Genomic DNA, 115343 nt, shown 5'->3' with positions numbered 1-115343 from the left:
ATTCTTCCTTGTAATCCGTCTTAGTATGCCTCTCGTGCACTTATATTTACATCCTTTAGCATTTAATCGAGAACTGATGATTGGTCTAACCTTTTTAAATTTATATTTGCTGATAGTACAAAAAAAGGGAACCTGTCCGGTTCCCTAAACTTATACTTTCATAGCAAAAAAACAGCTTTCACCTGTTAATATATAATGTTCCAAAAAAGATATGATGTTTTCTCTGTCCAAGCCACAGAATTCCGATAATCCCAAAGACGGTTTTGACTGTTATTGGTATGGGCATTGACTAAAGGCCGCCCATCCCCATTAAAACCCACCACCACGGTATTGTGCTGCCAGACTCCGTCTCCATCCCAATCATAACAGATGATATCTCCCGGCCTTAATTCATTTGCCGCGGCTACCTTAGCTGTGAGCACGCCTTGTTGGGAGGCCAAATACCAGCGCAAGCTATGAGCCACAGCCCAGCTGAAGCTCCACTGATCCTCTCTTGCTCCGTTAGCGGCGTACCACCATCCCGCATCTTGTTTTCCGGTGTATTGCATGGGCAGGCCCCCGGCATAGAGAACCTGAGAAACATAATTGGTACAATCCACCGGGAAATAACGAAAATCAGGATTATAACTGTTCCACCAACGATGGGCATATGCCACGGCAGCTTGTCTGTTGTACCCTCTGTTGCGTTTCCCTTGGTTTACTTTAAAGATATTAGCCCTTTCTTTTTCCATCCTCATCCTCCCCCTGACCATGTGCTATCAATATATGAACAACAGGATCATAAGGTGAAAACTGAAAGGTTCGCTTATTTTTCCTTTTCTGGGTTGGGTGGATCCTGGGACAGCTGATCCGGATCAGGCAGTTCCTGCAATGATTTTAAACCGAAAAACTTCAGAAATTCCATGGTGGTTCCATAAAGAACGGGTCTGCCCGGGCCGTTTTTCCTCCCCACATCCTGGATCAAATTTTTTTCCAACAAGGTACTGACAACCCCATCCACCTTGACCCCGCGGATAGTCTCAATATCAGTCCTGGTAACCGGCTGCCGGTAGGCAATAATAGCTAAGGTTTCCAGCGCTGCTTTGGAAAGGGAATGAATCTTGGGACGATAATATTTTTCAATCATATCTGCGCAAGCAGGTCTGGTGGCAAATTGCCAGCCCCCGGCCACTTCCATCAGTTGAAATCCTCTTTCCTGATAGTGCTCTGCTAATTCATCAAGTAAAACCATAACAGTTTCCCTTGCCGCACCGGTGATTTCCATGAGTTTTTCCACAGATAAGGGCTCACAGGCGACAAAGAGCAAGCACTCTATGTTGTTTCGAATATCTTCACTAAAAAGCATCCCCATCGAAATCAATTCATCCCCTTTCCCCGGTGCAGTTTTAATGAAGCACCTCTTTTATCAAGGTATATAAGGTTTTTGCTCTATTTGCGGTTTTACAGAAGGGATCAACCTTTAAAAATTATGATATCTCCATGGGGAGAAACCTGGCTGACTTTGATCTCATGGAGGCGCATTAATTCCAGCAAGGCCAAAAATTGGATCACCACTTCCACCCGACCCACTTCTGGAGAAAATAAAGCGAAAAAGGATATTCCTTCCTCATGCTCCGAAACAACCTTTTGGATATCTTCAATTTTTTGTTTGATCGTGATTTCTTCTCTAAAAATTTCCTGCACCGGATCTACGACCGGGATTCTGGTTAATACACTTTGCAGGGCGGCCCTTAGATCCTCCAGCTTTACTCCTTCCAAGGGGCTGGGATCATCAAACAAAGCCAGATAAAAAGCTTCGTCATTGGGGCGAACAAAAATTTTTCCTTGCTCTTCCTCCTGTTGCTGTAGAAATTCAGCAACCAGCTTATACTTTTTATATTCTAATAATTGCTCCACCAGTTGATCTCTTGGATCCTCATCTTCCTCTGCTGCTTCCTCTTCCGGCTTCGGTGGTTTAGGCAGCAGCATTTTTGCTTTAATCGCCAGGAGGGTTGAGGCCATTACTAAAAATTCGCTGGCAATATCCAGATCCATCTTTTCCATTTCTGTCAAATAGTCCAGATATTGCCGGGTAATTTCTGCAATGGGAATGTTATAGATATCTACTTCGTTTTTTTCGATTAAATGGAATAATAAATCAAAGGGTCCTTGGAATACCTCTAATTTAATTTGATATTTCATTAAATCTTCATAGCTTCCCTAACGGCTTCTAATGTATGGGAAGCTTTCTCCCGCGCTTTATTGGCGCCCTCTTCCAGGATTTGATCTAAAATATTGGGCTGGGCGGCCAGTTGGGCCCGTTTTTCCCGGATGGGGGCAATAAACAGGTCTAGCTTTTGGGCCAGACGTTTTTTACATGCCACACAACCGATTTTGCCGGTACGGCACTCTGCTCCGATCTCTTTGACCTCCGCTTCATTATAAAAGGTGTGATAAGTATGCACGGTGCAAACTTCAGGATGGCCCAAATCGGTTTTCCTGATACGAGCCGGGTCAGTCACCATCTGGGAAACCTTATCATTAATTTCTTCCGTGCTTGCATTTAGGGCAATATCATTGCCATAGCTTTTACTCATTTTACGATTGTCGATACCGGGCAAAAGTTTTACTTTAGCCAGAATGGCTTGAGGCTCCGACATCACCTCAGTTTGAAACATATGATTAAAGCGGCGGGCAATTTCCCGTGTTAATTCCAAGTGGGGCAGCTGATCTTCTCCCACAGGTACGGAAGTGGCACGATAAACCAGAATATCCGCTGCCATTAAAACAGGATAACCCAGGAAGCCATAGGTAGAAATATCCTTACCGACTTGACCGAATTGATGAATTTGTTCTTTGTAGGTAGGCACTCTTTCCAACCAGGATAAGGGGGTGGTCATACCTAAAAGCAAAAATAATTCCCCATGTTCTTTAACATGGGATTGGACGAAAATGGCGCTTTCTTCCGGGTCAAGACCGACGCTTAACCAATCCAAAGCCATTTCTTTGATATTTTCTTTAATATTGTCGGTATCTTCAAAACCGGTGGTTAAAGCATGCCAATCGACAATGCCATAGAAACACTCGTATTCTTTTTGAAGCTTGACCCAATTTTCCAAAACACTTAAATGACCTAAATGAAGTTTTCCTGTCGGCCGCATGCCGCTAAAAATGATACCCTTTTTCATGATCTTCTCTCCTTCTGCTTGTCACAAAAATATTGATGCTATGATTTAATATGAGATAATCTTAGATGGGAATTCCCGTTGCCATAAAAACGATCTTGTATAAAAAACTAACAATGGGCAGAAAAATTCTTTGGATCATACCCGATACAATTAAAATCAACAAGATGATTGGTCCATATTGTTCTAGACTGTAAAAAAATTCACCGGCTTGCCCAGGGAGAATTCCTGCCAAAATTTTTGACCCGTCTAAGGGAGGCACCGGAATGAGATTGAAGGCGGCTAAGATAAGATTGATTTGTACTAAGTTCTGCAAAAACAGAGCAAATAAATTATTAAAAGGCAATATTTCTCTCAACATCAAAGACAAAAGAAGTGCGCTTAAATAAGCGAAAAGGATGTTGGAAAAAGGACCGGCCAGGGCAACCGTCATCATCCCCCGCTTTTTGTCTCCTTGAAAATAATAGGGATTGACCTGAACCGGCTTCGCCCAGCCAAAATGGGCCACAATCAATAACAAGGTGCCCATGGGATCAAGGTGTTTCAATGGATTTAAGGTCAGGCGGCCTTGCAGCTTGGGCGTAGGGTCTCCCAGCCTGTACGCCACAAATCCATGGGAAAACTCATGCACGCTGAGGGCTAATAATATGGCCGGTATATAAAAAATTAATTCCCAGATATTACTTAGATTCATAACATCTCCTCTTTCGTCAGATAATTTTTGATCAATGATATCTCTTCGGCACGGGATTGCACGATGCCATCAAGCCTGGCGGTGCGCAGCATCTCTAAGATCTCCCGATAAACAGGTCCCGGCTTTATGCCCAACATTTTCAGATCCTTGCCTGATACAACCGGTATCCGTTCTTTCCGTAAGCGCAGATAATTGATAATCTTTTTTTGCTCAGGATCAGGGGAAACAATATAAAAATACAGGATGGTTTCATTGGATAAGTCACGGAAAAGAAGGTCAATTTTGCTGATCGGGACATCTTTCCCTTGCAGCATAGCATGAATTTTTTTCTTTTCATGGGCTGTTTTCATTAAAACCAGATTATATTTCTTAGACCATTGAAATCTTTCGATATTAGCGGCAACCCGCTTTTCATCCGCCTGATGACAAAGGAGGAGCAAGGTCAGGAGTCCCGGATCAACGGGGCCAAGTAAGGATGTCAATTGACTGCTGTCTTCCGTCACATGCTCCAAAAAATGGAGTATCCCCGGGGTTAATTCCAGCTCGGGTAAAATGCGGCTCCAAATATCCATTTCTTTTAACCTTTTAAAAATGGCAATCATATTTTTTTCTTTTAAGATTAAAACAAATTCTTCTTTTAAACGATTGGCAGAAACTCTTTCCAAAAAATTCTGTTCAATGGCTTTCTGGGCAAAGCGCAAGGTATCCTCCTCAATGGTAAAATCATACCTTTTTTCAAAACGAATGGAGCGAATGATGCGGGTAGGGTCTTCCACAAAGCTTAAATTATATAAAATCCGGATCAGCTTCCGGCGCAAATCCGAGCAACCACAAAAAAAGTCAATTAATTGTCCCCAATTGTGGTGATTTAAACCGATGGCCATGGCGTTGATGGTAAAATCCCGGCGATACAAATCCTGCTTTAAAGAACCGTTTTCCACCGTGGGCAAAGCCGCCGGAAATTCATAATACTCTGTTCTGGCCGTGGCAATATCGATTTTGAGACCGTTGTTCAGAAACAGGTTGGCTGTGCCAAACTTTTCATGACAATAAATTCTTCCGGTCAGTTCTTTTGCCAATTTTGTGCCAAAGGCAATGCCATTGCCTTCTACGACCAGGTCCAGGTCGACATTGGGCAGTCCCAGAAGCAGATCCCGCACCATCCCTCCTACCAAATAAACGGCGACCTTTTCACTATCGGCAATGGCACCGATGTCTTCAATCATTTTAAAAACATGGGCAGGTAAGAGGGCCTTCATCCGAGAGGCAAAGTTTTCTCCCGTAAAGGAACAGGCATGGGGAAAATCAGAACCATAGACAGGAAAAATATCCCCCCCGTGAAGCACCCGTAACACATCCGATCGTGAGATAATACCCACCAGGGTATCATTTTCCATTACCGGCAGACGGCCAATATCCTTTTCGATCATGATTTGCTTAATTTCGGACAGAGAGGTATCACTATTGATAGTGGCAATATGATGAGACATAAAGCCTTTCACCGGAGCATGACCTAAGCCATGGTATCTGGCCTTTTCAATATCCCGGCGGGAAATGATGCCGATTACCTTTTCCCCGTCAATAACCGGAAACCCGGTATGACCATAGCGAATCATAATCTTCTCGGTTTCATCGATGCTTAAGTTCTGAGAAACGGTTTTCACGGGAGAGGACATAATATTTCTTGCTGTTACTTCCGGAGAGATGCTCTTCTTTAAGATCTTATGCAAATTATCCATGACCCAATCCAGATTCATGGCTTTAATGGTTGCGGAAGCTGCCGAATTGTGACCGCCGCCGCCAAATTGGCGCAAAATGGCACCCACATCCACTCCATCGGTGGCACTCCTGGCCACCATGATGATGCGGTCATCCATTTGGGCCACCGTAAAAACAACTTGAGCTGCAGTAAATTCCACAATCTTATGAATTAACAAATCCAATCCGGCAATATATTCCGGTATAGAAGCCTTGGCAATGATGATGTTGATGCCCTGATGCACAACAGATTCCATATCTTCCATCAGCAGATTCAGCAGTTCTTGCTGTTCATCCGTTAAGGGCCGTTCCATATAATTTCGGATAATCTTTAAATCCGCTCCCTGGTCTAACAACCAGGCCACAGCTTTCACATCCCGGACCGTGGTGGTGGAAAAGCTTAAGGAACCGGTATCTTCATAAATACCCAGGGCAAATAAAGTTGCTTCAAAGGGGGTTATTTTTATCTTAGCCGCAATGATGCGTTCCATTAACAGGGTGGTGGTGGCGCCTACTTTATCAAAAACGAGAAATGGAGAGGTTAAATCATCCTCACCGGCGGGATGGTGATCAAAAATAACCAGCTCCGCCTCCCCCTGATCAATAATTTTGCGAAAATTTCCAATGCGTTTAATATTCCTGGTATCCACAATGATCAATTTATTAACCTTTTTGATATCAAAGATACGGGGATTTTTCACATCAATGGAATCCCTGTAAAGAGCCATAAATTCCTGAACGCTGCCCTGAAGCTTGCCGGCAAAGACCATCAAGGCCTCGGGAAATAACTTTTGGGCTGCCACCATGGATGCCAACCCGTCAAAATCGATATTATTATGAGATACAATCAATTCCATTTTTTCAATCTCCTAAAAACTCAGCCTATGAGCAGCGGATTTAAAAATATAATATCAAGCCCATTAGTTGCCGGTCGGCTAACTGACCAACTAACCAACCAAATGCAATTAATCCACATACTGCTTTATTATAACAAATGTCAATCTTTCAGTCCATGAAAAAGAAAGGATTCCCAGAGAGCAGAAAAAGAGAAGTGCCCAAGGTTGCAGTTTCTTTCAGCACTTCTCTCTCCATCTTCATTTTTAGCTCAGTGTCATCAACAGCATTATCGTCGTTAAGCATGTTTTAAATCATGTGCTAATGGTTCCTCTTCACTGGTCATGGGGGCATTATTAAGGGCGGACCATTTGCCGCAGCGATCACCCCAGCGGGCTAAGATCTGCTCTCCATTCACAATGGAAACAATTTCGCAGTGATTGGGGCATCCCAGACATTCTTTACTCTCAGCGGCAACATCCAGGTTCTTGGCCGCAAAACCGCGGAATTTTGTACCTCCTTGTCTCCCGGCTTCTTCTTTGCCGATAATCGCCGCTCCGAAAGCCCCCATAACATGGAAATATTCCGGCACAATGATTTCCCGATCTAAGGCTCGAGAGAAAGCATCTCTCATGCCAGGGTTCGCCGCCACTCCGCCCTGAAACACCACCGGTCCCAGGATCCTTTTTCCTTTGCCTAAATTATTCAAATAATTACGCACCAGAGCTTCACAAAGTCCGGCCACAATATCCGCTAAGGCATAACCGGATTGTTGTTTGTGGATCATATCAGACTCGGCAAATACGGCACACCTTCCGGCAATGCGTACCGGCAAAGTGGCTTTTTGGGCTAATTGCCCAAATTCTGCGATGGGTAATCCTAAGCGTGCTGCCTGCTGATCAAGAAAAGAGCCTGTACCGGCAGCACACACAGTATTCATGGCAAAATCAGTGGCCACACCTTCCCGGATAATGATCAGCTTTGAATCTTGTCCGCCGATTTCCAGCACCGTTTGCACTCCCGGTACCAAAGTGGATGCGGCAACGGCATGGGCGGTGATTTCATTTTTTATGGCATCGGCTCCTGTGATGACACCGGCCAGCTGCCGGGCACTGCCGGTAGCGCCTACGCCCTTGATGTTCACATCCGGATGTTTTTTTAACACCATCCCCAGACACTTTTTGATGCTGACAATAGGCTGACCCTGGGTTCTGATATAAATAGCCTGCAAAACCTTATTCGATTGATCCGTCAGCACCAGATTGGTACTGACAGATCCCACATCAATTCCTAAATAAGCGTTCACTCTGAACTCTCCTTTTTCCAAAATCATTTTTTCGGTACAGCATTTCAATAAAAGCTTCTAATCTGGTCACAAGTCCTGCTTCTCCCGATTGTTCATCAAAATAGATGGTCATAACCGGCATCTCTTCCTCTGCACTTACCACAGGCAGGATTGTTTGGGCCACTATTTCCGGCATACAGGTCAGGGGAGCCAACTGAATGGCGCCATGATATCCCTCCCGGGCATACCGAACAGCACTGCCCACCGTTTCTCGGCCATGTCCGCCCACAAAATGACGTAAATATGGGGAGGCCATTTGCGCGGCCTCTTTGGTGCTTCTGACACGCATCAAGCCCATAAAGAGATGATCATTGATCCACTCACTGAGATAAATTGATCTGCTCACCTCCACACCTAAGCGGCCCAGATGCTTTTCAATATCAAAGGTAACGAATGGTTCCAGAATCGTATAGATTTCACCGATGACAGCGATCTTGAGCACGGTTTTTTCCATGTCCTTGGGGACACCATCCAATTCATGCAGGGTTTTTCTTTGAATTTCCCAAATCTTTTTTATTTCATTTTCAGCATCTATTTTTTTTAAGGACCACTGAAATACATCATCAGCTGTGCCGGTTCGCACCTCTCTTGGCCGCACCTGCTGTACCTTTTGCTCGATAACATCAATGGCTCGTGCTTTTGCCCATCCCATGCGCAGCGCCCGGGCTACCTGAAACAATGATTTTCCGTTGGACAGGTAGGAGATCTTTTGTATTAATTCTGAAAAATGGGTATCAGGAGGTTCCACGACAATGATTTCATAATGATACCCCAGATCCTGCAGGATTTCCCGATGCACCTGGGCATAATACCCAAAACGGCAGGGTCCCACCCCTCCGGACGTGACAATGGTATCCGCACCAAGTTCGGCAGCTTCGATAAAATTCCCCAAAATAATTTTTAAAGGCAGACAAGAGAATTCCTGGGCATGCTCAATGCCCAGCTTTAATGTTTTCTTGGTAATCGGCGGGGGTACCACTACCTCTACCCCCAACTGGTCAAATAATCCTTTGCCTACGATTGATAAATGACCCATATGAGGAAAGGTTACCTTCATTAGCTTACCCTCCTTTGAATCAGATCCATAAATGCTTCTAATCTGGTCACTAAACCCGCTTCACCGCTATGTTCGTCAATGGTAATAAACATAAAGGGTTTTTGGTTGCCTCGGCGGGCATATCTTTCCAACAGATCTCCCACCATTGAGTCCGGACCGCAGCCAAAGGATGCGAGAAAAATCATCCCTTTGATCTCCGGATCATCAAGATAATACAGGCCGCTCCCTAATAATTGCTTGCCGAAAGTCCAAAAGATTTTTTTAGGGAGCTTTCCGGCAAATTTCTCGATCTCCTCCGGGATAACCATTTCCTTTGTGCACACCTGAGCGCCTAAAACATGGAGTTTCTTAAGCAAATTCATATTAATATAAGCATCATAAAGGTTATAGGCATGGCCTAAGACGGCAATCTTGAATCCATCTTTTACCCTGGGAAATCCCTCCGGCAGATGGCCTGATTGCAGATATCTTTCATGTTGTTCCTGCTTTTGCAAAGCTGCTTGCCAGGATTTTAACCCTTCATAATCCGGTACTTGAAGGATAGAACAAATTTCTTTGATGGCTTGTTCAATTTGGTTATTTTTAATTCTTAAGTTGACCGTGGTCTCAATCACAGGGGGCGGATTCACCAATGACACCCGCAGCATATCCGGCAGTCCTAATATTTTTGGACACATATATTCTTTTTTAACCATGCTCACGATCCGGGGAATAAAAAGATAATCTACCTGAGATGCCAGATCTAAAACATGGCCATAGAATACCTTTACCGGTAAACAGGCTTCATCTACAGCAGCCATGATCCCTTCATTGATCATCTTTTTATTGGTATCGGATGATACCTTCACTTCAAAACCCAGGTTTTGAAAAAAATTTTCCCATAAAATATGATAGTCGTAATAAAGCATTCCTTTCGGTATGCCGATGGTTTTCGGAATTTTATTGGGAACTGTTTTCGGAATTAATATTTTATTCATCTTTTTTCCTTTCCACGGTGCGTGCCCATTTTTTCTTTTTAGGCATAGGTTTAAATGATGGTGAGGGCTGTACCTTTTGCTTCGTAATATCCTGGGTTTGCAGGATGCTGGGCCTTTGATTCTGAGCCGGTATTGGTGTACGCACCAGTACTGATTTTAAGGCCTTGCCATCAAAGGGGATTAAAGGCCACAAATAAGGAATGCCGAAGGATTTTGTAAATCCGGCGTAAACAAGCAAAGCAATGGACCCAATAATCAATCCCGGCAGTCTAAAAATATAAACGGCAAAGAGCAAAAAGTAACGCGCCAAACGATTGGCCATACCCAGCTCATAACTAGGAGTGGCAAAGACGGTGGTAGCTGCGACCGCCGTATACATGACCACCTCTGGGGTAAATAGGCCCACGGAGATAGCTAAATCCCCCACCATCAATGCAGCAATTAATCCTAACGAGGTGGTAAGTGGTGATGGGGTATGTACAGCGGCAATGCGCAGCACATCCACAGCAATTTCCGCTAAAACAAACTGAAACATCAGTGGTACCTTGCCCACATCCTTAGGTCCGATATATTTTAAAGATTCCGGTAACAAGGATGGTTCAACGGAAACCAGAAAATAAGCGGGCAAGAGAAAAATGGATGTAAAGACGGCAAAAAACCGGACCCATCTTAAATAGATGCCGACGGTAGGACCTTGCCGGAATTCCTCGGCATGCTGCAGATGATGAAAATAAGTAGCAGGCAAAATAATAATACTGGGGGATGTATCAACCATCACCAGGATATGTCCTTCAAAAAGATGCTGAGCTGCTACATCCGGTCTTTCCGTATAGCGTACCTTGGGCAGAGGATTCCAATAGCTGCCGGGGGTGATCAGTTCTTCCACTGATTTTTCTGCCATAGGTAAGCCGTCAATATCAATGGAACGAAGCATTTTTTTAATTTCTTCTACCAGGTGCAGATTAGCCACATCTGCAAGATAGCTGATACAAATATCAGACCGAGATCTGCGGCCCACCTGCATCACTTCCATGCGCAAGCTTTTGTCCCTGACGCGCCGTCTTAATAAGGTCGTGTTAAAAACCAGGGTTTCCGTAAAACCATCACGAGATCCCCGCACTACCTTTTCCAGATCCGGTTCTTCCGGGCCTCGGGCGGCAAATTTTCGTAAATCAATGAGAATTCCTTCAGCTTCTCCTTCGATAATAAAAGCAACTTGTCCCATTAAGACTCCATCGATAATTTTTGATATCTTTTCTGATGAATCCAATTGGAAATGAGCCAGATATTGCTTTTTAAATTTATCAATGGTATTGGGAATGATCTCTTCCCTGGTCAAACATGTTAAACTCTGCAAAATATGGGAAAGAACTTCCGAATCAATAAAACCCTGAATGCAAAAAAATGCCCCTCTTTTTCCTCCTACTAATACTTCATGACAAATCACATCATAATTGGCCCCTACACCTAATTGTGTCTTTAAATCATCTAAGTTTTTTTGATAGTTATGGGACAAGTCCTGGGGAAGTTCCTTTTCTTTCTTAAGCGTCACCTGATTCACCATCCCTCTTTAAAAGATATTTAATTGCCTGGGTCGTAATTTTTCCCCCGCTTGCCGCATGGTCACGGCCATGCATTTTGCCGATATCCCCAATGCCAATAATCATGGGGATCTGGTTTTTTAATGAATTTAAAATACCCACCGTATCTCCTTCTAAAATATGATGTCCCGTTTTTTCCGGCTCCCCGTCCTTATTTACCGGACGATGAATCATTTGCCCGTCCATGGTGATGGCATGATCAATACTTACCCCTTGAGTAAACAAGGTATTAGAGGCAACGGCCAAGACGCCGATCAGTTGAACTTCTTCGCTTTTAGCGAGATATTCCAAAGCCTTTTCTCCCTTACCTTGGGAGCAGCAGCCCTTATCATCCAGCATGACAAGGACAGGATCTGATCTTGCTTCCTTAATTAGCGAAATTATTTCTTCCCCTGAGAGAGGCGTTGGATTCCCCGCTGACGCGGAAATACAGCAGCCGCCAACTTTTGTTGCCACTTTTTCGATGGTCTTTTTGGCCACTTCATCTCCATCGGTAATAATAATCACTTTTCTTTTTTTATGATCCATGATCTTAACCTTGAGGGGTTGATATCACTGCAACCAGGTAGCCAAATATGATCGCTGCCCCAACCCCGGCTGCTGTGGCCTCTATGCCTCCACCCAGCACCCCCAGAAGACCCCCGGATTTTCCACCTTCGATGGCACCCTGGGCTAAAGAATGACCAAACCCGCTTAAAGGAATAGTTGCCCCTGTTCCGCCCAGGTCAATGAGGGGTTGGTAAAGCCCAAAAGCGCTGAGAATGGCGCCCCCGACCAAAAAACCCACCAGAATATGGGTTGGGGTGACGGAAAAAGGCGTTAAATCCATAATCAACTGACCAATGAGACAAATCGTCCCTCCTAACAAAAAGGCCATCAAGATTTCCTGCACTATAAATCCCTCCCTCTTAATAGTTTTCTATCACCACAGCATGGGCAATACCGGGTATGGACTCACCTTGAAGCATACTAATGGGACTTAACAAAGCCCCTGTGCCTACCAGCATGATTTTTTGATACATTCCGGCACTCATACTATGCAAAAGATGTCCGCAGGTCACCACCGCGGAACAGGCGCAGCCGCTGCCCCCTGCATGGGTATCTTGGGTGGGATCGTAGATCAGCAAACCGCAATCCGCAAAATTTTCGCCCAGGGGATAGCCTTGTTGTTCCATTAATTGGTGAGTCAATTCTTTTCCGATAGTTGCTAAATCTCCCGTAATGATTAAATCATAATCCGCCGGTTTTCGACCGGTATCTGTAAAATGGCGGATCAAAGTATCAGTTGCCGCCGGTGCCATGGCCGCTCCCATATCACTTTGATCCTTAATGCCCAAGTCAATGACCTTGCCCACGGTGGCATGGGTTATGCGCGTACCTTTTTCACCTTTACCGATCAAAGCTGCTCCTGCTCCCGTAACAGTCCACTGAGCAGTAAGTGGTCTTTGCACACCTTGTTCCGTTGGGAAACGGTATTGTCTTTCCGCCGTATCATGATGGCTGGAAACAGCTGCGACTACCTTTTCGGCAAATTCCCCATCGACCAGGACCGCTCCCAAAATAAGGCTTTCGGCCATAGTAGAGCAAGCTCCGTATAAGCCAAAAAAAGGGATAGCTAATTGCCGCGCCGCATAATTTGCTGAAATATTTTGATTTAACAAGTCCCCTGCCAAGAGAAAATCAATTTCATCTCTGCCCAAATTCTCCTTATCCAAAGCCAGATTGACCGCTGCCTGTAGAATTTTGCACTCCGCCTTTTCCCAGCTTTTTTCCCCAAAAAGGGTATCATCCAAAATCAAATCGAAGGTTTTTTGTAAGGGGCCCTCCCCTTCTTTCGGTCCCACCACTGATGCGTGGTTAAGGATCAAAGGAGGATCTTGAAAAACTATGGTTTGCTTTCCGACTCGTCTCATTGGTAAACCTCCGATCTCAAATTATTAAGGAAATGATTCCAATCAGGACAGAAATCAGTGTCCCATAGACCAGTACCGGGCCGGCCACGGTAAACATTTTTGCTGTGACCCCGAAAACGTAGCCCTCCCTTTTCCATTCCAAAGCGGAAGCGACAATGGAGTTGGCAAAACCGGTAATGGGGATAATGGAGCCTGCTCCGGCAAATTTACCTAAATTATCATAGATGCCAAAACCTGTTAATACGGCCCCAATCAGGATCATCAAAATCAGGGTCACGGTTCCGGCATCTTTATTTGTTAGTCCCATTTGAAGTAAGATATTTAAAATTCCTTGGGCAAAGGCACAGATGAAACCTCCTACTCCAAACGCCGCGATGGCATTTTTTAAAACCGGCGGGCTGGGCTTGATATTATGCACCATTGTCTGATATTCTTTCTCTTTGTTTTGTTGGATCGCTTGTTCAATATCCTCCAACATTTTGCTTTTCTTGGGAGACAATATGCTTCACCACCCTTGATTTTTTACTATTATTGCCATTTTCTTGCTTCCATATTCTTTAACACCGGATTTAAGATGGGATTAAAGCATCTTTACAGTAAAAAAGCGCTCAGTCGCGCTTTTTTACTGTGGTTATTTGCAGCAAATTTTTTTTATTCTTTTAATTAAAAAGAACCTTCATCACTGTATGCTACTTTTACATTCGCCTTATATTCCATTAAGCGACCTGAAGACACCCCTGCCGTCAAATTATAAACCTCTACCCCGGTGATATTAGGGATGGTTTTGGAAGCTTGTCTGACGGCTTGCTTCACGGCATCATTCCAATTGTCATTTGACTCCCCGATTAACTCGATTACTTTAACTTGCATAGTGAACCTCCTGTTAGATAAATGTTTATACTTTTATCTTGTCCACCCCATTTTTTGCTTATACATGGAAAGCAGAAAGAGAGAGTGGAAAGGGGGGAAATGGAAAGCTAATAGAAAAGTATGATCGATAAAGAAAACTAGGCTTCTGCCAAGCCGAAGGCTGAGCGAAAGCCTGAAAGTATAAAAAAAGAAGCCCGAACCGAGAGATTGATCAATCACCCGGCCGGACATCTGTTGATAATAATTCAATTAGATTTTCTTTTATTCTTTATCTTCCCTGTCTTCCTGATCTTCATTACCTTCACTTAACAATAGTTTAATTTCCTTTAAAGCCTGACGCTCCAGGCGGGACACCTGCACCTGAGAGATCCCTAATTTTTTTGCTACCTCAACTTGAGTTTGATCTTGAAAAAAACGCATCAGAATTACTTCCTTAAGTCTTAAGGGGAGCTGTCCCAAAACATCTTTTAACATCAGATTATCGAACATTTTGCTATCTGAATTGCTTTCAGAAGTTAATTGATCAAGGAGATAAATTGGATCCCCATCGTTTTGAAAAACAGTTTCATGAATAGATGAAGGCACTTGAATGGCTTCTAATGAAGTTACGATTTCTTCTTTGGAGACTGCTAATTCCTCTGCCAGTTCTCCGATGGTAGGCTCCCGGCCTAATTTGTTTGTTAAGCTTTCTTTGCAGCGATAAATGCGCACAGCCAATTCTTTATATGAGCGACTGACCTTAACCGGGCTGTCGTCTCTCATAAAACGGCGAATTTCTCCCATAATCATGGGTACGGCATAGGTGGAAAACTTGACATCAAAGGATGGATCAAACTTATCAATGGCCTTCATCAAGCCAATTGTGCCAATTTGAAATAAATCCTCCAATTCGTAACCTCTGTTTTTGAACCTTTGTACCATATTAAATACAAGTCTTAAATTGCAATTGATCAATCTTTCCCGGGCTGCTTCGTCTCCTTGTCTGGTTTTCTGCAGTAGTATTTTTGTTTCCGTTTCAGACAACAGAGGAAAGCGCGGGAGATTCATCTCCGACAACCTCTGTATCATTTTACCACCTAACTTTCTTGCTGATGAACCAGATTTTTCACCATAGTGACGGTTGTGCCTTGATTCAGTTTTGACTTCACGTCCATCTTGTCCATAAAGGATTGAATAAAAACAAAGCCCAATCCCATGCGGTCATCCTCTGTAGAATAGGATGGTTGTAAGGCTAATTGAACATCGGCGATCCCAACCCCATAATCAGTAACGCGAATAATCAGCTTTTCATCAAAACATAAGATCTCCATCTCCACATTTTTGTCCGGATCATTCAAATAACCGTGGATCATGGCATTAGACACCGCTTCTGATACAGCGACTTTTAATTCATCCAATTCACTAATGGTTAAATCAAATTGAGCTCCGATGGATGCGACCAGCACTCTGGCCAAAGAAACATTTTCCGGAATGCTTTTAAATTGGATCAGCACACTATTTTTTGGTTTCTCCATTATGTTTTCCTCCTTAAAAACTGGTTCCATGACTTTTTTTACTCCCTTGGGGACTAATTTTCATAATACGTCCGAAACCGGACAGCTCTAATATTTTTTCGATCTGATCATTCACACCACAGATTTGAACTGTACCTCCTATTTCCGTAAGTCGTTTATACCTTCCTAAAATCACGCCTAAACCTGAACTGTCAATAAAACTCACTTCTGTAAAATCCAGAATCAGGTGACGTGCCTGCTTTTTATCCAGATTCTGGTCTAAGTCTTGTCTCAGATCCGCTGCCACCGATAGGTCAATTTCACCATGAATCTTTACATAAAGCCTGTCCCTTTCACTTTTAAAATCCAACTTCACAACGAGCCCCTCCATTAATCATTTTAACCGATGATTCTTCCTATTAATTGTGCTGCATCTTTTTTTCCGATTATTTTATCAGATCATTACTATTATTTCTATTTTTTAACAGTACTATCCTGCAAAGAAAGAACACTAATCCTGTCATTATCTGTCTTTTAAAGTAAAATGTATGGGCTCGGGTGAAGCATAGAAGGTAATCACCATAATACAGCGAATTATTATTTATTATTTAAGCATGATCAATCACAGTTCATGGTTGCACAAACAAAGGATATTTGCAATAAAGGGAGGGATTTTTATGGCAAAAAAAATCACCGTGATTATGGGCAGTCCCCATAAGGGTAGAACTTTAAATGTGGTTAACCGTTTTGAACTGGAGATAAAGAAGCTGGGGGAGGTAGATTTCGAATATATTTTTCTAAATATTGCGGATTTGAAGGAATGCCGGGGCTGCGGTGCTTGTCTGGAGAAAGGTGAAGAGCACTGTCCTCTGAAGGACGATAGAGGCGAAATTTTTAATACCATGATGCATAGTGACGGTGTAATTTTTGCTACTCCGGTATATTCCCTCCAAGTAACCGCGCAACTAAAGAAACTTCTGGATCGTTTGGCTTACATTTTTCATCGTCCCTGTTTCTTTCATAAATCTTTTTTACCCATTGTCACCCAAGGTGTTTACGGAGCTAAAGATGTATTAAAGTATCTTGATGAGGTAGCCCGTTTTTGGGGTTTCAAAACCTGCCCTGGTCTTGGTCTGACCGTAGCTTGGGAAAATCCTCTCCCCTCAGAGGAAGAAAAAATTAATCATGAAATCAACAATGCCGCGGAAAGATTCTTTCGGCAGCTTAACAACGAAGCAGACCCCATACCTGGTTTAAAAGAAGTTGCTATTTTCCGGTCAGTCAGGGCCTTCCATTCCACCAATGGAGGGATGGCGCCGGATCACCGTTATTATCAGGAGCATGGCTGGCTGGATTCAGAATATTATTACCCTGTTAAGCTTAGCTGGTACAAGAAATTGCTGGGTAATTGGGCCGAAAAGCAAGCATTAAAACAAGCAGAGAAGACGAATAAGGAAAAGGAAGCATTGCGGTTGTAACAAAACAACAGGACGCTTCTTAGCGTCCTTCTGTCTCCTTGCTTTTTACTTTTCCAAGAGTTCAATTAATTTTTCCTTGATAAATTCCGTCAATTCCTGTTCTCCAATATATGCTTTATCTTCCACGGGCTTTACTTTAAAAAAATTAATAATCAATTTATTTTCCTTGATAGAGTAATCATCAAAATGCAATGGGGCGAAAATTACTTCCAGTTGATCAAAGTTTTTACTTTCTGCTAGCTCCTGAATATTTTCCCCAAGATCATCTAAATTTAATTTTTTTAAAGGCTGTATCATCGCATCTGTATAACCCAAATCTTCCATCATCCAAAGATTATTGTTCCAAAAACGAGCCTCTTTCTTGGTGCGGCTGGTAAAGCGTTCCCTGTTTTTGATAGCACTTAAAGTACGCCGCACTGATTCACTGTCAAATTCCTCATCATAGGCGTTTGTTAATCCCGGCATCTCCCCAATGTCATAAATGAATTTTTCCGTAACCTTTTCTTTATCTTTCAAGGCATTCCAATAATAAAGCATTGCTTCAATAACCTCTAAATTTTTTGTGATTTTTGTATTCATATATTCCCTTCTTTCGATGAGATAAATATTTTTTGCCTGATCGACTTATGAAAAAAATTCGTCAGTTAACTGAAAAATCCTGTTTTAAATTAAAATTTCTTCAAAAAATATTTTTCACACTTATACTTTCCACGTCAATATTAAATTAATCATCGAAAAGAGTTTTTTTTTACATTTCTAAATCAATGAAAATTTCCTCCTGTTTTGGCGATAATTGTACTATTCCTTCATAGCTGCAATCATCCGCAATGTTTACGACATGTATCCCATCCGAAGGGGCAACGGGTTTATTTAAGTTTGTTTGTTGATTTTGTTTTTGTTTTTCCAGGTTAAATAGTTTGGATATCCTTTCTTCTTCCTTTTCTTTTTGGTTATTAATAAGCTCCAGGTTACTTTGTAAATTTGATAGTTTTTCTTTTAAATCATGGTTGCTATGATTTTGCAATCTTAAATATAGAACTAAACCAAGCACCCCAATTAAAAGAAACGCCGCAGTAAAATACACGCTGACATCGAACATATGAATCCCCCCAATTTTGTATTATAATGTTAACCACTACTCCTTTTAAGAATACGACTTGATAATTATTGCAAGTAAGACGTTTTCTTTAAGGACTTAGAGAGAGCCTGTACTAAAACACGGTACAGACTCTCGATTGTTACTTATATTTTTCTCTCGTTTAGGGGAGGAAGGTGCATAGCGGGTCTGGGGAATAATGTGCAATTACTTTAATAATCAGATTCCTCGGAGCACAAGGATCGCCCGGGATGGCAAAGCAGATACCTGTTACTTCATTAACCGAGCAGCCTGTGGGTGTTGGATTTGAAGTGAATTCTACTACCTTGTAGCCTAAGATGGTTCCAAAATTTGGATTGGCCACTCCGCCGATAGTAGGATCATTGTCACAAACTACCACTGCCATGATGACTTTCTTATTATTACATACGCGAATTCTAATTCTGGGTTTAATAATTCTGCCCGCGCATCTTAATTCAAAAGATCCAGTGGATGGAACTATGGGATCTTCAAACAAAGCACAAGCTCCAATACTTAAATTTCGACTATCTGCACAACAATCAACCGGGGGATCAGCACAACAAATTTCCTCCTCAACCATGGTTTCAGTTTGGTTTAACTCTTTTGTCATAATAAAAAATCCTCCTTAAATTTTTTAAAAAAATAGTGATCACGTAAAGCTAATACCTAAATATGAATCCCTCCCCCCTTGTCCCTTTATATCATCAATATATTCCGGCTGCTTTATAAAGGTGCTTGTCCATTTCAAAATATTGTCGAAATAACACACGCTAAGCAGAAAAATCATCTCAAAAAATCAATCAAAAAGGGAACCTCTCAGGTTCCCTTTTTGATGATCTTTGCATCGTGGTCTATTCTATTTTTGTGCCAGCATTGCTAGCGCCAAAGATTCATATTCTTTGATGATGGGACTATCGGGATAAATCTCACATACAGTCTTAAATCGACTCCACCAGACTGCTCTTGGATGGAAAACCCATCAAGACCGTATTAGAAACTATGGAAGAAAAAGAAGATAAAATCACCCTTTCGGACATTGTTCACGTAGGATTTAAAGGGGTTTTTGTGTTGAATCCGGGGGGCCGACTCCGGGATTGGGCTGCGCAGGACGTGGTGTAGCGACGGCTCTGGAACAATTAGAGGAATTAAAGGCTTATCAAGTTTATCAACCGGATCTGGTGATCTATGATGTGCTGGGGGATGTTGTCTGCGGGGGATTTACGATGCCTATCCGTAAGGGATATGCCGAAGAGGTTTATATGGTGACCTCCGCAGAAATGATGGCCTTATTTGCTCAAAATTACCCTGAACCATTTCTCTTTCGCTGAGGGTTAAATAAATCTTCTGCCGTGACACGATACAGGGCTTCCCCAAGAGGAATAAATTCCACCTCCATTTTGGGATGCCACCGTTTAAATAACAAGCTGCATCATTTCTTTACGTGTGATGATATTTTCGATAATATTTTTAATGCTCTTCGCCTCCTTTTTTAAGCGTTACTTGGCGGGATGGGATATTTCCCCACCAGAAAGGAACCAAAAAAACCGATGATGGTCAGAGAGATAAGTATTGAGATCTTTAGCGCAAAATAATCCTTTTTCATGTCAACTTAAATCTCCTTGGGTTCGTACTGAATGCTTGTACAAAATTTTACTGTTCAATATGATTAATCAAATTCCAAGACTCCTACTTCTATAAGTGGGAGCTCCTATTTTCACTTCAGGTGGGGTAGATTCCCCATCTGAAGCCCGATGTTCAGCTTAAGCTGAACGAGTTCATATCTCGCAGATTAAAAGGGTTCCCCTGCGTCCTATATGTCAGCGGCAGATACGCTCGTTAACGTTCCAAAGGGTCCACCCATACCAGCACTCGCTGTTAAAAGATACCTCACCATTTTGATCGGCTTTTTGCTCCAGAAAGCGCAGAATACGTTCCGCATTTTCATCCTTTCCTTCTTCATCCAGTAAAAGGCCGGCAATGTTTTGCGCAAAAGACAGATCGACGTAGCGATTTTCATCACGGTATTCTTTAAAATAATGAATATAGGGCTGGTAGCCCCTAAACCACAACACATCAAACAATTTCTTAAACCAATTTGAATGGGAGGTTTTTTCCCGAAAGGGCGGTCGCTGGAATAGCTCCGTCATAATCTGATCATAAAGTTCATTACGGAAATAGATAAAACAACTGTTGAAACACCAAGCCCGGCAAATGGCAATCATATTATCCAGACCGCTTTTGCCTCGAATAGCCGGTGTGATGGAGGTAAAAACCAGATCAAATTGGTTCTGCCAGCCGAGACCTGCCACTGCCACATCCAGTGCGGTAAAGTCACCGGTATAAAATTCTGTATTTAAAAGTCCCATTTCTTTAGCATAGGCGTTTCCTAATTCTGTCATGCGCGGCGAGATGTCCACGCCTAAAACATAACGGCTTTTCTTAGCAAATTCAGCGGCAAAACGGCCCACACCGCAGCCGATATCCGCCACGTTCCCATCTCCCTGAAACAGGCCGAACTGCTCAAGCCAAGTTATTGAAGCCAAGATGCGTTCCTCGTTTCGTTTGCGCTTCACTTCGTTGCAGCGCAAGCCTTCTTCCCATTCATTCGCCCGCAGATCCCAAAGCCGCTTTCGATTTGCCTTGCGGGTATCATCCGTTTTATCCCATTCATGTTCAGCCTTTGCTAATTCCACTTTCGTCATGATCATTCTCCCTTTATTTTAAGTAATCGGTTTGATGACCCTTTTTGGGCTGATTTTTATTATAATTGGATGAATTCATCTATGCAATTAAATCTGAAAATCGTTGTGTCTTGACAATATAGCAGGATATCAAGAATACTTGATTTTAAAAGCGTTATTCCCACGTAAGTATATCGGGATATCTAAATGATGTCAATATCATAATTCTATCAGGCACGAACCGCCCCCATTACTTTTCTGCCTCTATTTTGACATGCACCCTTGTTTTAACTTGACTTCCTATTCTTAATTAATTTATAATTCAATTGATTATTGTTGAATAATCAGAATAATCAGGGAGGTGATTTACATGAAAATCAGCGCAAGAAATCAGATTAAAGGTAAGATCACTCAGATTAAAGAAGGCGCCGTCAATTCAATTGTCATCCTTGATATCGGCGGTGGCAACAAAATTAGCGCGACAATCTCAATGGACGCTGTTTCGGAACTTGGTCTAAAGGTTGGTTCAGATGCTTACGCCATAATCAAAGCAACTTCGGTTATGGTAGGAATCGATGACTGATACCTTTCTGCGAAATCAATAGAGGCCTGGTTTTTTTAACCAGGCCTTTTGCCATCTCATAAAAAATTGATCTTATGCCCATCACAGCTTTGTCTTTTCTATTTTTGAGCTAGTGTCACCTGGCGCAGCATTTTCGTTATTTGTCTGCCCAAACCTCCCCGCCCTACATCTTGATTGGCGACCAAATCTATTTTATCAATTTCTTTGCCATCGCGGATCAAGGTAAGCTCACCCAGTTTATCCCCTTTTTTGATCGGTGCTGTGATGTATTTCGTAGCGGTAGCTTTTGAAGAAAGATTGGCTTTCTCCCCCTTCTTTTGGACAATCCCCACTTTGTTCGCTGTCACCAACCCAACCTGATCCACTTCTCCTTTGCCAATGGGAAGGGTGATCAATTCTTTCCCGGCAGGATACATCTCCAAAAATTCGAATTGATTAAAGCCGTAATTAAGTAATTTCATGGACTCCGTAAAATGGCCGTTGGTCTTTCCTACACCTAAAACCACGCCCACCAGACGCAGGTTGTTTTTTTCCGCCGTACTGACCAAATTTCTTTTTGCCAGCGCAGTGGTACCGGTTTTTAACCCGTCACAGCCTTCATACCATTTCAGCAGACGATTGGTGTTCCATAGTTTTAACGGTTTTGGTTCAGGGCGAAAATCATATTCATAAATAGAAGTATATTCCAGCATTTTGGGCACTTTCAGGGCGTAGACACCCAGTTTTGCCATATCCTCAGCTGTGGTATAATGGTTGTCGTCATGGAGACCATGACTGTTGACAAAATTGGTATTTTTCATGCCTAAGGCTTTGGCTTTATCGTTCATCATTTTGACAAAACCTTCATTACTGCCGCCTAAATATTCTGCCACTGCCGTACTGGCATCATTTCCTGACCCTACCGCAATAGCGATTAACATTTCATGCAGGGTTCTCGTTTCTCCGGGATATAAATAAACCTGTGAGCCTCCCATACCGGCGGCATATTCGCTGGTGGTTACGGGATCTTCCAAACTGGCTCTGCCCTCTGCCACTGCCTCCAAAGCCAAAACTAGGGTCATAATTTTTGTGGTACTGGCGGGAAACCATTTTTTATCTGCATTATGGCTATATAGAACCTGTCCGGAGATTCCATCCACCAAAATGCAGGCTTCACCCTCAATATTTAACTCATTGGCGGCCAGGGAAGGGGCGGGCAGCAAGGTTAAAATCAAACATATTGTCAGTACATAATAAGCCATCTTTTTCCACATCATCTATTCCTCCTTCTAGGTTGTCTGCCTTATTAAATCTTATGAAGAAAGAGGACCGGTTATACATAAAAAATATCTTTGGCAAAGATTTTTGAGTCATAGATGATTTGGCTTAGATGATCACCAGATCGTCAATCAAGGATGGAATGGCTTTTGCTTCCTGCTGCAAGGTTAGACTTTTCTTCAGGAAATCCCTTCCCTCGTCAATTTGCTCTTCATTATTGCCGTGGAGCATGGCGATGGTTTCCCCTTTTCTGATCCGGTCTCCTGTTTTTTTATAAAAGATAATGCCTGCTGCGGGATCAATTAAATCCTCTTTTTTGCTGCGCCCTGCGCCCAGCTTCATCGCCGCCAGCCCGATCCCTTCCGTATCCATGGAGCCAAGATAGCCATCCTGATCTGCTAACAAGGAATAACGGAACTTTCCTTCCGGAAACAAACTCTCATCATAGATCACCTGGGGATTACCATGCTGCGCGGCAATAAGTTCCCGGAATTTTTCCAATGCTGAGCCGTCATCCAAATGCTTTTCCGCCTGAACCCGGCCTTTTGCTGCATCAGAGACCTTTCCCGCCAGCCAAAGGGTAATACCGGTCAGATAAACACTGAGCTCCCTTAAATCCTGAGGCCCTTCGCCCTGGAGAACATGGATCGCTTCTTTGACCTCCAGAGCGTTCCCTACGGCATAACCCAGAGGAGTTTCCATACCCGTTAGTATCGCGGCCATCTTTTTGCCCTTTTTTTTGCCGATATCCACCATCATGCGCGCCAAATTTTCTGCTTCTGGCCGCGTTTTCATAAAGGCGCCGGAGCCGAATTTAACATCCAGCACAATGATATCTGCGCCTGCCGCCAACTTTTTTGACATCACGCTGGCGGCGATTAAGGGCACAGAATCTACAGTAGCCGTGACATCTCTTAAGGCATAGATCTTTTTATCCGCCGGTACCAGATTTCTGGTTTGACCCACGATGGCCACCCCAATGTTTTCCACCTGCTTCATAAACTCCTCCGGGGATAGATCCACCTGAAAACCGGGAATGGATTCCAGCTTGTCCAGAGTGCCACCCGTATGACCCAGTCCCCGCCCGGACATTTTTGCAACTGTAATACCCATGGAGGCTAAGAGGGGCGCTAAGACCAAGGTCGTTTTATCACCCACACCCCCTGTGCTGTGTTTGTCTCCCTTGATACCCGGTACCCGGCTTAAATCAATGGTTTCTCCGGAATCGATCATGGAGGAGGTCAAAGATGAGGTTTCGTCTATGGACAAACCCTGAAAATAAATCGCCATTAACAAGGCGGCAGCTTGATAATCGGAGATATTTCCCTCGGCAAATCCCTGAACCCAAAATGCCATTTCCTCTTGGGTTAAGACGATGCCATGTTTCTTTTTGTTGATAATATCATACATTCTCATCTGTCACACCCACTTAATCTTGTTGATCCCACTCGGGAACCATGCTGATACCATGCTGCAGTTTTCCTGATTCAAGATAATCTACAATCGTGGCTCCCAGATCAGCAAAGGTTTCCCTGGTGCCTAAATTTATTCCTCCCGGAACATTTTTGCCATAAATCAACAAAGGCACATATTCCCGGGAATGATCGGTACTGCCGGTTGTAGGATCCGTGCCGTGATCTGCCGTAATGATCAAGAGATCCTTTTCTCTCAGCTTGCTCAGGAAGCGGGGCACAAATTGGTCAAATTCCTCCAAAGCATGGGCATAACCCTCCGCATCGTTGCGATGACCGAAAAGCATATCAAAGTCCACTAGATTTGTGAACACCAGCCCCTGGTCCGCTTGCTCCATGGCGTCTAAGGTCGCCGCCATGCCTTCCCGGTTATTTGTGGCTTTGATGGTTTTAGTAAGTCCCTGGCCGGCAAAAACATCCTTGATCTTTCCTACACCGATCACTTCCTGTCCGGCAGCCTTGATCAGATCCAGCATTGTTTCGCCTGTGGGCAGGAGTGAATAATCATGGCGTCCGGCGGTACGGTAAAAGGCACCGGAGGGACCGTCAAAAGGCCGGGCAATGACACGACCTACCGCATGTTCCCCAACTAAAATTTTCCGGGCGATGGTACACATTTCATATAATTTTTCCAGAGGAATAATTTTCTCATGGGCGGCAATCTGAAATACGCTGTCGGCGGAAGTATAGACAATGGGATATCCCGTTTCCAGATGCCGGTCCCCAAGTTCCTTGATAATTTCTGTGCCGGAGGCGGCAATATTGCCCAGTACCTTCCTGCCGATGGCCTGCTCAAACTGGGTGATGACAGAGGGAGGAAATCCCTTGGGATAGGTGGGAAAGGCTTGGCTCAGAATAATCCCGGACATCTCCCAATGGCCTGTGGTGGTGTCTTTACCGGGGGATTTTTCCGCCATGCGGCCAAATGCAGCCTTCGGTTTTGCTTCCGGCAGCACACCGGCAATATCATGAATGTTACCTAAGCCAAACTGACCCAAGTGAGGCAGATGCAATCCCCCTACCTGCCGTGCCAAATTACCTAAGGTATCGCTGCCCTCATCTCCATAAAGATGTGCATCCGGCAAAGCACCGATTCCGGCACTGTCCAGTACGATTAAAATGACTCTTTTCCCCATGGTGCTTACCTCCTTCATTTTAATTCACTTTGCTCTGGGATGGCAATGGTCATAAACCTCTTTTAGATGTGACTTCGTAAGATGAGTATAGATCTGAGTGGTGGAAATATCAGCATGTCCCAATATTTCTTGCACGGTTCTCAGATCAGCCCCATTTTCCAACATGTGGGTGGCAATGGAATGCCTGAAGGTATGGGGTGTAATGGGGGTGCTGATCTGAGCCTCCGTGACATAAGCTTTGAGTATTTTCCAAAAACCTTGACGGGTCAGTCTCCGCCCATGCTGATTGACAAATAATGCTTTTTCTGCTGATTTCAAAGTTAATTTAACACGGGATCCTTTTAAATATTCTTCTAAAGCTTGGATCGCGAAAGACCCCAAGGGTACAATTCTTTCTTTTGAACCTTTGCCCAGACAACGCAGGAAGCCCATCTCCAGGTTGATATCCTGGAGATCCAAATTGATCAGCTCCGAAACCCGTAAACCGGTGGCGTAGATTACTTCCAACATGGCTTTGTCTCTGGATCCTAACAGTGTTCCTGTCTGGGGTTGGCTTAACAGCCGCTCCACTTCCGCTATCGACAGAACCTGGGGCAGGGTGCCAGCCAGCTTAGGGACCTCCAGATGACTGGTGGGATCCAGATCGATGATTTTTTCCCGCAATAAAAAATGGAAAAAAGATTTGAGACATGCACAGCGCCGCGCCAAAGTAGCTGGAGATTTTTTCTCATTTTGTAATTTCATTAGATAAGCAATAATATGATGACGTGTGATCTCTTTCATTTCCGTCAACGATTTTTCATTGAGAAAATCAAGAAATGATTTTAAATCTAATTGGTAACCTTTTACTGTATTATCTGCCAATCCCTTCTCTACGGCCAAATAATATAAGAAGTTGTCTATCAATGTTTTCATGGCACTAAACCTCGTAAAAACTTCTTTGATCTTCTATTACCAGGAAGAAAGCCATCAAACTGGGAATACTTACCTGACAACAAAGACGGAGCAGAGAGCATGAGTCACTACTTTAGAACTGACACTTCCCAACATAAAACGCGTCACACCTGAGTTCCCCCGGGTTCCCATGACAATCAAATCAATGCCCAGATCTTCTGCCTTTTGGCAAATAATATCTGCCGGATTGCCCACTTCGACGATTGCTTGAACAGGAATATTGCGCTCGTTAAAGATCCGGGCTGTTTGTGAGACAATCTTAGCAGCCTGCTCTCTCATCCGTTGGATAAATTTCTCAGAATCCTTTAATTTAATGGCTGTTGCCAATTCAGTATATGCCACATCTTCGTGCAAATATTGGGCCACGCTGATAATCATAACCTCGGCTTTGCTTTTCTCAGCTATTGTCAGTGCGTAATCTGCTGCTCTCATGGAATACTCAGAACCGTCTGTTGCTACTAAAATTTTTTGATACATATGTGATACCTCCAATTGATTTGCTTATATTATTGTTATTGAGAAAGTATAATTATTAAGGATCCGCCTCAGACTTCGGCTTAGCTTAAGCCAGGTTTTCTTATATTTAACCTGGGATACTATTGTAATATTTCTACATATCAGACTGTTAATCCTTCTCTCGAAGCAAGAAAAAGACATTTGAGCTATTTAAAGCTGTTGACAATATGTGACCACAGGGACATTTCCTCACTTTCTGTTTCGATTTGTTCCACCCGCATGGGTTCCTGAGGCAATTTTTCCTCCTCAGCAAAACGTTCCAAAGATCCGGCATCAGAAAGCATCCCATACAAATTTGGGACAATTAATCCTAATAATATCGCCACCAAAGCAATTTTCATCAGTAAAAGACCTTTTTCTCTGGCATGGGTAATGGTTATCAGAATCATAATCCTCTGCCTCCTTAATAATTTCTGCACCTATTATACTTATTACACCAATTGCACATTTTATACCAATTTATATCAATTTACATCAATGGTACCTTGAGCAGACTTTACCTTGATGTAAAATAAAACACTGCCTTCACCAAAGAGGGTGAGATATATCCTTGAATAAGTGCGGAAAGCACGGCAAATAAACCAAGGACCAGGAAAGAAAAGGTATAACTAAGCAATCTTTTGGAGAGATTCAGAGTTCTTCCGGCAAATTTCCCTCTGATAACAAATAAGGAAAATGAAATCGAGGTTACCGCCGCGATTAATATAACCGGAACCAGAATAAGATTTTGCGGCACCACCGTTAATAAAACAACCCAGATCCCCTGCATTGCTTTTTCCTGAATTAAAAATCCGGTGGTAAAACCTAAAACAAAACCGCGGGAAAAAGTAATCACCATGGTCAAAGGGATGCCAATGACCGTTAAGCCCAAAAACCAAATGTAAAACAAAGTCTTAAGATTCAAGATTAAAGCATATTTTGTTTCAGACGGGGCATCAACGGCAGCAGTCGGTAAATTATTGATAAAGCCATCCACATATCCCACTAAATCCTGTGCCTGCTGATCATTTAAGTTATTTGCCCCCATCATACCAAAAAAAATTCCGATGGCAAAAATAACAGGAATGATCAAATAAATAATAAAATTATCCTGGAAGCTATTAATGATTAAATTGCGTAATCTCCCCGCCACAATGATGATGCCCTCCCATCATTTTTTACAGATATTTATGTATTTTTCTCTGAATTATGAATAAAAGTTTCCCTGCAAGATGTCATGACCATGCTCGATGTAGGATTCAAAATATTGGGCAATAAAATTTGCCGCCAATATGTCTTCCAAAGAGTTGGAACTGGCCGCGACAACACTGATGCCCTGATGATTCCCCCCGGCTTGTGATAGTGCTCTGATGACACCATCATGAACTGAGGCAAGACCTTTTTTTCTTAAGCTGCGGGCCACGGTAGCGGTGGTGACGGTGGCGCCAACATTAAATGCCGCATCATAGGCAACACCGCCGCTGTCTGTCACCGCAAGCACCACTTTATTTTTGAAGTCAGCCAGTTTCACCGTCTCTGCCCCCAAATTGGGCAGTACAGTGATGTGATTAATGCCTGCTCTTCTGATCCCGGCAATAGCACGGGAAGCATGTTCTCTTCTTTCTCTTTCGGTGCCGACCCGGGGCTCGGTCACTAAAATCAGATCACTGTGATATTGCCGGGCAAAGCGGCCGGCATGAAACCCGACGGCCTCCGGATTAACAGAAACAGGCGCCCTGGTCGTGTCGGGACTAGCCCCAAACACACCTAAAGCACCTGCATCAAGTGACGCCTCCAAGGTTGTGGACATGTTGATGACATCAACAATCACCACAATATTCCCTTTCATCGCTCCAAAAAAGGCTCCGCTGGCATCTTGCAAAACTTCTACCTGGGTAATGGTCAAAGATGACCCTCCTGTTTCAACGTTAGGATTCCAATGATTGTTTTGGCATCCACAATTTCCCCTTGGGTAATCATATGCATGGCTTCTTCCAAAGAGACCTCCAATTTTTCGATCAGCTCATCATCATCACATGCCAGAGGGGCATGCTTCAAATTACGAGCCACATACAAATACAAAAGCTCATCAGAAAAACCGGGCGTCGTATAATAAGAAAATTTCAAATCCAGGTCACCGGAAAAGCCAATTTCCTCCCGGAGTTCTCTTTGGGCACAATCTTCCGGACGTTCTCCCTGATCCAGTTTACCGGCGGGGATTTCAATGGTTTCCTGTTCCACCGGTTTTCGATATTGCTTGACTAAAATAATATTTCCTTCCTCCGTGACAGGAACAATAGATACGGCACCGGCATGCTCCACAATTTCCCGCACAGATGTTTTACCATTGGGAAGCTGTACCTGATCTTTACGTAAAGAAAGGATTTTCCCCTGATATATGTAAGTTGATTCCAGGGTCTGTTCATATTTATCCATCATGTTATTCCTCCTTTTGTCTGACAAGTATATTTATCCTATTTTCCCATATAATTAAGAGAAACTCAAACCAAAAGAGCAAATCAGAAAACCCCAATTGAAGAATGGTTTAAGATGAGGAGGAATTTTATGACCTTGGTAATCATGAAGAATCAAATGATTTTCACCGGGCAGGTAAAAGAATTGCTCTGTCACTTGCAGCTCTGGCAGCAGGAATATCAAACCTTAAAAGAGTTATTACATGGTAGCTTGCATTAAGATCCTTGCCTTAAGATGCTTACCTGAAAGAAATCCTTAATTGAATCCTTTTCCTTCGGCGATCTTGGCAGCATAAATGCCGCCGGCGCAGATGCCCAAAAAGTAGGCTTGATCTTCCGAAAGTCCTCTGCCCATGGTTTGAAAAGAATAAGAGGTTTCCTGTAAATGCTCCCAGCCCATTTTTCCATGCTCCCAAATCACACTATGTTTTTCTTCAATTTTGTATGCTTCGATTTGCTGCTTAATCATTTTTTCCTGTTCCTCGGGTAAGTGAGGCAGCACTACGAGGGCCGGCGACAAAGTTACCTGAGAGAGAATGGTCAGGGACTGGTGGCTGATACCCTGATGGCGCAAACGTGGATCTAAAAAACTGATCCGGGGACAAAAAATCGGCCGACCGCCCAAAATATTGACGGCATTCACCCCTTCCCCTAATTGGATGGCACTAAAACCCCATTTTGTCCCGGTACCCACATGTCCGGGACCCAACCCCATTAAGACGGCATCTGCTCCGGCAATTTCTTTGGCCGCAATGAGAGCGGAATAAATATTGACCGCTTCATAATCTCCCCCAAAGGTATGTCCGCTGGTCAGCACAGTTTTAATCCAACCCTCCTCCTTTAAGCGGGCTAAAGTATGACTGAAGGCTGCCGGCAAGGCGCCGCCGTCGGTCATAATATAAGCCAGGCGGGCTTGGGGCTGGATCAGCTTATAGGATAGGACCAAAGGAGCTAAGGCACTGTGCAGGGAAAAGATCATCACCGGCAAACCTTCCAGGGAGTGAAAATTGTTAAATACCTCCTGAAAACCCGCCGCTTCCTCTTCCACACTGAGGACCTTTATTTGTTGAGGTGTGTAGTTGAGTTTCATAATGTGACCTTTGCCCGCAAGCGAGGTCAGGGGATGGGACAGGTTGGTCTCAACAAAATGATAACCCCCGGTTCCCAAACCAAGCTTGACACCGGTGGTATTTAATAAGACCCGGTCTCCCAAATCGATCTTTCCGGTCAGATCCTCATAATTAATCGCTTTTTCCAGGCGCCCCTCCAAAGCAACCTCAATTTCTGAAAATCCTTCCCTTTGCATAAGGATATTTTTCACCTTGCCAATTTTGGATTCAATTCTTTCCATTTGCTTTAATCTCTCCTTCCCAAGCGATCCAGCTGATCAAGCATTTTGTTGTTTTTGATAATCTCTGAAAAGGAAATTTTTTCAGAAACTCCGTGCAGGAGCACAAGAAGAACAAGTGTCACCACCCGCAAACTTAGACTTCCTGCGGCCACCAGGGTGAGTCCCAAGGCCAGACCCAGCACATTGGATCCGGCATCACCCATCATCCCTTGGCCCTGAAAATCATAAATGGCATAAGCACCTACTGCGCCTAATAAAGGAAGCAGCAAAATATTCACAGTATCCGAAGGAAGAAAAACCATGATCAAAAGGGAACCCAACAAAAAAACTTTAATGCTGCGCCCCGGACAGACATCCAAAAGGTTGAAGAAATTTGCCATCAGGGCGATGAGGAGCGTATTAATGATCAAATCATACCAGGAATTACTGAAGACAAGGGATGCCAGAGCAGCTGTGATCCCGCAAAGGGCCACCTTCCAAATCCCGGTGGTCCATTTTTTTTGATGCAACAGATAAGAAAAGTGTCCGGAAAATCCTTTGCTCTCCCCGGTTCCGGCGGCATCATCCACGAAACCTGCGAAAGAAACCAAGGTCACAAATCCCAGGTACATATAAGCTTCCGTCCCATAATCAAAAAATAAAGCTTGCAGGAAAAAGACTGGCGCCAACACGGCAGTAAAAATAATGCCTGCCGCAACAGGGATGGTCCTGCCCCGGATATTCTTTTCCTTGATGCCTCCCCTGCTCAGCATCTCCAAAATCTTGGGCGTAATATAATAAGAAATTGTAAAGGCGATGATAAAAAAGATAATGTTTGCCATCTTATATTCCCTATGATCTTTCTCCTGATTTCTTGATAAGAGTCCGGGAGATATCATAAAACTGCCGGCCCCGGTGTAAAAAACCGCCTAAATTACGCCCTGTATAAGCATGATGCAGATTATCAATCTCTATTTCCTCCCATCGCCAGCCCTGCTTCAGGATATCAATGGCAGCACCTACTTCTACGCCGAAACCCTCCTGAAAGGGTAAAAGGCTTTGGAAAACCTCCCGGGTCATCACCCTTTGCCCGGATAAAGGAGAGACAATATTTTTTCCCGTTAAAGAAAAAATGCCATGCCGGGCCAACCCCTTTACCCATCCAAAACCGCCCTTAATGGGAGGGGGCGGAAATTTTGCGATGGTCACATCGGCTTTTTGATTTAGCACCGGTATTAATAATGGCATAAACATGGCTGCGCTTTCCCCCAGATCTGCATCCAGCAGAACTACGATCTCTCCCTGTACCAAAGGTGCCCCTTGATTCAAGGCATTGCCCTTACCCCTATTTTTTTCCAACCTTAGCACTCGGGCGCCTGCATTTGCCGCTTTTATTTTGGTATCATCCTGGGAGCCGTCATCCACGACGATGATTTCTTTAAAATCAGGAAATGCAGTTTGGACGGATTGGATCGTCTGTTGAATCAAAGCACCGGCATTGTAAGCGGGAATCAGAAGACTTACCTCCATGGTTTCACCTGAATTCTTATAATTTTATATTCCCATTTCCTCTTGCTACATTTTAATCAGAATGCGTAATTTCATATAAAGCAGCCTCAGGAATTGGGAAACCTGCGGTGAGATAAAGCTGTAAATAAAAAAAGGAATCAGGGCAGCGATCACAAGCAGGACAATATAACGAATTTTTAGTTTTTGACGATAAAGCTTGCTCACTCCTTTGGCATCAACTAAAATGGAGCCCACCTTCAGGCGTGTCAAAAAAGTACTGGCCATTCCCTGACGTCCTTTTTCCAAAAAATCAATAACATTGGAGTGACTGCCCACAGCCACAATCAATTCCGTGCCCAATTGATAAGCCAAAAGCATCGCCGCATCTTCACTGGTCCCGGGAGCAGGCAGCACCTTCGCTTTTAAACCTAAGGCGGCGATTCTATCCATGCCCGGTGCCCGGCCGTCCCCATAGGCATGGACAAGAAGTTCCGCCCCGCATTTGAGCGTCGCATCTGAGATGGAATCCATATCTCCAATAATTAAATCAGGCTGATAACCAAAGCTTCTGAGGGCGTCGGCACCCCCATCCACACCGATGAGAATCGGTTTCACCTCGTTGATATAGGGCCGAATCACATTTAAATCTTCCAGATAATTTTTCCCCCGCACCACGATCAGGGTGTGACGGCCGCGGAATTCCATGTTCATTTCCGGCAGAACCAAATCCCGGCCGATCAGGTCCTGTTCTTTGGAGGCATACTCAATAGTATTATGAATAAATTTTCCTAATTGAAGGTTAAAGTGTTCTTCTCCCAGATGTGCTTTTTCCTGGATGACTCTCCTGGATAAGAGTTGACCATGACCCAGACAACGACCTCCGGCAAAGATTTCCCCGCCTTTGATTTCAATTTCCAGGCCATCATCAACCCGGTCAAAAAAATCTCTGCCCACTTGGTCAAGGACAGGAATGCCGGCATCGAGGAGGGCTTCCGGCCCCCGATGGGGGTATTTCCCCGAAATACTGGCGGCGGTATTGATGACTCCTTGCACTTTTGCCGCCACTAAAGCTCGTGCCGCCAGCTCATCAATATCTTCATGGACGATGACTGCAATTTCATGGGGTTCTAGGCTTTTTACAAGCTCTTTTGTTCTTAAACCCCGCCTGATCTTTCCTTTCATGGGCCTTTTCACCAACCAAAATTTTAATTAGTATGTGATTAATAACCAAAATTTATACTGATTGGAAAACCTCGGTCCTTATATAAGAAGAAAAAGAAAACCTCCATATTTCACTTATGATCATAAGTAAAAACAGAGGTTTGTACATAGTAAATGTTCACTTCAGATATAGTTTTTAGATATAAGTTCGGTGGGTTAAGGTTCGTAATGCTTAATAGGTTCATTACTAGGTTCATTACGAATAGATTATATGTATTTGAATAAATAAACTAAGCCAGCTTCTGTGAAATTCTTAATTTATCTGCCACCATGGCAATAAACTCCGAATTGGTGGGTTTGCCCCGGTCAACGTTAATGGTATAACCAAAAAATTTGTTCATCATTTCCACATTGCCACGATCCCAGGCCAGTTCAATGGCATGACGGATTGCTCTCTCTACCCGGCTGGCCGTGGTATTATATTTTTCGCCAATCATTGGATATAATTCTTTGGTAATGGCTCCTAAAAGACTAACTTCATCAATGACCATTAAAATCGCATCTCTCAGATATTGATAGCCTTTAATATGAGCCGGAACGCCCATCTGATGGATGATATTGGTTACCTCCGCATCCAAATTTTTGGCTTTAACAGGTAAGGAGGGTGCCGGAGCGCTTGCTTTTCCCCATGCTAGTTGGCGTACCCGATTACCCAGCACCTCCAGATCGAAAGGTTTCAGGACATAATAATCTGCACCTAATTGCACTGCTCTTTGGGTCGTTAATTCATGTCCCAGAGCAGAAAGGATAATGACTTTTGGTCTTCCGTGAATTGAAAGATAGTCCAGTTTTTCCAACACTCCGATGCCGTCCAAATGGGGCATGATGATATCCAAAATCAAAACATCAGGTTCTGTCTGTTCCACCAATTCCAAGGCTTCAAGACCATTATAAGCTATTCCGCACAATTGAAAATCATCTTGGTTTTGAAGATAATCTTTCATAATTTCGCAAAAATCCCGATTATCATCAGCGATTAAAATTTTAACTTTCTCTTCCATAATAATTACCCCGCCTTCAAAACATATATTTTTCTATGTTTATTTTTTCCATTGTTTATTGTTCGACAGCTTAAGATGGTATTCCTCCCAAACACACTTTTGAAATAGTGTTTTTATTCTTACAAATTAAACATAAAAACCGGAGATTTCGTCATAATCTCCGGGAAGGATGCTGCTTCTTTATGAACAATTCCTGCTTCTAAAATCATCCATTCCGCCAGGCAGCCATATCCTTTGGTGGGGTCATTGACGAAGACATGAGTTACGGCACCGACCAGTTTTCCCCCCTGTATGATGGGGCTGCCGCTCATACCCTGGATAATTCCGCCTGTCGCTTTCAAAAGCTTGGGATCTGTAATCTGAATGATTAATCCTTTACCTGTAGGTTGATGCTGAGGCAAGACACGTTCAATCTCAATGTCGAATTTTTCCAGTTTGTCTCCTGCAATGACGGTAATTATTTCAGCAGGGCCTTCGGATATTTGATTGGATAATGCAATGGAAATGCCGTTTTTGAAGAAAGGATTAACCAAGGGTTCTTCTAATTTTCCAAATATCCCAAAATTAGAATTAATCTCTATATTTCCTTCTAATTCTTTGCCATCAAAGAGGCCGATTTTTTCCCCAGGATCGCCCTTTTTTCCCGGCTTAATGCCCTGAATGTCCGCTTTCACAATGCGGCCCTTTTCCGCTTGATCAACGGTATCCAAATCAGCAATCATGTGACCTAGAGCACCATATTTTTTGCCTTTAGGCTCATAAAAGGTGATCGTACCAACCCCGGCGGCATTATCTCTGATATAAAGACCAATGCGATACGTTTTCGTGTCCTGGCAAAACTCCGGCTCAACGGAAATTATTTTTTCTTTACCATCTCTTCTCACTAATAATTTCAATGTTCCTTTTGCTCCGAATTGATGAATTAATTCAGCAGCATTTTTTTCATTTTTGATTTTGCTGTCGTTAATTGCTAAAATATTATCTCCTAACTCAATACCGGCTTCTTTGGCGGGATATGCATAGGTTCCGTCATTCCGATAAACAGGTGCATGTCCTACCGCCATAATACCCTCGGTTTGCAGCATAACACCTACAGAATGTCCGCCGGGGATCACTTCAATCTCAGGCAGGACATCAACCATCATGTTCTTAATGGGGATGACGCCAAATAATTTTAAACTCAGATTTAATTGCCCAGGCTCTGTCACTACTGCCTGCTCACCATTATATTTGTATATTTTTTGCGTAACCGGGTAACCATTAATTTTAAGAACATTGTTTTTATTGCTTTCCACATATACACTTAAATGATGATCAATTCCTGGGGTCAGCAGCTGGGGCAGATTAAGGGCATCACCTACAGAAAGCTTTTGTTCACTGGGCAGTAAAAAATACGAATAAAAAGCGGTAGTAAATGAAGTACTGAAAATAATAATGAGCAGCAGAACTTTTTGAAGGATGCGTGGCTGGGGGGGCATTTTGATCACTCCTCACGTTGATTTGATTTGATATCCTGGCTAAACTTAAGTTAACCTTTTCATTTTTCTTTTATCCTCTTCAATAGAACATCAAGGTGAGGTTTTTGTTGCCAGATGGCTCAAAGCCATATCCGATTACACTTTTTGATTATTAAGTAATTTTTCGCAGCAAATAAAAAAGTGCCCCAATTGGCACTTAAAATCAAAGATGTTAATTGAATTATATTTGTAGCATATCATTACCGTCATTTCCCATTTTCAGCAATTCTTTGGCCTGGGATAAAGTTACTTCCGAAACCTGATCTCCGGTGAGCATTCTGCTTAGTTCCAGTACAACCTGGTCACCGGTTAATTTTCTGATCACGGTGAAGGTTCTTCCTTCTTTTTCTTCTTTGGAAATTTTTAAATGTTGATCTGCAAAAGCGGCAATCACCGGCGCGTGGGTGACGGAAATAACCTGACAAGACCGGGCGATGGTTTTTAACTTTTCCGCCACATTATAAACTGCTTTTCCCCCAGGCCACTGTCAATTTCGTCAAAGATCAAGGTGGGGATTTGATCCAATTGGCTTAAGATCACCTTGAGCCCCAACATAATCCGGGATAATTCTCCGCCGGAGGCAATTTTGATCACCGGTTTCATTTCCTCTCCCACATTGGGACTGACCAAAAAAGCCACCTTATCTTTACCTGTCCGTCCATCATCTGCTTCTGTAACGAAAACGGAAAATTGCGCGGACTTCATATGCAGTTGATGTAATTCCTCTGTCACAGCCTGGGAGAGGGCCTGTCCTGCCTCATGTCTTAATTGTGAAAGATGGCTGCAAATATGCTGATATGATTCCTCCGCTTGATGTAAGGAAGCATCAATTTCTTTAAAATCCGTTTCCTCCTCGGCCAAGGCAGCTAATTCTTCCTCTGCTTCCCGATAATATGTAAGGATGTCTTGAATGGTCGCCCCATATTTTTTCTTCAGCTTATTGATTAAGAGCAGTCTCAGTTCAATTTCATCCAATCGTTCCGGGTTGCTGTAAACGTTCCCAGCGTAATCAGCGATTTCTCGGACCAGATCTTCAAGTGTGAAATTCAAGTCATTTAATTTTTCGAAAATTCCTGCAGCCTGCTCATCTAAAAGAGCGATCTCCTGGAATAATTGCACACTTTCATTAATTAAATCCCCAGCACCCTTTTCCCGGCCTCCATACAGTTTCTCATAAGCCATTTTACTGTCCATGGAGATTTTTTCACTATGCTGCAGCATTTTTCTTTCTTTTTCCAGCTGCTCATCCTCACCCAAGGTTAAATCCGCCTGTTCAATTTCAGCCATGAGGAATTTTAAATCATCTTCTTTTTGGGCCGCACCCGCTGTTTTCGCCTGCCATTTTTCTTTTTGCCGGCGCAAATCCTTAATTCTTGCATATGCTGCCCCGGCTTTTTCTTTCCAGGATAAAACTTCCTGCCCACCGTAATGATCTAGGAGAAGTAATTGGGTTTCTTCTTCCAAGAGGCTCACATGTTCATGCTGACCATGAATGTTGACCAATTTTTTGCCCACCTCTTTCATAAAGGAGAGGGGAACAGTGCGGCAATTAATGCGACAGGTGTTTTTGCCGGATCGGGCAAGCTCCCTCATGATAATCAAGGTATCATCTTCCCAGGAGAATCCAGCCTCCAGCAAGAGGTTCTTTAAGTCCTGGGAGAAAGAACCTTCAAATGTACCCTGAAGTACTAATTTATCGGCACCGGAACGAATAAAATCCTGGGAGCCCCTGCCGCCGATGATCAGACCTAAGGCATCGACGATTAATGATTTGCCGGCTCCTGTCTCACCGGTTAAAACGTTAAACCCCGGAAGAAAATGAATCGTAGATTGTTCAATGAGTCCAAAATTCTCCACATATAATTCTTTTAACATGTAAAGATCTCCCTCAATTTTTCTCTGATCCTCTTTAGTCCAGCAATGCTTGTAATTTTTTCAAAATCGCACCTACCTGATCCTGAGGTTTGATCACGACAATAACAGTATCATCCCCGGCGACGCTGCCGATAATTTCCTGCCAGTCCAAATGATCAACGCAGGAACCAATAGCCTGGGCTGCTCCGGGCAGGGTGTGCAGCACAATAATATTTTCACTGAAATCCATATCGGTGATGCTGTCTCTGAACAATCTTCTGGTTCTTTCCAGGATATGAAGGTTGGGTGCTTGCCTATGGATGCTGTATTTTCCGCTGTTTAAGCCGGTGGGAACTTTTAAGAAACCTAGTTCCTTAATATCCCGGGAAACAGTTGCCTGGGTTACGGAAAACCCCAGTTCTTTTAATTTTTCCGTCAGTTCCCCCTGGGTTTCAATATTTTCATGTTCAATGATTTCCTGAATCTTTCGTTGACGCGCTGCTTTCATTGTATAGATGCCTCCCCTGACTTCTTTTGCATGATCATGACAAACGGAGCCAAATGATGATTGGGAAAGGAAATTTTCATTACATCCCATTCTTTGGGGGATAAATCTGCTGCCCATCCCTCTACTGCATCTCTTTCCGCCGGACCCCCCGGATGCCCCCAATAGACTACCAGTACCAAAAGACCATAATCCTTTAACAGCAGAGCAGCTTTTTTTAAAGCACCCAGGGTTGTCCCGGCGGTGGTAATAATCCGGGTATCTCCTCCGGGCAGATAACCTAAATTAAACAAGATCGCATCTACCTTTTCCCCAATTACTTCATCCATCCTTTCATGGCTTTGATGGAACAGGCAGACTTGTTTTTCCATCCCGGCATCATCAAGAAGTTTCCTGGTTTTCATAATGGCTTCTTCCTGAATATCAAAGGCATAAACCTTGCCTGACCTTCCTACTAAACCTGCCAAAAAGAGGGTATCCCTGCCGTTACCTGCCGTAGCATCAATCACTAAAGAACCTGGTCCAAGCACTTGAGCCAGAAATTGGTGAGACCACTCCACGGCGGATTTAACAGTTTGGTTCTTTATGATAACCACCGCTTTCCCGCAGTTTTGCCCGAAGCACATCAGCGAATGATTTGCTGTTCAAGCGTACCAGCCTGGTATGGAGGGGAGATTTTTGCACAATAACCTCATCCCCTTGTTCCAATCGATATCCGTTTTGACCGTCAATGGTTAGCATGACATCCTCGGAATCGGTATTTAAAACCAGATGAATTTGATTGTTGGCTCCAATCACCATGGGACGGGAAAACAGGGTATGAGGACAAATTGGGGTCATCAGCATCAATTCGATTTCCGGAAACACAATCGGGCCTCCGGCCGACAAGGAATAGGCGGTGGAACCGGTAGGCGTGGAAACAATAATGCCGTCGGCGGAATAGGTATCCAAATATTGGTCATTAACAAAGGCATCCAACAAAATCATCCGGGAAAAGGATCCTTTTGCCACCACTACATCGTTTAGAGCAATAAATTCCTGAATGATCTTGTCTGACCTTTTTAGTTCACAGTGCAGCATCATCCGCTCTTCCAAGGAATATTCTCCTTTGACCAACCTTTCCAGGGATTCAAAAAGATGCTCCAAATCCACTTCCGTTAAAAAACCCATATTGCCCATATTGATGCCTAAAATGGGGATTTGATGGGGTGCTACCAGCCGGGCACTGTTTAAGAGGGTACCATCCCCGCCCAAAACAATTACCGCATCCAACCCGTTAAATTTCTGCGCTGTTTCAGCCAAAACATCCTTGGAAATACTGCAATACTGGCTTTCGTGCTCATATGCCGAAATATTATGCTCTTGTAACCAGGTAACAATTTGACCCGCAACATGGGAGGCATTCTTTTTTGTCATATTAACGACCAAGCCGACTGATTTCATTTTCTTCGCTCCACTCTATCCAGCTTATCCGATAACTAACTGCCACAACCCCGCTTCTTGCGGTGAGATAAGTGGCACTAAGTTCCTGGATAACGATTTCTACGCTTCAGATGGAGTTAAAAACTCCGCCTGACGCAAAGAACTCTGTTTATGCATAAATTTTAATCAATTATCAGCATTTATGCAACTTGAAATATAGAAAACTTGGCTTACGCCAAGCCGAAGGCTTAGCGGAAGCCTTAGTTGCACTTATACTTTCAACCTTTTAATTAAAAGTTATACTTTCTGAAAGTATAAAGAAAAAAGCCTTAAAAGGCTTATATTCTAAATTTTTCCTTTCCCTTTTAATTGATGAAAGGCATCTTTGACCAAATTTTCAACCATTTCTGCTCTTATTTTTTCATCCATGCTTTCAGTCTGGAAAGCTGGGGCAGGAATTCGTTTTAAGAAAACCAGGTATTCAATATTTCCTTCAGGACCGGTAATCGGTGAAAAAGTCAGTCCCCAGGGATACAGATCATGGGTTTCGCTGGCTTCCAGTACATGAGAGATGACCTCTTGATGGGTTTTGGGATCCCGCACCACACCTTTTTTCCCCACTTTATCCCGGCCGGCTTCAAATTGGGGTTTAATCAAGGCCACGATACTGCCTTCCGGCTTGAGAAAATTTTTAATCACGGGAAGAATTTTATCCAAAGAAATAAAGGAGGCATCAATAGTCACCAGATCCACAGCTTCCGGAATTTGCTCGGAGGTAAGATAGCGGGCATTGGTACGTTCCAGGACAATCACCCGGCTGTCCTGGCGTAACTTCCAATCCAATTGACCATAGCCCACATCCACGGCATAAACCTTTTGGGCGCCCTGCTGCAAAGCACAATCCGTAAAACCTCCCGTGGAGGCCCCGATATCCAGGATAATCAGGTCCTTTAAATCCAGGGAAAATGCTTCGACGGCCTTGGCCAGTTTTAATCCGCCCCGGCTGACATAGGGTAAGTGGTTCCCCAATATTTTGATTTCAGCATCTACCGCCACTTTTGTTCCCGCTTTATCAATTTTTTCCCCATTGACCAGCACAATACCGGCCATAATGGCCGACTTGGCTCTTTCCCGGCTGGGAAAGAAGCCTTGCTCCGTGAGAATATTGTCCAACCTGTCTTTTTTCATGCCTTACCTCTTATTTCCGGCCTCTTTCGCTTCTCCGGGAAAGTCCATTTTTTCAGCACGCCTTCTGCGATGGCGGAGGCAGTTAAATCATGAGCCTGCCGCAGCTGAGCGGGAGATCCCTGTTCGATAAAAGCATCCGGCAGCCCGATATTGAAAATTTCGGCCCCTGTGTTTTCCAGATTTAATAATTCCAGGCAGGCACTGCCAAAACCACCGGCCAGCACATGTTCTTCGATAGTAACGATGCGTTTTGTCTTTTTGGCATATTCCACAATTAATTCATGATCAAGGGGTTTGATAAACCGGGGATTCAGTACCGCAGCACTGATCCCCTGCTCCTTTAACTGTTCCGCCGCCTGAAGAGCCGTATAAACCATGGGGCCAACCGGGATCATGGTGAGATCATGACCTTCTAGAACAACCTCACCTTGCCCCAATTGGATCACCGGATAAGCTTCAGTGATTTCAACTCCCTGACCTGCTCCCCTGGGATAACGAAGCACGGTAGGACCCTGGTATTTTACCGCCCAGGCTAACATGCCCCGCAGTTCGTTTTCATCTTTGGGCGCCATCATCACCAAGCGGGGCATATGGCGCAGCATAGAAATATCAAAAATCCCATGATGAGTTTCCCCGTCTTCTCCTACTAATCCGGCTCGGTCCAGAGCAAAAGTCACCGGTAAATTTTGCATAGCCACATCATGGAGCACCTGATCATATGCTCTTTGCAAAAACGAAGCATAAATCGCCACCACAGGATGGAATCCCTGGGCAGCCAGTCCGGCGGAAAAAGTTACCGCATGCTGTTCGGCAATGCCCACATCAAAAAAGCGTTGAGGATATTTCTTGGAGAACTTATCCAGTCCAGTGCCGCCGGGCATGGCGGCTGTAATCGCCACTATATTATCTTGGTTCTTAGCCAAATCCATCAAGGTCTCACCAAATATTTTGGTATAAGCAGGCGGGCCTTCTTTTTGGAACACCTTTCCGGTGGCCGGATCAAAAGGACCTACCCCGTGAAAAATATCCGGATTGGCCTCTGCCGGCGGATAGCCCTTGCCTTTTTTGGTAACCACATGAACCAAAACCGGCCCTTTCAACTGGTTGGCGTTGGAAAAAACGGTTTTCATGGCCCCGATATTATGGCCGTCAATAGGACCGAGATATGTAAACCCCATATCCTCGAACAGCATGCCGGATACGACAAAGTATTTGAGACTATCTTTAAACCGCTCCACCGTCTTGGCCACCATGGGTCCGACTTTGGGAATTTTGTTTAATAATTGTTCAAGCTCTTCCTTTCCTCTCTCATAGCGGGGGTCTGTCCTCATGCGGCTTAGGTAGCCGGACATGGCACCTACGTTAGGAGCAATGGACATTTCATTATCATTCAGTACTACAATCAGGTCGGTATGCAAATCTCCCCCATGATTTAAAGCCTCAAAAGCCATCCCACCGGTGAGGGCGCCGTCCCCGATCACGGCGATCACTTTATGGTTTTCTCCCTTGAGATCCCTTGCTATGGCCATACCCAGGGCAGCAGAAATGGAAGTGCTGCTGTGGCCGGTATTGAAACAGTCATGTTCGCTTTCAAAGGTTTTGGGAAATCCGCTTAATCCTTTATACTGCCTCAACGAAGTAAACCGGCATTTTCTGCCGGTAATGATTTTATGACAATAGGACTGATGTCCTACGTCCCAGATAATTTTATCTTTTGGAGAATCATAGATTTGATGCAAAACCAGAGTTAGCTCCACAACACCAAGACTTGGCGCTAAATGTCCTCCGGTGCGGCTGACATGGTCAATCATAAAAGCACGAATATCTGCTGCTAATTCTTCTAATTCTTGATTGGACAAATGCTTGATATCTTTGACGTCTTCGATATTTTCCAAAGGCCTCATGCTTTAATTTCCCTTTCCTTGCCTTTTCGCTGTTTGGTTAGGCCTCTTAGGCTTTTTTTGAAACAAGGACATCATCTGTCCCACGATCAGGATAATTTTATCCGCTCCGCGGATCGCCATGTTTTTTCCCAAGGCCTTGCCGCCTACTGTCAGGGAAGAGACAATGCCGATCATTGCCGTACCTACGATCCAATCCTCAACACTTCGGAAAGTTGGAGCAAGGCTGACCGCAATAATGGCGCCGACGGAACCACTCACCGTACCGCAGATATCCCCCACCACATCGTTGCAGAAATTGGCAACCTTATCAGCATTTCTTACGAGCCAAATGGAATTCTTTGCCCCCGGCAGCTTGCGGGATGCCCGGGCATGAAAAGGAGCTTCTGTGGCTGCCGTAGCCGCCGTGCCCACAATATCAAAAATAATGCCCACTAAAATAATAGCTAATAAAAGAGCAAAGGCAAAAATCATTGAGCTGACACGTTCCAGAAAGAGCTGAGAATAACTGCTGATCACAATGGCGATAAAAAAGTACCTAAAGCTACCACAAGGGCATGCTTCACAGTACTTTCTTTTTTATTACTTTTATTATTACCCAAAAATTTCACTCCATACTATATTGAACCAACTATACCAGTAAAAAAGAAATATTCAGGTGATAGTCCCTTAAGTAAACATTGCTGCTTAGGTCTGGCAGGCTTTCCCATTGATCGCTCCCAATTGTCACCAATTTGGCGGTTTCCCTTTATGCATCAATCTGCAGCGTCACCACTACAGGGCCAGATTACCACTTAGTCAGCACTTTAATCCTTAAAAGACCTCACGTGCGTAAACAGTCTAGGAGTTTTCCCCAACAGCTCCCTTTGACTTCTAGCCTCTTTTGCAGAGATGGTTTCAGTCCCTATCTTCCCAATATTATATGGTCTTAAATATTGGTCCGGGATTGCAAAATCCACCACCACCACTCAAGGCAGGCTACACTGCACCCAGATTTCACCGAATGCAGGTTCATCCCAAGCCATAGTGCCTTATTCGACCAAGAATAATTTCCCACGCACTTGGGTCTCCACGGAAGCGGGGTCAACGCCTACATGCCATTGCAGATCGCCCCACATCCTTAACCCCCAGCACCGACCCCCGACTGGGCGTCGAAAGCCAACGCCAGGAACTTCATCGATATGCCCTTAACGGATTTTTAGGCCCGTTTTCAAAGTCAAACTTTACTGACTAGAATACTGCATCACCCGTTACTGTTCATATTATATCATGTGTTGTTTCTTTAGAACAAGAAACATTTGAGGGTTATATACCGTATTATAGCACAAATTAAGATAATTTATAAAGATTGAAAGGTGATTTCTTATTTCCACGCTTTCAATCATCAATTATCTGGTTCTCTTGAATCATCTAGTTCTCCCGATCGATCACCTGCCGCGCAAGGGCGCGGAGCGGATCTGCACCGGCAGGCAGCTCTATCAAATATTGCACTGCCTTTTCAACCGACTCCCTGGCCAACTCTTGGGAGCGTTCCAAGCCCAGAAAGGAAGGATAAGTAATTTTCTTTTGTTCCTGATCACTGCCTGTTGGTTTGCCCATTTTTGCGGTATCCCCAATCACATCCAGGATATCATCTGTGATCTGAAAAGCCAGGCCGAAGTTTTCGGCATAGCCGGTTAATTTTTCTAACATTTCAGGATTACAACCGGCTAAAACAGCGGCGGAACGAATAGATGCTGCAAAGAGGGCCCCAGTTTTGTTGCGGTGAATGGTTTGTAATTCATCCAGACCAATTTCTTTATTTTCGGCCTCGATATCCAGCACCTGGCCCACAATCATGCCTTTTAAGCCGGCACCATCTGTCACTTCATCAATGGCGGTCAACAATTTTTCCGGAGACGCACCCTTTTCCTTGGGGCTCACCATCAGCTTAAAGGCATAGGTAAGCAAAGCATCACCGGCTAAAATGGCCTGAGCTTCACCGAATTTTTTATGGCTGGTCGGTAAGCCACGCCTGAGATCATCGTTATCCATGGCCGGCAAATCATCATGAATCAAGGAGTAAGTATGGATCAATTCCAAGGCGCAGGCAAAGGGCAGATAAGGTTCGGACGGTTCTTCAAGCGCATCCAGGGTTGCCAGAAAAAGAACGGGACGCAATCTTTTCCCCCCGGCAAAAATACTATAGCGCATGGCTTGATGGAGCACCTGAGGTTTTAATTCTGCTTCCGGCAATAAGCGATCCAGTTCCTGATTAATTAAATTTGCCTTTTCTTTCAGATACAAATCAATATTCACTTTCCTGGTTCTCCTCTTCACTCTCTTCTGACTCTTCCTGCTGCCTTTCTTTTAAACTCTTGGAAAGCACCTGGATCTTTTGCTCGGCCTCATTGAGTTTTTGATAACAGGTCTGCACCAGGCCGACTCCTTCTTCAAATAATTTCAAAACTTCATTTAAAGGAAGGTCACCTGATTCTAAGGATTTCACATTTAATTCTAATTTTTCCAATGCTTCTTCAAATGTTATTTTTTTCGCGACCATCAAAGATCCCACCTTTTTCTTTCGATTGCACCTGACAATGGATATTCCCTTGGGCTAAAACCACCTGGACCAGATCCCCCTCGGCCACCTCCGCTTCGGAAGTAATAACTTTTGCATCCTTCAAGCAGACAGCATATCCCCGGGATAAGGTGGTTAAGGGACTGAGCATATCCATTTTTTCCGCCAACAACTGATATCTGTTTTTCAGGTCTTTCATTTTATCCTGTATTTCTCTTTCCAAAGTCAGCTTTAAGGTGTCCAGATACTGCTCTTTTCCCTGGAGGAGCCTTTCCGGATTATGAAGCACAGTTCTTTGTCCCATATAAGCCAAGCGCTGCCGTCCTAAAGTCAGGGTCGAAGCTGCGGCCTTTTCCATTTTGCTCTGCCACAGAGATATAGTCTTTAATAAGTCTCTTTTCACCGGTACAGCCATTTCCGCAGCTGCCGAAGGAGTAGCCGCACTCTGATCGGCGACGAAATCAGCGATGGTAAAGTCCGTCTGATGGCCCACGGCGGAAATAACCGGTACCTGAGAATGAAAAATCGCCCGCGCCACTTCCTCCATATTGAAAGCCCATAAATCTTCTAAAGAACCGCCGCCCCGGCCAACAATGATCACATCCAGCTCCTTGACTTGATTTAGAACCTGAATGCCACGGACAATTTCCCCGGCCGCACTTTCCCCCTGAACGGCTGCCGGGGCCAAGACAATATGAATATTAGGAAAGCGAGCCAAAGCTACTTTTTGAATGTCTTGCCATACCGCGCCTGTGGGTGATGTCACCACACCGATTTTCCGAGGCAGAAAAGGGAGCGGTTTTTTGTGTTGATCATCAAAAAGCCCTTCCTTTGCCAGTTTGGCTTTCAGCTGCTCAAAAGCCAGGTGCAGGGCACCCACTCCTTCCGGCTGCATTTCCTCCACATAAATCTGATAATTGCCGTCCCGTTCATAGACAGACAAATAACCTCGCAGCAAAACACTGATCCCCTGTTCAGGCTCAAATTTTAAAGCAGCCGCCCGGCTGCGAAACATGACACAACGTACAGAGCTGGTTTGATCTTTTAAAACGAAATAACGATGTCCCGAAGAGTGGGCCTTATAATTGGAGATCTCCCCTTTGGTCCAAAGGTTGCTGAGCAGAACATCATCTTCAATTTTATATTTCACGTAAGTATTAAGCTCACTTACGGTAAGAATTCTTTTATTCAACAAATTCCTGTCCCCATTTATTTCATTTGATTTGAATTCATTCCATGACCATTTAATTGATTACTGATAAGATAATAGCATCATAGCATAATTGCTTCCATAAATGCAAACATTAGAAAACCTGGTTTTGCAGTGAATCAAAAAAAGCAAAAAAATAAGCCATGGTTTCATTTCAGATCATATTTCAGATCATTCTGATGGAAACCGTTTGGCTTAATAACAGGCCATTTTAAAAATTGCCCTAAACGCGTAATATACTTGGGGCACCTGAACACCTCATTTCTTTTTTTATTTTTTGTTTATGACAATAAAAAAGATAATGGGGATAAAGAAATGGACTGACTGCTTAACTTAAACTAATAACCAAATTTAAAGGCCAACAATGGCTAAAATGGTAAAAAGAAAGTAACAGACGGCATAAAAAGAAACCATCGGAACATCCAGCTTTTTCATTTTTATCCCTCCCTTGTTCTTAAAATCACTTTCACATTTACACATTATATTTAGCAATTATCGTGCCAACATTTGATAAACTTAGTTAAATCGTCTTGCGTCACTCCTATGGCGGCGCTGGGATGAAGCCTTAATAGATTTCACATAGATCCGTGTCAAATTTTGGTCAGTTTTTAGTCATTATTTAACAGAAACCTGACACAGGTTGACAGGGTTTTGGTCATCCTCTGAAAAGTTATCCGGCTCATCACTTGAATCCGGGGGGTAAGATGTATTATTATTAGATTTGATATTGGTATTGATATTGATATTAGCTACCAGGTCGCACAACATTCAGAATAAGGAGTGTGGAATGATTGTTACAGCCACAGGAACTCTATCGTAAAAAGATTGACCAATACACCGCCCGCATCCGGGAACTGGAGAAAACCGGCCAAAGAATCAGTAATTTTCGCTTATTGATCTCTTTGGGGGGACTAGGTCTGATCATTTATCTCTATCTCCAAGGAAAAACTAATGCTTCAGCCACCGTTTTTATCATTACCGCCGCTGCTTTTGTTTTTTTCGTCTTAAGGCATCAACAGTTGAAAAGAGAACTGAAGCAGGTGCAGGCGCTGCTTCAGATCAATCAAAAATCCCTGGATCGTCTTTCGGAAGACTGGACTCACTTTCCTGATACAGGCAGTGAATTTATCGAAGACAGTCATCCTTATGTGGTGGATTTAGATATTTTCGGCAAGCGCTCTCTCTTTCAATTAATGAACACGACCAACACTTTCTTGGGGCGTCAAAAATTAAAGGAGTTCCTGATGGTTCCCATGGATGATCAGGATCAGCTCCAAAAAAGACAGGAAATGATTTATGAACTGGGTGACCATCTTGACTTCAGGCAAAGACTGGAGGGGGAAGGGATGCTGTCACCTTCCATTGACAAAAATCCTGAAGAATTGTTTCACTGGGCCGGTATTTATGACAATAGATGGAATCGACCTTTTCTGCGTCCTTTGCTTTATCTCAGTCCTGCGGTTCTGATTCTGCTCACGGTCTTTTCCCTGCTCCAACCCCAGCTGATTCCGGTTTATCTCCCTCTGTCCCTGTTCATCCTTCATGGTCTGGTGCTTTATTATTTTAGTAAAGATACCGCCCCTGCTTTTGCGGTTGCGGAAAAATATCATCAGCACATGAAAACCTTTCAGGAAATGATAACCATCTTTGAAAAAGAAAAATTCTCCTCCCCTCAACTCAAAAAAATGCAGTATCAATTACGAGGGGAAAACAACCAGCCCGCCTTTCAACAAATTGAAAAATTAGGTCAGGGAGTTAAAAAAACCTACATTCGTCATCATCAGCTCTATCTGATTTTTAATCTCTTTACCTTATGGGATTTTCAAGCCATGACTGCATTGGAGAGGTGGAAAAAAGAATCCGGGCCTGATTTAAAAAATTGGCTGAGCATCTTAGGGGAAGTTGAGGCCCTATCCAGCTGCGCTGTACTGGCCTATGATCATCCTGACTGGTGTACTCCGGTGATTAAATCTGAAAATTTTGGCATCAAAGCCAAAGCACTGGGTCATCCCCTGCTGCTCTCCTCAACCAGGGTCGCCAATGATGTGGAAATCAGCCGCCCGGGGGAAGTGCTCTTGATTACCGGATCCAATATGTCTGGGAAAAGCACCTTTCTGCGCACCATCGGGATTAATTTGGTTCTGGCATATATGGGTTGTCCCGTTTGTGCTAAGGATTTTCAGGGCAGCTTTTTTAAAATTTACAGCTCCATGCGTATCAATGACAATCTGGATACGGGAACCTCCTCTTTCTTTGCCGAACTTTTACGGATTAAAACCATTTTGCAAGAAACGGAACAAGGTATACCGGTGCTCTTTCTTTTGGATGAGATCTTTAAAGGCACCAATTCCCGGGACAGGCACACGGGAGCTAAGCATTTAATCAAGAAACTAAGCCGTACCGGATCAATTGGACTGGTTTCCACCCATGATCTGGAGTTAGGGGATCTGGCCAAGGAAGGTACACAAATAAAAAATTACCATTTTGCAGAATATTATCAAAATGGTAAAATTTACTTCGATTATAAAATTAAACCCGGTGTTTCCACCACCAGAAATGCTATTTTCCTGATGAAAATGGCCGGTATCGATATTACGGAGGAATAATAGTTCTTTTAAATTTCACTCCAGGGGATCAGCCTGGCCTGGTCTCCCTCCGGAGTTTTCTCAATTTGATAAAGAGCCAGCATCTCCTCGTTGATGGGAGTAGTTTTTAAGTCCTGCACCACATCCGGAAGCATCTCCGGCTCAAATTTTAAGGATAATCCGCAACTGGCGGTAATGCTTCTGGGGGTTGGTATCAAAGTAACAGGAAACCGTTCTTTAAGCGTTTTTTCTGTGATGATGGCATAATGGGTTGATTGAAAAGATATGACATTAAAAACTTTATTCATGAGATTCACTCCTGATCATTATTTTATCCTGTTCCTTTAGATGTGAATCACTTTCGCCGCTTCGTTCATTTTTTCCACAATGGAATACATATTGGTCACATCACCGATGGCAAGTTGATCCTTTAAGCCAAAATAATCCAGGCAGGTTCCGCAGGATAATAACTCCACCCCGGCATCTGCCAGGATTTTTAAATAATCCAATACGGGAGATCCCTCCGTCGATAAGTTGACACCTGCATTTACAAAAAGGAGGGTCTTGGGATAAGGTTGGGCTTCCGTCAGAGCATAAAAATAACTTTTCATTAAAACCTGTCCCAGTTCATCCGAACCGGAACCCATTTTATCGGTGGAAAGATAGATTATGGTATCACGATCACCCGCAGGCCTTCTCTCTGACACTTTTTCTGCTGCCGGCACCGCCGGATTTATTTCCATACCTTCCCTAGCCTTTTCCTTCTCCATACGGAGATGAAATAATCCTGTTTTTTCTGCTACTGTGACCTGATAACCTGCGTTTTCCGCTAATTTTTTTACATTTTCCCGGGCGGCCTCATTATCAACAATGGTAATGATCAAATCTTCCGGGTTGCTTTCCATGGCTTTTTTAGTTTGAATCACCGGTACGGGACAGTTTAATCCCCGACAATCTATTTCAACTGACATTCATGCTACCTCCTGCAGCTTTCTATTCTCCTTTTCCTAAGTATATTATAGGTTTCTCATCTCTCCCTTACCAATCAAATTTTTTTATCATAATTTTGCCTTGATAAATAATTTTTATCCGATAATTACCCTGACCCCTGACATACCATTACCCCCCCTATCCCTCCCCTTAACCCCCCCTTTTCCTTCTGTAAAGCCGGATATTTTCTGGTGGTTAAATCTCTTTCCCTGGGATATAATAGAAAGAAATGAAGGGAGGAAAAGATTTGAAAAAACTGGCTGTTAAAATTACCTTGCTGCTGTTGCTGATGATGGCATTATTGATTACCGGATGCAATAATAGTACAGAGCCAACCCCTAATCCCAATCCTAATGAACCCCCTCCGGGACAGGAAGAACCGGGTAATACAGAGAAACCGCCGGAGGATAAAGTAACTCTTGGTGACTACCTTCCTCTGACGGTAGGCAGCACCTGGCAGTATCTGGGTGAAGGCAATGAATATGCTACCTTTTCCCGGGAAGTCATGTTTGCCCAAGGAAACCGAGCTCAAATTAAAGAGGATAACGGCGGTACCGTGAGTGCCCTTGTATATGAAGTCACAGAAGATACAATCACCACCATCTATTCTCAAGGCGAGTCTTATGAGAATGAAAACTTTTTAGATGCAGAACCCAACGATGACTTGATCATTCTGAAAACCCCTTTAGAGGTGGGTACAAAATGGGAAACGAAAGACGGTACCCGGGAAATCATCGATCTGAATGCTTCCCTGGATACACCGGCCGGAAAATTTGATCAGCTGATAAAAGTGGAAATAATTTATCCTGATTCCACCATGTATGAATATTATAAAGCTGGCGTCGGTCTGATCAAAAGAGAATTTCTCTCGGAAGGTTTTGAGGTCACTTCCACTTTGGAGAAATACGAAATCAAGTGAATAAAAGTAACCTATACATTTCATAGCTAACAAAATTCAAAAAAACAGGCGGCAGAAATTCATTCCTGCCGCCTGTTTTTTTTTGCTTTCTGATCTCTTATTCCTAATGACTCTTATTTCTTGGCAATGGTAATTTCACCCTTGATCCAATCCACCTGATAGCCTAAGTTCTCTGTCACCATGCGCACCGGGATCAGGGTGCGGCTGTTTCGGATAATCGGCGCCGTATCCGCCGGTTGATTCTTTCCATTAACGATGGTGTGTTCTTTATCATTGACCCAAAGATCAATCATGTTCTGAGGGAAAAGAATCCGCACCTTTTTCTCATCAGCCGTCCAGTAAACCCGTCCGCCCAAAGCTTCGATAATGAAACGGGCCGGAATATAGCTGCGTCCATTTTCCAAAATGGGCCCCTGATCAATTTGCTGCTCCCGGTCATTGACCAGCATTCTCTTTTGATTGACAAATAATTTTAACTTGGTATCCTGGACCTTCGTTGCACTGGGGGCCGTTGTTTTGTAAGAAATCTGATCGAAAAGAATCGTTCCGTCAGTAGACTGATGTCCGGTGGAATTCTTGAGATTTACCACATAAACCCTTTTTAATATGGGATTTTCCATGGCTTGAGGAAAATCAACGCTCACTTCCTGCCAGCCGGACCAATTTACTTTGTCTGCTAAGGTAAGGTAGCTGGTTTCCCCTTTCTGATTAACAATCTCCGCCCGCAGCCAATAATTGTTATTGTCCCCGTATACCCAGAGGTTAAGACCATTAGCAGTCCCGGAGAAAGGCAGACCCTGAGTTCCAAACTGACCATATGCTGCCTGCACGTCTGCTGAGGCTTTGGCAAAATCATAGCTCAAAGATCCGCTGGCTTGCCCTGCTTTTTTCTCGGTATTATTTAAGACAAATTGCCCGGTAACCTCAGCCGGAGTGCCCAAAAAGCCGATCTGAGGTTGATTTTCAAAATCCATAATCACTTGAGATGTAGTTCCAATGCTAACCGGCACCATTTTGCTGAAGCGGTCATAAGTGCCCACCAGCCAGCCGCTCCCCGGAGTCATGCCTGCTTTAAATTCAGCGGGTCCGGTTTTTTCTCCGTCCACGTTGATCCATTCCCAATTAAATAAGGAGGCATCTACTTCCCTTCTAGCACCGTTTTTCGTTGTGATCACCGGCTTCAGGGTCACAGTCTGTCCCGGATTTAAGAGCAGGGAGTCCGTATTGAAACCCATTTCCTGAATTCCGTCCCGTCCGATGATTTCTACATTAAATTGCTGATTGATCTGATTGGAATGAGCCTCAACGATGGCAGTGCCCACCTTCTGCCCTTGCAATTGGTTCCCCTGTACCGCAGCCTTGTCATTTTTTGACTGCCAGGTCATATTTGAATCCTGCATATTAAGGGGATTATCGTATTCATCAATGGCTTTTAAACTCAATTCTGCCTTTTCCTTCATTAACAAAAAGGATGGTCCGCCAATCACAAAATCTTTTAATGTTCCCTGAGGAGCGGTGGAATACAAAGCTAAACCATTGGGTACGTTTCTCAGATTGCCTTGTTCCGGCTGATTCTTAAGGGAAGGGGTGAAATCCCCCGGGGATCTGCTCAGCACGGTGGTAGAACCGCCGCCGTCAAGATTGACACCCTGAGCGACACCTAACTGCACCATAAAATCCGCCAGTTCCGTCAAAGTCATCCCTGTACTGGTGCCGCTTTTTTCTACGCCAATCCAATAAACGTATTTTTGATCCTGGGAAATCCCCACCGCGGACCGGGCCCGTGATCCAGGAATATCCCGGGTAAATTGAGCACGTTTTCCATTGGCAACTAAAGGAGTATGGGCGCCCATGACAAACTGCCAGTCATCTCCCTGATCAACGGAAAAATCAAACTCCACTTCTGCGCCGGCATATAGATTGTTAACTAAGAAATTAGCCCCTAAACCATGGCCTAAGATCACATAATCATCCCGGGAAATCCTTTTTGGTTTTTCATTGAATAAGATTTCCGACACTTCATCATCCTGCACTAAAACATAGACATAAGTGCCTAGGGCTTCACCCGGTAAGGCAGATACATCCCAGTCATTGGTGAAAATGTTGATTTTATCGACACAGGAAAAAGTCTTATTGACAGCAGCCACAGGGAAAGATGCCCCATTATCTGCGATCAGGGAGCCTTGAAAGGAAAAAGGAAGAATCCTTGGCTGACCTCCATCTGTCATGGCAAATCCACTTAAGCCATCAATGGTGGTGGTAGGCGTGGTAATCCATTTTTCATCTTTCATTATTGGCCCAAAAAGGCTGCCTGTAGTCATATCAAAAAAGTCACCATTGATGGCAGCAATGGCCTTATTCTCCTGGGCCATGTTGGCAACATTTTGATTTTTACCTAATTTACCGTCAATACCGTAGATCACATCCATTTTTATGTAAGGGTCCTGAATATTAATTTTGGTGACAAATACTTTGGAGGTACCCGAGGCGGTTTTCACCGTATATTGCTGAAGCACGGCGCCTCTGGTAATGGTTTCTTCAGCGATGGGTTTGACCGCTGCTGCAGCTGCAGCGTGACTGGTGAGAAAAGCACATAAGCACAGTAGGATCATCGAAAACATCAACTTACTTTTCAGACATCTTTTGCGTTTTAATTTCGGCATCTCTTAATCTCCTATTAAAATTATAGTTTGTCTTACCTATTTAAAGACGAAATATAAATCCCATATGTTCCAAAAAATATGTTTAAAAAAACAATATGTTCAAAAAAACAGTAATTATCTGCTTTCATATTTTATCCAAAGCAATCGCTTGTTAAACAAAAAGCCTTGTAGTATGGAAACCTACAAAGGCTTGATTTAATGTAACTATTTATTCTTCGGTCTGATCCTTCTTTTGAGGAATTTTCTTTACTTCCTCTTCTTCCGATGCACTTTTATCCGACATTAGTTCACGGGAAGCGTTTTTAAACTCATTAATCGCCCTGCCCAAGGATGCGCCTACTTCCGGCAGCTTCCCCGGTCCAAAAACAATTAAAGCAATCACTAAGATTAATATTAATTCTGGAAATCCGATTGACGGCATAATTTATTTCCCCCTCTGTCATTGCCTGGTGCTTTTTCTATGCGCATTTTTCCAATGTTTGTTTCATCCGCATTGGTCATGCTTTTCCTGAGCACATATTGTCCACTTATTATACAATATTTTTTTAAAATTGGCTATGATGGAGGTGAGATCCCCTCTTACATTTTTATCGTGCGGGCATTTGCCATCCCGTCCAGGCCGTTAATCAGCTTAAGTGATTCCTTGGGCACTTCGGAATCAACGGCTAAAAACATCATTGCCCATTCTTTATCTTTCTTTCTGCTTACCTGCATGGTGGCAATATTTATTTTGTTAACCCCTAACAGGGTGCCGATTTGTCCGATCATTCCCGGCTTATCCAAATTCATCACTGCCAGGATATGAGGGCTGGGTGCCAAATCGAATTCGTATCCGTCTACTTCCACTAATCTGATTTCGTCCTTACCAAATACAGTACCCGCTAGAGTATAAGTTTTTTCTTTCGATGTAATGATTAATTTGATGAGATTTAAATATTTTCCCTGGGCGGATTCCTTGCTTTCCACCACATCTACACCCCGATTATTAGCAATCACCTGGGCATTAACATAGTTGACCCGTTCTTTGAGAATGGTTTCAAATAATCCTTTCAAAATCGATAAGGTGATCACAGTGGTTTCCAATTTTGCGATTTCTCCGCTATAGATAATCTCAATTTTTTCCACAGGATCCTTTTCCAGCTGATGATACATCTTACCCAGGATTTCTCCTAATTTCAGATAGGCACTCATGGCATGGAGCTCACTGGCATGGAGGGTAGGCAGATTAACGGCATTGGGCACCATCTCTCCGTTTAAGGCCTGAACCACTTCATGAGCCACCATGGTACCTACATTATACTGAGCTTCTAGCGTGTCGGCACCCAAGTGAGGTGTCAGAACCACATTGTCAAGATCCAGCAAGGGTGAAGTGGTATTGGGTTCATTCACCAAAACGTCAATCCCGGCACTGGCCACGATCCCTTCCTTGATGGCCCGGTCTAATGCTTCTTCATTAATAATGCCGCCGCGGGCACAGTTCACTACTCTCAGGCCCTTTTTTGCCTGTTTAAACTGTTCATCACCGATCATCCCAAAGGTTTCTTCTGTCTTGGGGGTATGAACCGTAATAAAATCGGCTTCCTGCATCAAATCTTCCAGGTTTTCTTTGCGGGTTACGCCAAATCTTTCAAATCGGGCATCTGTTATGTATGGATCATAGCCAATTAATTTCATGCCAAAGGCTTGCAGCCGTGTGGCCACCAGGGAGCCGATTCTGCCCAGCCCCACAATGCCCATCACCTTGCCCTGAAGTTCCACCCCTTTTAGGCCTTCCCGGGACCAGGCCCGATCCTTGATGCGTTGATTCCCCCGGGCGATATTGCGAATGGAGGACAGGAGCAGTCCAATGGTATGTTCGGCAGCAGATACATTATTGGCTGCTGGAGTATTGACAACAATAATCCCTCTGATGGTGGCGCCTTCCATTTCAATATTATCGACGCCGGTACCGGCACGACCAACCACTTTCAGATTAGTCGCCCGTTCATAAAATTCCTCATTGATCTTGGTCACACTTCGAACCACAATGGCATCATATTCAGGAATGATCTCCAATAATTGCTCCCGGGTTAAATCCAATTTTATATCAACAGTTAGATCACCCTGATTCAGCAGATCGATTCCTTCCTGAGCAATCTTTTCGGCAACTAATACTTTCATTAACAACTCCTCCTATTATTACCCATTTTTTGGCCATAAAAAAACCCGTCTTAGAATATTATATCCATATCCCAAGGACGGGAGTCTTCCTCACGTGGTGCCACCTTGATTTATCATGCTTTTTAAAAAACATGATCTTAATTTGAAGATAACGGTTTCAATACCGGGACAGGTTAACCCTGCCTGCTCAAAAGCGGATTCAACAGTTACCGGTACCAACTTTCACCAACCATTGGCTCTCTGCGACTTTTTCACTGTTTACTGATCTTTTTCAACGCATTTTAAAAAACTAGATTAGAACAAATATTAATACAAATTTCTGGATTTGTCAACGAGAAAATCGAATGCTTATTTCTTCTGTACCGTTCATTATGAAAATTCGACAAAATTAATTATATATTAAAAATATTAGCGAAATATGAAGAAAATGTTAGAATAATAGGAATTGCTCTTACTTATACACAGAGTTTTCCACATTTCCACAATATCAGCTAAGTTTGAAGAAAAGAATTTATAGAATAATATGAGAATATTAGATTTTAGAGAGATCAAGAATAGAAAAACTAGGCATTTGCCGCTTTGTGTTTAGATGAGATATAAGGCTCCACCACAATTTGCTGGTCGGAAATAAAGGCAATCTCCGGGTAAACCTGCTCATCTTTAGGACTTGATGCTTCAGGGGCGCGGCTGATTTTATCTGCAATGGCAATTTGAGTCGGCCTTAGTTTGCAGGCCATGACAAAGGCGTTTATGTCTCCCAGCACCCCCGCATGGGCACTGCCGCGGCATGCGCCAAAAATAATAATGTTTCCCGTTGCGCTCACCTGGGCTCCGGGATTAACATCTCCCCGAATCACCGCATCTCCCTGCACATAAATCTTTTGCCCCGAGCGCAGGCTGCGGGCAATCAGCACCGCATCACGGGCAGCCTGAAAAACCTCTGTTTCTTCATTAGTATCAATCCCAGCAGCGGCACCACTCCCGGTAGCGGTATGACTGTTTTCTGTTTTTTTATGGTTAATTTCTTGCCGGGTCATGCCGTGGAGAATAAATAATGCTTCAATCTTTTTCCTTTCTTCTTCTTTTAAATCGTTTTTTTCGTCGATAATATATTTAGCCTGCTCAAAAAAACCTTTTGCTTCTTGAAATTTATGTACCAATGTTTGATAAATTTCTTCAAAAGATCCTTCCTGAGTATTGAAATAAAATTTTAAGCCGTCGCGGCTTCCTTTAATCACAATCAAATCTTTCGCCATTATCTTCCCTCCTCTTGTATCTTTCGTCATTTTGTGATAATATCCTGCTCCATAAGGAGTATGAGGGGGAATTTTATTGTCCTATATCATGGATAAAACCATAAAAAAAGTCAAAAGTGCCGTCCGGGATTTTCAACTGATCGATAATACCCAGGGTATTATGGTGGGACTATCCGGCGGCAAAGACAGCATCACCTTACTTTATTTAATGCATCAGTTTAAGAAAGTGTCCAAATATAAATATCCTTTGGCGGCGGGTCATGTGGGTATGGGATGGGATACGGATATTGCCCCTTTGGAAAAAATCTGCCGGGAATTGGATGTCCCATTTTATTATGAACCTACCAATATCGGTCCCGTGGTTTTTGAGGTGCGCCATGAAAAAAATCCTTGTTCTCTTTGTGCCAAAATGAGAAGAGGAGCCTTGAATAATCTGGCCAAAAACAAGGGCTTTCCCAAAGTTGCTTTGGCGCACCATATGGATGATGCCGTAGAAACCGTCCTTTTAAAGATGTTTTATGAGGGCCGCATGGATTCTTTCAGCCCCAAAACCTATTTGGATCAAAAGGATATTACGGTAATTCGTCCCCTGGTTTATGTCCCGGAGCAAGATATCAGCCGTTTGTGCCGCCTGCTGCAGCTGCCGGTGATTGAAAATCCTTGTCCCGCCAATGGCTATACCAAACGGCAGGATATGAAGGAAATCATTAAACTGATTGAGAAAACGAATCCCCTGGCCAAGGAAAGGGTTATTACCGCGCTTAAGAACCTGGATCAGGCCAAAGCCTGGAAAAGTATAGAATAATCTAAAAAACCTTGTCTTTGACTAAGATACTATGATAATTCAAAAATAAAAGATGGTGATGAACTTGATCTTAATAAGTGCCTGTTTGTTGGGGGAAAATTGCAAATATTCCGGGGGCAATAATGAAAATGCCCATCTGATTTCTTTATTGAAAGATAAAGAAATCATTGCTGTTTGCCCTGAAGAATTAGGAGGGCTGCCCACACCTCGTCCCCCTGCAGAGATTATTTCGAAAGCAGAGATAGATGCGGGAACAGAAACGGGAATAGAATTGAGCACAGATTTATGCCTGGGAAATGTTAAAATCTGTCTGCAAGACGGTCAGGATGTAACGGAACAATTCTTAAAAGGGGCATTCTGCACCCAAAAAATTGCCCAGGATTATCCCATCACCCTGGCGATTATGAAAGAAAGAAGTCCTTCCTGCGGAGTAGATCAAATATATGACGGGACCTTTACCGGTAAAACCATTCCCGGATCCGGGATCACCACCTCTCTTTTGAAAAAAATGGGCATCCCGGTGATTAGCGAGGAGACCCCTTTAATAGATGAATTGCTGGCCTTGATCACCGAAGCTTCAGACTAAGCCCCTTTAAAAAAAGATCCTGGGCTAACGCCCAGGATGACAAAAAGCAAAATTTTCTATTTGCTTGGAAACATAATGTTAAATGTGGCCCCTTCTCCCTCTTTGCTCATCACGGTAATCGCTCCATCATGAACCTCTACGATATTTTTAACGATAGAAAGACCAATACCTGTCCCCCCGCTTTCCCTGTTCCGGGATTTTTCCGCACGATAAAATCTTTCAAAGATAAATGGAAGATCTTTTTCCGGAATACCCTGTCCTGTATCACTGACACTCAGCTCAATACCGTTTTCCAGCTTTCGTGACGTTACCTTAATAGTCTTCCCGGCCGCAAAATGGATCGCATTACTTATTAAGTTAATTAATAATTGTTCCAATCTAAAGCGGTCGGCCAAAAGACATGGAGCATCCGATGCTATTTCTGCCTGAAAATCTATTTTGTTTTGTTCCAGCAATGACTGGAATTTAGTCTTTACCTGCAGAAGTACCTCCCTAATATCAATCCATTCTTTCTCGATCGATATTACACCTGATTGCAGCCGAGACAATTCCAAAAGATCTTCCACCAACCGTTTCAATCTGTTGGCTTCCTCAAGAATAACTTTAATAAAACCATTCCGCTCCTCTGGGGATTCGGCAACATCGTCAATAATTGCCTCAGAATAACCCTGGATCAAACTAATGGGTGTTCTTAATTCATGGGAGACATTAGCGACAAAATCACGGCGCATCTCCTCCAGTTTTCTATCCTTGGTTACATCCTGGAGTACCGTGACCACTCCGATTAGGTTTCGATCAGTTACGTCCAGCAATGGGGAAAGCTTGGCAGAAACAATTTTTTCATTAACAGTGATTTCCCCTTCTACCAAATTTCCTGTTTCCAGAGTTCGCTGATATAAGGAGTTAAGCTGAGTCAGATAATCGCAATGCTCCATTATGTTATTTTTTTCCACCTCCACACAATTATCAAGCAGTTCTTTAGCTTGAGGATTAAAAAGAACTATTTTACCTGTAGTATCAAAGGTAATAACTCCATCAGACATACCTTTTAGGATATTTTCAATCTGTTCCTTTTCATATGATAGTTCAGTGATGTTTTTCTTTAGCTGTTCCGAAAGGAAATTTAATGATGCCCCCAAGATGCCAACCTCATCAACGCTTTTTACCGGCACACGCTGGCTGTAATCTCCTTCAGCAAGATTTAAGGCAACTTTATTCATTTGGATCAGGGGTTTCGACAAAGTGCGGGAAAGGAAAAAAGCTAAAATCGAAATTAAAATAACGGCAAAAAATAAACTCCAGTAAATGATTCCCCGAATAGTATTCAAGGCAGGTTCCAGAGAAGCTATGGGAGTATAAATAAACAAGGCAGATTCAATCTTTTTGTCCTGAATAATTGGCAGGCCGATAGATAACATTTGGTTATTAAATGAATGATGAAAACCTCTTTTCGCTACTGTTTCACCGGTGAAAATTCGGTCCAGATCATTCTCTTCAAATAAGGACCCGGGTGTCATGGGCATCATTTGGTTACAGGTCTGAATAATGCTTTCTTTATTTAAAATCATTAGATGGGCATTCATAATCCGGGACACATATTCAATCTCATTGTTTTCTTGAAATTCAGCCGGATTCTTGGCATACATATCAGCAACTTCCTGACCCTGGTTAATAAGTCCGGCAGCGATTTGCGTGTAATAAAAATTCTCCACAGCCTGAAATAAACCCAAGCCTAGGGCAATAAAAACCACGATGATTAACAACACAATAGTTAGCCATAATTTTAGGACAATACTTCCTGTCATTTTTATTTCACCTCAAATCCCATTAAGCGCTTACCTTCAACCAGCAAAATACTCTTTCCTGTCATATCATTTTTTGCTCCTTTCCATCTTGTCAGGAAGCAATAAAATGTCATGATACTTACTACAAATTCAATTTTAACTTATTTTATAATAGTTCGTCCATAAAGATCAATAGAGAAGGCATGCCCAAATGACATGCCTCCCGATATATCAAACATCCCAAACACATGGATGATAGATTTACTTTTAAAAGTTACTGTTAGTGTTACTTCCATAGCCGCCCATCATTCCTCTGTACCCTTGTGGAACATTACCTTCACCGAAATATTTTGACATATATCCATTGGGACCATGGCAAGCTTCATACATTTGTTGATAAAGATCCTTATCGGATAGCTCAGGAGTCGGCACCTTCTCATCTTTTGCCGCTGTCTGCTCTGAATAAACTTTCTCCGGTGCTAAATTAGGAATCGGTACCTGTTCCCCTTTCGCTGCCATCGCAGTACCGGCAACAGCGATAAGCAGTGCACTGATAACTAAAAATACTAAAGCTTTTTTCATAATAAATTCCTCCTTGTTTTTTCTTAAGTACTATTATAATAATAAGTTTTGAAATATTTTCGATTAAAATATGACCAATTTGTGAAAGATAATTGGAAATTTAGTGAAACTTACCTTAATGTGACAGCCAATCTCTTAAAAAAAGGGTTAATTGTGCCTAGTATTGTCCATCATCTTATTAATATTCGTCCAGGTAAGCGCTGCTTCTTCACAGCTGATCACCTGAATGGCAAATCCTGCATGGACTAAGACATAGTCACCTACATTTACTTCCGATGCTAAATCCAAGCTTACTTTGACAAATATACCATCAATTTTTACAATGCCGATTTTATTTTTTATATCCATCACCTGAGCCGGTACACCCAGAAACATAATCATTTCCTCCTTTTTTCCGAATGGCTGCCACCATCGTTATAAAACAGTTGATCTGTATTTTAAGCATTTCTAAGAACACTTAGTCCAATGTGCTGTTTAACAATTTATTTAACCTGTAACAATTGCTTTTTTTCCGTATATTCCTCTTGGGAAATTTCACCCATAACATAGCGCACCTTTAATTTTTCCAAGGCTTCGTTACTGTTGGTGGTATTATTTTTATTACGAATTAAAAGTGTTATTCCATAACACCCTAGGAATATTCCACCCAAGAGTATGGCCCACCATAAGAACATGGCTACTGCCATGCCATAGCCCATCATTCCGTAACCCATCATGCTCATTCACTCCTCTCTGCCTCAGAGACAGCTCTTTTTAATGTGTTTTTATTATTATTCTGTTTTCCGTCATCATGGCCACCATGACCACCGCAGCAACCGCCGACTCTCATCATCATAAAAAAGAAAATTCCTAATAAAAGATACGGTCCATAGTTTATTATCAACTCCATAAATTTTTATACCCCTTTACAAAATTATTATTACTACCATTCTCTGGAACTACCGCCCCCGCCGCCGGAGCCGCCTCCACCGCCAAACCTTCCTCCATATCTTCCGCCGCCACGTATGATCATTACCAGTATTAACCATCTCTTTACTTAAGATCTTACCTCCCTCTATAGTTATCCTTCATCGAATTAGCATAAAGCTATAATAATACATAAAAATGACCAAACATTTATGAATCTGTGATAGATGTGTGAAAAGTTGGTTTTTCTAAAGGCAGCTCATCTGCCACAACACATTCTCATAGGGTTGGGGTGATCCTGTTAACGAAAGCCACTGTCCCGGATGAGGATTAAGATGGCCCCAATGGATATATCTGACATCACACTAAACAGGCACTCAAAAAACCCCTCAACGTGATACTGACCATGAATTTAAAAGAAAAATATTCATGGATGGTTTTCATTTACAAAAACAATTAAAGGAGGCATGTCAGATGACATGCCTCCCTTATAACAAATATCCCAAACACAGGGATGATAGATTTACTTTTAAAAGTTACTATTAGTGTTACTTCCATAGCCGCCCATCATTCCTCTGTACCCTTGTGGACCATTACCTTCACCAAAATATTTTGACATATATCCATTGGGGCCATGGCAAGCTTCATACATTTGTTGATAAAGATCCTGATCGGATGGCTCGGGAGTCGGCACCTTCTCATCTTTTGCTGTTGTCTGCTCTGTATAAACTTTCTCCGGTGCTAAATTAGGAATCGGAACCTGTTCTCCTTTCGCTGCCATCGCAGTACCGGCAACAGCGATAAGCAGCGCACTTATAACTAAAAACACTAAAGCCTTCTTCATAAAAATCCCTCCTCGTTTTTTCTTAATACCATCATAACAACAAATTTTGAACTATTTTTGATGTAAATATGACCAATTTGTGAAAGTTACTTGGAAATTTAGTGAAATTTACCTTTGATATTATTGACTCTGTCTATTAGTTGTGCATCTTATTGTAATTATCCATTTGCATACTTTTTTTACCCATATGATTATTACTTTCCACATCTTGCTCTTGCTCTTGTTCTTGTTCTTGCATTGTGTCTTTACTTTGCTCCGGTGCAATAGTTTCATTATTCTGATTTGGTGTTGGTATGGGTGCGGACATTCCATGATTGTTGTTATGCATGGTATTATTCATAGTGTTATTATGCATATTATTGTTTGGCATTTCAAATATTTCCTCCGGAGTTGTTCCCGCTTCTTCCAATACGGAACGAATTTGACCGTGCTTGATTTTTTCCATTTCTAACTTATGGCCTTTAGCACTGCTTTTCTCATAAACTTGATATTGGCTGGCTGTAAGATTTAATTCATTTGCTTTTGTAAGATAATCCATATCATGACGTTCCATCATCATTAAGCCCTTGTATTCTTTAGCATTTAATTCTTCTAAAATTATTTTCTTGATTTTATCCTCAGAAACATGATGATGTTGGCTGTCTTCCTTTATATCTATTAGATTTACCAATAAAATATCATCTTTCTTTTCCGTTATCAGACCATATTTCTTGGCTTCGACGGTTAAAGCTGCAACAGCCTCATAAATATCTTTCCCTTTGAGTTCCAACTGATTTAACCTTTCCAGGGAATCAGTATATAGTGTTTCAATTACTTTATTATTATGATCAGTCCATATTTCCAGGCTTCCAGTATTTAGCCCAATACTCAGATAAGACGCGGCAGCTTCTTGCTGAAAAAAAGGACTAAAAATCCCCGCAAAAAATACTAATAAAATCGCTGTAGCAACAGCTAAACCCCTATGGTATCTTGATCCGAATTTTGTTGGCTGATAATTTATCATCTGACCAACCTGATGGGCAGGTTTTTGGGGAATTTTTACGAATTGACCATCTTCGGTATACCCAACCGTATAATCCTTATCTATGGACATAATTATCAGCTGTTTTTTTTTCAAATTAACTCACCCCGATCAATATTAAATTTAGAAAATTTCCTTAATGGAGCAAGCTCTGGCACAATAAAAATAATACTAATAGCAATAATATATTTTCTGCCCTTTTCCAGGACCTTTCTGCTTTGACCTGTTGCCACCATCAGCTGTTTTATCGGCAGCTGTTTATAACGAATTAAGTGGTTAAGAAGGTCCGGATCATTAATTAAAATCCGGCTGACATTTTGCAGAGTCTCTCTGGTATCCCTATGCTTAGGGGAATGTTCCGGTAAATTATTAATATCAATATCATATTCATCTAATTTAATTCTGTAGCGCTCAATTAATATCGTCAGATTTTCTAAAGAGATATTTTCCTGATAAGTTTCTATAGCTTCTTTATTATTTAATACCTCAAACTCCTGAGTATCAGCAGAAGCAGTTAATAATTCATTATGATATTTCTCCTGACTTCTAAAATAATCAATCAGTCTTTTTTTAATTACCGAATAAGAAAAAGTTGTAAATCTGGTTTTACCGGCAGTATCGTATGCATCTATAGATTCATTAAAAGCTAATAGGCCAATGCTTAATTCTTCATCATTTTCCCAGGTTAAATATCTATTGCAGATACTGGAACATGTTTGGAGAATGTATTTCTTATGCTTGGCAATCAGATGTTCACGAATATTCTTGTTACCTTGCTGGGCCTGTAAAATATGATGTTTTAATCTAAAAGGCACCACCCTATCAACCCCTTGGCAATTGCGCAAATTATGTTTAGCTAAACCAAAATAAAATAAAGAAAAAAAGAACTGCGTATATATTAAATTAATCGGCTTAATATATACGCATTGTTACATATGTGAAAATTTAAAAAGAAACCATACCTTGCAGAATTTTAAATCATTATTTTCCCATCATGCCATGCATACCACCGTTATGCATTTGACGGCTCATTTGCCCCATGTCCCCGTGCATCGGAACATCTTGCATGCTTTCATGCATATCTACCATCTCATCATAATTTTTTTCATGGAACTCAACCATTGATTCCGGCATTTGGGTCATTTGATTGGGATATATACGCACGGCATCTTGTTTTTCTTTTTTGTTATTCTCAGTGTCTTTTGTATCCTTAGTATCCTTAGTATCATTTGTATCTTTCGTATCCTTGGTTACAACCGTTATTTCTTTTCGTGTTTCCGCTTTATCCATTGTTAAGTACGGCATTTTTTGCTCTTTAGCGATCATTTCCTGCTGGGTTATGTTTGCTTTTGCCTGCTGACCATCCATACCCTTCGGAGACATAAGATTATCCACGGTATCTGCATTGGCTGCCCCCACTAAAGATAATCCCAGTGCTGCTGTTACAATAGTACCAATAATTCGTTTTTTTACCATTATTTAATCCTCCTGTTGATGTTTGTAAGCGAAAAGTTTATTAAGTTCCGCTTGTACCTAATTATTCGTAGTCGGTCAAATATTTTGGGGAGGTAGGCAAAATATTTTTTAAAAAAAATCATGAAAATAACGAAAACCTCTACGGGATAGTTACTAAAAAGTCAGCCACCCTCCTGGGGATGGCTGTTCTTTGATTTATTTTGAAATTGGCTTAAATGACCAAGGTTTCAGGCGTTGTAGTGGAATATTTTTTGCCGGCAAATCCTTGCTTAAAACGGTTATTGATACGTCATTTTTATTCTAACTCAAATTTGTAGCCTACACCCCATACAGTTTTAATATACTTTTCCGTTTTTTCCCCCAGTTTTTCCCGTAGTTTTTTAATATGGGTATCAACGGTTCTTTGGTCGCCATAGTATTCATAATCCCAAACATGATTCATAATTTGCTCCCGGGACAAAACCTTACCAGGATTTTTTACCAGATAGACTAACAAATCGAATTCTTTGGGCGTTAAGCTCAGGGTGTCATGCTCAATTTTTACTTCTCTGCCTTCTACATCTATTGTTAAATCACCGTATGTTTGTTTTCCTGCCGTTTCCAAAGCTGTCTCTGTTCGTTTCAAAACTGCTTTCACTCTGGCCACCATCTCTCTGGGACTGAAAGGCTTCACAATATAATCATCGGCGCCAATCTCAAATCCCATTAAGCGCTCGTATTCCTCTCCACGGGCGGTGAGGAAGATCACAGGTTTTTGGGAAATACGCCTGATTTCCTTACATAAAGTAAAGCCATCCATGTTTGGCATCATGACATCGATGATAAACAAACTAAAGTTATCTCCTTTCTCCAGTTCCTCTAAAGCCTGAAGTCCGTCTCCGGCTGTGACTACCTGAAAATTCTCTTTTTTAAGATATAAGGAGATCAATTCCCGCATCTTAGGCTCATCATCAACCACCAAAATACGCTTCCCTGTCATGTCATATATTGCTCCTTCCTATATTTTTCCAGGAAACTATATAATATTATCATACTTTGCTATGGATTCCTGATTTACATTATATTAGAATTTCCATAAATATCAATAGAGAAGGCATGTCCAGATGACAAGGTGCTGGATTTGTTCCAGATGTTTTAAATACAGATATAATTGATGAGGTTTTTAAAGAGAAAAATAAAGAAGCCTTCGAATCAGCCCGAGCCTTGTCAAAATCAGAAGGTCTGCTGGTGGGAATCTCATCAGGAGCGGTAGCTTTTGCTGCAACACAGGTAGCTCAAAGACCGAAAAATGCCGGTAAAACCATTGTGGTGCTGTTCTCGGATACAGGGGAAAGGAACTTGTCTACATTATTATTTCAGAAATAATAAAAATAGAGGGCTGTTGCATAATGAACTTAAATCGTTCGATTGCAACAGCCCTTTTCAAATACCATCTTATTAGTGTGCATCTTATCGTAATGATCAATTTTTAAATTTTTTACCCATATGATTATTACTTTCTATTTCCAGACCATGATTATTTTTTTTCGATTATACTTTACTCAATGGTCATTTTACTGCTGATCATCCCCATCCAGCAGGTATACGTGATTATTCCAGGTCTTTTTGGGGTAAATTCGATCACGTTCTCTCCCACTGACAGCTTTTGCTGTAGCTGATAGTCCGGAATAATGATTTCATTATTACAGCCGTTTAAGTTTTCTTTTTCGGCAACAATTGTCCATTTCACAGGAACACCGGCGTATAGGATTAAGGGCTGATATCGGCCGGATTCAAGCTGGGTGGTGACATTCTGATAACCATCTTTTATTACAGCACGCTGGGCCTTGTTGTTCTGAGTCTGGCTGATCCCCAAAGGTGAAAGGAGCGCGTCACTTACGGTGATTCCGGACAACAAAAAGCCACGGTTTCCCATGATCATACCAAGAATAATGACCAGCAGAGCACTGACCTTCATCATTTCCTTAGTAAAACGGGAACTGAGAAGTGAGCTGAAAGCGCCGAAAGCGAACATCAGCGGCACAGTACCCAGACTGAATAAAAACATTGAAAAGGCACCCGCCCAGAAGCTTCCGGTGCCCAGGGCATGCAGTTGCATAGCCTGCAAAGGACCACAAGGCATAAAACCATTAAGAACCCCTACAACAAACGGGGTTTTTCCTTGTTTCCCACTTTCTAACTTAACCGTTAAGCTTTGGGGGAGTCGAGGCATTAGCCTGCGCAGAGGCGGCAGGATGCCCGACATATTCAGTCCCATTATGACCATAAAAGCCCCGGCAATAACAGAAATAAATGCTTTTCCTTGCAGGGAAAGAGTGAAAAGAGAACCCAATGCCCCAACAATGCCTCCTAATATGGTGTAGGAGCTAACCCGGCCAAGATTGTACAGTAAACTGGGTTTGAACTTATGATAGATAGCCCTGTTCTCACATTTACCGTCACCGATGCACTGAGACAAATTAATACCGCCGCACATGGCAATGCAGTGGAAGGAGGTAAAAAGCCCTGCAATAAAGAGCAAACTGTATCCCATGTTTGAACTCACCTGGGGAAAAAAGTTAAACCCAACAGTATTGTTGATAATGATATAAAGTCCCACAATTATTAAGCCGATAAAAAACATCGATGAGTAGGAGGACTGTTCCTGAGCGGGTGACACTGTAGTATCCAGGTGAAGGACAGGATAACCGGCATTTTCAATGGCTTCTTGTATGGTGTCAAGAGAAATCTGCCCTGGTTTGTAACGGACTACCGCGGTTGAGTGTACATAATCAACTCTGACCTCGATAACACCATCAAGCTTTTTAAGACTTTTCTCTATTTTCTGTTCACAGGCGGGACAGGAAAGCCCCTCTAGCATTATAGTTTTTTGGACTGCGGACTGTTGCATTTTTCACCACCAGACTAAATCTTCCAATTAGCAAAAATTTCTTCTGCCTGTGTTAAAAAGTCCTTGGTAATCGTAATGGATGTATCGGTAACCACTTTTTGCTCAGCATCGATAGGTATGGGATTACATCCGCCTTTGGTAACCTGGACATCATCCATATGAAATTGATTGCCGCAATTTTGGCATACTAACATATTACCTTCCTGTACATAATAACCTCTTCCCGAACTATAACAGACCTGACAGGTGTTGAAGGCGGTGCGTATTGTTCCGTCAGATGCCTTTACTGCAATAATCTCCATCTGGTTTTCCTGCCCATTATAAGCATAAAATGATGCTTTTTCTGTAATATCAGCTACAGGAATAACTAAATCTCCCTTTTCGCTGATTGCGTTCATAGTTGCAGTTTTAGGCTGTGCCCCATAATTTTCCTGGTGATCCTTCGGAAGAACAGAAGTATAAACAGCAATGATAATTACAATCAGAGCAACCCCAGCCAGAACAATATTTTTATTCTTTCCCATAGCAACAACCCTTTCTTTAATTTTTCATAGTATACAACAGAATCTTGAAGTTTTTTTGCCTAAATTGTGAAGAAACTGTGAACTATAAAGAATGGGAAAAGGCACCAAAAGGTGCCTTCAGAGGGAATTGTTTTCATGGGATTCCACCTAGGATTTCGATATTTATCTTTCATAGAAGCAAATTAATGCCCAATATGCTTGATCTACTACAAATTAGGCATATGTCTACCTCCGACCTGTAACATTATGTAACATTATCACAGAATAACTACAAATATTTTATTTTTATAGTTGACTTCCTGCCTGATTATTTATATAATAGAGTTTGTCAGCGCAGGGGTATAGCTCAATTGGTAGAGTAGTGGACTCCAAATCCATTGGTTGAGGGTTCAAGTCCTTCTGCCCCTGCCAACTAAACAAATTCAAGTCTCACAAGTGATTGTGAGGCTTTTTTTGATATCCGGCTGATTTATGGTTATGGTTCATAGATCATTTTCCGGGTCATGCCGCCATCTATGACGATATTGCTACCATTAATAAATTCATTTCCGGCACCGGTTAAATACAAACAAGCCCTGGCAATATCCTTAGGAGTGCCCACCCTTCCGGAAAAATGCTGATCATGGTCAATAGCTCTTAACCCATGATAGTCACCTGTCTCAATCCAGCCCGGGCTAATACAGTTTACCCGAATATGATCCGCTGAAAAGGATGCTGCCAAGGCATGGGTTAAAGCGATGATCCCACCCTTTGAGGCAGCATAGGCTTCAGTATCCGGCTCTGACATTAATGCCCTGGTAGATGCCATATTAACAATAGAGCCACCACCATGACTTCGCATAATTTTAGCCGCTTCTCTGGAACACAGAAATACGCTACGCAGGTTGATATTGATGATTTCATCCCATTCCTCCACAGTCAACTGATAAGGGGACTTCCATTTTGAAACCCCCGCATTGTTGATCAAAATATCAATTGAACCATGTCTCTCTGTTGTCTTCTGTATTAGCTTTTCAATATCCATTGAATGAGATACATCAGTTTGAATATAGGTTGCTTTCCCGCCAGCAGCTAAAATTGATTTTTCCGTTTCCAATCCCCATTCCGGATTCTTTTCTGCTATGATTACCTTGGCACCTTCCGCAGCATAGCTTTGTGCAATACATTTACCGATACCTTTTCCGGCACCAGTGACAATGACAGCTTTATCTTTAAAATTCATGGTCGTTCCTCTCTCTATTATTTTTTATTATCTTTCTTATTATCGCTAATCTTTGGATTTCGCTCTGTTCTTAAGAGAACCACTCACTGATCTAACGCATTTTAATGCATAATAATCGGTAATAATAGGATAAACAAATTTTTGAAGGGAAGAAAATATCATGCTGTCTTCGAGGAGTAAGCTAAATATTCTTCTGATTATTGTTGCCATCCTAAACATCATTGATTTGCTGGCGTCCTGGCAATTAATTAGCAAATACGGGTTGGAGATGGAGCTTAATCCCATCATGCGCTGGGTTTTTGGATTTGGCCTTGTCCCAACTGTCCTTGTTAAAATGGGCATGTTGCTTCTTTTCTTGATTGTCATAACCCTGGGGGCGAGAAAATACTTTCGCCTGGCTTACATGGGAACCTGGGTGGTGATTTTGGTTATGGGCGCAGTGATATTGGTACATGTTGCCAATTCCATCATAAAATGAAACTCCTATCAGCAGTGGTTTTCTTCATGCCATACTGATAGTTTGTTGAACCAATCAGGAACTTAGCATTTGTAGAAAAATCAACAAAATTTCGTGAATTTATAACAGCTTAAAGCAAGGAAAAGAAGCGCCGGCGTATAAAAAACCCAAACAGCACTACTAATAAGTAACCCTGCATATGAACTATGAATAAAAATATCAATACCTACTAATAAGTCACAACAGTAGAAACACGCTGTTCCTACGGCAATCATTTGTGCGTTGATGAGGGGAAATAAATTCAATAAATACGCAGCTAACCCAACCCAAAATGAGATACTTAAAATGATTAAATAAATATAAGAAATTACCGGTAAACTATTAGATTTAAGAGGCAAGCACGTGTAAAACAATGTTATCAATACAATAGAAATTATTCCAATACATAATGCTGAAAGCCTTAGTTTGGTTTTTACCCTTGCATCTGCATTAATGAGTTTGTTTTTCAGCCCTTTACCGTTTCTTAGAATTAGTAAAAAGTGACATATGAAAAACAAAAGAACGGCACTAATCGTATTTTCCAGAAGAAAAGCTGTTTCCCCAAGACCGATAACTAAAAAAATGATCTTCATCTTTTGATAATCCTTAGGGTGATAACTATCTTTCCCAGCAGCAAATACAATAACTACTGACAATAAGACAATCATGCGCTTTATCAGGTAGCTGGAAAACAGTTCTTGATCATGAGGTAAACTTGAAAACCGGTAGAAATCCAGTATTATACAGAATACACAAATAAGAATCATGAGCATAATTAAAAAAGAAATGAAAAACTTTTTCTTTTTAGACATTGCAGTCTCCCTAGCTTTTTTCCATATCATATTCATCCGGGATCCTGCTTTATGTCTTTATTTTCCTGTCATGTGTTAAATTATTTCAAGCCTTGTCCTGAACATACTTAAATCCTTGCTCCATTGACATTTCGGCTATAGCAAGCTCTTTCCCAAGATAAGCGGCGTGGCTAAGCTCTGTAATCCAACCATTTTCGATGACAGTCCAATAGATATTTCTTGAATCATTCCCTTTAATAATACGAAGCAATTGATTACTGTAGCTATAATGTTCCACAAAAATCATGTTGCTATCAGCTTTTGGAACTATCACGAAATATCCGGCTTTATCTAATTTTACTTTATTGGGGTCTTTTTCCTCAGCCTCAATTGTTTCAACGGTATCAAATGTTTTAACCGTTTTAACTGTATCAAAGGATAGGATTAACGGTTTTTCAGTTTCTTCATTTTCTAATGTACAGTTATCAATAGAATTGCTATTAGAATTACAGCTATTTTCAGCCTTTTCGGACAGCTCTCCTAAGCTCTCTAAAATTTTGCTTAAATCCTCACAGCCAATCATATCAATAACTTCTATCTGATTGCGAAAAACATCTACTTCCTGCGGTGACGAATTTGATAAAACAGGATTTTTCCCTTTTGAAGCAATAACGCGCATTTTATGATCAACGCCGTTTTCCCAAAGAGACAGCAACGTGTTGCCGCTGTAGTGCCCCTCAGAATCTGCACCGCATAACATCAGATATTTAATCGAAGGTACTGCCAGGATATTTTTGATTATCTTTTCGACACCGATGTTTTCGGTTTCTGTTTTACCCACAATACTTAAGCCATTTGATTTTAACTCCGAAATTTTATCAGCAAGCTCTGAATTGCCCAAGGTGGATATGGCCACCGGATAATTTTTGCCTATTGATAACAGGTGATACTCGCCAATTGCAGGAAGACAGCCGGAATCACTGCTGTTACCGAGAATAGTTTCTATGGAATGTATTCCATTTAACCTGGGAAAGGTTTCTGTAAAAGTATTCGTAATTTCTGCTGACCAGCATTGTTTACATCCCAGTCAGGTATATTCAATGGGATCCATTTTATTAAGTGCATTTTCTACCTCATTCAATAACGCCGATAATGGCTCGAATAAATCAGGGAAATTATCTTGGTCTTTTTTGGATTTTGAGAGTTCTATCTTCAATGTTTTTAAAGTCTCCTCCATGCATCCGCACTTCCTGCATTTAGAAAGGCTCATTGCCCTTTGGAGTTGCTCTCGTAATTCTTTAATGGAATTGATCTCTGCCAATGCTTCCATCTCCTGGTATGATATAGTTATAACCGCAGGTAATATAGTTCCTGAGAATTGCTTTTTAAGCACTGATTTTGCGAAGTTAATTCATATTCCAAAATGCATCATAAAAAACTATTTGTTGTAACTGTTTTTCCGGGAGGTATTACGAGAAACTCCTCCTCCCACTCCTGGTTTAGTAATTTCTCAAAATAGCTGAGGGATCCCTGCATCTCAACATGTATTACTTTAAGAAAATCCGCCACTTCCTGACTGTATTTCACATACTCTGCAGAGTCTCCCACCGTATGAATATACACCACCCGTTGATAATTCTTGTACTCCTCCCCTATCAGCCAAAGGGCGTTCTCTTCACCGTATTGATCCCGATATTTATAATAACTGGATAAGGGATCCCCTTCTTGCTTGATCCAGCCTCTGCTGAGATAATAAGTAGCAGGATATTGATCAAACTCTATATCATACTGCTTTTTTGAGCCTATTAATAGACTAATGCAATCATGCACCCGTGGCACCACAAAAGTATGCCTGTCTGTCTTCAGCCCTACTACCCCATTTGAGCACAGGCCATAACCAAAAAGCAAATGATCATAGTTTTCGGATGCGTCTATCTTTTGCTGCAGTTCCAGGCGCAGCTTATCCGGAGTGTTGTGCAGCCCGTACTCTAGAAACTCGGAATCAATGTCCTGTGGCAAAATCTCCATGATCTCATCTTCCATTGTTCGGCAGGCCAGGATTCTGGTTTTATTCATTGTTGCTTTTCCTCCGTCAAATTGAATTTCTATCAGAATTTCATATCGATATCATTTCTTTAATCATTGAGAAAATCCTGCAATTTTATTTTTCGAATTATTCCCAGGATTGTTGACTCCTATTTCATGAAAGATACTTACCTAAGCTATGTTAAAAAAACCCTTGAGAAGGGCTTAACCAAGCCATTTTCATGGGTTTTATCATATTTTTATTTTTTCTTCAGTTTAAAAACCTTCTCCATCTGGATTTGGTTAGGACAAGATGTTGCAGCTAATATGCAGAAATAAGTGGCTTTGCGTAAAAGTGAAGCCCTAAGCCAATTACCCCTTATGCTTTATAACTATCTCTCCAGTAGTTATTAGCTGCAGCCACTGTTTGAAAGTTTATCGCAACTACTTGTGACGCCAATATCAGACTATCTGCGTTCTTTGAATATTTTGGACGTAATTTTTTCCGTATTTCCTCAGAGGGTTGTGTATACTCCACACCTTTTTGTGAAAGTTTGATCGCTAATTCAAAGCCCTCTTGAGGTGTATCCGTTTTTAAACTTTTGAGCCATTGATTTATTTTAATCCCCTCCCATCATTATAGTATATTCTCGTTAATGAAGGACATTCGTAAAGTTTTTAATTTTTATAGGGAATTAAGTATCAGCCCCCGGTAAGTAAGGGTTGATAAAATAATATCCCCCGCTTTTGCTGAGGGAGCCGCGGCAAGTGCTGTTCATACTCTTTTAGTCGCTCTTGATCTTGACGGAGATTATTTGGATATTAGTGCAGACCCAAGCGGTAATGTTTTTGTTAACGGGCAAAAAGTATAAAACTTTAAAGCTGGACAAGGGCACAAGAGGTTTGATAAAAAAATCCACGTCCCTCTAAGAGGATGTGGATTTTTTTATTTTTTCGCACTTATCGCACCATATCGGCAAGCTCCAGGACCAATCGTTCTGTTTTCTCCCAGCCAAGGCAACCGTCCGTAATTGACTGGCCGTAGTTTGTCCCTGTTTCCGGTTGAGCGCCGTCCATCAGATAACTTTCAATCATTAAGCCTTTAACCATGCGGTTGACTGTTTCCGAGCTCCTGGCATGATGCATGACTTCTTTGGCGATTCTGGGCTGCTCCTGCCAATTTTTCATAGAGTTGGCATGATTACTGTCCACAATCACGGCCGGATTTTTTTGTCCGCCTGCTAAATACCTTTCGGACAGCTTAACCAGGTCTTCGTAATGGTAATTTGGTATGTTCGTGCCATAATGATTGATAGCTCCCCTTAGGATGGCATGAGCCAAGGGATTGCCGTCAGTCTGTACTTCAAAGCCATTTAAAATGAAGCGATGAGGTAATTGGGCAGCCTTAATGGAATTCAGCATCACATTCAAATCCCCGCTGGTGGGGTTCTTCATCCCGATGGGCTCATTAATGCCGCTGGCAATGAGGCGGTGCTCCTGGTTTTCCACGGAACGGGCACCCACAGCATGGTAGGCCAGAATATCATCTAAATATCTGCAGTTTTCCGGGTAAAGCATTTCATCAGCAGCAGTCAATCCGGTTTCTTCGATCAGCCTCTTATGCAGCTTTCTGATGCTGTAAATACCTTTATGCATGTTCGGTTCGTCACAGATATCCGGCTGATGAAGCATGCCTTTGTACCCCTCCCCCGTTGTGCGCGGTTTGTTGGTATAAATGCGCGGTATCAGAATCAGTTTGTCTGATACCTGATCAGCAAGTGCCGCTAAACGAACCATATAATCCATGACGGAATCTTCATTGTCCGCAGAACACGGTCCAATGATGATAATCTTTTTATCAGACTTATTTTCAAAGACCTCCCGAATGCACCGGTCCCGCTTCTCTTTTGTTTCCAGGGCTGAACTGCTGAGTGGCAACTCTTCTTTGACTTCATCCGGTGTAGGGATAGGCCTGATACATTTAAAACCCATGAAAGACACCACCTTTTTATTTGTTGTTTGGTAAGAGGAAGAAATAAGAGAAATAAAAAAAGCACTCCAGATAGAAGTGCATAATTTCATAAAAGAAATTGCCCCTTTCTACCATCCTACCGTTCTACTGTTAAACCATTTACTATTAATACAACCGACCAACCGTCCAACTGACCAACTAACTACTAACCACTAACCACTAACCACTAACTACTAATCAACCATCCTACAAGATCATTATATATGGAAAAGATATTAATGTAAAGATTCAGAGTAGCAATCATGCCAGTTCTATGTTCTCATAATTTTTTGGGGGAGTCTTACTGCCTTTTTTTTCAGCTTCTTATCGTCCTTACATTAAATAGTTTTTGATCAGCGCTGTTTCCAGGAAACAATTTTTCCAAAGTGGTTTCTGCCAGATCTTTACCGATAATCACGAACTTGCCGGGACCTGTGTAGGTAGAGGGTATGATTTCACCCCGGCCATAGACGAAATTTACCTTAACCATGCCCGACTCGGTGTTCAAAAAGCCCTTGGCACGAAAAATCAATCCGCTGCTGCTTTCGGTCAGCTTTTGGAAAAGCTCACTGATTTCCGCCTCAGTCCAGACTTTGTCTGTCCTAAAGGAGCAGGAGCGGAAGCCCTCATTATCCTGCCGGGGTTGAAGATGATCCTGGTTATTATCCTGGTCGTGATCACCGTCACAGTTGTGATCGTGATCGTGATTATGTTCATGATCGTGCCGGCATTCCTTCAGCATCCCCGATTCCTCCGCCATCTGCAAAAGCTCCAGCCCATCTATCTCATCATAGGGTTCGGCAATGATCGGTGCTGTCGGATTTAGTGCCCTGATGCCGGAAATGATTTCATCCAGGTCGTCATTCTCTTCCAGGTTTTGGACGGCACTTAGGACAATGGTTCGTCCGTCAACCACCTGTTGGCGGTAAAATTCTCCGCTCACATCCATAAAAACCGGGAACATGGCCGCGTCTACCACTGTGATAATACAGTTTAACTGAATATCTGCATCCCGGGCTGCTTCGTTGCAAGCGTATATCGTATCCTTAAGATGACTGATGCCGGTGGGCTCAATGATGATGCGGTCAGGTGCATATTCCCTCACCAGCTCATGGATCCCTTTAATGAAGTCGCCTTGCAGGGTGCAGCAAATACAGCCGTTTGCGATTTCCTTCACCTTAATATCGTAGTCGGCAAAAAGATCGCTGTCGATCGCGATTTCGCCAAATTCGTTTTCCAAAAGAGCGATTTTCTCACCAATATATGCTTCCTGGAGCAACTTGTTAATCAGGGTCGTCTTGCCTGCTCCCAGAAAGCCGGAGATGATATCAATTTTTACCATATTTGTCATATTGCCTCCTTATTGCCATTATTACCAATTAATGCAATCAGTGCCATTAATGAAACTATTGCTAATACTTCTTCCATCCCGAAGGGTTAAAATGCCAGTATAATAAATTTCGTCTCCACACAAATTAGTTATTAGTGCAAGAATTATTTTTATTAACTTGTCTGGAGGTGTGTATATTTAAATGGAATATCAAAACCAAGAATTACAGCGGACTCTAGAAGCCGCAGAGAAAGCCCGACAAACCTTCCTCACTGCTCATAATAGCCCTTTTCCCGAGGAAATGCAACAGGCTGAACAAGAGGTAGCAAATGCTCAAAGGCAGACCTGGACGATGCAAACCGTTTTGGGCAAGGCTAGTGCCGATGATCGATTCAAGCTGCAAGAGGCCCAGGAACAGCTTCATGACACCCTAAAGGTCATCAAAAATACCCAACATGCCCTTAAACGGCCGGAAACAGTGCAGACGATTAATCCTACCCTTCATTAAATAGCATTTTGTATGCTGCCTGCTATGTCCGCAATGATATTGGCTAAAAATAAAACCCCCATGCCGAAGCTTGGGGGTTTTTTCGATTTACTTAGGCCTACTTAGGCGAGAAGCATGCGGTCGTTATTGATGGAATCTCCGCTTGCCCGTTCAAACATTTTCAATAAGTCATCCACACTGGTATTTTGCTTTTCCTTGGCTTTCAGGTCAAGGATAATCCTTCCTTCATGCATCATAATGGTACGATTTCCGTATTTCAGGGCATCTCGCATGTTATGAGTGACCATAAGAGTTGTCAGGTCATGGGTATTAATGATTTTTTCTGTCAACTCCAAAACCTTTCCCGCAGTTTTGGGGTCAAGGGCTGCCGAGTGTTCATCCAACAGAAGCAGCTTGGGGCTAATGATGGTGGCCATTAATAATGTCAGTGCCTGACGCTGCCCACCCGACAACAACCCCACCTTGGCCTTTAACCGGTTTTCCAAGCCCAGTTCCAGCTGAGCCAGATGGTCACGGTAAAGATCCAATTCTTTTTTGGCAATGCCCCATCTGAGACTTCTCTTCTTTCCTCGACGGAAGGCCATGGAAAGATTCTCTTCGATGGTCATGGAAGCGGCCGTGCCCAACATCGGATCCTGAAAAACCCGGCTGATAAATTTCGCCCTTTCATGTTCCCTGCATTTATTGATGGTTACGCCATCCAAGGTAATGTTCCCTCGGTCTACAGGAAAAACCCGGCAATAATATTTAAAAGAGTGGATTTTCCTGCCCCGTTTCCTCCGATCACCGTGACAAAATCCCCTGGTTCCAAATGTAAATCTACTCCGTTTAAAGCAGGTTTTTCATTGACACTTCCGGCATTGAAGGTTTTATAAATATTTTTTAACTTAAGCATTATCTTCACTCCTTTTGGAGGCGAGCAAATTCCGTATCTTTTCTTTTAAAATAGGTGAAGCCAAAGCCAGGGTTACGATTAATGCGGTTAAAAGCCGAAGATCATTTGGGTTCAAGCCCATCTGCAATACCCCGGCCACCACCATACGATAGACAAGGGAACCTAAGACCACGGCAATTAAAGTACGTATGACGCTTTTTGTCCCAAAGAGCACCTCACCGATAATAACCGAAGCCAGACCAACGACAATCGTCCCGATTCCCATACCCACATCAGCGAAATTCTGATATTGAGCTACCAAAGCACCGGATAAAGCCACCAGGGCATTGCTAAGGCTGAGGCCGATAATTTTCATGACATTGGTATTTGCGCCCAGGCTTCTGATCATTTGGGGATTATCACCGGTGGCTCGCATGGCAAGACCTATTTCTGTATTGAGAAACAACCATAAAATTACCACTACCGCTGCGGCAACGAAAATACCCATGACCAGCACGGACCAATCTTCCGGTACCCCCATTGCCGTGATCTTACTGATCACCGTATCCAGACGTAAAAGGGAAATATTCGCCTTCCCTATGATGCGCAGATTAATGGAGTAAAGGGCAATCATACTGAGAATACCGGAAAGGAGCGGGGCAATACGAAACTGGGTATGAAGAATTCCGGTAATCACCCCGGCAATGGCACCGCTGAAGATGGCTAACAAAGTGGCAAGAACCGGATCATAACCGTCAAAAATTAGTCTGGCAGCCATGGCTGCGCCCAAGGTGAAACTGCCTTCTACTGTTAAATCGGCATAGTCCAGTACCCGGTAAGTCATATAAATACCTAAAACCATCAGCGACCAGAGCAGCCCTTGTTCTACTGTCCCCAAAAAAATACTAAGATACATTTTCAGTAATCCTTATCTTAATAATAGATCTTAATAATTGATTTTAATCAATAATCCTTTCGGCTTGATTCAAAACTTCCTGAGGAACGGTCACGCCCATCCTTTCTGCCGCACCCTTGTTGATAATAATTTTAAAATCCGGGAGGCCTTCGATGGGCATCTCCGCCGTATTCTCACCATTAATAACTTTTATTGCCATGGCACCGGTCATACGGCCCAGTTCATAATAATCAATACCCATCGCCCCCAGGGCACCATCATCCACCATATCTTCTACACTGACAAAGAAAGGGATTTGATTTTTTTCTGCTACAGAAACGACACTGGGCATGGAAGACGCCACATTATTGTCGGAAGGTGCATATATGGCATCAACTTTTCCCACCAATGATTGAGCGGCCTGCATAACCTCCGCACTGTTGGAAATAGTGGCCTCCACGATTTCCAAATCCATGTCTTTAGCAGCTTCCTTCACCATTTCAACCTGCACCTGAGAATTTACTTCACTGGAATTATAGATGACACCAATCTTTTTGGCATCCGGTACAATTTTCTTAAGGAGCTCAAACTGATCTTTGGCTGGAGCCAAATCAGTGGTACCGGTCACATTTCCTCCCGGTTTTTCATTACTGTCTACCAATTTTGCCGTTACCGGGTCGGTGACAGCGGTGATTAAAATGGGAATATCCTCCGTGGCACCGGCCATGGCAATAGCGGATGGAGTTGCGATCGCCAAAACCATATCTACCCGGTCTGCAACAAACTTGTTGGCTATGGTTTGGAGATTAGACTGATCTCCCTGGGCATTATGATAGTCGACGGTAAGATTTTCACCGTCTTTATATCCGTTTTCCGCTAAAACATCCAAAAAACCCTTACGGGAGGCATCCAGCGCCGCATGTTCCGAGATTTGGATGATACCTAATTTTATATTCTTATCTGCACTTTCTTTCTCGTTGCCGGTTCCCTGAGACTGTTCGTTGTTATTCCCGCATCCTGCAATTGTAAGAGATAATATCATAATCAAGCTAATGATCCAGATAATTTTTTTCATTTTTAATTGCCCCCTCATTTTTCAGATAAAAAATTAACACCGTTTAATACTCAAATAATATTCAAAAACAGCAGCCAAATTAATCAATTAGCCAATATGCCTATTAGCTAAAATTTACCATAAAAAAAGCACCTCTTCGTCTAAAGGGACGGAAAAGTGCACCGCGGTACCACCCAAATTGGTTAAAAACCCACTCATCAAAGTACAGGAATCACAGCCTCACTACTGCAACGCAATAACCAACCAAAAAGCTAACCCCAAAAAAGTAAAAAAACTTCTGTCCGCAAGACAAAAGCCTATCACCACTTGAGGTTGTTTTTAAGTAAGGAGTAATACAGAGTGCTGCGACCCGATACCCTTTTTCTATAACGGGAAAACCCGACAACAACTATAACCCTAAATAGATATTTAGAGCTTCACTGTGCAGTTCAGGAGGGAATTTCAGTAAATGCTTATCTTTAAGATGCTTTCAGTCCCCGGCATCCTTTCCCTGTCAAAGCGCTGCATTAACCTACTTGTCTCCGTCATTACTTTTTACATTTAATTTTAAAAATCTTTAAAAAATTGTTATCATACTATCATTAAAATTAATTCTTGGCAATAGGAATTTTTAGCTATCATTTTCAATTAATTCAGGAACCCTCCCCGAATTTACCGTTACCGAATTTACCAAATTTCCTCTTGACAAGATGGAAGCTTAATGATATTGTTCTACTTAACTTAAAAATCCCATTAAACCTATGAACAAGAATAGTAGGAATGATAAAATGCACTCAGAGAGCCACTAGCCGGTGAGAATGTGGTTGCTAAAATTATTCTGAATGGACTTGTGAGGGAAGCCCGAAATTATAAAAGTAGGCGTTTACGGGGGCCCTGCCCGTTATCAGCTGGGTGCATATGATTGTATGCAAAAATGAGTGGGCGATTTATCGTCAATTTGGGTGGTACCACAGAAGCTAAAGCTTTTGTCCCTATTTTTAGGGATGAAGGCTTTTTTGTATTTTAGAAAGGATATATATTTAAATTTTCTCGATTTGTCTATTTCTTTATTTCCTTGGATTTTTTAGAAAAAGGAGTTGACTAACATGTCAAAAGGAAGATTTGGCATCCACGGCGGACAATACATTCCGGAAACCCTGATGAATGCCGTAATTGAGCTGGAAGAGTCATATCGTCAGTATAAGGATGATCCGGAATTTATCGGGGAACTTACGGAACTGCTGAATAATTATGCCGGACGGCCATCATTGCTTTTTTATGCAGAAAGGATGACGGAGGATTTAGGCGGCCCCAAAATCTATCTTAAACGGGAGGATCTTAATCATACCGGATCCCATAAAATCAACAATGTGCTGGGCCAGGTACTTCTCGCGAAACGCATGGGTAAAACCCGGGTCATCGCCGAGACCGGGGCGGGACAGCATGGTGTTGCCACTGCAACCGCTGCGGCAATCATGGGTATGAAATGCGAAATATTCATGGGCAAAGAAGATGCAGACCGGCAGATCCTCAATGTTTTCCGTATGGAACTATTAGGTGCCAAGGTACATGTGGTGCAAAGCGGCACCCAAACCTTAAAGGATGCGGTCAATGAAACGATGCGGGAATGGACCGAGCGGGTAAAGGATACCCACTATGTGCTGGGGTCGGTCATGGGTCCACATCCCTTCCCCACCATAGTTCGGGATTTTCAAAGTATCATTGGCCGTGAAGTTAAAAGGCAGATCATAGAAAAGGAAGGGCGGCTTCCGGATGTGCTCCTCGCCTGTGTTGGGGCGGGAGTAATGCCATGGGACTATTCTATAATTTTATTAATGATGAAAATGTCCGCCTGATTGGCTGCGAGGCTGCCGGACACGGCATTGATACCGATAAGACGGCTGCAACCATTGCAAAGGGCACCGTGGGCATTTTCCATGGAATGAAATCTTACTTCTGTCAGGATCAATACGGTCAGATTGCACCGGTTTATTCCATCTCGGCGGGCTTGGATTATCCCGGCATCGGACCGGAGCATGCGGCTCTCTATGATACGGGCCGGGCAGAATATGTGCCGGTGACAGATGATGAAGCGGTAGAGGCATTCCGCTATCTTGCCCTTACCGAAGGGATTATCCCGGCCATTGAGAGCGCCCATGCAGTTGCCTATGCTCAAAAACTAGCACCCCAGATGAGTCCTGATCAAGTGATGGTGATCTGCCTTTCCGGAAGAGGCGATAAAGACGTTGCGGCGATAGCACGTTATCAGGGGGTGAATATCTATGAATAAATTAGCCCAGGTTTTTGCAAACGGTAAGTCATTTATTCCTTTTATCACGGCAGGTGATCCCGATTTGGAGGTAACTGAAGAATTAGTGTATCAGATGGCAGCGGCGGGAGCAGATTTAATAGAGCTGGGTATTCCTTTTTCTGATCCTGTTGCCGAAGGAGCGGTCATCCAGGCTGCTGATCAACGTGCCCTGGAGAGCGGAACAACAACAGATAAAATATTTGTCATGCTGAACCGCATCCGAAGATCATGTTCTGTGCCCATCGCTTTTATGACTTATGTCAATCCCATTGTTGTTTATGGGACGGAAAGATTTATGAGGAATTGTCAGGAGGTGGGCGTCGACGCCGTCATTGTTCCGGATGTCCCTTATGAAGAAAAAGGTGAACTGGAGCCTTGGGCCATAAAACATAATGTTCATTTGATTTCCATGATTGCGCCTACATCCAGGGAACGTATTCGCATGATTGCCGGTGAAGCACAAGGATTTGTATATTGTGTATCATCATTAGGAGTAACCGGAGTACGCAAGAAAATCGGCGGCGATGTGGCAGAAATGATAAAACTTGTCAAGGAGACTAAGGATATTCCCTGTGCCATTGGTTTTGGGATTTCTACACCGGAACAGGCCGCTATGATGGCTGAATTTTCCGATGGGGTAATTGTAGGCAGCGCCATCGTCAAAATTGTGGAGAAATACGGTGCAGCATGCGTCCCCCATGTGGCCCAATATGTACGAACCATGAAGGATGCAATCATGATGAATACAATGAACTCATTCAGCAAAAGCTGAATATCGGGGCTTCAGATGGAGAATCTACCTTTCTTGATGTAATAAATGGAACTCCCGCTTATAGAAGTGGGAGTTCCGGAATTTCTTAAAAAATTAATTCTTCCTGCTTTGAAACAAACAATTGTTCCAGCATGATTTTTGACTGCTGCAAGGAGTTTGACCGCAGGATCCGGCTGATCCGGTTGAACCGCTTGGTAACAATAGTTGCAGCATGCCCTCTGACAGGTCTTTGCCGATAATTACGACGATACCGGGGCCTTCGTAGGAAGAGGGTTCAATTTCACCCCGACCATAGAGATAGTTTACTTTAACCTTGCCCGACGGGGTGTTCAAGAAGCCCTTGGCACGAAAAACGCTACCGCCGCTGCCCCCGGCCAGATTTTGAAATAGTTCATTGATTTCCTGCTCTGTCCAGGTTTTGTCTGTTCTAAAGGTGCTGGACTGTAATCCGTTATTATCCAGTTCCATACGTACCTTCTCCAAGGCTGCGATATCAATCTTTTTCATTTTCAGAAATATCTTGTAAATTTCCTCCTTTCCTTCTTTTGAACCTTGTGATAAAAGTTCTTGAAGGTTGGACGGCACAATCTGCCAGGAAACACCAAATTGATCCTTGAGCCAGCCGCATTGCTCTGCTTCGGGCACGGTTGATAGCTTTTCCCAATAATAATCAATTTCCTTTTGGTTTTGACAAAGCACCATCAGGGAAAATGCTTCATTAAAGGTGAAATCCATATCGTAGCCATGATCCATCGCCGAAAAGTTTATGCCGCACAGCTTGAACGATGCAAAATTTACTTGCGCTTGAGCTGACTGGGCTTCCCCGGGGCCATATCTGCTAATGGTATCTATTTCTGAATTTTCGAAAACCTCTGTATAATATTTCACGGCTGCTTCTGCTTTGCCGTTGGCAGTGTTTGAAAAAAGCATATTTGGGGTAATTTTCTGACTAATCTTTTGTGCGCCTTGTTCTTGGTCAACAAGCATCAACTGCCAGGAAAGGCCATAACGATCCTGTATCCATCCATACCACTTACTGAAGGGATATTCCCCAAGGGGCATTAATGCACTGCCCCCAACTGATAGCGCTTTCCATTTATCATTGACCTCATCTACAGAGTCACAGGCAACCATCAAAGAAATCGATGGGTTAAATTTGAAAAAAGGGCCTGCACTAATTGCAGAGAAAGGCTGACCGGCCAGTTGAAAATTCACTGTTTCCGCATCTCCTGACGGGGTCCCTTCCCAGACTGTTATATCCAAAAGACGGGAATCTTCAAATAAGCTGATGTAAAACAAAGCTGCTTCCTTTGCTTCTTTGTCATACCATAAGTGAGGAATAATTTTATTCATTTGATTCACCTCCTTATACTATTTTACCCCACTCCCCAAATTCTTGACAAGAATTTTTCCCGTCGCGTCTTTACCGGTGATTCGGAACACATACTCATCCGTTTCTGAAACAGTAATGGTAAATATGCCGGACGCCAAATTGTTACCCGTATAAGGTTCGCTTCCGTTTTTACCGCTGACCGTAAGCGCGATCTTACCGCTATCGCGGGAGACTTCCACTTGCAGCACATCGCCCTCGGTGAGGGACAGTTCATAATTGGTTTCAGCATTAAACTGCGTCAAGTCCATTGTGAAGCCCGTGCCGTTTAGATTCTCAAGGATCATGATGCCGTTTGGCACGGCGCAAGCCGAAAGCAAAAGCATGGCCGCAAGGATAATTCCTGCGCTTAGTTTTCTAAAAAGCATGATAATACCTCCTCTACAAATCTATCCCGTTCGTTGATCCACGGGCTGTGACCGGAATGCTCAAACCATACAATTTCTTTGTCGGGCGCGTCCAGCACCTGCTCGTATTCCTCAACCAACACTGTAGGTGCATTGATATCGTATCGCCCCAAGAAGAAATAGACCGGAACAGCCAGCTTTGTGTAGTCCGTTCTCAGATCGATGGTATAAAGTTGTTGATACACATGATTGTATGTGTTAACGATACCGCGGAAAAAGTTGATTTTATCAAGTAGCCCATATTCAGGAGAACCGATATCCCGAAAGGTGTTATAGCCGGGATTGTGAATTTTGGGGTTGCTTGACATATATTGACTGAGATAATTCAAATACACCGCACTTTTCCATGTAACATCCTTGCCGTAATATGGCGGCTCACCATTTGCCACAAGCCTCTCAACAAGGGGAGTATCTCCGCTATTTTCAGCGACTTCCATCGCCTTCGCATAATCCAGCCGCTCGGTTTCGGTAAAATCAATCATCTGCCCTGTTCCGATCAAAGCATGATAAGACTCTGGATATTTGTCCACCAAAAAAATCCCCAATGCACTTCCCCAGGATTCACCGATCAGATAGATCTTCTCCTTTGAAAAGCGCTCCTTCAGGTATTCGGTCAGGGTGTGACCGTCCTGAATATAAGTATCGACAGTGATGTTCCCAGTCTTTTCGGCATCATAGGACTTACCGGAACCGGGCTGATCCCAGTTGACTACGACAAAATACTTCTCCAACTCTGCAAGTTCATGGCGTACCGCCGCCATTTGCGTTCCACCGGGGCCGCCTGCTAAAAAGAGCAGCACAGGTTTTGTCTTGTCCCAACCCCGCAGACTAATCCATTGCTTCCTGCCGTTCAACTCAAGCTCGGTCAGTTCTGCAATGCTGTCTTCAGCATCAATGGGGGGCGTGGACGCGGCGAATTGCGTAAAGGTGACAAATCCTAAGTTTAATATCATCACCACGGCGAGGAACAACGCTATCTTTTTTAAGCGAGTGACCTGCTTCGGATTCGCCTTGTTCCGGATCCGTGGGATGAGGCGATAGACTAACAGGAGCAGCACCCCAGTAAACGCGATGACCATCAGAGCGGTTAGAATAAGAAATATGATTACTTGAGTCATGACAAGACCTCCTTTATTTTGATATATACACTTTCAAGTGCGTTGCCCATCAGCGGCACATCGGTGATGCGGCTATCCTTCAGTGATAGCCTGTTTTGCTCTATCAGGTGTTTGATAATATTCAGCCTTTCAGCTTCGTCCAGCGGTTCGCGGAAAATGAGTGAGCCGCCGGATTTTAGGGATTTCACTAAAGCAAGGATAACCGTTCTTAAATCGTCTTCTGAAATATCATGCAAAACAAAATGGCAGTAGACCATATCAAAGCTATCCTCCGGCAAGCCCAGGGCTTCTGCGTGAAGAAAGGAGACATTCCCATATCTCCGCAAGGTTCTGCGACAAGTGTTCAGCCATCGCTCGGAAATATCCAAGCAAGTCAGATGTCCGTGGGGCAGCCGCCCCGCGACGTAATATGCAACCGTCCCCATGCCGCAGACAAAATCCAACACCTGCTCCCCACCATAGAGAGGCAGACGATCAGCGAATGCCTTGTAGACCGGTTTGCCGTAAAGCAGAAAGGCGAGCTTGGTCAGAAGCATCTCTAAACGTGCCGGTTCATGCTGCATCATTCATCCATCACCTCTCAATTCCTCGTCGGCAAGATTAGTAGTTCCGTTTTTCACATCCTCCATCATGATTTTTAAAACCTTTCTTAATAATTTTCCATGCCTCTTTAAATTTCCATCTTTGCTTTGGGAAACATAGCAGCATAAAGGAAAGAAGTATTAAAAGTATTACCGAACTGTGTTCCAGTGCCATAATGACCCCCCTAATATAAAATCAGCTGTATTTCAAGCTCATTGCCATCATAGCAATCGAACCTGTCATACAGCTGAATCAAACCTTAAATCTACCTTAAATCTTGGGGATTGTAATCCTGAAAGTACAACCCTTATCGCTGCCTTTGAATAGTGTTAAATCACCACCATGTGCCTCGACAATTTTTTTCGCTATAGAAAGCCCTAAGCCGCTGCCGCCGGTTTCGGAGTTGCGGGAATCGTCCACCCGGACAAAGGGCTTAAAAATATCATGTGTCAGATGTGCGGGAATCCCAATTCCGTCGTCACCAAAATCAATCATTGCCTGATTATTTTCCACAGTCAGACTTACGGTAACTGTTGTTCCCTGCCCGTTATAGCGCAATGTGTTGCTTGCAAGATTTTGAATGATACGACTGAAACGCTCTGAGTCCAGTAGGACAAAAACACTTTCTTCGGGAATATTGAACTCATATTCAAATCCTGCCCGCTCTAATTGTGGCACAAGCTCGCCGCATAGCTGACGGAGAGCCTCGCAGAGATCTGTCTTTTCCCTCTTTAAGGAAAACTCCGGGCTATCCATTTGGGAAAGCTCAAACAGCTCGGTGAGCAGCCTGTTTGCCCTTTGACTGTTTTGATGAATGATTTGAAGGTATCCATCACGTTCCTGCTCGCTCATATCCGATTTTTGACAAAGAAGCTCCGCATAGCCCTGTATGCTGGACATAGGATTTTTAAGGTCGTGGGAGATGTCTAGAATCAGCCGCCGCCTGTCCTCCTCCGATTTCTTGCGCAGGGAAATCTCACGCTCAATCCGGGCGGCCATGTCGTTAAAGGTATTTTGCAGCTCGGCAAACTCATTTTTTAGGCGCAATTCCACCCGCGCGGAATAATCGCCCTCCCGTAAAAGCCTTGTACCGTCACAGAGCTTTCGCAGGGGAACGGTAATTTGCGAAGCGGTAATTTTTGAATAAATAGCGGTAAGTGCGGCAAGCAATAGGAGATACACGACAATCACCGCGCCAAAAATAAGTGCGGCTTTTCCGAAATCTCCATTCGCGGCTTTGTTGTTCATTGTGAAGGCAAAATCAATCCGTATGGAAGCGGGAAAGGTAACAATCAACCAGAATTCACCTTGCGGGTTATACAGAATATCGTGGTGGAAAGGCGTATCCTTGCTTTTGCTCCGTACCAAAAAATTCGTAAACTCACCGGCGGTCAATTGTTTTTGAGGTATCGCATCCTCGCCTTCCGAGAGCACTACCCGATATTCTTTATCAATCACTTGCACACTACCGCCGTTTTGCACGATCGGAGCGGCATCGATTTGCTTATAATCGTCCTGCATAATCGCACTTGCAGGGTATTTGTTTTTAGCAAAGGTGTTTGATGCAAGTTGACTGGCGAATGACAGTAACAAAACAGCCAGCACCGTCGCCAAAAAGACCAGGAAAAGTACAACCAGATAATGGGCAAAGAATTGATTGGAGATTTTTTTCTTCATGACGTTTCGTTTAGATAATGTAGCTTATAACCGATGCCGCGAATGGTTTTCAAATACTTTGGCTTATGTGGATCGTCCTCAATCCGGCTTCGGATTCGGCTGATATGCACCATCACAGTGTTGCCGTCATAATAAAATTCCTCATCCCACACTGCTTGATAAAGTTGTCGTTTTGTGAAAACCCGCTCCGGGTTCTCCATAAAGTACAGAAGCAGTTTGTATTCCTTTGCGCCAAACTCGATTGGATTTCCGTCCTTAAAGACGCAGCATTTTTCTTTGTCGATGGATAAATGTCCGTATGTAATTGCGGCAGCGGTTTGTTCCTTCGGCGACAGATATTCGTTACTCCGGCGCAGCAGCGCTCTTACACGGGCTATCAACTCGGCAACGGAAAATGGCTTCCCGAGATAGTCATCCGCGCCGAGTCCAAGCCCCAAAACCTTGTCCATGTCATCCGTTCGTGCAGTCAAGAAGATGACGGGGATGGTGCTGTGTTCCCGTATTTTTCGCAGAAGATTGAAACCGTCCATCACCGGCATCATCACATCGAGGATAGCCAGATCGATGTCTTGTGCCGTCAGGATGTCCCATGCTTCTTTGCCGTTCTGTGCCGCCAGGACGGTGTAGCCGTTTTCCTCAAGGCTTATTTTTATTAAATTTCGGATGTCAATCTCATCATCCGCGATTAGGATTTTCATATAATTTTTGCTCCTCCCGACTGTGATATATAAGCCGACATGCTGTTCTATTTGAACTTTATCTTCTTCTCTATCGGCAAAAAGCGGGATATACACATCATCGCCGAAGGAGAATTCGATTCTGACTACTTGATCGGAATTTAGTTTTGAAGGGAAGGAGCAGCTAAATACACCTCGGCCGAACCCCACTTATTGTATAAAATACCTTCGAAGGTATTGATATACTGTTGAATAAAGCCATCAGCTATTTTTGCGGACTTACCCCCGCTAATTTTAAATATGCCCGCGTCATAAGATTTGTTGATAAAATAAGTGCCGGACTGATTAATTAAGATATCGTCTGCTACGATATCGCTGAGTTTTTCCCCAGCTTCCGTTACCGTATTGAAATGATACAGCCCGGCTTCGCCAGTAACCGTATAATAGACCTGGTTGTCATAAACCTTGATCATTTCAAGGTTTCTATCCACCAAGACCCTGGCGTTATTACCGTCAAAATCCGACTTCATCAATTTCCCGTTCGTAAATTCCTGATAAACAATACCATCGGTAACCAGCCAGAACTTATTCACTTCTATGGGCAGAATTGTTTGCGTATTATCTGTAGTATCGATTTTCACCACATTCCTGTTGTCTTTTTTTGCCATCTGCTCATAAAGCATGGAATAGATATAGTTATCTTTTACTGCCAGACCTTCCATATCGGTGGAAACGCCGAGAGAAGTGAAGTTTACCGTTGTCTTCCTGATAAGATCATAGGTAAAGCCATCCAACGCGATATTGGACACGGGCTCATCTTTGGTCAGATCAAGATAAGATAAATTATTTTCCGTCATCCCCATACCATCCATACTGGTATAATATAACTTTGTACCAACTAGTGCGATAGATGACAGTAATTTAGGATAACCAACCTGCACCAAGCTATTATTTACCAGGCGGTAAATCGCGTCACCGCCCATCGTTCCATCTCCACTATGTAGTATCACAAAAATATTTTGGCCTAAATGGATGACACCACCAAACCAGCCCTCGTGATCCAAAGACCAGCCCACATTATCCGCAGATAAGGAACAAACCTCCGCCGAGGTGTTGGTGGCAAAATCCAGCCGGTAAAGCTTTGTTTCGGTCCCGATCCTTGTAGGATAGTAAAGGCTGTCACCTATTACGCTTTTGCCTTCAAGGCTGTAAGGCATACTAATCTCAGGTTCTCCCGCCAAATTAATTTTGCTGGTCTCCCCGTTTTTATAATAATACAGCTCTGTTACATAATTATCTTTCGCGTCAAAATAGCCCTTTAAAGCATAGTATCCGTCATGATATATGGCTACCGGTACGGGCTTATCATCAACATCCAGGCCGCAGGTGCTTAATTGATTTTTCGCTTTACTCAACACTTCCTGAGTTTTAGCACTGGATAGATCAATAGGAACCTGGCTGATGATGACCGTATCGTCTAACCAAGAAACTTCCCGGTTTATTGCCTCGCTGATGGCCCGAAGGGGTAATACAATCCTGTCTTCAATCAGCTGCGCCGGCACATCTAAAGCGATGTCCTTCCCGTTTACATGCATGGTCTTACTGCCGACGCTAATAACCACTTTATACTTAGGTTCATGGCTGGTTTCCAAAGTAACCTTATCAGGATTGGCTTCATCCCAACGAATATTCCAATAAACAGCATTTTCTAAATCTGTTAAAGCTGAGGTCACCAAACGGACTGGTACCAATACCCGGTCATTGATACAGTAGTTTTTATAGCTAGATGCGTCATTAAAAGTACGCAGCTCGCCGTTCACAAAAGTATATCCTTTAAAATCAAAAGGAATAAGGGAGCTTCCATTAAAAGCGTTATCCAGGGAAACCGGCTGTTCATTTGTTTCTGCCCCCCAAGCGGGGACGAAGAAAATTAAAATAAGTAATAATCCTAAAACCAATCCACCGCATTTTTTCTTCATAAATTTAAATCCCCTTTCCTGCATAAAGTATAGCTTTAATTAAGGTATCAACATTCTATGAATTGCTTGTTACCTTGATTTACAGCTGTCTTTTCAATTTTCGATAATAATTCCTTGTCAGCTATACTAACAGACGAATGAATGGCAAATTTTGTTCCTTTGATAAATGCTAAAATAAAGTGAAGAAAAAACGCTAAAACTCATGACACCTAGAGTGAACTCATTTTTACTTTCCAGCGTATTGAGATATTCGGTTTCAAAAAGGACACCTACAGGCGAGGTTTAGAGGTGCTTCTGGTGACAGGGAAATGTTCAGAAATAGAAATCGGGTATTTAGAACTAATATCTTGACGGAAAAGTAGTTAAAGCTACAATCAAGATTTTGAACAGTATTGGCTTCAACTGGTATAGTGACGCTGATTTTTTAAAGCAGGGCTTCGTAACCTGGCATAATTGCAGAAGATCTCATAGTAGCTTGGTCTATACGTCCCCCATAGAGTACGAAAGATACCATAGTAACTCGCACATTTTAGTAGCTTAATAGTCAGGGATTTTGCTAGCAGTCAAGGGCTGGCGTTAGCCAGGCGATGCTTTACCCTTTATTGCTTAACCGATACAAACCCTTATGTTAGTTGGTCTTGCAAAGCATGACCAACTGCCTCCCGGCGAAGGCGGGTATGGGTAGAGCTCATAAAAAAGTAAATATTAAGAAATTACTAAATATATAGTAGTCCTATGAAATTAAGAGGAACAGAAGGGCGTGAACCAGTTAGGCTAGAGCAATCCACTGTCTTGCACTGTCGTATATCCTGCTGTGTTAAATAAATTTTAGTTATGGCTTCATTCTGCGATAAACTAAATTGCCAATAAATTGAATTACCTGAACCAAAATAATCAAAATAATAACGGTAAGCCACATTACTTGTTTATTAAAACTTTGGTAACCATATGTCAATGCAACAGAACCAATACCACCTGCACCGACTGCTCCAGCCATAGCGGTGGAACCTAGAATTGCAATTGTAGCCAAAATAATGCCTGAAACTATAGAAGGCAATGCCTCGGAAAACATCACATTAAAAATCACTTGTGCATCCGAAAGACCGAAGGATTTCATTGCCTCAATTAGATCCTCGTCAACCTCCTGAAGAGAATTTTCGATTATCTTTGCAATAAACGCAGTGGCAGCTACCACCAATGGCACAATTGCCGCCTTTACGCCAATGGAAGTTCCAACAATAACTTTGGTAACAGGCAGGATAAATACCACCAAAATGATAAATGGGAAGGAACGGATTACATTAACCAAAAAGCTCAGAATACCGTAAATTAACTTGTTTTGTAGCATACCACCCTTGTTTGTAACTACCAGTACCACAGCTACCAGGAACCCCGCAACGGAACTGATTAGTGTAGAGATAATCAGCATCTGAAAGGTTGCTTCAAATGCGGGAAGCAGAATTTTGACAAAAAATGCTTGCTGATATTCAGTCAAAAAGTCCAACTCGACAGACCCCCTCTTCAACTATGTCACTTGCAGACTCCAATGCTTCATAAGGGTGCCAAATAATTCCTTTTGCTGTTAAATATTCACACACTTTTGGCAAATCAGCTTCCTTGAAATTTAGAATTAAGGAACCCATATGTTTATCTCTATAGTGCTCCATTTTGCCGCTCACCACAGCAAAGTCTACCTTTAATTCCTGTGCCATCACACTGAAGATAGTGCGGGAGATACTATCTTCCAAAATCATAATTTGCAGATTTATCCCTTTATTGGTGAAAAAAGCATCCTCCTCACCCAAGAATCGCCGGAATTTCTCAGGCTGATTTAAAAAGATTTCCTCCACCTTACCGGAAACCACCAGTTTTCCCTTTTCCAGCAGGGATACGTTGTGGCAAACATCTCTGACCACGGCCATTTGATGAGTCACCACTATAATGGTAATTCCCATTTTTTTATTAATCTCATTCAACAATTGCAAAATGGATTGTGTGGTGGTGGGATCCAAGGCAGATGTTGATTCATCACTCAGCAAAATTTTTGGTTCCATTACCAAGGCTCTAGCGATAGCTACACGCTGCTTCTGTCCGCCGGATAAGGTGTTTGGTTTCTGCCCCAATTTATCTGTAATGCCCACAATTTCTGCAAACTCTTTGACTTTAGTATTGATATGTTGTTTATCATATTTCCAGCAACGCATAGGAAATGCGATATTTTCATATACTGTTTTTCTTGACATCAAAGGGAAATGTTGAAAAATCATGGCAACATTTTTGCGGAAATATCGCATTTCCTGTTTGTTTAAAGAATTTACCTCAACCCTATTGACCTTCAAACTGCCCTTACTATATGATTCCAAACCATTTATACAACGCAAAAGAGTAGATTTCCCAGCCCCACTTTTTCCCACCAATCCGTAAATATCACCATCCTTTATGGTCATGTTTATATTTTCCAGCACTTGTAGGTCGCCAAAGGATTTTTGTAATCCTGTAATCTCAATCATATTTTTGCCTCCGCATATTTCACGTTAATATAATGCGGCAGGAAGCCACCTGTCGCTTTCCTGCCGCATTAAATTGAAATGTAAGCAATGTTACTTAACAGGTTCGAAACCGCTTGATGGCTTCACATATGCCCTGGCAGCTTCTGATGTGTATGCAGTCATGATATCCTTGACCCACTGCTCATTTTCATTTGCCGGCATAACACACATTCCAAGGGCATTATCCGGCTCAGGAAAATAGGCAAGTCTATTTTTTGTGGGATCTACTTGATTTGCGGCCATTGTGTTGGATGTCCCCAACAAAAACGTATATTCATCCATATAGGTATATTTCATATGATCAGACTGGACAAATTCATAGTTATGAGGGTTGTCCACAATGTCCAGCACTGAGTACAAGTCTCTCGGCTCACTTGTTAAAGTTATCAGACCTAAAGACTGAAGATTAATAAGATCGCGACTGATATTGGATGCATCAGTGGCAATGCCGACCTTTCCTCCATCTGGAAGGGTTTCCAGGGAATTAGCTTTTACAGAATACAGACCGCCGTAAAACTGATACAGTTTTGGAGAAAGCATGATAATATCGGTTTTCTTGCTGACATTGTATTGATCCATAAACAATTCATGCTGATAAAAGTTTGCATCAAGGGAGCCTTCCACCAATGCTGTATTAGGCGTAAAATAATCGTCAAACACAACGATTTCAACTTCATATCCCATATCTTCCAGCGGAGCTACTCCGGATTCAGCCAAATCGATAGATACCGATGATGTTCCAATTTTTAATGATTTCTTTGCCGGGGTTGTATCTTTCACTGAATTGTTGCCGCTTGAATTAGTGTTTTCAGAGGTATTATTGTTAGAATTGCAAGCTGAGGTAATTACCAGTATTACTGCCAATGCCAGTATGAGGCTAATCTTTGTAATCTTTTTCATTATGTTCCTCCTACCTATAATCATTTTTACAAGCGAAAATTCCGCACCCACCTCTATGTCATGTTCTATTATGCAATAAATATTATCATGTTTCGAACTGGAATCTCGCTATATTTTCGGTTTAAATTAAGCGTGCAGCTTCACCATAAAATATCTACATAAAATTTTCAGGTATCATGGGATACCTGGCACATTTCCGGGCTTCCTCCATAAAAGCGTATGCGTTTTCCATTGGCATGCCATATACCGTGTCACAACCTGTAGCGATAGTATAGCCTCTTGGGCTGTCCCAGGCTTTGCGACAGCAGGTTTTAATAGCCGCTCTTACCATGTCGGTTGTGCCACAATACATTACCTCTACAGGATCTACATTTCCCATCAAATGTACTTGACTACCAATCCGCCTTTTTGCCACAGCAAGATCCACCCTGTTATCCAAACTTATCGTCTTATAACCGCATTCCACGATATCTTCCAGAATTCCGGTAGTGTCACCGCAGATATGGGTTGATAAGTATATGGGACCAAAGCTTTTACAGCCTTCCACAAAGCATTGGCTATATGGCAAAACAAATTCACGAAAATGCTTTTTCGATAGAATGGTACCCGAAACCATAGGATCAGATATCATCATACCGTATCCCTCTCGGACAAATGGTTCCGCTAACAGCAATATAGCCTTAGTAGTAAACTCCAAAAGCCTGTGAACTTGTTCAGGGTACTTTATGATGGCTTTTAAAAGATTTTCAGGTCCGACTAAACCACTGGCGCAAGTAAATGCTCCGGTAAGACCCATTCCACATCCCACTTCATGACCTAATTCATCTTGCAGAATGTGCACCGCTTCGTAACATTTTTTTGCTGTGGGATCTGTCTTTACTGTAACCTTTTCCAAATCCAGCATGGATAAATCCCGAATGTCTTTGATTGGGTGTTCCAAAATAGAACTCGGAAGATGAGGGTCGTCAGATATCTTTGCGCCAAAAGCAACAGCCATTCCATGAAGGCCATAGCTGGCACTGACTCCATCACATCCAAAAGTCTCATAGACCTTTTTTTGAACCCGAGCAATGGAACGACCATCTGCAAATTCCTGTTGTCTGGTCCATCCCAGCATAGCATGGGCAGGTGCACCATAAAACATGTTGATTGGAAAACGATCAACGTCCTCACCTCTTGCTAATGCCGCAGCTCGTTCCAATGGTGTCATCTTATCGTCTTTGTGCATTATAATCCCTCCCAGCTTAATCTTTTTAACATAAATTCAGCACTAAAATTCCATCCCTTTAACAAATAAAGAATCATAACCGTCCAAATGGGATAATTCAATATAGCTGATTTTTTTTGCTATCTTTTCTGCTGCTTCTCTTTCCTCGGAGGAAAGCAAGCAGAGATAGGCACCTGATTTTGAGGTATTTCCTACATAAGTTATTACATTTTCTAATTCCTGAGGAAAGAGTCCTGCGCCCGTTAAGCTTTCCGCCTTTAAATGTGCGCCGAATTGACCGGCAACCATTACCTGATCAATTTCAGAAAAAGTCATCTCGTTCGCCTGGGCCATTGTTTGAATACCGGAAAGGATCGCCCCTTTCGCCAGCTGAACCTGTCTTATATCCTGCTGTGTTAAATAAATTTCATTATCTTGATCAATAATAAAACGTTTTTTTCCTGCCACTCTTTCCACCAAAGGGTGCTCCAACAAGCGTCCGCTTTTATGCAAGATGCCGGTACGCGCCAACTCAGCCACAGCAGAAAGTAACCCGCTGCCGCATAAGCCTGTTGGTTTTGCCTCCCCAATAACTGAAACTTTAACGGCAATATCTTTACCCACACCTACCAGCTGCACATCTTCTATCGCTCCCTTGGCTGCTCTCACCCCACAGCTAATGTTCATCCCTTCTAAAGCAGGGCCGGCTGCACAGGAACAAGCATAAAACTTGCCATTCTTGGAAAGCACCATTTCCCCGTTGGTACCAATATCAATAAAAAGAACGTTCTTGGAAGCATCATGTATTCCGCAAGCCAAGATTCCGGCGGTAATATCTCCCCCAACAAAAGCAGAAACAGCGGGCAGGCAATAAACCAAGCAATGCTCGGACACAGGCAGCTTCAGGTCCTTGGAACCATTCATAACCAAAGGCCCGCTAAAAGCAGTTGCATAAGGGGACTTACCCATTGACGAAGGGTCGATTCCCGCCAAAAGATGAATCATGGTAGCGTTTGCCCCAATGGAAATGTCATAAATATCATGAGGGGTAAGAGGATAATTCCCCCGGCACTGGGTAAGAATCCCTTCGATTAAATTTCTTAAATCTTGCAATATTGTTTTTTGCAGAATTAACGTGCCCTTCGTCTGTGTCATGGCATAATTAATTCTGGTGATTACATCCTGTCCGAAGTTTTTCTGCCCGTTCAGACAGGAGATGCTGGTCAGTTCCTGACCGGTTAACAGGTCAATTAAGCTTGCAACGACAGTGGTTGTTCCGATATCCATCGCCAGACCAAAAAGCCGATTTCTGGTATCCCCTTGTTCCTGGCCAATAACCTCATCACCTGCCATCAGGAGGGTATTTCCATTTTGGTCAAGTGTTTTTGAAATATGAGGTTTTTTGACGAAATCCCTCAGATAGCCATCGCTGACAATTTCACTGATCACTTCTTTGGGCGATAATTCTAAGGTAATATCCGTTTCTACACCATGTAAGCAGGCCAAACGCCATCCTTGGGAAAGCTCCTTCTCGGTAAAAAACTCTTTTTCCGTATTATGTAAAGTAAAATCCTGATTCAAAATTCGCACCTTGCATTTTCCACAACAACCAACGCCGCCGCAAGGGGCATCAATAAGATTCAGATCTGCTAAAAATTGATAAAGATTAGTATTCATATCAGATTTGTAGGAATTAACCCCATCATGAAAATCATTTATAACTACTTGTGGCATTATTTTTCTCCTGCATGTATTTAAGTGATTATCATTGCTGCCTTGCGGCATTTGCCATTTTTTGAACATTTATTAAGGGTGTGGTGGTTGAAAGCCCGCAAGCCGGAGCCAGAATATCTGCTCCCTTAGCCATGGCAAATCGCGCAAGACTTTCCACCTTCTCTGGGGACATGCTTCCTAAAGCATAGCAGTTAACATTGCCCATCACAGCCTTTTCGGGGAGATATGATTTCATTTCCGCGATGGGGACAACAGAATCAAAGCTGAAAACATTGCAATGAAATTCCGGAATAATTTTATAAACTGTTCTTAGGGCACCGCAAATATGAACAATTTTTACAGGAACATCCAGTGCATCAAAACCTCATTGACATATTTTACTGAATAGTCTCTGAACCTCTTCGGACCCAGTATTTCCCCTGTACCGCTGGGTTCGGCAATACAAATAGCATCTGCCCCCGCCTCTATTTGCGCCTTGCCAAAAACAATCAGGTTTTCGACAATGAAATCCAGCAATTTTACCGTATCTGCAGGATTTATATGAAATTCTTTCAGCAAAGCAGACATATCAACCAAGGTACCGGCAATACTCACCGGCCCTGTCATGTTACCAATAATAGGCACTTCAGTGTTTTTTGCTTTTAGAATTTTAATCGCATCAATGACTACTTTTGCCCTGCCTGTATTTACATCCAGGGGCTTTAATAAATCCACCTGGGCAGAAGATTTCAAAGGAGAATCAACAACATGGGGTTCACAGATCAGATTTCCCATGTTCACCTGGGCACCCATAGCCTCAGCCTCTACCGTCATACAAAAGGGTACACCGTAATTTTCAAAGCCCCCTGCTTCATTTAGCGCATAAACAAGACCTGCCATTTTATCCGCATTAACATGAGCTTCCGGCCATAGGCAGTTTGATTTTTCCATAATCTCTTGGAAAACCATATTCATCATGCCACCAGGGCAAATACAAGGCGGTCTATCAGTTTGTTGTTTTTTTGCTGCCGCAAGGAGTCTTTCTTTGGCGGTAAGATGCTGCATTTTTACGCCCCCACCGCTGCTTTTTCCGCACCTAGTAGCCGATTAACTGTTTTAACCGCTTCTACCGCATCACCGGAATAAGCGTCAGCACCGATCTTTTTGGCAAAGGACATGGAAATAGGTGCCCCACCAATGATCACCTTTACCTTTTCTCTAATGCCTGCGGCTTTAAGCAGTTCCACAACTTCACCCATTCCCGGCATGGTAGTGGACATTAATGTAGACATGGCAATGACGTCGGCATCCACTTCCTTTGCTTTATCCACAAAATTTTGCACGGGAACGTCCCTGCCCAAATCATACATTTCATATCCTGCTGTTTCCAGCATAATTTTAACCAGGTTTTTTCCGATATCATGGGTATCCCCTTCTACAACACCAATAACAACCTTATGTTTTTTTTCTGTATCGGTTGTAGGTAAATGGGGACGTAATACGTCCAGACCGTTATACATAACATCTGCGCAAACTAATAATTCCGTAATAAAGTATTCTTCCTCTTCATATAATTTGGATGCTCTTTGCATACCGTCTACCAAACCTTTTAGAATACCATCCAGAGCAGGATATCCCGCTGCAATATATTCTTCGGCCACACCGCTTACTGATTCATCCTTCATATCTACTACACAATCAGAAAGAACTTTTAATAACCCTTCTTGACTTCGCATTTCAGAAACCCTCCTACAATTTTGTTAGATGATTATACAAACTTACTTGTATTTATCGGCATTTTGCCGTAATATCTGGCTGCTTCCATCATGATCAGCATATTTTCCAGTGTTGTTTTAATGGGAATATCACATCCTGTGGAGAAGGTATAGCCCTTTGGGCTGTCATAGGATTTGGCAACGGATTCTTTTACTCCGGCAAAAATTGTTTCTCTATTCCCCAGATAAATAATTTCCACAGGATCTACATTACCCATAATCGGCAAACGATGGCCTACTTTTTCTTTGACAACTGCCATATCAACCCTATTATCTACGCTTAATACATCACAGCCGGTATCAACCATGCTTTCCGTAATTGAAGTAGTATCACCGCAAATATGATAGCAGCCGCCGGAGCCTTTACTGTGGAAATAATCAAACAATTCCTTTGTATAAGGTGCCACAAAACTATCATAAACCTTTTTGCGCAGAATTGTCCCCGAGGCTACAGGATCACAAAGGGTAAAGCCGGCGCCCAATTCTAGAAACCCGTCAAAAACGATTTTTATGGCTTCGGTAGAAAAACGGAGTAAATCATGAAGTTTGTCGGGATTCTTAATGACTGCTTTTAATAAAAACTCAGTGGGGCAAATGGTGGATGCCACTGTAAAAGGTCCGGGAATACTGATGCCTACAGGAACTTCTTTTCCTAACTTGTCTATTAAAATTTCCGTTGCCTCATAGTTTAATTGGAACCAAGGATGATTTTTTCGTTCTACTCGGGATAAATCTAAAGATCCGATGCCATCAAAATTTTTTAGTACATAAGTATCAATGGAAGGAGCATCATCTACCGGATCGGAAAGAGTACTGCCCAGTGCCTGACCAATGCCAAACAAACCATATTCCACAACCAAGCTGTCATGGCCAAATTTTTCATAACAGGCGATTTGAGCTGCTGCCTGATTCTTGGCGTTGCTTCTTTTTTCCTGATGTGTCATCCCGGCAACCTTACCTGCTACCGTTACAAAGAAAGGAACAATGGGCAATCTGTCAAAGTCCTCCCCTTTTGCCATCGCCTGTGCCCGCTCCACAGGTGTCATTTGATCATCTTTATGCATTATTACAACCCCTTTATGAATTAAACTGATAAATACAATGCCTTGATTGTTCCGTGGGACAAAACTCCTTGACTATCTTTGATGCAAGATTGACCGATGATTTTTTCCTTACCGATGGTATTTAGACAGGCCTCTGCATATTTAATATTCTTGGAAAATGGGATTTCCTTCTTCTCTGCCAACTCTAGTCCCAACAGAATTAAGCTTGTTTTCGGACATAGATGAATAATACAGTTTTCATCCGCTAAAGCCGCTGCTTTTTTCAGCAGGGGCAGGTTAAAGTCTTTGGCAATGATCTCAGTATATTTAGGCCCCATAATTCTGACACTACCCACCGGATCCGCATAGGAGATGATATCCACACCGGATTTTTTTGCTTCAACAAAGTAGGGATAAAGATTATCAGCTATGATCCGTAAAATTTTTTCCACCGTTGCGGCATCCTTGCGCCAGGCAACGAAAATTTTCGTAGGATCAATTAATGAGTTTAAAACTGTCATAAATCCGGAAATTTCTAAAACTACCCTTTCTCCTTGAGCTTTAAGGATTTGGCATGCCTTGAGCACTTCCCTGATTCTGCCTTGGCTAAAATCAATATCTGATAAGGTTGTAAGCTCTTCCACAGATTGATAAGCATAGGCAGCCACCCGGGGACCAAATTTTCCATCCATTAAATTAATTAATCCGCCCAATGCCTCCCCTTCCACTGTATGGCAAAAAGGCAGGAGGCAAAGAGGGCTTTCTTCTCAATTTTTTATATACTGGGAAATTCGCGCCATAATTTTACAATCATGATAGCTTTTCGGAAACTCCAGTTGAAAGTCGCTGATCAGTTTCTCGCTAAACCCCGCCTTATTGGCACCTTTACATGTATAATCAACCAGTTTCTTTTTTTTTGTCTGTTTTTCCCACGTTCATTCAAATAACATCCTTATCAATTACTTGAATCTTACATAATCTATCTTATTGTTTACTTATTGCTGAAGCATTTCAATAAATGCTGTCAATCTGGTAGAAAGCTGACCCACATCAGATTGAGAATAATCGGTTTCCACCAAGAGATAGGGTTTATTTTTTGTATCATTCACATATCTCTTAATGCCAAAACTCTCCACGTTGTAGGTATGGCAGGCCTGCAAGGTTACTTCCACGACACCGTCAATATTATATTCATCAATGATGCGATCCAATAATTGATAACGATACTTATCCGGTGCCATTACCGAACAACCGATTTTGAAATACCTCTCAGCAATTGCTTCATAAACATCTTCTTTTTCTTCATCAATTAAACGGTCATATTTTTTATAACCTACACAGTTCTCATAACCAACAACAACCGCACCGTTCTCTTCGATCGCTTTAATGACCTTTTCCGTAGCGCCGCCGATAGGGCATCCGGTAATTAAAATCCGAGGCATTTTGGCAATCTTGGGTTCTTCCCCGCGCTCATTTTTAATTTTTTCCGTAATGGCTTTGATCTCGTTAATTACCTGCTCCACATTAAAATTAAAAGAGCTGCCGTAAACAAGCTTGAACAAATCATGTCCCATGATGGGTACAGGATCATTTTTCATTAACTCAAAAAGGGCAGAAATAGCTTTTCTTTCTTCATTTCTTGTTTTGATTGCTGCACGCAGTTTATCTTCTGTGATTTCTACGCCGAATTTTTCTTCCAGAACCTCTTTCATTTTGATAACTTCTTTTTTCCACAGCTTGAAGCCCTCTTCATCCTGGGTATTAGGCAGCTGCATCACATGAACGGGTTTTATCTCACCCAAATATTCATACATTTTTTTCTTAGCATCGCAAGTGGTCTCCCCAACCACCAAATCGGAAAAATAGAAGAATGGACATTTATCGGTTTTAGCAAATCCATAACTGGATTTAACCAATGGACAAAGATTGCTGGGTAAATCTTTTTCTGCTTCCGGAATCGTTTCATCTGAAGTTGAACATAAACCAACGACAGATGCATTCATGGCTGTTGCCAATTCCATGGGAAAATAGGTGCAAAAGATACCGATTAACGGGATATTCTTTTCCTTTTGTGCTTTTGCCGCCAGAAAAGCATTCTGTCTCGCTTCGGCAAATTCCTCAAATATTTCTGGTAATTCTTTTCTAATTTCCATTTATACCACACTCCTTTTATTAGTAACCGCATTAATACCTAAACTCGCCTGGTTCAATACTGGTTCAACATCAGAAAATCATACATTATACAAACTGTATTTTAGAAATAGAGCATCGAACTTCATTATATCGGTGTACGAATGAATTTTCTAACAGATAGTTTTTATGATGATTCATTTACGAATAAGAAACTTTTATCAGGAGCATTCCGACCCCTTACCCGATAAATGTTTGATCTAAGATGTAATTTCATACTTCACCAAGAACCCTTTCATGGTTCACGAATCGTGCGAAATTTGTGTGTGTATGTTAAAATGGATCTAAAGATTGATTCAAAAGTTTTTGACTTCAAAAAACGGATCAAACTGCTCAACGAGTGGTTTGTAGACAATGGTTAAGTAATGGTAATGTGGAGAGGGGAAATTAGGTGTGCCGATTTTTTCTGTAATTGCATATTCAGCTTTGATTATTGCCATTGTGTCAACTTTTTTGGCTGTTAAAGGTAAGTATCAATTTTATTGGATTTCTGCCATGGGGATTTATATTTTCAGTTTTTTAGCAGGTTTTTCAATAGGACTGATAACAGTTGGTTTAACCTTTATACCATTAATTTTGGCGATGGGGCATTCGTTCGGGTGGATAAAAAACAAAAGGCACAGCATTATTTTTCTTTGTATAGGTATTATAATTGGATTTCTGATGGTGATGTTTATAGGTAGCTGGCTATTCTATCCGTTATTTCCACTATTCAATATCCTCTCGTAATAAGATCACCCACTCACCTCTTGACCTCGAATTGGCTCTATGGTTTAGTATGTTTGATAACGGTTATTCGTCGAGTAAACTGAACAATTCTTGCTGAGAATAAAAATTACGGATAAAAGGGGAAAAATGAAAACTAATTCAACCATTTTAAATCGAATCGTTGACAATATCGGAAAAGTGATTATGGGTAAAAGGGAAACGGTGGAGTTAGTCGTCATTTCCTTGGTTTGTAAGGGACATGTCCTGATCGAAGATGTACCCGGCGTGGGTAAAACCAGCCTTGTGTCAGCGTTGGCTAAATCTATCAACGCCTCGTTCAAGAGAATCCAGTTTACGCCGGATATTCTTCCTTCAGACATCACGGGGTTCACCCTATTTAATCAAAGGTCGGGAGAGTTTGAATACCGCCCGGGTACAATCATGAGCCAGATTATCCTGGCGGATGAAATAAACAGGACATCACCTAAAACGCAGGCAAGCTTGCTCGAAGTAATGGAGGAAAACCAGGTCACCGTGGATGGAAAGACCTATAAAGTTCCTCAACCCTTCATGGTGTTGGCCACTCAAAACCCTGTAGAGTATCTGGGAACCTATCCTCTCCCCGAGGCGCAGCTGGATAGGTTCTTCATGAAGCTATCCCTGGGGTATCCTTTACCCGCTGAGGAAAGCAAGATATTAACAACACTCCAGCTGGAAAACCCGATTGAATCCCTTAAGTCTGTAGCAGGCAGCAGCGAAATCGCCAGTGTGCAGCAGGAGGTCATAAACATCCATGTCGACCAAAGCTTAAAGGATTATATCGTAGCGATTGTAGGGCAAACACGCAATCATCCCGACCTGGTGCTTGGTTCAAGTCCCAGAGGTTCGATATCCCTGTTCAAGGCAGCCCAGGCGTGGGCTTATTATAACAACAGAAATTATGTTATTCCGGACGATATAAAAAGAATGGCCGTACCGGTTCTTGCACATCGGATCATTTTAAAGCAGGAAGCAAAGCTCAAAAAATTATCTTCAGAGGATTTGATAGCTTCGATCATGAATAGCACACACATTCCTATGGTGGAGTAAATGAGATTAAATCGGATTTTGTATGGCAGCCTGCTAATGCTGGCGTTCCTTTTTGTTTATTTCTATGGTGGCAAAATACCCTACATGCTGTTTTATACAGTTCTGGCACTTCCGGTTGTTTCGTTTTTGCTTAGTGCTGCGGGGTATTTCGGGTTTAAGTATGAGCAAAGCCTTAACAATAGTTCAGCGGTTAAGGGCGATAAGGTCACCCTTAAGCTTCAGATAGTCAACAGGAGCTTGTTTATTCTGCCTTATGTAAGTATCCAAATTTTCAGTGGCGGTTTGTTATCCCAAGAGTCCGTCATCAGGAATCTATCCTTACAACCTTTCAGCAAGAAAGAATTCTTTTATGATTACGTATACAAATATCGAGGATGTTACGAACTTGGGGTGAGTGGAATTGTAGTTCAGGACTTTCTTGGAATTTTCAGGCTTGTACGAAAAAATAAAATGCCTTTGCGTGTAACTGTGTATCCAAGGCTCATCATCATCGACAACATGGCCTTAGTCTCCCGTGATTTATCTGAACCAATCTCAAATCTAAGGAATTTACACGAGGATATATCGACAATCGAAGGAATCCGTAAATATAACTACGGTGATAGTATGTCAAAAATACACTGGAAGCTTTCAGCGAAAATGAACGAACTCATGATCAAAGAATATCAATGGAAGGCCGCTGAACGTACCCTGTTTATCGTTGATCTGAAAAGAAATCCTTTCACGCCAGACAGCAATGCTTTTATCGGGGACAAGCATATTGAGGCTATTGTTGCAGTATTAAGGTACTATATCCATCACGGCGTTGCAGTGAGGCTTGTTTATCATGACGAGGAAATTCGGTCCATGGACTGCAACAGTCCCTTAGATTTTGAAAATGCCTATCAAACTCTCGCCAAAGTTCAGTTTAACCAAAAGGTAAGTTTTACAGATCTTATCGAGGGCCAGATAGATTACGGTATTAATAAACCTGATATTCTGCTTTCTACCTCAAACCTGGATGATCGGCTTTATGAAACGATTTGCCGAATGAAATCAGTTGGTTATGAGATCAGCTTAGTCTATATATCCCCTGAAGAAATTATGGGTGAGAAAAAACCGGATACCGGGCAAAAACTTTCGGTACTGCCCGAGTCAGGGATCAGGGTATACCGTATCAACCTAAGGGATGAAATAAAGGGTGTTTTGGAATATGGAGGTCGATAAACGAAGTGAAAAACTGGATAAATCCTTGTATGAGTTATGTTATCAATTTAATTATAGCCGCAAGTTTGAGCTTTAGTTTTGTTTATGCTTTAACGTCAGCTTTAAGCATGACATATGAAGCGAAAGATGTATTTTTGCTGGTTTTCTTTGCTTCGATCCTATGCTCCATTGTTTTTATGAACAGGCTGTCGCAAAAGATCTTTGCGGGTGCTTTAGTTCTTATCGCAGCAGGTAGTCTTTTTTATTTTTACTTCAAGTCCTCGGCCTTTAAGCTGGTTTACAGCAAGACAATAGCCACCTTTCTCTGGCTCAAGAGCTATATCAACGGGGAAGTGCCACTGACACCGGAGTATCAATTATATACGTTGTTGGCCTTAAGTATCGCTATTTCACTGGCAGTTTATCTCTTTACGGTCAAAAAGTTCAATTTCTACGTTTTATTAGTCGGAGGGATGAGCCTATTTGCGGTGCAATGGATACTTGATTATTTTGTCAGCTTTCTCCCCTTTTATGTTTTTGTGTTACTGATACTTGTCTGTTATTTTAAATATATTTACGTAAGAAATAATGCAACCGTCCAAAGGACTTCCCGTCAAGCTCCGGCAGCCTTTTTGCTTCTTGCTGCTTTCATGAGCGCGCTGGTATTCCTATTTGCTTATTATATGCCTGCAAGCGATCAACCACTGGAAGGGGAATGGATGCAAGCAAAGCTAAATATCAGCAATACAGGGTATTTCGTAACTAGATCGACAGGTTTTAGTGAAGAGAGCTCAAGGCTAGGAGGGAATATCACTTTAGATGATACACTGGTAATGAAGGTGGATTCTCCCGAAGGGGGCATCTATTTAAAAGGAGCGATCAGGGATCTGTATACGGGCTCTTCATGGGAATGCGTCGATTCAGCCCTTACTGATCTAGGTGAGACCTTTCAACTAAATAAGTTTAATGCCGATTTATTGGCGACTTCTGAAGATATCAGGCAATTTTTTAATAAAATTTCTTTAAAAATAACGTATGAAAATCTAAGAACCAATACACTGTTCATTCCTGTAAAAACTGAGAGTTTAAAATTTGATACAGGACCGTTGAATCTTTTTCTGGATCCTTATGGTATGCTCTCCAGTGAAAATTTTCTGGGGCAAGATTTTAACTATAACGTAGAATTTTATAGCCTGAAGAAAAATAACGAAAGCCTTACCCAATACTTAAGAAACAGCAGCAGCCGCTACAACAGCTCCCGGTATTATCAGCTGCCTGCTGAGCTTCCGGAAAGGGTGAAAAGGCTTGCTCTGGAGATAACCTCTTCAACCAAGAATGATTATGATCGTGTCAAAGCGATCGAAGTTTATCTTGCCACAAACTACAAGTACACCTTGGAGCCTGGAACGACCCCAAAGGGGCGTGATTTTGTAGATTATTTTCTATTTGACCTCAAACAGGGCTATTGTACCTATTATGCATCAGCCATGACCGTTCTTACCCGCTCCCTTGGGATTCCGGCCCGGTATGTGGAGGGTTATGTTCTTCCTACACAACCGGTCGAAGGTACAACCTATGAGGTTACAAACAGTCAGGCCCATGCCTGGGTGGAAGTGTACTTTGAAGGATTGGGATGGATTCCTTTTGAACCGACCTCTCCTTTCTTAGAGAATTCAAATGTGGACAATGCTTCACTTGCTCAACCCCATACCCAACAAAACGGTGCGAACGATACGAACGACAATTCAGAAGTCACTGTGGCTTCTCCTGAAAGCACTGATTTCAGTGCAGACATTGGTGCACAGGTATTATGGTTTTTAATGATCGTTACACTATTTCTTTTGTTGCTGTGGGTTGCGGCCTTTTCTCCCCTTCGGCGCAGACTCCGCTTACTAAAGCTGCAAAGTCTCACTCCGGAGAAAAAAATAATTGAAATGTATAAATACTTTTTAAGGGCATTATCTGTACAAGGTTTGCCGATAAAACATGGAGAAACCCCAATACACTATGCACAACGTATTGATGAATCCTTAGCATTTAAACCTGGTTTTAATACCGTAACTGAAATTTTTCTTAAGGCGCGTTATAGCACAATATCAATTGACGAAAAAGAAATCCAGTTTGTCATTGATTTTTACAGTACATTTCCTGACCAATGCAAGGAAAGAACGAGCTGGCTAAGGTACATTGTTGTTAACAATATGTGAGGGTTGATCTAAGTTTTCATCAATATTGTTACTCACTTCATAGTCCTCTTGACATCCCCATTAAAAAAAACCCACAAGTTCAGCTTTCCTGCTAATCCTATGGGTTAAATATTTTCATTGAACATTAATTTCAACAATATTTAAAATGCTTAAACAAGAGGCTTTTGAATCAATGTGGCAAAAATAAAGTCATGAACATGTCCATCATTGCATGTCGTGGTGCCAGTAACTAAGTGAATGTGTTTTCCGTCAGCTAATTCGATATTTGGGCCGGTTGTTGCTCCTACTTCATGATGATGGTCCAAAAAATCAGTATTGGTTAGCAGTGTATGCACATGTTCTTTACAATTAATGGGAATCTTTTCACTGGTAACACCGGCAAAACGATGATTATGCCGATCATCATCTTCCTCAGCTAATTTAGTACTACCTAAAAATTCATGAGTGTGTGTTTGTTTTTGATTACCACAATTATTCTGTCTATCACGTTTATAATACATTGGGGTTCCTCCTTCCTTATATTTTATGGTATATCATATGCTGGACATGCTATCATGTTACAGAAGACAGAAAAATTCTCTTTATATCATGTCTATCTCTTACTGCACGACCTTTAAAACCAGGAAATTTAAAGAGGAGACATCGTTAAGATGTCTCCTCTTTGATGAAGATGCTTGCTTATTAGTTGTGCATACTATTCTAATTCTTCATTTGTATATTCGGCAGCCGCAGCAAAATATCTCAAACTCAATATATCTAATTTGATAGATAAAATGGAATCCCTGCTATCAGGAAAATGATGAATGTCAAGGTGAAACTAATTTACTGCTGCCATTTGGGGATCTGGATCATTGCTTTGAATAAATCTCCGTCGATTTCGATTTTAAAGCTGCCTTTTTGCAGTTCAATCAGGCTTTTGGCAATGGATAAACCCAGACCGCTGCCCTGGTTGCTTCTGGAGTCATCGCCCCTGGTGAAACGTTCCATTAATTCCTCGGCGGAAATGTTCAGTTCATAGGCGGAAATATTTTTAAAGGTCAAAGTTACTTCATTCCCTTGCTCTGAAATCTCAATATATACCCTGGATCCGCTCTGGGCATATTTAAAGATATTGGAAAACAAGTTCTCCACAGCCCGCCAGAACAATCTGCCGTCTGCTTTAATATATACCTTATCCTTGGGATGATTCAGCTTAAAGTCCAAATTACATTCCCGTATTTTATCATCAATTTCACCTAAACCTTGAGTGATTAAAGATATTAGTTCTATTTTTTCCAGGTGCGTCGGAATACTACCGCTGGAGGCCTTGGCCGCATCAAAGAGATCGTCCGTGAGTACCTTTAGCCGTTCTGCTTTCTGCTCCAGTATTTCGATATATTCTCTGGTCTTGACCTCATCCTTTTCATTTTTCAGTAAATCCACATAGGTGATAATGGAAGTCAAAGGGGTCCTGATATCATGGGAAACATTGGTGATTAGTTCTGTTTTTAAGCGTTCACTCTTCACTTCATTTGCTACTGCACGATTTAAACCGTCAGTAATACTGTTGATATCAGAAGCAAGCCTGGCCAATTCCCCATTCCCCGGGACTTGAATATTGTAATGAAGATCCCCTTCTTTAACCTTTTGCACCCCTTCCTTGATGGCATTATATTCCTTCACCTTTTGATGAGCCAGCCAGACAGCCGCACCAATAGTCACCGGAAAAATAAAGAAAGTGGCGGCCACCAGGAGGGGATATCCGATTACCACGATCAAAACCTTCACCGCCGTACTGCCGCTGTCATAGACATCCTTAAAGAAATGAAAGATCCGGTAAAAGATCACGAAGGTTAAACTATGCTTGATAAAATTTTTGATTTTAATACTTTTAATTAGTGAAAGAACTAATACCAGGCCGGCAGAACCGATGATCAAGGTTATAGCAAATATCACTTGATAAGTTATCCTCAGGTCATGTATTCCGACCATTGCCCCAAACCATGAAATAATCAAAATTCCGCACATGGCCAACTTCACATCATTGTAGATGCGATCAACAAAATTGATCTGAACCCTTCCTTCTTCCTCAGGACTTCTGCCGATTACAATTACCAGGTAAATGAATGAAAGTCCTAGCAGGATTAGGGAAACTGCAATTTTTTTGAAATTGTTTGCAGCAATGATTTTATTTTCCTGCCATTCAGCAATTCTCGGACTTAAAAATTCATCGCTGAACCCCACATAAAGCACATCATTTGCGCCTAAGTCCCTGCTGTTTGAGGTAAACCAAAAATAATAATTATTATCTTTGATTTCTTCCGGAAAAACCTTTTCACTAGCACCGTCAAACATAATATAAGCGGGGAAGGATTGAAAATAGTCTTGGCTCTTGTTTTGGCTGTTGGTTACCTCATTCCCCCATACATGAGCATAATAGAATATCCCTTTTTGATTTTCCAGCCGGCGTAGGGTTTCTTGGTATGCTTTTACTTGTTCCTGAACCAACTGGTTTTTTTTCGCCGCAATTTGAGCTGCATATTCCTCAACGAATATTTTATAGTTTTCCTGTTCCGTAAAATTTGGATTGTAATGTCTGGAGTTATCACGAAACTCCAAAAATAAATTATCTTTCAATTGGAGCAAATCATCTTCTCGAATTGCTCCGCCGTTTAAAATATGTTCCTCACTTTGATAAATTTGGGTAATGTCCCGCAGATCTTGCAGCACACCGCTGCTTTCAGCGGGAAAATCCGTACTTAGAAAATAGCTTTCTTGAAAAGCCGCCTCATAATCTCTGTTATTAAATAGTAGATAATTGGCGAAAATTGTAATGGCTGTTGTAAAACTTAATATGGCAATGATAAAAACAATGATTTTTGTAATTAATGAGTGGCTATATTTTTTCCACCTTATATCCAATTCCCCACACCACCTTCAAATAATTTGGCTCCTTCGGATTGATCTCAATTTTTTCTCTGATTTTTCTGATATGGACAGCCACGGTATTTTCCGGGCTGTAAGCTGTTTCTTGCCATACCTTTTCATAGATTTCATCAATGGAAAAGACCCGGCCCGCATTGGCCGTGAGCAATCTCAGGATCTTGTACTGCACAGGAGTTAGTTTTACTTCCTCTCCGTCCACAGTGATCATTTTGCACTCATCATCAACCACCAAGCCCCCGGTTTTAAAAACATTATTCCTGATTTCCATACTGCCCAGGGTGGTATATCTCCTCAGCTGTGACTTGACCCGGGCAATTAACTCCAAGGGATTAAAAGGCTTGGTGACGTAATCATCCGCTCCCATATTTAATCCGATGATTTTGTCCGTATCCTCCGATTTTGCCGAGAGCAAAATAACCGGGATATTTTTATCTTCCCTGATTTTTAAAGTTGCCCTGATGCCGTCCATTTGGGGCATCATAATATCCATAATAATCAGATGTATTTCATGTTCTTCCACAATATCCAGTGCTTCCAGTCCGTGGGATGCTTTATATACGTGGTAGCCTTCATTTTCTAAATAAATGGAAACCGCCTCCAATATTTCCTTGTCATCATCACATACTAAAATGTTCATGTGGAACCACTCCTCAAACTAAATTCCTTCAAATTATATCACACCCTTCTGTTCCTTACTCTAGGGTCATGATATCAATCAATTCTTAGGATCAAACGAACTTAATTCTTATGAAATTCTTAAGGCGGAAAGAAAAAGATGAAAAATATATGAAAAACATAAAATGACATAAAAAAACTGCCGGTCAAGGATTTTTCTCCTTTACCGGCAGTTAATTTTTGACGCAATTTTTGTCTTAAATTTCTCTGCGGTTTAACCGCAGGAGTCGCATCCCGAGCTGCAATCAGACTGATTGGGAGTCTTAATTTGAAATCCGCTGCCCATCTGGGAATCAATATAGTCGAGAACAGCACCGTTCAAAGCTTTTGCTGCATTTTCATCGGCAATCATCTTAACGCCATGAGCTTCCAGTAATTCATCATCAGGGTTTTTTGACTCTTCCAGAGCCATTCCGAAATTCGGACCGCCTCAGCCCATACCGGCTATGTATAATCTCAAGTAAGAATCTACTTTATTCTCGCCTGTCATAACCTCTTTAACTTTTTCAGCGGCGATTTCTGTAATTTCCATATCAATACGCCTCCTTCTTTGTCCAAAAGGACTATATAAAGATAATACATGATTATTCTTATAATGTCAAAGGTCATGATAAATAATTTTTATTTCAGTTTTTCTTTTAAAAGGTCATTGACCATATTGGGATTGGCTTTGCCTTTGCTCATCTTCATAATTTGACCTACCAAAAAACCCAGGGCCCTTTCCTTTCCCGCCCGATAATCTTCCACCGATTGGGGATTTTCTTTTAGCACCTGTTCCACCAAGGGCTCGATTTCCGATTGGTCAGAAATTTGCACCAATCCTTTTTCCTCCACAACCAGGGCCGCCCTTTTGCCCGTTTTAAACATTTCTTCGAAAACGGTTTTGGCAATTCTCCCGCTGATTACGCCCTGATCCATCAGTTTGAGCATCTCTGCCAGCATCCCAGGGCTTATAGGGCAATCCGAAAAGGTTTTGCCCTCAGCGTTCAAAAGCCGGGACAGATCCCCCATGAGCCAGTTGCTGATGATTTTCGCTTTTGGATATAAGGCGGCGCAATCATCGAAATAGTCAGCCATCGCCTTGGATGATGTGATGACCCGGGCATCATAAAGGGGCAGTTCATAATCCTTTATGAGCCGTTCTTTTCGGGCTTCGGGCAATTCCGGGAGAGATGCCCGGATTTCTTTCACCCATTTTTCGCTGATTACCAAGGGGGGCAGATCCGGTTCGGGGAAATAGCGGTAGTCATGGGCCTCCTCTTTGCTTCTTAAGGCAAGGGTGATGCCCTTTTCATCATCCCAGGTCCTGGTCTCCTGAATCACATTCCGGCCTTTCTCCACCACCTGGATCTGCCGTTCAATTTCATAATTCAAAGCCCGTTCCAAGGCACGAAAGGAGTTCATGTTCTTGATTTCCGTCCGGGTGCCAAAAACCCCACTACCTTTGGGCATGATGGAAATATTGGCATCACAGCGCAGGGAACCTTCTTCCATTCTGCAGTCAGATACCTCGGTGTATTCCAAAATGGCTTTTAATTTTTCCAAATAGGCCCGGGCTTCTTCCGGAGAACGCATATCCGGCTCCGAGACGATTTCCAGCAAAGGCACACCGGTGCGGTTGTAATCCACCAGTGAATAATCGGAGGAAGTTATGGTCTCCCCGCCGTGGGTCAGTTTTCCCGCATCCTCCTCCATGTGGATGCGGGTAATACCCACCCGCTTTTTGCCTTCCTGCACCTCGATATCCAGATGGCCGTCAAAACAGATGGGCAGGTCATATTGGGAGGTCTGAAAATTTTTCGGCAAATCGGGATAATAATAATTTTTCCGGTCGAACTTGGAAAATGAACTGATCTCGCAATCCAAAGCCAGACCGGCCTTGATAGCAAAATCCACGACCTTCTTGTTCAGCACAGGTAAAACCCCCGGCAAGCCCAAACAAACGGGACAGACATGGGTGTTGACATCAGCGCCGAAAGATGTGGTGCAGGAGCAAAATATCTTGGCTTTTGTTTTCAGCTCCGCATGGACCTCCAAGCCGATCACAATTTCATAGGCTGCACGGCTCATTTACCGGTCACTCCCTTCAGATTTGGCTTGATATTTCCCCAGCCGGCGGCTTTTTCATAAGCAAAAGATGCCTGAAGCAGGGTTTCCTCGCCGAAGGGCTTGCCGATGAGCTGCAAGCCCACAGGCAGATCCCGGACAAAGCCGCAAGGAACAGAAATGGCCGGAATACCCGCCAAATTGATGGGAATGGTTAGCACGTCGGATAGGTACATGGCTAAGGGGTCGTCCACCTTTTCGCCGTGCCGGAAAGCCGGGTGAGAAGCGGTGGGTGCCGCCAGGAGATCAAATTTTTCAAAAGCCCGGTCAAAATCCTGTTTCACCAGGGTACGGACTTTCAAAGCCTTGAGGTAATAGGCGTCATAGTAACCGGAGCTTAAGGCATAGGTACCCAGCATAATGCGCCGCTTCACTTCTTTGCCAAAACCGTAACGCCGCGTTTTCTGGAACATGGATACCACATCTTCCGCTTCCTGAGCACGATAGCCGTAGCGCACCCCGTCGAATCTAGCCAGGTTGGAGCTGGCTTCTGCTGAGGCAATGAGATAATAGGCAGGCAGGGCATATTCGGTATGAGGCATGGCAGCCTCCGCCACTTGTGCCCCCATACTTTCCATCAGCCGGATCGCTTTTTCCACACATTCCTTCACTTCCGGTTCCAGACCGGGGCCGAAATACTCCCTGGGCACGCCCACTTTCAGTCCCCGCAGCTCCCCGGTTAAGGCCGCCTGGTAGTCAGGCACGGGCATGGAGCTTGAGGTGGAATCTTTTCTGTCATAACCGGCAATAGCCTTTAGGACCAAAGCCGCATCCGTCACATCCTTGGTGATAGGGCCGATCTGATCCAGGGATGAAGCGTAGGCGATCAAGCCGTATCGGGAAATCAGGCCATAGGTAGGTTTCAGGCCGACGGTGCCGCAAAAGGAGGCGGGTTGACGAATGGATCCGCCGGTATCGGAACCGAGGGAAAAAACAGCCTCATCAGCCGCAACAGCTGCTGCCGAACCGCCGCTGGATCCGCCGGGTACCCGGCTTAAATCCCAGGGGTTTCTGGTGGCAAAATAGCCGGAGTTTTCCGTGGAAGATCCCATGGCAAATTCATCCATGTTGGTTTTGCCGCAGAGCACTGCTCCGGCCTGGGCCAGCTCTTCCGCAACGTGGGCATCATAGGGCGGGCGAAATTCTGCCAAAATCCGGGAAGCACAGGTGGTTTTAATGCCTTTTGTGCAGATATTATCCTTTAATACCATGGGTATGCCTGTCAGAGGACTTATAGTCTCTCCTGCGGCAATCCTGGTATCGGCCTTTTGAGCGTCTTTCATGGCTTTGTCACGCTCTACGGTAAACACCAGGGCTTTGACCTGATCTTCCACCACTTCTATACGCGCGTAAACATCAGCACATAGTTCCTGGGCAGAAATTTCTTTCCCGATCAAGAGTTCATGCAGTTCATGAATAGTTTTTTGATAGGAACTCAAGCTGAACAATCCTCCCTTTTATTTCATGCAATTATTTTAAACAATCCGGGGCACTTTAAACTGGCCTTTTTCCGTATTGGGCCCATTTTCCAGCACCGCTGCCCGCTCCAGGGAAGGGTATACCTCATCCTCACGTAAAACATTCTGCAAGGAAAGAACATGGGCTGTGGGCGGGACATTTTCCGTATCCAGTTCCTCCAGCTTGTCGATATGGTTCAAAATAAGATTCAATTGTTCCGTATACATTTCTTTTTCTTCCTGAGACAATTCCAGCCGGGCCAAAAGGGCCACATGTTCCACGTCTTTTATGGTTATCAAACTTTCACCAACCTTCAGATTTGATCAATATCAATATATTATAGCAAAGTCATCATCAAAATAAAAATAAAAACGGATAAATTCGAGTAAATTTTGGGATCGGTCAAAATTCGGGGACAGGCAAATCCAGGTACGGTTAATGTATTGAACTTTGGATATAATATGCGTAACTATTTGATCCAATTAATGGAATTAGATGAGGAGAACCGCAAGTGTTTCGTAAATTTATCCGTAAAATCAAAGTATTAGGTAATATGGGCAGAAAAAAAGATCGCTTTCAGGATGAAAAAAACTACTCAAATAACCAATCTTTATCAAAAAAGCTGCAGGTTAATTTTAGATCCCTGCAGGAAATTTTTCAAGATGCCAGTGATATTGTGTTCAAAGAATTTAAAATTGGGGAAAAAGATCAAATTAACGCTTTTTTAATTTTTGTGGATGGCTTGGTAGATAATGGCCTGGTTAATGAAAGTCTGTTAAAATCATTGATGCTGTTTGCCCGTGAAATTCCGCCTAACCAAGATATGGATCATGTTTACCTCCAAATCAAAGAAAGCGCCTTATCCATTGCCGGCACGAAAGAATGTGCAACACTGAAAAATGCTGTAGATGCTATTTTATCAGGAGACGTCG

General features: G+C 42.6%; 116 protein-coding genes, 1 tRNA gene, 5 pseudogenes and 2 other annotated features (1 of these 124 cut by a window edge). Of the genes and pseudogenes, 19 read left to right on the top strand and 103 right to left on the bottom strand.

What is annotated here, in order from left to right:
* Nucleotides 1–185: 185 nt before the first annotated feature.
* From CEQ75_RS12630 to spoIIAA, 18 genes are all read right to left on the bottom strand, one after another.
* Nucleotides 186–731, bottom strand: a complete 546-nt coding sequence (locus tag CEQ75_RS12630) for an amidase domain-containing protein (protein WP_198306534.1) — start codon at nucleotides 729–731, stop codon at nucleotides 186–188.
* 74 nt (nucleotides 732–805) lie between these two features.
* Complete coding sequence (scpB, locus tag CEQ75_RS12625; RefSeq protein WP_089611140.1) at nucleotides 806–1351, bottom strand: SMC-Scp complex subunit ScpB; 546 nt, start codon at nucleotides 1349–1351, stop codon at nucleotides 806–808.
* Nucleotides 1352–1452: 101 nt separating this feature from the next.
* Nucleotides 1453–2181, bottom strand: coding sequence for a segregation and condensation protein A (locus CEQ75_RS12620; protein WP_089611138.1), 729 nt, complete (start codon nucleotides 2179–2181; stop codon nucleotides 1453–1455).
* The gene (trpS, locus tag CEQ75_RS12615) at nucleotides 2181–3167 is read right to left on the bottom strand and encodes a tryptophan--tRNA ligase (RefSeq protein ID WP_089611136.1); all 987 of its coding nucleotides are present in this window, start codon (nucleotides 3165–3167) and stop codon (nucleotides 2181–2183) included. Before trpS ends, CEQ75_RS12620 begins: the two co-directional genes overlap by 1 nt.
* Nucleotides 3168–3228: 61 nt before the next feature.
* Nucleotides 3229–3858 carry a site-2 protease family protein gene (locus CEQ75_RS12610; RefSeq protein ID WP_089611133.1) on the bottom strand — a complete coding sequence of 210 codons (630 nt, stop codon included), beginning with the start codon at nucleotides 3856–3858 and terminating at the stop codon, nucleotides 3229–3231.
* A complete protein-coding gene (locus CEQ75_RS12605; RefSeq protein ID WP_089611131.1) occupies nucleotides 3855–6473 on the bottom strand; it encodes a CBS domain-containing protein in 2619 nt (872 codons plus the stop codon). The genes CEQ75_RS12610 and CEQ75_RS12605 overlap by 4 nt, the downstream gene beginning before the upstream one ends.
* A gap of 275 nt (nucleotides 6474–6748) precedes the next feature.
* On the bottom strand, nucleotides 6749–7756 hold the full coding sequence (locus CEQ75_RS12600) for an acyl-CoA dehydratase activase (RefSeq protein WP_198306533.1): 1008 nt from the start codon (nucleotides 7754–7756) through the stop codon (nucleotides 6749–6751).
* Nucleotides 7734–8852, bottom strand: a complete 1119-nt coding sequence (locus CEQ75_RS12595) for an acyl-CoA dehydratase activase-related protein (RefSeq protein WP_089611129.1) — start codon at nucleotides 8850–8852, stop codon at nucleotides 7734–7736. The genes CEQ75_RS12600 and CEQ75_RS12595 overlap by 23 nt, the downstream gene beginning before the upstream one ends.
* Complete coding sequence (locus tag CEQ75_RS12590; RefSeq protein ID WP_089611126.1) at nucleotides 8852–9829, bottom strand: acyl-CoA dehydratase activase-related protein; 978 nt, start codon at nucleotides 9827–9829, stop codon at nucleotides 8852–8854. Before CEQ75_RS12590 ends, CEQ75_RS12595 begins: the two co-directional genes overlap by 1 nt.
* Complete coding sequence (locus tag CEQ75_RS12585) at nucleotides 9822–11381, bottom strand: spore germination protein (RefSeq protein ID WP_242965176.1); 1560 nt, start codon at nucleotides 11379–11381, stop codon at nucleotides 9822–9824. The genes CEQ75_RS12590 and CEQ75_RS12585 overlap by 8 nt, the downstream gene beginning before the upstream one ends.
* Entirely contained in the window at nucleotides 11371–11958 is a 588-nt protein-coding gene (gene spoVAEA, locus CEQ75_RS12580; RefSeq protein WP_089611122.1) for a stage V sporulation protein SpoVABEA, read from the bottom strand. Before spoVAEA ends, CEQ75_RS12585 begins: the two co-directional genes overlap by 11 nt.
* Before the next feature lie 4 nt (nucleotides 11959–11962).
* Entirely contained in the window at nucleotides 11963–12325 is a 363-nt protein-coding gene (spoVAE, locus tag CEQ75_RS12575; protein ID WP_198306728.1) for a stage V sporulation protein AE, read from the bottom strand.
* A 13-nt stretch (nucleotides 12326–12338) separates the two neighbouring features.
* Entirely contained in the window at nucleotides 12339–13343 is a 1005-nt protein-coding gene (gene spoVAD / locus CEQ75_RS12570; RefSeq protein WP_089611120.1) for a stage V sporulation protein AD, read from the bottom strand.
* Between the two features lie 16 nt (nucleotides 13344–13359).
* On the bottom strand, nucleotides 13360–13821 hold the full coding sequence (gene spoVAC / locus CEQ75_RS12565; protein WP_089612623.1) for a stage V sporulation protein AC: 462 nt from the start codon (nucleotides 13819–13821) through the stop codon (nucleotides 13360–13362).
* Between the two features lie 185 nt (nucleotides 13822–14006).
* Nucleotides 14007–14213, bottom strand: coding sequence for a dodecin family protein (locus tag CEQ75_RS12560; protein ID WP_089611118.1), 207 nt, complete (start codon nucleotides 14211–14213; stop codon nucleotides 14007–14009).
* 261 nt (nucleotides 14214–14474) lie between these two features.
* A complete protein-coding gene (gene sigF / locus CEQ75_RS12555) occupies nucleotides 14475–15281 on the bottom strand; it encodes an RNA polymerase sporulation sigma factor SigF (RefSeq protein ID WP_089611116.1) in 807 nt (268 codons plus the stop codon).
* Between the two features lie 8 nt (nucleotides 15282–15289).
* Nucleotides 15290–15727, bottom strand: a complete 438-nt coding sequence (gene spoIIAB / locus CEQ75_RS12550; protein ID WP_089611114.1) for an anti-sigma F factor — start codon at nucleotides 15725–15727, stop codon at nucleotides 15290–15292.
* A 13-nt stretch (nucleotides 15728–15740) separates the two neighbouring features.
* A complete protein-coding gene (gene spoIIAA, locus CEQ75_RS12545) occupies nucleotides 15741–16082 on the bottom strand; it encodes an anti-sigma F factor antagonist (protein WP_089611113.1) in 342 nt (113 codons plus the stop codon).
* Between the two features lie 301 nt (nucleotides 16083–16383).
* Between spoIIAA and CEQ75_RS12540 the strand changes: the two genes are divergently transcribed.
* Nucleotides 16384–17184: a flavodoxin family protein gene (locus CEQ75_RS12540; RefSeq protein WP_157677457.1), complete on the top strand. Its 801-nt coding sequence runs from the start codon at nucleotides 16384–16386 to the stop codon at nucleotides 17182–17184.
* A gap of 45 nt (nucleotides 17185–17229) precedes the next feature.
* Here CEQ75_RS12540 and CEQ75_RS12535 read toward each other — a convergent pair whose 3' ends face one another.
* From CEQ75_RS12535 to CEQ75_RS12525, 3 genes are all read right to left on the bottom strand, one after another.
* The gene (locus CEQ75_RS12535) at nucleotides 17230–17763 is read right to left on the bottom strand and encodes a TDE2712 family protein (protein ID WP_089611109.1); all 534 of its coding nucleotides are present in this window, start codon (nucleotides 17761–17763) and stop codon (nucleotides 17230–17232) included.
* 169 nt (nucleotides 17764–17932) lie between these two features.
* Nucleotides 17933–18283 (bottom strand): hypothetical protein, encoded by a 351-nt coding sequence (locus CEQ75_RS12530; protein WP_089611107.1) that lies wholly within the window; start codon nucleotides 18281–18283, stop codon nucleotides 17933–17935.
* Between the two features lie 160 nt (nucleotides 18284–18443).
* Nucleotides 18444–18911, bottom strand: coding sequence for a hypothetical protein (locus CEQ75_RS12525; RefSeq protein ID WP_089611106.1), 468 nt, complete (start codon nucleotides 18909–18911; stop codon nucleotides 18444–18446).
* A gap of 389 nt (nucleotides 18912–19300) precedes the next feature.
* Here CEQ75_RS12525 and CEQ75_RS12520 point away from each other — a divergent pair.
* Nucleotides 19301–19629: pseudogene (locus CEQ75_RS12520) on the top strand (hypothetical protein).
* Between the two features lie 489 nt (nucleotides 19630–20118).
* Here CEQ75_RS12520 and CEQ75_RS12515 read toward each other — a convergent pair.
* Nucleotides 20119–21003 (bottom strand): class I SAM-dependent methyltransferase, encoded by an 885-nt coding sequence (locus CEQ75_RS12515; RefSeq protein ID WP_157677454.1) that lies wholly within the window; start codon nucleotides 21001–21003, stop codon nucleotides 20119–20121.
* Between the two features lie 349 nt (nucleotides 21004–21352).
* Here CEQ75_RS12515 and CEQ75_RS12510 point away from each other — a divergent pair, with 349 nt between their 5' ends.
* Nucleotides 21353–21565: a TOBE domain-containing protein gene (locus CEQ75_RS12510; protein ID WP_089611102.1), complete on the top strand. Its 213-nt coding sequence runs from the start codon at nucleotides 21353–21355 to the stop codon at nucleotides 21563–21565.
* Between the two features lie 98 nt (nucleotides 21566–21663).
* Here the strand turns inward: CEQ75_RS12510 and CEQ75_RS12505 are convergent, their stop codons facing one another.
* The 9 genes from CEQ75_RS12505 to CEQ75_RS12465 all read right to left on the bottom strand — a co-directional run bounded on the left by CEQ75_RS12505 (nucleotide 21664) and on the right by CEQ75_RS12465 (nucleotide 29318).
* Nucleotides 21664–22821 (bottom strand): D-alanyl-D-alanine carboxypeptidase family protein, encoded by a 1158-nt coding sequence (locus CEQ75_RS12505; RefSeq protein ID WP_089611100.1) that lies wholly within the window; start codon nucleotides 22819–22821, stop codon nucleotides 21664–21666.
* Nucleotides 22822–22930: 109 nt separating this feature from the next.
* The gene (locus CEQ75_RS12500; RefSeq protein ID WP_089611098.1) at nucleotides 22931–24238 is read right to left on the bottom strand and encodes a pyrimidine-nucleoside phosphorylase; all 1308 of its coding nucleotides are present in this window, start codon (nucleotides 24236–24238) and stop codon (nucleotides 22931–22933) included.
* 13 nt (nucleotides 24239–24251) lie between these two features.
* On the bottom strand, nucleotides 24252–25430 hold the full coding sequence (locus tag CEQ75_RS12495) for a phosphopentomutase (protein ID WP_089611096.1): 1179 nt from the start codon (nucleotides 25428–25430) through the stop codon (nucleotides 24252–24254).
* Between the two features lie 24 nt (nucleotides 25431–25454).
* Nucleotides 25455–26345 carry a site-specific tyrosine recombinase XerD gene (xerD, locus tag CEQ75_RS12490; protein WP_089611094.1) on the bottom strand — a complete coding sequence of 297 codons (891 nt, stop codon included), beginning with the start codon at nucleotides 26343–26345 and terminating at the stop codon, nucleotides 25455–25457.
* A 69-nt stretch (nucleotides 26346–26414) separates the two neighbouring features.
* Nucleotides 26415–26861, bottom strand: a complete 447-nt coding sequence (locus CEQ75_RS12485) for a universal stress protein (protein WP_089611093.1) — start codon at nucleotides 26859–26861, stop codon at nucleotides 26415–26417.
* 185 nt (nucleotides 26862–27046) lie between these two features.
* Nucleotides 27047–27289 (bottom strand): hypothetical protein, encoded by a 243-nt coding sequence (locus tag CEQ75_RS12480; RefSeq protein WP_089611091.1) that lies wholly within the window; start codon nucleotides 27287–27289, stop codon nucleotides 27047–27049.
* Between the two features lie 107 nt (nucleotides 27290–27396).
* A complete protein-coding gene (spoIIM, locus tag CEQ75_RS12475) occupies nucleotides 27397–28032 on the bottom strand; it encodes a stage II sporulation protein M (protein ID WP_157677453.1) in 636 nt (211 codons plus the stop codon).
* 54 nt (nucleotides 28033–28086) lie between these two features.
* Nucleotides 28087–28785 carry a hypothetical protein gene (locus CEQ75_RS12470; RefSeq protein ID WP_242965174.1) on the bottom strand — a complete coding sequence of 233 codons (699 nt, stop codon included), beginning with the start codon at nucleotides 28783–28785 and terminating at the stop codon, nucleotides 28087–28089.
* Nucleotides 28782–29318 carry an NUDIX domain-containing protein gene (locus tag CEQ75_RS12465; protein ID WP_338031965.1) on the bottom strand — a complete coding sequence of 179 codons (537 nt, stop codon included), beginning with the start codon at nucleotides 29316–29318 and terminating at the stop codon, nucleotides 28782–28784. The genes CEQ75_RS12470 and CEQ75_RS12465 overlap by 4 nt, the downstream gene beginning before the upstream one ends.
* A gap of 126 nt (nucleotides 29319–29444) precedes the next feature.
* Here CEQ75_RS12465 and CEQ75_RS19230 point away from each other — a divergent pair, with 126 nt between their 5' ends.
* Entirely contained in the window at nucleotides 29445–29573 is a 129-nt protein-coding gene (locus tag CEQ75_RS19230; RefSeq protein ID WP_257913337.1) for a hypothetical protein, read from the top strand.
* A 36-nt stretch (nucleotides 29574–29609) separates the two neighbouring features.
* Here the strand turns inward: CEQ75_RS19230 and CEQ75_RS12460 are convergent, their stop codons facing one another.
* The 17 genes from CEQ75_RS12460 to xseA form a co-directional block, all read right to left on the bottom strand.
* Nucleotides 29610–30704, bottom strand: coding sequence for a DUF3866 family protein (locus CEQ75_RS12460; protein ID WP_089611087.1), 1095 nt, complete (start codon nucleotides 30702–30704; stop codon nucleotides 29610–29612).
* Nucleotides 30705–30709: 5 nt separating this feature from the next.
* Nucleotides 30710–31525 (bottom strand): MraY family glycosyltransferase, encoded by an 816-nt coding sequence (locus tag CEQ75_RS12455; protein WP_157677452.1) that lies wholly within the window; start codon nucleotides 31523–31525, stop codon nucleotides 30710–30712.
* Nucleotides 31526–31535: 10 nt separating this feature from the next.
* Nucleotides 31536–32213, bottom strand: coding sequence for a glycosyltransferase family 2 protein (locus CEQ75_RS12450; protein WP_089611083.1), 678 nt, complete (start codon nucleotides 32211–32213; stop codon nucleotides 31536–31538).
* Between the two features lie 45 nt (nucleotides 32214–32258).
* On the bottom strand, nucleotides 32259–33374 hold the full coding sequence (gene steA / locus CEQ75_RS12445; RefSeq protein ID WP_089611081.1) for a putative cytokinetic ring protein SteA: 1116 nt from the start codon (nucleotides 33372–33374) through the stop codon (nucleotides 32259–32261).
* 269 nt (nucleotides 33375–33643) lie between these two features.
* Nucleotides 33644–34414 (bottom strand): sporulation transcription factor Spo0A, encoded by a 771-nt coding sequence (spo0A, locus tag CEQ75_RS12440; protein ID WP_089611079.1) that lies wholly within the window; start codon nucleotides 34412–34414, stop codon nucleotides 33644–33646.
* A gap of 119 nt (nucleotides 34415–34533) precedes the next feature.
* Nucleotides 34534–35892 carry a SpoIVB peptidase gene (spoIVB, locus tag CEQ75_RS12435; protein ID WP_089611077.1) on the bottom strand — a complete coding sequence of 453 codons (1359 nt, stop codon included), beginning with the start codon at nucleotides 35890–35892 and terminating at the stop codon, nucleotides 34534–34536.
* Between the two features lie 220 nt (nucleotides 35893–36112).
* Complete coding sequence (locus CEQ75_RS12430) at nucleotides 36113–36388, bottom strand: hypothetical protein (RefSeq protein WP_089611075.1); 276 nt, start codon at nucleotides 36386–36388, stop codon at nucleotides 36113–36115.
* Nucleotides 36373–37806, bottom strand: coding sequence for a DNA repair protein RecN (gene recN / locus CEQ75_RS12425; RefSeq protein ID WP_089611073.1), 1434 nt, complete (start codon nucleotides 37804–37806; stop codon nucleotides 36373–36375). Before recN ends, CEQ75_RS12430 begins: the two co-directional genes overlap by 16 nt.
* 34 nt (nucleotides 37807–37840) lie before the next feature.
* On the bottom strand, nucleotides 37841–38293 hold the full coding sequence (argR, locus tag CEQ75_RS12420; RefSeq protein ID WP_089611072.1) for an arginine repressor: 453 nt from the start codon (nucleotides 38291–38293) through the stop codon (nucleotides 37841–37843).
* A complete protein-coding gene (mnmM, locus tag CEQ75_RS12415; RefSeq protein WP_242965172.1) occupies nucleotides 38290–38886 on the bottom strand; it encodes a tRNA 5-(aminomethyl)-2-thiouridylate-methyltransferase MnmM in 597 nt (198 codons plus the stop codon). Before mnmM ends, argR begins: the two co-directional genes overlap by 4 nt.
* Entirely contained in the window at nucleotides 38858–39733 is an 876-nt protein-coding gene (locus tag CEQ75_RS12410; RefSeq protein WP_089611068.1) for an NAD(+)/NADH kinase, read from the bottom strand. The genes mnmM and CEQ75_RS12410 overlap by 29 nt, the downstream gene beginning before the upstream one ends.
* Before the next feature lie 324 nt (nucleotides 39734–40057).
* The gene (locus CEQ75_RS12405; protein WP_089611066.1) at nucleotides 40058–40900 is read right to left on the bottom strand and encodes a TlyA family RNA methyltransferase; all 843 of its coding nucleotides are present in this window, start codon (nucleotides 40898–40900) and stop codon (nucleotides 40058–40060) included.
* Nucleotides 40897–42804, bottom strand: coding sequence for a 1-deoxy-D-xylulose-5-phosphate synthase (gene dxs / locus CEQ75_RS12400; protein ID WP_089611064.1), 1908 nt, complete (start codon nucleotides 42802–42804; stop codon nucleotides 40897–40899). Before dxs ends, CEQ75_RS12405 begins: the two co-directional genes overlap by 4 nt.
* 3 nt (nucleotides 42805–42807) lie before the next feature.
* Nucleotides 42808–43275: a hypothetical protein gene (locus CEQ75_RS12395; protein WP_089611062.1), complete on the bottom strand. Its 468-nt coding sequence runs from the start codon at nucleotides 43273–43275 to the stop codon at nucleotides 42808–42810.
* A 936-nt stretch (nucleotides 43276–44211) separates the two neighbouring features.
* A complete protein-coding gene (locus CEQ75_RS12390; RefSeq protein WP_089611060.1) occupies nucleotides 44212–45099 on the bottom strand; it encodes a polyprenyl synthetase family protein in 888 nt (295 codons plus the stop codon).
* Nucleotides 45089–45343 (bottom strand): exodeoxyribonuclease VII small subunit, encoded by a 255-nt coding sequence (gene xseB / locus CEQ75_RS12385; RefSeq protein ID WP_089611059.1) that lies wholly within the window; start codon nucleotides 45341–45343, stop codon nucleotides 45089–45091. The genes CEQ75_RS12390 and xseB overlap by 11 nt, the downstream gene beginning before the upstream one ends.
* A complete protein-coding gene (gene xseA, locus CEQ75_RS12380) occupies nucleotides 45318–46553 on the bottom strand; it encodes an exodeoxyribonuclease VII large subunit (RefSeq protein ID WP_089612620.1) in 1236 nt (411 codons plus the stop codon). The genes xseB and xseA overlap by 26 nt, the downstream gene beginning before the upstream one ends.
* 809 nt (nucleotides 46554–47362) lie before the next feature.
* Between xseA and CEQ75_RS12375 the strand changes: the two genes are divergently transcribed.
* On the top strand, nucleotides 47363–49177 hold the full coding sequence (locus CEQ75_RS12375; protein ID WP_089611057.1) for a MutS family DNA mismatch repair protein: 1815 nt from the start codon (nucleotides 47363–47365) through the stop codon (nucleotides 49175–49177).
* A gap of 8 nt (nucleotides 49178–49185) precedes the next feature.
* Here the strand turns inward: CEQ75_RS12375 and CEQ75_RS12370 are convergent, their stop codons facing one another.
* Nucleotides 49186–49464, bottom strand: a complete 279-nt coding sequence (locus tag CEQ75_RS12370) for a putative Se/S carrier protein (protein ID WP_089611054.1) — start codon at nucleotides 49462–49464, stop codon at nucleotides 49186–49188.
* A gap of 36 nt (nucleotides 49465–49500) precedes the next feature.
* Nucleotides 49501–50127: a sulfurtransferase-like selenium metabolism protein YedF gene (gene yedF, locus CEQ75_RS12365; RefSeq protein ID WP_089611052.1), complete on the bottom strand. Its 627-nt coding sequence runs from the start codon at nucleotides 50125–50127 to the stop codon at nucleotides 49501–49503.
* A gap of 266 nt (nucleotides 50128–50393) precedes the next feature.
* Between yedF and CEQ75_RS12360 the strand changes: the two genes are divergently transcribed.
* Nucleotides 50394–51065 (top strand): hypothetical protein, encoded by a 672-nt coding sequence (locus CEQ75_RS12360; RefSeq protein WP_089611050.1) that lies wholly within the window; start codon nucleotides 50394–50396, stop codon nucleotides 51063–51065.
* A 113-nt stretch (nucleotides 51066–51178) separates the two neighbouring features.
* Here the strand turns inward: CEQ75_RS12360 and CEQ75_RS12355 are convergent, their stop codons facing one another.
* The 4 genes from CEQ75_RS12355 to minC form a co-directional block, all read right to left on the bottom strand.
* Entirely contained in the window at nucleotides 51179–53728 is a 2550-nt protein-coding gene (locus CEQ75_RS12355; RefSeq protein WP_089611048.1) for a stalk domain-containing protein, read from the bottom strand.
* A 208-nt stretch (nucleotides 53729–53936) separates the two neighbouring features.
* The gene (gene tatA / locus CEQ75_RS12350; protein WP_089611046.1) at nucleotides 53937–54149 is read right to left on the bottom strand and encodes a twin-arginine translocase TatA/TatE family subunit; all 213 of its coding nucleotides are present in this window, start codon (nucleotides 54147–54149) and stop codon (nucleotides 53937–53939) included.
* 158 nt (nucleotides 54150–54307) lie between these two features.
* Entirely contained in the window at nucleotides 54308–55888 is a 1581-nt protein-coding gene (serA, locus tag CEQ75_RS12345; RefSeq protein ID WP_089611044.1) for a phosphoglycerate dehydrogenase, read from the bottom strand.
* A gap of 70 nt (nucleotides 55889–55958) precedes the next feature.
* Nucleotides 55959–56172 (bottom strand) — a binding site (T-box leader).
* Nucleotides 56173–56451: 279 nt separating this feature from the next.
* The gene (gene minC / locus CEQ75_RS12340) at nucleotides 56452–57144 is read right to left on the bottom strand and encodes a septum site-determining protein MinC (RefSeq protein WP_157677451.1); all 693 of its coding nucleotides are present in this window, start codon (nucleotides 57142–57144) and stop codon (nucleotides 56452–56454) included.
* 76 nt (nucleotides 57145–57220) lie between these two features.
* Here minC and CEQ75_RS12335 point away from each other — a divergent pair, with 76 nt between their 5' ends.
* Nucleotides 57221–57949 carry a tRNA lysidine(34) synthetase gene (locus CEQ75_RS12335; RefSeq protein ID WP_242965169.1) on the top strand — a complete coding sequence of 243 codons (729 nt, stop codon included), beginning with the start codon at nucleotides 57221–57223 and terminating at the stop codon, nucleotides 57947–57949.
* A gap of 64 nt (nucleotides 57950–58013) precedes the next feature.
* The gene (locus CEQ75_RS12330) at nucleotides 58014–58535 is read left to right on the top strand and encodes a 2-thiouracil desulfurase family protein (RefSeq protein ID WP_242965168.1); all 522 of its coding nucleotides are present in this window, start codon (nucleotides 58014–58016) and stop codon (nucleotides 58533–58535) included.
* 56 nt (nucleotides 58536–58591) lie between these two features.
* On the opposite strand, the gene CEQ75_RS12325 is transcribed toward CEQ75_RS12330, so the two are convergent.
* From CEQ75_RS12325 to CEQ75_RS12285, 10 genes are all read right to left on the bottom strand, one after another.
* A complete protein-coding gene (locus CEQ75_RS12325; protein WP_089611039.1) occupies nucleotides 58592–60340 on the bottom strand; it encodes an ATP-binding protein in 1749 nt (582 codons plus the stop codon).
* A 246-nt stretch (nucleotides 60341–60586) separates the two neighbouring features.
* Nucleotides 60587–60901, bottom strand: coding sequence for a hypothetical protein (locus CEQ75_RS12320; RefSeq protein WP_089611037.1), 315 nt, complete (start codon nucleotides 60899–60901; stop codon nucleotides 60587–60589).
* Between the two features lie 147 nt (nucleotides 60902–61048).
* On the bottom strand, nucleotides 61049–61276 hold the full coding sequence (locus tag CEQ75_RS12315; protein WP_089611035.1) for a HypC/HybG/HupF family hydrogenase formation chaperone: 228 nt from the start codon (nucleotides 61274–61276) through the stop codon (nucleotides 61049–61051).
* A 107-nt stretch (nucleotides 61277–61383) separates the two neighbouring features.
* On the bottom strand, nucleotides 61384–61617 hold the full coding sequence (locus tag CEQ75_RS12310) for an SHOCT domain-containing protein (RefSeq protein ID WP_157677450.1): 234 nt from the start codon (nucleotides 61615–61617) through the stop codon (nucleotides 61384–61386).
* 2 nt (nucleotides 61618–61619) lie between these two features.
* The gene (locus tag CEQ75_RS18690) at nucleotides 61620–61790 is read right to left on the bottom strand and encodes a hypothetical protein (protein ID WP_198306531.1); all 171 of its coding nucleotides are present in this window, start codon (nucleotides 61788–61790) and stop codon (nucleotides 61620–61622) included.
* A gap of 546 nt (nucleotides 61791–62336) precedes the next feature.
* Nucleotides 62337–62651 carry a hypothetical protein gene (locus CEQ75_RS12305; RefSeq protein ID WP_089611031.1) on the bottom strand — a complete coding sequence of 105 codons (315 nt, stop codon included), beginning with the start codon at nucleotides 62649–62651 and terminating at the stop codon, nucleotides 62337–62339.
* A 136-nt stretch (nucleotides 62652–62787) separates the two neighbouring features.
* Complete coding sequence (locus tag CEQ75_RS12300) at nucleotides 62788–63768, bottom strand: anti-sigma factor domain-containing protein (protein ID WP_089611029.1); 981 nt, start codon at nucleotides 63766–63768, stop codon at nucleotides 62788–62790.
* Nucleotides 63765–64487, bottom strand: a complete 723-nt coding sequence (gene sigI, locus CEQ75_RS12295; protein ID WP_157677449.1) for an RNA polymerase sigma-I factor — start codon at nucleotides 64485–64487, stop codon at nucleotides 63765–63767. Before sigI ends, CEQ75_RS12300 begins: the two co-directional genes overlap by 4 nt.
* Before the next feature lie 166 nt (nucleotides 64488–64653).
* A complete protein-coding gene (locus CEQ75_RS12290; protein ID WP_089611025.1) occupies nucleotides 64654–65148 on the bottom strand; it encodes a hypothetical protein in 495 nt (164 codons plus the stop codon).
* A gap of 295 nt (nucleotides 65149–65443) precedes the next feature.
* Nucleotides 65444–66127, bottom strand: coding sequence for a response regulator transcription factor (locus CEQ75_RS12285; RefSeq protein ID WP_089611023.1), 684 nt, complete (start codon nucleotides 66125–66127; stop codon nucleotides 65444–65446).
* Between the two features lie 131 nt (nucleotides 66128–66258).
* On the opposite strand from CEQ75_RS12285, the pseudogene CEQ75_RS12280 reads away from it, so the two are divergent.
* Nucleotides 66259–66513 (top strand): annotated as a pseudogene (locus tag CEQ75_RS12280) (cysteine synthase A); the annotation flags it as partial.
* Nucleotides 66514–66685: 172 nt separating this feature from the next.
* On the opposite strand, the gene CEQ75_RS12275 reads toward CEQ75_RS12280, so the two are convergent.
* Complete coding sequence (locus tag CEQ75_RS12275; RefSeq protein WP_089611022.1) at nucleotides 66686–68038, bottom strand: urease accessory protein UreH domain-containing protein; 1353 nt, start codon at nucleotides 68036–68038, stop codon at nucleotides 66686–66688.
* Between the two features lie 14 nt (nucleotides 68039–68052).
* Nucleotides 68053–68562 (bottom strand): DUF2318 domain-containing protein, encoded by a 510-nt coding sequence (locus tag CEQ75_RS12270; RefSeq protein WP_089611020.1) that lies wholly within the window; start codon nucleotides 68560–68562, stop codon nucleotides 68053–68055.
* A 335-nt stretch (nucleotides 68563–68897) separates the two neighbouring features.
* On the opposite strand from CEQ75_RS12270, the gene CEQ75_RS12265 reads away from it, so the two are divergent.
* Nucleotides 68898–68973: transfer RNA gene (locus tag CEQ75_RS12265), tRNA-Trp, on the top strand.
* 64 nt (nucleotides 68974–69037) lie between these two features.
* Here the strand turns inward: CEQ75_RS12265 and CEQ75_RS12260 are convergent.
* Nucleotides 69038–69784, bottom strand: coding sequence for a glucose 1-dehydrogenase (locus tag CEQ75_RS12260; RefSeq protein WP_089611018.1), 747 nt, complete (start codon nucleotides 69782–69784; stop codon nucleotides 69038–69040).
* Nucleotides 69785–69944: 160 nt separating this feature from the next.
* Between CEQ75_RS12260 and CEQ75_RS12255 the strand changes: the two genes are divergently transcribed.
* Nucleotides 69945–70262, top strand: coding sequence for a DUF5658 family protein (locus CEQ75_RS12255; protein ID WP_089611017.1), 318 nt, complete (start codon nucleotides 69945–69947; stop codon nucleotides 70260–70262).
* 80 nt (nucleotides 70263–70342) lie between these two features.
* Here the strand turns inward: CEQ75_RS12255 and CEQ75_RS12250 are convergent, their stop codons facing one another.
* From CEQ75_RS12250 to CEQ75_RS12220, 7 genes are all read right to left on the bottom strand, one after another.
* Nucleotides 70343–71128 (bottom strand): hypothetical protein, encoded by a 786-nt coding sequence (locus CEQ75_RS12250; RefSeq protein WP_089611015.1) that lies wholly within the window; start codon nucleotides 71126–71128, stop codon nucleotides 70343–70345.
* 49 nt (nucleotides 71129–71177) lie between these two features.
* On the bottom strand, nucleotides 71178–72014 hold the full coding sequence (locus CEQ75_RS12245; protein WP_089611013.1) for a DUF4346 domain-containing protein: 837 nt from the start codon (nucleotides 72012–72014) through the stop codon (nucleotides 71178–71180).
* 144 nt (nucleotides 72015–72158) lie between these two features.
* Nucleotides 72159–72392 (bottom strand): hypothetical protein, encoded by a 234-nt coding sequence (locus CEQ75_RS12240; protein WP_089611011.1) that lies wholly within the window; start codon nucleotides 72390–72392, stop codon nucleotides 72159–72161.
* A 107-nt stretch (nucleotides 72393–72499) separates the two neighbouring features.
* Nucleotides 72500–73147, bottom strand: coding sequence for a DUF1638 domain-containing protein (locus CEQ75_RS12235; protein ID WP_089611009.1), 648 nt, complete (start codon nucleotides 73145–73147; stop codon nucleotides 72500–72502).
* A gap of 328 nt (nucleotides 73148–73475) precedes the next feature.
* The gene (locus CEQ75_RS19555) at nucleotides 73476–73715 is read right to left on the bottom strand and encodes a hexameric tyrosine-coordinated heme protein (RefSeq protein WP_089611007.1); all 240 of its coding nucleotides are present in this window, start codon (nucleotides 73713–73715) and stop codon (nucleotides 73476–73478) included.
* 341 nt (nucleotides 73716–74056) lie between these two features.
* A complete protein-coding gene (locus tag CEQ75_RS12225) occupies nucleotides 74057–75088 on the bottom strand; it encodes a 3-deoxy-7-phosphoheptulonate synthase (protein WP_089611006.1) in 1032 nt (343 codons plus the stop codon).
* A 335-nt stretch (nucleotides 75089–75423) separates the two neighbouring features.
* Nucleotides 75424–76458 (bottom strand): CobW family GTP-binding protein, encoded by a 1035-nt coding sequence (locus tag CEQ75_RS12220; RefSeq protein WP_089611004.1) that lies wholly within the window; start codon nucleotides 76456–76458, stop codon nucleotides 75424–75426.
* Nucleotides 76459–76639: 181 nt separating this feature from the next.
* Between CEQ75_RS12220 and CEQ75_RS12215 the strand changes: the two genes are divergently transcribed.
* On the top strand, nucleotides 76640–76945 hold the full coding sequence (locus tag CEQ75_RS12215) for a hypothetical protein (RefSeq protein WP_089611003.1): 306 nt from the start codon (nucleotides 76640–76642) through the stop codon (nucleotides 76943–76945).
* 101 nt (nucleotides 76946–77046) lie between these two features.
* Here the strand turns inward: CEQ75_RS12215 and CEQ75_RS12210 are convergent.
* The 3 genes and pseudogenes from CEQ75_RS12210 to CEQ75_RS12200 all read right to left on the bottom strand — a co-directional run bounded on the left by CEQ75_RS12210 (nucleotide 77047) and on the right by CEQ75_RS12200 (nucleotide 79789).
* Nucleotides 77047–77840 (bottom strand): annotated as a pseudogene (locus CEQ75_RS12210) (ABC transporter ATP-binding protein).
* The gene (locus CEQ75_RS12205; protein WP_089611001.1) at nucleotides 77833–78735 is read right to left on the bottom strand and encodes an ABC transporter permease; all 903 of its coding nucleotides are present in this window, start codon (nucleotides 78733–78735) and stop codon (nucleotides 77833–77835) included. Before CEQ75_RS12205 ends, CEQ75_RS12210 begins: the two are co-directional and overlap by 8 nt.
* A 43-nt stretch (nucleotides 78736–78778) precedes the next feature.
* Nucleotides 78779–79789, bottom strand: coding sequence for an ABC transporter substrate-binding protein (locus CEQ75_RS12200; RefSeq protein ID WP_089610999.1), 1011 nt, complete (start codon nucleotides 79787–79789; stop codon nucleotides 78779–78781).
* Nucleotides 79790–80520: 731 nt separating this feature from the next.
* Nucleotides 80521–80765, top strand: a binding site (T-box leader).
* Between the two features lie 109 nt (nucleotides 80766–80874).
* On the opposite strand from CEQ75_RS12200, the pseudogene trpB reads away from it, so the two are divergent.
* Both trpB and trpA read left to right on the top strand, forming a co-directional pair.
* Nucleotides 80875–82058, top strand: a pseudogene (gene trpB, locus CEQ75_RS12195) (tryptophan synthase subunit beta).
* Entirely contained in the window at nucleotides 82051–82851 is an 801-nt protein-coding gene (gene trpA / locus CEQ75_RS12190; RefSeq protein WP_089610998.1) for a tryptophan synthase subunit alpha, read from the top strand. The pseudogene trpB and the gene trpA overlap by 8 nt, the downstream one beginning before the upstream one ends.
* 93 nt (nucleotides 82852–82944) lie before the next feature.
* Here trpA and CEQ75_RS19020 read toward each other — a convergent pair whose 3' ends face one another.
* The 19 genes and pseudogenes from CEQ75_RS19020 to CEQ75_RS12100 all read right to left on the bottom strand — a co-directional run bounded on the left by CEQ75_RS19020 (nucleotide 82945) and on the right by CEQ75_RS12100 (nucleotide 102021).
* Nucleotides 82945–83319, bottom strand: coding sequence for a CobW C-terminal domain-containing protein (locus CEQ75_RS19020; RefSeq protein WP_242965474.1), 375 nt, complete (start codon nucleotides 83317–83319; stop codon nucleotides 82945–82947).
* A 6-nt stretch (nucleotides 83320–83325) separates the two neighbouring features.
* A pseudogene (locus tag CEQ75_RS12185) lies at nucleotides 83326–84204 on the bottom strand (VOC family protein); the annotation flags it as partial.
* 18 nt (nucleotides 84205–84222) lie between these two features.
* Complete coding sequence (locus tag CEQ75_RS12180; protein ID WP_089610996.1) at nucleotides 84223–84609, bottom strand: hypothetical protein; 387 nt, start codon at nucleotides 84607–84609, stop codon at nucleotides 84223–84225.
* A complete protein-coding gene (locus CEQ75_RS12175; protein WP_089610995.1) occupies nucleotides 84591–85766 on the bottom strand; it encodes an alpha/beta fold hydrolase in 1176 nt (391 codons plus the stop codon). Before CEQ75_RS12175 ends, CEQ75_RS12180 begins: the two co-directional genes overlap by 19 nt.
* On the bottom strand, nucleotides 85763–86332 hold the full coding sequence (locus tag CEQ75_RS12170) for a class I SAM-dependent methyltransferase (protein ID WP_089610993.1): 570 nt from the start codon (nucleotides 86330–86332) through the stop codon (nucleotides 85763–85765). Before CEQ75_RS12170 ends, CEQ75_RS12175 begins: the two co-directional genes overlap by 4 nt.
* A 286-nt stretch (nucleotides 86333–86618) precedes the next feature.
* Nucleotides 86619–88025 (bottom strand): sensor histidine kinase, encoded by a 1407-nt coding sequence (locus CEQ75_RS12165; protein ID WP_089610991.1) that lies wholly within the window; start codon nucleotides 88023–88025, stop codon nucleotides 86619–86621.
* The gene (locus tag CEQ75_RS12160) at nucleotides 88022–88723 is read right to left on the bottom strand and encodes a response regulator transcription factor (RefSeq protein ID WP_089610990.1); all 702 of its coding nucleotides are present in this window, start codon (nucleotides 88721–88723) and stop codon (nucleotides 88022–88024) included. The genes CEQ75_RS12165 and CEQ75_RS12160 overlap by 4 nt, the downstream gene beginning before the upstream one ends.
* Nucleotides 88724–88863: 140 nt before the next feature.
* Entirely contained in the window at nucleotides 88864–90681 is a 1818-nt protein-coding gene (locus CEQ75_RS12155) for a stalk domain-containing protein (protein WP_198306530.1), read from the bottom strand.
* Between the two features lie 832 nt (nucleotides 90682–91513).
* Complete coding sequence (locus tag CEQ75_RS12150; protein WP_089612618.1) at nucleotides 91514–92110, bottom strand: methionine ABC transporter permease; 597 nt, start codon at nucleotides 92108–92110, stop codon at nucleotides 91514–91516.
* Nucleotides 92111–92168: 58 nt separating this feature from the next.
* A complete protein-coding gene (locus CEQ75_RS12145) occupies nucleotides 92169–93191 on the bottom strand; it encodes a methionine ABC transporter ATP-binding protein (RefSeq protein WP_089610986.1) in 1023 nt (340 codons plus the stop codon).
* Between the two features lie 90 nt (nucleotides 93192–93281).
* The gene (locus CEQ75_RS12140; RefSeq protein WP_157677447.1) at nucleotides 93282–94130 is read right to left on the bottom strand and encodes a MetQ/NlpA family ABC transporter substrate-binding protein; all 849 of its coding nucleotides are present in this window, start codon (nucleotides 94128–94130) and stop codon (nucleotides 93282–93284) included.
* 154 nt (nucleotides 94131–94284) lie between these two features.
* Nucleotides 94285–95358, bottom strand: coding sequence for a uroporphyrinogen decarboxylase family protein (locus CEQ75_RS12135; protein WP_089610982.1), 1074 nt, complete (start codon nucleotides 95356–95358; stop codon nucleotides 94285–94287).
* A 42-nt stretch (nucleotides 95359–95400) separates the two neighbouring features.
* Complete coding sequence (locus CEQ75_RS12130; protein ID WP_198306529.1) at nucleotides 95401–97071, bottom strand: ASKHA domain-containing protein; 1671 nt, start codon at nucleotides 97069–97071, stop codon at nucleotides 95401–95403.
* A gap of 31 nt (nucleotides 97072–97102) precedes the next feature.
* Complete coding sequence (locus CEQ75_RS19225; RefSeq protein WP_276327736.1) at nucleotides 97103–97363, bottom strand: uroporphyrinogen decarboxylase family protein; 261 nt, start codon at nucleotides 97361–97363, stop codon at nucleotides 97103–97105.
* A gap of 44 nt (nucleotides 97364–97407) precedes the next feature.
* Complete coding sequence (locus CEQ75_RS12120) at nucleotides 97408–98115, bottom strand: uroporphyrinogen decarboxylase family protein (RefSeq protein WP_089610976.1); 708 nt, start codon at nucleotides 98113–98115, stop codon at nucleotides 97408–97410.
* 2 nt (nucleotides 98116–98117) lie between these two features.
* Nucleotides 98118–98786: a corrinoid protein gene (locus CEQ75_RS12115; protein ID WP_089610974.1), complete on the bottom strand. Its 669-nt coding sequence runs from the start codon at nucleotides 98784–98786 to the stop codon at nucleotides 98118–98120.
* Between the two features lie 32 nt (nucleotides 98787–98818).
* Nucleotides 98819–99889: a uroporphyrinogen decarboxylase family protein gene (locus CEQ75_RS12110; RefSeq protein WP_089610972.1), complete on the bottom strand. Its 1071-nt coding sequence runs from the start codon at nucleotides 99887–99889 to the stop codon at nucleotides 98819–98821.
* A 20-nt stretch (nucleotides 99890–99909) separates the two neighbouring features.
* The gene (locus CEQ75_RS12105) at nucleotides 99910–100614 is read right to left on the bottom strand and encodes a uroporphyrinogen decarboxylase family protein (RefSeq protein WP_089610970.1); all 705 of its coding nucleotides are present in this window, start codon (nucleotides 100612–100614) and stop codon (nucleotides 99910–99912) included.
* Between the two features lie 249 nt (nucleotides 100615–100863).
* On the bottom strand, nucleotides 100864–102021 hold the full coding sequence (locus tag CEQ75_RS12100; protein WP_089610968.1) for a double-cubane-cluster-containing anaerobic reductase: 1158 nt from the start codon (nucleotides 102019–102021) through the stop codon (nucleotides 100864–100866).
* A 430-nt stretch (nucleotides 102022–102451) separates the two neighbouring features.
* On the opposite strand from CEQ75_RS12100, the gene CEQ75_RS12095 reads away from it, so the two are divergent.
* The 4 genes from CEQ75_RS12095 (at nucleotide 102452) to CEQ75_RS12080 (ending at nucleotide 107247) form a co-directional block, all read left to right on the top strand.
* Nucleotides 102452–102787 carry a hypothetical protein gene (locus CEQ75_RS12095; protein ID WP_089610966.1) on the top strand — a complete coding sequence of 112 codons (336 nt, stop codon included), beginning with the start codon at nucleotides 102452–102454 and terminating at the stop codon, nucleotides 102785–102787.
* Nucleotides 102788–102913: 126 nt separating this feature from the next.
* Complete coding sequence (locus CEQ75_RS12090) at nucleotides 102914–103855, top strand: AAA family ATPase (RefSeq protein ID WP_089610964.1); 942 nt, start codon at nucleotides 102914–102916, stop codon at nucleotides 103853–103855.
* An 18-nt stretch (nucleotides 103856–103873) separates the two neighbouring features.
* Nucleotides 103874–105061 carry a DUF58 domain-containing protein gene (locus CEQ75_RS12085; protein WP_157677445.1) on the top strand — a complete coding sequence of 396 codons (1188 nt, stop codon included), beginning with the start codon at nucleotides 103874–103876 and terminating at the stop codon, nucleotides 105059–105061.
* A gap of 29 nt (nucleotides 105062–105090) precedes the next feature.
* Nucleotides 105091–107247: a transglutaminase TgpA family protein gene (locus CEQ75_RS12080; RefSeq protein ID WP_157677444.1), complete on the top strand. Its 2157-nt coding sequence runs from the start codon at nucleotides 105091–105093 to the stop codon at nucleotides 107245–107247.
* A 149-nt stretch (nucleotides 107248–107396) separates the two neighbouring features.
* On the opposite strand, the gene CEQ75_RS12075 is transcribed toward CEQ75_RS12080, so the two are convergent.
* From CEQ75_RS12075 to gatC, 7 genes are all read right to left on the bottom strand, one after another.
* Nucleotides 107397–107747, bottom strand: coding sequence for a YmaF family protein (locus tag CEQ75_RS12075; protein WP_089610958.1), 351 nt, complete (start codon nucleotides 107745–107747; stop codon nucleotides 107397–107399).
* Nucleotides 107748–108069: 322 nt separating this feature from the next.
* The gene (locus CEQ75_RS12070; RefSeq protein ID WP_089610957.1) at nucleotides 108070–110148 is read right to left on the bottom strand and encodes a HAMP domain-containing sensor histidine kinase; all 2079 of its coding nucleotides are present in this window, start codon (nucleotides 110146–110148) and stop codon (nucleotides 108070–108072) included.
* Nucleotides 110123–110809, bottom strand: a complete 687-nt coding sequence (locus tag CEQ75_RS12065) for a response regulator transcription factor (protein ID WP_089610954.1) — start codon at nucleotides 110807–110809, stop codon at nucleotides 110123–110125. Before CEQ75_RS12065 ends, CEQ75_RS12070 begins: the two co-directional genes overlap by 26 nt.
* A 252-nt stretch (nucleotides 110810–111061) precedes the next feature.
* Nucleotides 111062–111379, bottom strand: a complete 318-nt coding sequence (locus CEQ75_RS19380; protein WP_089610952.1) for an iron-sulfur cluster assembly accessory protein — start codon at nucleotides 111377–111379, stop codon at nucleotides 111062–111064.
* An 89-nt stretch (nucleotides 111380–111468) separates the two neighbouring features.
* Entirely contained in the window at nucleotides 111469–112917 is a 1449-nt protein-coding gene (gatB, locus tag CEQ75_RS12055) for an Asp-tRNA(Asn)/Glu-tRNA(Gln) amidotransferase subunit GatB (protein WP_089610950.1), read from the bottom strand.
* Entirely contained in the window at nucleotides 112914–114392 is a 1479-nt protein-coding gene (gene gatA, locus CEQ75_RS12050; RefSeq protein ID WP_089610948.1) for an Asp-tRNA(Asn)/Glu-tRNA(Gln) amidotransferase subunit GatA, read from the bottom strand. Before gatA ends, gatB begins: the two co-directional genes overlap by 4 nt.
* A gap of 36 nt (nucleotides 114393–114428) precedes the next feature.
* A complete protein-coding gene (gene gatC / locus CEQ75_RS12045; protein WP_089610946.1) occupies nucleotides 114429–114710 on the bottom strand; it encodes an Asp-tRNA(Asn)/Glu-tRNA(Gln) amidotransferase subunit GatC in 282 nt (93 codons plus the stop codon).
* Nucleotides 114711–114922: 212 nt separating this feature from the next.
* On the opposite strand from gatC, the gene CEQ75_RS12040 reads away from it, so the two are divergent.
* Nucleotides 114923–115343 carry the start of a spore germination protein gene (locus CEQ75_RS12040; RefSeq protein WP_089610944.1) on the top strand. The gene runs 1181 nt beyond the window's last position, so 421 of the gene's 1602 nt are visible here — the first part of the coding sequence; its start codon is at nucleotides 114923–114925; its stop codon lies beyond the right edge, outside the window.

The sequence above is a fragment of the Dehalobacterium formicoaceticum genome (assembly GCF_002224645.1).
GTDB lineage: Bacteria > Bacillota > Dehalobacteriia > Dehalobacteriales > Dehalobacteriaceae > Dehalobacterium > Dehalobacterium formicoaceticum.
The sequence above is the reverse complement of the archived record's forward strand: the minus strand, read 5'-3'. Positions and strand labels throughout refer to the sequence as shown.

Bases quoted from the DNA above. Each gene is read 5' to 3' on its own strand.
- spoIVB (WP_089611077.1), bottom strand. From the start codon at position 35,892: ATGCCCCCCCAGCCACGCATCCTTCAAAAAGTTCTGCTGCTCATTATT.
- CEQ75_RS12165 (WP_089610991.1), bottom strand. From the start codon at position 88,025: ATGAAGAAAAAAATCTCCAATCAATTCTTTGCCCATTATCTGGTTGTA.
- CEQ75_RS12480 (WP_089611091.1), bottom strand. From the start codon at position 27,289: ATGATTCTGATAACCATTACCCATGCCAGAGAAAAAGGTCTTTTACTG.
- CEQ75_RS12405 (WP_089611066.1), bottom strand. From the start codon at position 40,900: ATGAAAAAAGACAGGTTGGACAATATTCTCACGGAGCAAGGCTTCTTT.
- CEQ75_RS12220 (WP_089611004.1), bottom strand. From the start codon at position 76,458: ATGACAAATATGGTAAAAATTGATATCATCTCCGGCTTTCTGGGAGCA.
- CEQ75_RS12175 (WP_089610995.1), bottom strand. From the start codon at position 85,766: ATGACTCAAGTAATCATATTTCTTATTCTAACCGCTCTGATGGTCATC.
- CEQ75_RS12395 (WP_089611062.1), bottom strand. From the start codon at position 43,275: ATGATTTTTGCCTTTGCTCTTTTATTAGCTATTATTTTAGTGGGCATT.
- CEQ75_RS12205 (WP_089611001.1), bottom strand. From the start codon at position 78,735: ATGTATCTTAGTATTTTTTTGGGGACAGTAGAACAAGGGCTGCTCTGG.
- CEQ75_RS12255 (WP_089611017.1), top strand. From the start codon at position 69,945: ATGCTGTCTTCGAGGAGTAAGCTAAATATTCTTCTGATTATTGTTGCC.
- CEQ75_RS12540 (WP_157677457.1), top strand. From the start codon at position 16,384: ATGGCAAAAAAAATCACCGTGATTATGGGCAGTCCCCATAAGGGTAGA.
- CEQ75_RS12150 (WP_089612618.1), bottom strand. From the start codon at position 92,110: ATGCTGATTATCTCTACACTAATCAGTTCCGTTGCGGGGTTCCTGGTA.
- CEQ75_RS12100 (WP_089610968.1), bottom strand. From the start codon at position 102,021: ATGGAAATTAGAAAAGAATTACCAGAAATATTTGAGGAATTTGCCGAA.
- spoIIAB (WP_089611114.1), bottom strand. From the start codon at position 15,727: ATGGAGAAACCAAAAAATAGTGTGCTGATCCAATTTAAAAGCATTCCG.
- CEQ75_RS12200 (WP_089610999.1), bottom strand. From the start codon at position 79,789: ATGAAAAAAATTATCTGGATCATTAGCTTGATTATGATATTATCTCTT.
- CEQ75_RS19020 (WP_242965474.1), bottom strand. From the start codon at position 83,319: ATGGAACTGGATAATAACGGATTACAGTCCAGCACCTTTAGAACAGAC.
- CEQ75_RS12130 (WP_198306529.1), bottom strand. From the start codon at position 97,071: ATGCCACAAGTAGTTATAAATGATTTTCATGATGGGGTTAATTCCTAC.
- spoVAD (WP_089611120.1), bottom strand. From the start codon at position 13,343: ATGAGACGAGTCGGAAAGCAAACCATAGTTTTTCAAGATCCTCCTTTG.
- CEQ75_RS12525 (WP_089611106.1), bottom strand. From the start codon at position 18,911: ATGACAAAAGAGTTAAACCAAACTGAAACCATGGTTGAGGAGGAAATT.
- CEQ75_RS12630 (WP_198306534.1), bottom strand. From the start codon at position 731: ATGGAAAAAGAAAGGGCTAATATCTTTAAAGTAAACCAAGGGAAACGC.
- CEQ75_RS12090 (WP_089610964.1), top strand. From the start codon at position 102,914: ATGAAAACTAATTCAACCATTTTAAATCGAATCGTTGACAATATCGGA.
- recN (WP_089611073.1), bottom strand. From the start codon at position 37,806: ATGTTAAAAGAATTATATGTGGAGAATTTTGGACTCATTGAACAATCT.
- yedF (WP_089611052.1), bottom strand. From the start codon at position 50,127: ATGTCAGTTGAAATAGATTGTCGGGGATTAAACTGTCCCGTACCGGTG.
- CEQ75_RS12080 (WP_157677444.1), top strand. From the start codon at position 105,091: ATGAGTTATGTTATCAATTTAATTATAGCCGCAAGTTTGAGCTTTAGT.
- CEQ75_RS12310 (WP_157677450.1), bottom strand. From the start codon at position 61,617: ATGATGGGTTACGGAATGATGGGCTATGGCATGGCAGTAGCCATGTTC.
- spoVAC (WP_089612623.1), bottom strand. From the start codon at position 13,821: ATGTTGGAGGATATTGAACAAGCGATCCAACAAAACAAAGAGAAAGAA.
- CEQ75_RS12515 (WP_157677454.1), bottom strand. From the start codon at position 21,003: ATGACGAAAGTGGAATTAGCAAAGGCTGAACATGAATGGGATAAAACG.
- CEQ75_RS12075 (WP_089610958.1), bottom strand. From the start codon at position 107,747: ATGTATTATAAACGTGATAGACAGAATAATTGTGGTAATCAAAAACAA.
- CEQ75_RS12560 (WP_089611118.1), bottom strand. From the start codon at position 14,213: ATGCAAGTTAAAGTAATCGAGTTAATCGGGGAGTCAAATGACAATTGG.
- CEQ75_RS12620 (WP_089611138.1), bottom strand. From the start codon at position 2,181: ATGAAATATCAAATTAAATTAGAGGTATTCCAAGGACCCTTTGATTTA.
- CEQ75_RS12260 (WP_089611018.1), bottom strand. From the start codon at position 69,784: ATGAATTTTAAAGATAAAGCTGTCATTGTCACTGGTGCCGGAAAAGGT.
- xerD (WP_089611094.1), bottom strand. From the start codon at position 26,345: ATGAAAACATTGATAGACAACTTCTTATATTATTTGGCCGTAGAGAAG.
- CEQ75_RS12120 (WP_089610976.1), bottom strand. From the start codon at position 98,115: ATGCAGCATCTTACCGCCAAAGAAAGACTCCTTGCGGCAGCAAAAAAA.
- CEQ75_RS12595 (WP_089611129.1), bottom strand. From the start codon at position 8,852: ATGAAGGTAACCTTTCCTCATATGGGTCATTTATCAATCGTAGGCAAA.
- CEQ75_RS12530 (WP_089611107.1), bottom strand. From the start codon at position 18,283: ATGTTCGATGTCAGCGTGTATTTTACTGCGGCGTTTCTTTTAATTGGG.
- CEQ75_RS12250 (WP_089611015.1), bottom strand. From the start codon at position 71,128: ATGAATATGATATGGAAAAAAGCTAGGGAGACTGCAATGTCTAAAAAG.
- trpA (WP_089610998.1), top strand. From the start codon at position 82,051: ATGAATAAATTAGCCCAGGTTTTTGCAAACGGTAAGTCATTTATTCCT.
- CEQ75_RS12160 (WP_089610990.1), bottom strand. From the start codon at position 88,723: ATGAAAATCCTAATCGCGGATGATGAGATTGACATCCGAAATTTAATA.
- CEQ75_RS12140 (WP_157677447.1), bottom strand. From the start codon at position 94,130: ATGAAAAAGATTACAAAGATTAGCCTCATACTGGCATTGGCAGTAATA.
- CEQ75_RS12535 (WP_089611109.1), bottom strand. From the start codon at position 17,763: ATGAATACAAAAATCACAAAAAATTTAGAGGTTATTGAAGCAATGCTT.
- CEQ75_RS12145 (WP_089610986.1), bottom strand. From the start codon at position 93,191: ATGATTGAGATTACAGGATTACAAAAATCCTTTGGCGACCTACAAGTG.
- xseB (WP_089611059.1), bottom strand. From the start codon at position 45,343: ATGGTCGCGAAAAAAATAACATTTGAAGAAGCATTGGAAAAATTAGAA.
- CEQ75_RS12305 (WP_089611031.1), bottom strand. From the start codon at position 62,651: ATGAAGAAGGCTTTAGTGTTTTTAGTTATAAGTGCGCTGCTTATCGCT.
- CEQ75_RS12170 (WP_089610993.1), bottom strand. From the start codon at position 86,332: ATGATGCAGCATGAACCGGCACGTTTAGAGATGCTTCTGACCAAGCTC.
- tatA (WP_089611046.1), bottom strand. From the start codon at position 54,149: ATGCCGTCAATCGGATTTCCAGAATTAATATTAATCTTAGTGATTGCT.
- CEQ75_RS12510 (WP_089611102.1), top strand. From the start codon at position 21,353: ATGAAAATCAGCGCAAGAAATCAGATTAAAGGTAAGATCACTCAGATT.
- CEQ75_RS12110 (WP_089610972.1), bottom strand. From the start codon at position 99,889: ATGCATAAAGATGATCAAATGACACCTGTGGAGCGGGCACAGGCGATG.
- spoVAEA (WP_089611122.1), bottom strand. From the start codon at position 11,958: ATGGATCATAAAAAAAGAAAAGTGATTATTATTACCGATGGAGATGAA.
- scpB (WP_089611140.1), bottom strand. From the start codon at position 1,351: ATGGGGATGCTTTTTAGTGAAGATATTCGAAACAACATAGAGTGCTTG.
- argR (WP_089611072.1), bottom strand. From the start codon at position 38,293: ATGAAAGCAGCGCGTCAACGAAAGATTCAGGAAATCATTGAACATGAA.
- trpS (WP_089611136.1), bottom strand. From the start codon at position 3,167: ATGAAAAAGGGTATCATTTTTAGCGGCATGCGGCCGACAGGAAAACTT.
- CEQ75_RS12505 (WP_089611100.1), bottom strand. From the start codon at position 22,821: ATGATGTGGAAAAAGATGGCTTATTATGTACTGACAATATGTTTGATT.
- CEQ75_RS12315 (WP_089611035.1), bottom strand. From the start codon at position 61,276: ATGTTTCTGGGTGTACCGGCTCAGGTGATGGATATAAAAAATAAAATC.
- serA (WP_089611044.1), bottom strand. From the start codon at position 55,888: ATGAAAGTATTAGTTGCCGAAAAGATTGCTCAGGAAGGAATCGATCTG.
- CEQ75_RS12235 (WP_089611009.1), bottom strand. From the start codon at position 73,147: ATGAATAAAACCAGAATCCTGGCCTGCCGAACAATGGAAGATGAGATC.
- CEQ75_RS12410 (WP_089611068.1), bottom strand. From the start codon at position 39,733: ATGAAATCAGTCGGCTTGGTCGTTAATATGACAAAAAAGAATGCCTCC.
- CEQ75_RS12450 (WP_089611083.1), bottom strand. From the start codon at position 32,213: ATGGAGGTAAGTCTTCTGATTCCCGCTTACAATGCCGGTGCTTTGATT.
- CEQ75_RS12370 (WP_089611054.1), bottom strand. From the start codon at position 49,464: ATGAATAAAGTTTTTAATGTCATATCTTTTCAATCAACCCATTATGCC.
- CEQ75_RS12320 (WP_089611037.1), bottom strand. From the start codon at position 60,901: ATGAAAAAAGCTTTAGTATTTTTAGTTATCAGTGCACTGCTTATCGCT.
- CEQ75_RS12135 (WP_089610982.1), bottom strand. From the start codon at position 95,358: ATGCACAAAGACGATAAGATGACACCATTGGAACGAGCTGCGGCATTA.
- CEQ75_RS12495 (WP_089611096.1), bottom strand. From the start codon at position 25,430: ATGGGGAAAAGAGTCATTTTAATCGTACTGGACAGTGCCGGAATCGGT.
- minC (WP_157677451.1), bottom strand. From the start codon at position 57,144: ATGGCGAAAGATTTGATTGTGATTAAAGGAAGCCGCGACGGCTTAAAA.
- gatB (WP_089610950.1), bottom strand. From the start codon at position 112,917: ATGAGCCGTGCAGCCTATGAAATTGTGATCGGCTTGGAGGTCCATGCG.
- CEQ75_RS12065 (WP_089610954.1), bottom strand. From the start codon at position 110,809: ATGAACATTTTAGTATGTGATGATGACAAGGAAATATTGGAGGCGGTT.
- CEQ75_RS12285 (WP_089611023.1), bottom strand. From the start codon at position 66,127: ATGACAGGGAAGCGTATTTTGGTGGTTGATGATGAGCCTAAGATGCGG.
- CEQ75_RS12115 (WP_089610974.1), bottom strand. From the start codon at position 98,786: ATGCGAAGTCAAGAAGGGTTATTAAAAGTTCTTTCTGATTGTGTAGTA.
- CEQ75_RS12325 (WP_089611039.1), bottom strand. From the start codon at position 60,340: ATGACAGGAAGTATTGTCCTAAAATTATGGCTAACTATTGTGTTGTTA.
- CEQ75_RS12215 (WP_089611003.1), top strand. From the start codon at position 76,640: ATGGAATATCAAAACCAAGAATTACAGCGGACTCTAGAAGCCGCAGAG.
- CEQ75_RS19230 (WP_257913337.1), top strand. From the start codon at position 29,445: ATGACCTTGGTAATCATGAAGAATCAAATGATTTTCACCGGGCAGGTA.
- CEQ75_RS12355 (WP_089611048.1), bottom strand. From the start codon at position 53,728: ATGCCGAAATTAAAACGCAAAAGATGTCTGAAAAGTAAGTTGATGTTT.
- CEQ75_RS12225 (WP_089611006.1), bottom strand. From the start codon at position 75,088: ATGGGTTTTAAATGTATCAGGCCTATCCCTACACCGGATGAAGTCAAA.
- sigF (WP_089611116.1), bottom strand. From the start codon at position 15,281: ATGATACAGAGGTTGTCGGAGATGAATCTCCCGCGCTTTCCTCTGTTG.
- CEQ75_RS12460 (WP_089611087.1), bottom strand. From the start codon at position 30,704: ATGGAAAGAATTGAATCCAAAATTGGCAAGGTGAAAAATATCCTTATG.
- CEQ75_RS12610 (WP_089611133.1), bottom strand. From the start codon at position 3,858: ATGAATCTAAGTAATATCTGGGAATTAATTTTTTATATACCGGCCATA.
- CEQ75_RS12465 (WP_338031965.1), bottom strand. From the start codon at position 29,318: ATGATGGATAAATATGAACAGACCCTGGAATCAACTTACATATATCAG.
- CEQ75_RS12605 (WP_089611131.1), bottom strand. From the start codon at position 6,473: ATGGAATTGATTGTATCTCATAATAATATCGATTTTGACGGGTTGGCA.
- CEQ75_RS12155 (WP_198306530.1), bottom strand. From the start codon at position 90,681: ATGAAGAAAAAATGCGGTGGATTGGTTTTAGGATTATTACTTATTTTA.
- CEQ75_RS12455 (WP_157677452.1), bottom strand. From the start codon at position 31,525: ATGGCAAACATTATCTTTTTTATCATCGCCTTTACAATTTCTTATTAT.
- CEQ75_RS12485 (WP_089611093.1), bottom strand. From the start codon at position 26,861: ATGTATCAAAAAATTTTAGTAGCAACAGACGGTTCTGAGTATTCCATG.
- CEQ75_RS12290 (WP_089611025.1), bottom strand. From the start codon at position 65,148: ATGGTAAAAAAACGAATTATTGGTACTATTGTAACAGCAGCACTGGGA.
- CEQ75_RS12270 (WP_089611020.1), bottom strand. From the start codon at position 68,562: ATGGGAAAGAATAAAAATATTGTTCTGGCTGGGGTTGCTCTGATTGTA.
- CEQ75_RS12180 (WP_089610996.1), bottom strand. From the start codon at position 84,609: ATGCTTTTTAGAAAACTAAGCGCAGGAATTATCCTTGCGGCCATGCTT.
- dxs (WP_089611064.1), bottom strand. From the start codon at position 42,804: ATGAGGCCTTTGGAAAATATCGAAGACGTCAAAGATATCAAGCATTTG.
- spo0A (WP_089611079.1), bottom strand. From the start codon at position 34,414: ATGGAAGAGAAAGTTAAAATTTTAATCGCTGATGATAATCGGGATTTT.
- CEQ75_RS12590 (WP_089611126.1), bottom strand. From the start codon at position 9,829: ATGAATAAAATATTAATTCCGAAAACAGTTCCCAATAAAATTCCGAAA.
- CEQ75_RS12275 (WP_089611022.1), bottom strand. From the start codon at position 68,038: ATGCAACAGTCCGCAGTCCAAAAAACTATAATGCTAGAGGGGCTTTCC.
- steA (WP_089611081.1), bottom strand. From the start codon at position 33,374: ATGAAAGGAAAGATCAGGCGGGGTTTAAGAACAAAAGAGCTTGTAAAA.
- CEQ75_RS12500 (WP_089611098.1), bottom strand. From the start codon at position 24,238: ATGAGAATGTATGATATTATCAACAAAAAGAAACATGGCATCGTCTTA.
- CEQ75_RS18690 (WP_198306531.1), bottom strand. From the start codon at position 61,790: ATGGAGTTGATAATAAACTATGGACCGTATCTTTTATTAGGAATTTTC.